This is a genomic window from Paenibacillus vortex V453 (assembly GCF_000193415.1).
Lineage (GTDB): Bacteria > Bacillota > Bacilli > Paenibacillales > Paenibacillaceae > Paenibacillus_AQ > Paenibacillus_AQ glucanolyticus.
The window spans coordinates 1-115,343 of sequence record NZ_ADHJ01000049.1 but is presented as its reverse complement, the minus strand read 5'-3'; the positions used below and the strand labels follow the sequence as shown (position 1 = coordinate 115,343).

General features: G+C 49.5%; 114 protein-coding genes, 3 pseudogenes, 1 riboswitch and 1 other annotated feature (1 of these 119 running past the window's edge). Of the genes and pseudogenes, 100 read left to right on the top strand and 17 right to left on the bottom strand.

Annotation, left to right across the window (positions count from 1 at the left end):
- From PVOR_RS26100 to PVOR_RS26090, 3 genes and pseudogenes are all read left to right on the top strand, one after another.
- Positions 1-208, top strand: partial view of a DEAD/DEAH box helicase gene (locus tag PVOR_RS26100; protein ID WP_006212569.1) — the 3' portion only. 1,139 nt of this gene lie to the left of the window's left edge; only the last 208 of its 1,347 coding nucleotides appear in the window; its start codon lies off the left edge, out of view; it ends in the stop codon at positions 206-208.
- 133 nt (positions 209-341) lie between these two features.
- Positions 342-1,095, top strand: a pseudogene (locus tag PVOR_RS26095) (ABC transporter ATP-binding protein).
- Positions 1,092-2,306 carry an ABC transporter permease gene (locus PVOR_RS26090; RefSeq protein WP_006212566.1) on the top strand — a complete coding sequence of 405 codons (1,215 nt, stop codon included), beginning with the start codon at positions 1,092-1,094 and terminating at the stop codon, positions 2,304-2,306. Before PVOR_RS26095 ends, PVOR_RS26090 begins: the two are co-directional and overlap by 4 nt.
- 150 nt (positions 2,307-2,456) lie before the next feature.
- Here the strand turns inward: PVOR_RS26090 and PVOR_RS29930 are convergent, their stop codons facing one another.
- The 3 genes from PVOR_RS29930 to PVOR_RS26080 all read right to left on the bottom strand — a co-directional run bounded on the left by PVOR_RS29930 (position 2,457) and on the right by PVOR_RS26080 (position 4,900).
- Entirely contained in the window at positions 2,457-2,573 is a 117-nt protein-coding gene (locus PVOR_RS29930) for a sporulation protein YjcZ (protein ID WP_081742878.1), read from the bottom strand.
- Positions 2,574-2,861: 288 nt separating this feature from the next.
- Positions 2,862-4,160 carry an aminotransferase class I/II-fold pyridoxal phosphate-dependent enzyme gene (locus tag PVOR_RS26085; RefSeq protein WP_006212565.1) on the bottom strand — a complete coding sequence of 433 codons (1,299 nt, stop codon included), beginning with the start codon at positions 4,158-4,160 and terminating at the stop codon, positions 2,862-2,864.
- A gap of 125 nt (positions 4,161-4,285) precedes the next feature.
- Entirely contained in the window at positions 4,286-4,900 is a 615-nt protein-coding gene (locus tag PVOR_RS26080) for a pyridoxamine 5'-phosphate oxidase family protein (RefSeq protein WP_006212564.1), read from the bottom strand.
- 120 nt (positions 4,901-5,020) lie between these two features.
- On the opposite strand from PVOR_RS26080, the gene pdxR reads away from it, so the two are divergent.
- The 3 genes from pdxR (at position 5,021) to PVOR_RS26065 (ending at position 8,734) form a co-directional block, all read left to right on the top strand.
- Positions 5,021-6,484, top strand: a complete 1,464-nt coding sequence (gene pdxR / locus PVOR_RS26075; RefSeq protein ID WP_006212563.1) for a MocR-like pyridoxine biosynthesis transcription factor PdxR — start codon at positions 5,021-5,023, stop codon at positions 6,482-6,484.
- A 61-nt stretch (positions 6,485-6,545) separates the two neighbouring features.
- Positions 6,546-7,331, top strand: a complete 786-nt coding sequence (locus PVOR_RS26070; protein WP_006212562.1) for a helix-turn-helix domain-containing protein — start codon at positions 6,546-6,548, stop codon at positions 7,329-7,331.
- 551 nt (positions 7,332-7,882) lie between these two features.
- Complete coding sequence (locus PVOR_RS26065; RefSeq protein ID WP_006212560.1) at positions 7,883-8,734, top strand: SDR family oxidoreductase; 852 nt, start codon at positions 7,883-7,885, stop codon at positions 8,732-8,734.
- Positions 8,735-8,794: 60 nt separating this feature from the next.
- Here PVOR_RS26065 and asd read toward each other — a convergent pair whose 3' ends face one another.
- A complete protein-coding gene (gene asd, locus PVOR_RS26060; protein WP_006212559.1) occupies positions 8,795-9,598 on the bottom strand; it encodes an archaetidylserine decarboxylase in 804 nt (267 codons plus the stop codon).
- 165 nt (positions 9,599-9,763) lie between these two features.
- Positions 9,764-9,876: riboswitch (TPP riboswitch) on the top strand.
- A 91-nt stretch (positions 9,877-9,967) separates the two neighbouring features.
- Between asd and PVOR_RS26055 the strand changes: the two genes are divergently transcribed.
- The 8 genes from PVOR_RS26055 to PVOR_RS26025 all read left to right on the top strand — a co-directional run bounded on the left by PVOR_RS26055 (position 9,968) and on the right by PVOR_RS26025 (position 15,758).
- A complete protein-coding gene (locus PVOR_RS26055; RefSeq protein ID WP_006212558.1) occupies positions 9,968-10,597 on the top strand; it encodes an ECF transporter S component in 630 nt (209 codons plus the stop codon).
- Positions 10,590-10,997, top strand: coding sequence for an ATP-binding cassette domain-containing protein (locus tag PVOR_RS32910; protein ID WP_327196594.1), 408 nt, complete (start codon positions 10,590-10,592; stop codon positions 10,995-10,997). Before PVOR_RS26055 ends, PVOR_RS32910 begins: the two co-directional genes overlap by 8 nt.
- Entirely contained in the window at positions 10,966-12,267 is a 1,302-nt protein-coding gene (locus PVOR_RS26050) for an ATP-binding cassette domain-containing protein (RefSeq protein WP_327196593.1), read from the top strand. Before PVOR_RS32910 ends, PVOR_RS26050 begins: the two co-directional genes overlap by 32 nt.
- Positions 12,264-13,070, top strand: coding sequence for an energy-coupling factor transporter transmembrane component T family protein (locus tag PVOR_RS26045; protein ID WP_006212557.1), 807 nt, complete (start codon positions 12,264-12,266; stop codon positions 13,068-13,070). The genes PVOR_RS26050 and PVOR_RS26045 overlap by 4 nt, the downstream gene beginning before the upstream one ends.
- A 223-nt stretch (positions 13,071-13,293) precedes the next feature.
- Entirely contained in the window at positions 13,294-13,863 is a 570-nt protein-coding gene (locus tag PVOR_RS26040; protein WP_006212556.1) for a TetR/AcrR family transcriptional regulator, read from the top strand.
- Between the two features lie 4 nt (positions 13,864-13,867).
- Positions 13,868-14,227: a DMT family transporter gene (locus tag PVOR_RS26035; protein ID WP_006212555.1), complete on the top strand. Its 360-nt coding sequence runs from the start codon at positions 13,868-13,870 to the stop codon at positions 14,225-14,227.
- A 147-nt stretch (positions 14,228-14,374) separates the two neighbouring features.
- Entirely contained in the window at positions 14,375-14,971 is a 597-nt protein-coding gene (locus PVOR_RS26030) for a LysE family translocator (protein WP_006212554.1), read from the top strand.
- Between the two features lie 7 nt (positions 14,972-14,978).
- Positions 14,979-15,758 carry an AraC family transcriptional regulator gene (locus PVOR_RS26025; RefSeq protein WP_006212553.1) on the top strand — a complete coding sequence of 260 codons (780 nt, stop codon included), beginning with the start codon at positions 14,979-14,981 and terminating at the stop codon, positions 15,756-15,758.
- A 319-nt stretch (positions 15,759-16,077) separates the two neighbouring features.
- On the opposite strand, the gene PVOR_RS26020 is transcribed toward PVOR_RS26025, so the two are convergent.
- Positions 16,078-16,503 (bottom strand): ImmA/IrrE family metallo-endopeptidase, encoded by a 426-nt coding sequence (locus PVOR_RS26020; protein WP_006212552.1) that lies wholly within the window; start codon positions 16,501-16,503, stop codon positions 16,078-16,080.
- A 77-nt stretch (positions 16,504-16,580) separates the two neighbouring features.
- Positions 16,581-17,000 (bottom strand): helix-turn-helix domain-containing protein, encoded by a 420-nt coding sequence (locus tag PVOR_RS26015; RefSeq protein WP_006212551.1) that lies wholly within the window; start codon positions 16,998-17,000, stop codon positions 16,581-16,583.
- Positions 17,001-17,296: 296 nt separating this feature from the next.
- Between PVOR_RS26015 and PVOR_RS26010 the strand changes: the two genes are divergently transcribed.
- The 37 genes and pseudogenes from PVOR_RS26010 to PVOR_RS25845 all read left to right on the top strand — a co-directional run bounded on the left by PVOR_RS26010 (position 17,297) and on the right by PVOR_RS25845 (position 49,775).
- Positions 17,297-17,773, top strand: coding sequence for an ArpU family phage packaging/lysis transcriptional regulator (locus tag PVOR_RS26010; protein ID WP_006212550.1), 477 nt, complete (start codon positions 17,297-17,299; stop codon positions 17,771-17,773).
- A 539-nt stretch (positions 17,774-18,312) separates the two neighbouring features.
- Positions 18,313-19,152 (top strand): hypothetical protein, encoded by an 840-nt coding sequence (locus PVOR_RS26005; protein ID WP_006212549.1) that lies wholly within the window; start codon positions 18,313-18,315, stop codon positions 19,150-19,152.
- Between the two features lie 10 nt (positions 19,153-19,162).
- On the top strand, positions 19,163-19,372 hold the full coding sequence (locus tag PVOR_RS26000; protein WP_006212548.1) for a hypothetical protein: 210 nt from the start codon (positions 19,163-19,165) through the stop codon (positions 19,370-19,372).
- Between the two features lie 2 nt (positions 19,373-19,374).
- Positions 19,375-20,841, top strand: a complete 1,467-nt coding sequence (locus PVOR_RS25995) for a phage tail sheath family protein (protein WP_006212546.1) — start codon at positions 19,375-19,377, stop codon at positions 20,839-20,841.
- 93 nt (positions 20,842-20,934) lie between these two features.
- Positions 20,935-21,342 (top strand): phage tail tube protein, encoded by a 408-nt coding sequence (locus tag PVOR_RS25990; protein ID WP_006212545.1) that lies wholly within the window; start codon positions 20,935-20,937, stop codon positions 21,340-21,342.
- A 579-nt stretch (positions 21,343-21,921) separates the two neighbouring features.
- Entirely contained in the window at positions 21,922-22,356 is a 435-nt protein-coding gene (locus tag PVOR_RS25985; RefSeq protein ID WP_006212544.1) for a phage tail assembly chaperone, read from the top strand.
- Between the two features lie 14 nt (positions 22,357-22,370).
- Positions 22,371-22,514, top strand: coding sequence for a hypothetical protein (locus tag PVOR_RS30855; protein WP_160164037.1), 144 nt, complete (start codon positions 22,371-22,373; stop codon positions 22,512-22,514).
- A gap of 17 nt (positions 22,515-22,531) precedes the next feature.
- Positions 22,532-24,310, top strand: coding sequence for a hypothetical protein (locus PVOR_RS25980; protein ID WP_006212542.1), 1,779 nt, complete (start codon positions 22,532-22,534; stop codon positions 24,308-24,310).
- Between the two features lie 66 nt (positions 24,311-24,376).
- Positions 24,377-25,021, top strand: a complete 645-nt coding sequence (locus PVOR_RS25975; RefSeq protein WP_006212541.1) for a LysM peptidoglycan-binding domain-containing protein — start codon at positions 24,377-24,379, stop codon at positions 25,019-25,021.
- A complete protein-coding gene (locus tag PVOR_RS25970) occupies positions 25,018-25,995 on the top strand; it encodes an XkdQ/YqbQ family protein (protein ID WP_006212540.1) in 978 nt (325 codons plus the stop codon). The genes PVOR_RS25975 and PVOR_RS25970 overlap by 4 nt, the downstream gene beginning before the upstream one ends.
- Complete coding sequence (locus tag PVOR_RS25965; RefSeq protein ID WP_006212539.1) at positions 25,988-26,377, top strand: hypothetical protein; 390 nt, start codon at positions 25,988-25,990, stop codon at positions 26,375-26,377. The genes PVOR_RS25970 and PVOR_RS25965 overlap by 8 nt, the downstream gene beginning before the upstream one ends.
- Positions 26,370-26,828, top strand: a complete 459-nt coding sequence (locus PVOR_RS25960) for a DUF2634 domain-containing protein (protein ID WP_006212538.1) — start codon at positions 26,370-26,372, stop codon at positions 26,826-26,828. The genes PVOR_RS25965 and PVOR_RS25960 overlap by 8 nt, the downstream gene beginning before the upstream one ends.
- Positions 26,828-27,982, top strand: a complete 1,155-nt coding sequence (locus tag PVOR_RS25955; protein ID WP_006212537.1) for a baseplate J/gp47 family protein — start codon at positions 26,828-26,830, stop codon at positions 27,980-27,982. The genes PVOR_RS25960 and PVOR_RS25955 overlap by 1 nt, the downstream gene beginning before the upstream one ends.
- Before the next feature lie 7 nt (positions 27,983-27,989).
- Positions 27,990-28,541, top strand: a complete 552-nt coding sequence (locus PVOR_RS25950; protein ID WP_083811734.1) for a YmfQ family protein — start codon at positions 27,990-27,992, stop codon at positions 28,539-28,541.
- A 1-nt stretch (position 28,542) separates the two neighbouring features.
- Complete coding sequence (locus PVOR_RS25945; RefSeq protein WP_006212535.1) at positions 28,543-30,081, top strand: phage tail protein; 1,539 nt, start codon at positions 28,543-28,545, stop codon at positions 30,079-30,081.
- Between the two features lie 83 nt (positions 30,082-30,164).
- Positions 30,165-30,473 (top strand): hypothetical protein, encoded by a 309-nt coding sequence (locus PVOR_RS25940; protein ID WP_006212534.1) that lies wholly within the window; start codon positions 30,165-30,167, stop codon positions 30,471-30,473.
- 186 nt (positions 30,474-30,659) lie between these two features.
- Complete coding sequence (locus PVOR_RS25935) at positions 30,660-31,502, top strand: hypothetical protein (RefSeq protein ID WP_006212533.1); 843 nt, start codon at positions 30,660-30,662, stop codon at positions 31,500-31,502.
- A 256-nt stretch (positions 31,503-31,758) separates the two neighbouring features.
- Complete coding sequence (locus PVOR_RS25930) at positions 31,759-32,196, top strand: phage tail terminator family protein (RefSeq protein ID WP_006212532.1); 438 nt, start codon at positions 31,759-31,761, stop codon at positions 32,194-32,196.
- Positions 32,193-32,366: a hypothetical protein gene (locus PVOR_RS31150; protein WP_006212531.1), complete on the top strand. Its 174-nt coding sequence runs from the start codon at positions 32,193-32,195 to the stop codon at positions 32,364-32,366. Before PVOR_RS25930 ends, PVOR_RS31150 begins: the two co-directional genes overlap by 4 nt.
- Positions 32,367-33,686: a phage tail sheath family protein gene (locus PVOR_RS25925; protein ID WP_006212530.1), complete on the top strand. Its 1,320-nt coding sequence runs from the start codon at positions 32,367-32,369 to the stop codon at positions 33,684-33,686. It abuts the gene before it with no gap.
- Between the two features lies 1 nt (position 33,687).
- On the top strand, positions 33,688-34,146 hold the full coding sequence (locus PVOR_RS25920) for a phage tail tube protein (RefSeq protein WP_006212529.1): 459 nt from the start codon (positions 33,688-33,690) through the stop codon (positions 34,144-34,146).
- Between the two features lie 28 nt (positions 34,147-34,174).
- A complete protein-coding gene (locus tag PVOR_RS25915; protein ID WP_006212528.1) occupies positions 34,175-34,597 on the top strand; it encodes a phage tail assembly chaperone in 423 nt (140 codons plus the stop codon).
- A gap of 193 nt (positions 34,598-34,790) precedes the next feature.
- Positions 34,791-36,719, top strand: coding sequence for a hypothetical protein (locus tag PVOR_RS25910; RefSeq protein ID WP_006212527.1), 1,929 nt, complete (start codon positions 34,791-34,793; stop codon positions 36,717-36,719).
- 1 nt (position 36,720) lies between these two features.
- Complete coding sequence (locus tag PVOR_RS25905) at positions 36,721-37,440, top strand: LysM peptidoglycan-binding domain-containing protein (protein ID WP_006212526.1); 720 nt, start codon at positions 36,721-36,723, stop codon at positions 37,438-37,440.
- A 12-nt stretch (positions 37,441-37,452) separates the two neighbouring features.
- Positions 37,453-38,418, top strand: coding sequence for an XkdQ/YqbQ family protein (locus tag PVOR_RS25900; RefSeq protein WP_006212525.1), 966 nt, complete (start codon positions 37,453-37,455; stop codon positions 38,416-38,418).
- A 6-nt stretch (positions 38,419-38,424) separates the two neighbouring features.
- Positions 38,425-38,721 (top strand): DUF2577 domain-containing protein, encoded by a 297-nt coding sequence (locus PVOR_RS25895; RefSeq protein WP_006212524.1) that lies wholly within the window; start codon positions 38,425-38,427, stop codon positions 38,719-38,721.
- On the top strand, positions 38,718-39,146 hold the full coding sequence (locus PVOR_RS25890; RefSeq protein ID WP_006212523.1) for a DUF2634 domain-containing protein: 429 nt from the start codon (positions 38,718-38,720) through the stop codon (positions 39,144-39,146). Before PVOR_RS25895 ends, PVOR_RS25890 begins: the two co-directional genes overlap by 4 nt.
- Positions 39,124-40,185 (top strand): annotated as a pseudogene (locus PVOR_RS25885) (baseplate J/gp47 family protein). The gene PVOR_RS25890 and the pseudogene PVOR_RS25885 overlap by 23 nt, the downstream one beginning before the upstream one ends.
- Positions 40,182-40,727 (top strand): YmfQ family protein, encoded by a 546-nt coding sequence (locus PVOR_RS25880; protein ID WP_006212522.1) that lies wholly within the window; start codon positions 40,182-40,184, stop codon positions 40,725-40,727. The pseudogene PVOR_RS25885 and the gene PVOR_RS25880 overlap by 4 nt, the downstream one beginning before the upstream one ends.
- On the top strand, positions 40,728-43,367 hold the full coding sequence (locus PVOR_RS25875; protein WP_006212521.1) for a hypothetical protein: 2,640 nt from the start codon (positions 40,728-40,730) through the stop codon (positions 43,365-43,367).
- A 12-nt stretch (positions 43,368-43,379) separates the two neighbouring features.
- The gene (locus tag PVOR_RS25870; RefSeq protein WP_006212520.1) at positions 43,380-43,949 is read left to right on the top strand and encodes a hypothetical protein; all 570 of its coding nucleotides are present in this window, start codon (positions 43,380-43,382) and stop codon (positions 43,947-43,949) included.
- Positions 43,950-43,968: 19 nt separating this feature from the next.
- Positions 43,969-44,106, top strand: a complete 138-nt coding sequence (locus PVOR_RS29925; protein ID WP_006212519.1) for an XkdX family protein — start codon at positions 43,969-43,971, stop codon at positions 44,104-44,106.
- A gap of 292 nt (positions 44,107-44,398) precedes the next feature.
- Positions 44,399-44,851 carry a phage holin family protein gene (locus PVOR_RS25865; RefSeq protein ID WP_006212518.1) on the top strand — a complete coding sequence of 151 codons (453 nt, stop codon included), beginning with the start codon at positions 44,399-44,401 and terminating at the stop codon, positions 44,849-44,851.
- Positions 44,838-45,623, top strand: a complete 786-nt coding sequence (locus PVOR_RS25860; RefSeq protein ID WP_006212517.1) for a glycoside hydrolase family 73 protein — start codon at positions 44,838-44,840, stop codon at positions 45,621-45,623. The genes PVOR_RS25865 and PVOR_RS25860 overlap by 14 nt, the downstream gene beginning before the upstream one ends.
- A gap of 429 nt (positions 45,624-46,052) precedes the next feature.
- Positions 46,053-47,468: a deoxyguanosinetriphosphate triphosphohydrolase family protein gene (locus PVOR_RS25855; protein WP_006212515.1), complete on the top strand. Its 1,416-nt coding sequence runs from the start codon at positions 46,053-46,055 to the stop codon at positions 47,466-47,468.
- Between the two features lie 23 nt (positions 47,469-47,491).
- Positions 47,492-48,598 (top strand): LLM class flavin-dependent oxidoreductase, encoded by a 1,107-nt coding sequence (locus PVOR_RS25850; protein WP_006212514.1) that lies wholly within the window; start codon positions 47,492-47,494, stop codon positions 48,596-48,598.
- Between the two features lie 142 nt (positions 48,599-48,740).
- A complete protein-coding gene (locus PVOR_RS25845) occupies positions 48,741-49,775 on the top strand; it encodes a TRM11 family SAM-dependent methyltransferase (RefSeq protein ID WP_006212513.1) in 1,035 nt (344 codons plus the stop codon).
- On the opposite strand, the gene PVOR_RS25840 is transcribed toward PVOR_RS25845, so the two are convergent.
- Complete coding sequence (locus PVOR_RS25840; RefSeq protein ID WP_036640726.1) at positions 49,720-50,031, bottom strand: MGMT family protein; 312 nt, start codon at positions 50,029-50,031, stop codon at positions 49,720-49,722. The two genes, PVOR_RS25845 and PVOR_RS25840, sit on opposite strands and share 56 nt — an antisense overlap.
- 134 nt (positions 50,032-50,165) lie before the next feature.
- Positions 50,166-51,119, bottom strand: a complete 954-nt coding sequence (locus PVOR_RS25835; protein ID WP_006212511.1) for a D-2-hydroxyacid dehydrogenase — start codon at positions 51,117-51,119, stop codon at positions 50,166-50,168.
- A gap of 297 nt (positions 51,120-51,416) precedes the next feature.
- Between PVOR_RS25835 and thpR the strand changes: the two genes are divergently transcribed.
- The 3 genes from thpR (at position 51,417) to PVOR_RS25820 (ending at position 53,722) form a co-directional block, all read left to right on the top strand.
- Positions 51,417-51,986 (top strand): RNA 2',3'-cyclic phosphodiesterase, encoded by a 570-nt coding sequence (gene thpR / locus PVOR_RS25830; protein WP_006212510.1) that lies wholly within the window; start codon positions 51,417-51,419, stop codon positions 51,984-51,986.
- Positions 51,987-52,096: 110 nt separating this feature from the next.
- Positions 52,097-52,996, top strand: coding sequence for a cell wall hydrolase (locus PVOR_RS25825; protein WP_006212509.1), 900 nt, complete (start codon positions 52,097-52,099; stop codon positions 52,994-52,996).
- A gap of 42 nt (positions 52,997-53,038) precedes the next feature.
- Complete coding sequence (locus PVOR_RS25820; RefSeq protein ID WP_006212508.1) at positions 53,039-53,722, top strand: metal-dependent hydrolase; 684 nt, start codon at positions 53,039-53,041, stop codon at positions 53,720-53,722.
- Between the two features lie 86 nt (positions 53,723-53,808).
- Here PVOR_RS25820 and PVOR_RS25815 read toward each other — a convergent pair.
- Positions 53,809-54,986, bottom strand: a pseudogene (locus tag PVOR_RS25815) (MGDG synthase family glycosyltransferase).
- A 339-nt stretch (positions 54,987-55,325) separates the two neighbouring features.
- On the opposite strand from PVOR_RS25815, the gene PVOR_RS25810 reads away from it, so the two are divergent.
- From PVOR_RS25810 to PVOR_RS31145, 4 genes are all read left to right on the top strand, one after another.
- Entirely contained in the window at positions 55,326-55,907 is a 582-nt protein-coding gene (locus PVOR_RS25810; RefSeq protein ID WP_006212506.1) for a TetR/AcrR family transcriptional regulator, read from the top strand.
- A gap of 215 nt (positions 55,908-56,122) precedes the next feature.
- On the top strand, positions 56,123-58,390 hold the full coding sequence (locus PVOR_RS25805) for a YhgE/Pip domain-containing protein (RefSeq protein WP_006212505.1): 2,268 nt from the start codon (positions 56,123-56,125) through the stop codon (positions 58,388-58,390).
- A 566-nt stretch (positions 58,391-58,956) separates the two neighbouring features.
- On the top strand, positions 58,957-63,552 hold the full coding sequence (gltB, locus tag PVOR_RS25800) for a glutamate synthase large subunit (RefSeq protein ID WP_006212504.1): 4,596 nt from the start codon (positions 58,957-58,959) through the stop codon (positions 63,550-63,552).
- Positions 63,553-63,890: 338 nt separating this feature from the next.
- Positions 63,891-64,037 (top strand): hypothetical protein, encoded by a 147-nt coding sequence (locus PVOR_RS31145; protein WP_006212503.1) that lies wholly within the window; start codon positions 63,891-63,893, stop codon positions 64,035-64,037.
- A gap of 103 nt (positions 64,038-64,140) precedes the next feature.
- Here PVOR_RS31145 and PVOR_RS25795 read toward each other — a convergent pair whose 3' ends face one another.
- Positions 64,141-64,509 (bottom strand): helix-turn-helix domain-containing protein, encoded by a 369-nt coding sequence (locus PVOR_RS25795; RefSeq protein ID WP_006212502.1) that lies wholly within the window; start codon positions 64,507-64,509, stop codon positions 64,141-64,143.
- A gap of 328 nt (positions 64,510-64,837) precedes the next feature.
- On the opposite strand from PVOR_RS25795, the gene PVOR_RS25790 reads away from it, so the two are divergent.
- From PVOR_RS25790 to PVOR_RS25685, 22 genes are all read left to right on the top strand, one after another.
- A complete protein-coding gene (locus PVOR_RS25790; protein WP_006212501.1) occupies positions 64,838-65,248 on the top strand; it encodes a hypothetical protein in 411 nt (136 codons plus the stop codon).
- A 107-nt stretch (positions 65,249-65,355) separates the two neighbouring features.
- Complete coding sequence (locus tag PVOR_RS25785; protein ID WP_006212500.1) at positions 65,356-66,045, top strand: CpsD/CapB family tyrosine-protein kinase; 690 nt, start codon at positions 65,356-65,358, stop codon at positions 66,043-66,045.
- On the top strand, positions 66,033-67,094 hold the full coding sequence (locus PVOR_RS25780) for a nucleotidyltransferase family protein (protein WP_234973107.1): 1,062 nt from the start codon (positions 66,033-66,035) through the stop codon (positions 67,092-67,094). The genes PVOR_RS25785 and PVOR_RS25780 overlap by 13 nt, the downstream gene beginning before the upstream one ends.
- 287 nt (positions 67,095-67,381) lie before the next feature.
- On the top strand, positions 67,382-68,173 hold the full coding sequence (locus PVOR_RS25775; RefSeq protein WP_006212497.1) for a hypothetical protein: 792 nt from the start codon (positions 67,382-67,384) through the stop codon (positions 68,171-68,173).
- Entirely contained in the window at positions 68,170-68,451 is a 282-nt protein-coding gene (locus PVOR_RS25770) for a PqqD family protein (RefSeq protein ID WP_006212496.1), read from the top strand. The genes PVOR_RS25775 and PVOR_RS25770 overlap by 4 nt, the downstream gene beginning before the upstream one ends.
- Entirely contained in the window at positions 68,441-68,878 is a 438-nt protein-coding gene (locus PVOR_RS25765; protein ID WP_006212495.1) for a hypothetical protein, read from the top strand. Before PVOR_RS25770 ends, PVOR_RS25765 begins: the two co-directional genes overlap by 11 nt.
- A 76-nt stretch (positions 68,879-68,954) precedes the next feature.
- Entirely contained in the window at positions 68,955-71,135 is a 2,181-nt protein-coding gene (locus PVOR_RS25760; protein WP_006212494.1) for an ABC transporter ATP-binding protein, read from the top strand.
- An 80-nt stretch (positions 71,136-71,215) separates the two neighbouring features.
- Positions 71,216-71,626 (top strand): DUF1854 domain-containing protein, encoded by a 411-nt coding sequence (locus tag PVOR_RS25755; protein WP_234973106.1) that lies wholly within the window; start codon positions 71,216-71,218, stop codon positions 71,624-71,626.
- Positions 71,627-71,902: 276 nt separating this feature from the next.
- Positions 71,903-72,682 (top strand): YveK family protein, encoded by a 780-nt coding sequence (locus PVOR_RS25750; RefSeq protein WP_152826608.1) that lies wholly within the window; start codon positions 71,903-71,905, stop codon positions 72,680-72,682.
- A 221-nt stretch (positions 72,683-72,903) separates the two neighbouring features.
- Complete coding sequence (galU, locus tag PVOR_RS25745; RefSeq protein ID WP_006212491.1) at positions 72,904-73,797, top strand: UTP--glucose-1-phosphate uridylyltransferase GalU; 894 nt, start codon at positions 72,904-72,906, stop codon at positions 73,795-73,797.
- Positions 73,798-73,813: 16 nt separating this feature from the next.
- Complete coding sequence (locus PVOR_RS25740) at positions 73,814-74,521, top strand: sugar transferase (protein WP_006212490.1); 708 nt, start codon at positions 73,814-73,816, stop codon at positions 74,519-74,521.
- A gap of 17 nt (positions 74,522-74,538) precedes the next feature.
- On the top strand, positions 74,539-75,492 hold the full coding sequence (locus tag PVOR_RS25735) for a GDP-L-fucose synthase family protein (RefSeq protein ID WP_040681036.1): 954 nt from the start codon (positions 74,539-74,541) through the stop codon (positions 75,490-75,492).
- A gap of 2 nt (positions 75,493-75,494) precedes the next feature.
- Entirely contained in the window at positions 75,495-76,493 is a 999-nt protein-coding gene (gene gmd / locus PVOR_RS25730) for a GDP-mannose 4,6-dehydratase (protein ID WP_006212488.1), read from the top strand.
- Complete coding sequence (locus tag PVOR_RS25725) at positions 76,490-77,950, top strand: oligosaccharide flippase family protein (RefSeq protein WP_234973105.1); 1,461 nt, start codon at positions 76,490-76,492, stop codon at positions 77,948-77,950. The genes gmd and PVOR_RS25725 overlap by 4 nt, the downstream gene beginning before the upstream one ends.
- Positions 77,947-78,747 (top strand): glycosyltransferase family 2 protein, encoded by an 801-nt coding sequence (locus tag PVOR_RS25720; RefSeq protein WP_006212486.1) that lies wholly within the window; start codon positions 77,947-77,949, stop codon positions 78,745-78,747. Before PVOR_RS25725 ends, PVOR_RS25720 begins: the two co-directional genes overlap by 4 nt.
- Positions 78,737-79,585 (top strand): glycosyltransferase family 2 protein, encoded by an 849-nt coding sequence (locus tag PVOR_RS25715; RefSeq protein ID WP_006212485.1) that lies wholly within the window; start codon positions 78,737-78,739, stop codon positions 79,583-79,585. Before PVOR_RS25720 ends, PVOR_RS25715 begins: the two co-directional genes overlap by 11 nt.
- 392 nt (positions 79,586-79,977) lie before the next feature.
- Positions 79,978-80,832, top strand: coding sequence for a hypothetical protein (locus PVOR_RS25710; RefSeq protein WP_234973104.1), 855 nt, complete (start codon positions 79,978-79,980; stop codon positions 80,830-80,832).
- Positions 80,829-82,118: a membrane protein gene (locus PVOR_RS25705; RefSeq protein ID WP_006212483.1), complete on the top strand. Its 1,290-nt coding sequence runs from the start codon at positions 80,829-80,831 to the stop codon at positions 82,116-82,118. The genes PVOR_RS25710 and PVOR_RS25705 overlap by 4 nt, the downstream gene beginning before the upstream one ends.
- Positions 82,119-82,129: 11 nt before the next feature.
- Positions 82,130-83,362 (top strand): glycosyltransferase family 4 protein, encoded by a 1,233-nt coding sequence (locus tag PVOR_RS25700; RefSeq protein ID WP_006212482.1) that lies wholly within the window; start codon positions 82,130-82,132, stop codon positions 83,360-83,362.
- Positions 83,363-83,394: 32 nt separating this feature from the next.
- Positions 83,395-84,759: a sugar phosphate nucleotidyltransferase gene (locus PVOR_RS25695; RefSeq protein WP_006212481.1), complete on the top strand. Its 1,365-nt coding sequence runs from the start codon at positions 83,395-83,397 to the stop codon at positions 84,757-84,759.
- Between the two features lie 33 nt (positions 84,760-84,792).
- Entirely contained in the window at positions 84,793-85,341 is a 549-nt protein-coding gene (locus tag PVOR_RS25690) for a VanZ family protein (RefSeq protein WP_006212480.1), read from the top strand.
- Between the two features lie 6 nt (positions 85,342-85,347).
- On the top strand, positions 85,348-86,286 hold the full coding sequence (locus tag PVOR_RS25685; RefSeq protein ID WP_006212479.1) for an LCP family glycopolymer transferase: 939 nt from the start codon (positions 85,348-85,350) through the stop codon (positions 86,284-86,286).
- A 76-nt stretch (positions 86,287-86,362) separates the two neighbouring features.
- Here the strand turns inward: PVOR_RS25685 and PVOR_RS25680 are convergent, their stop codons facing one another.
- The gene (locus PVOR_RS25680; RefSeq protein ID WP_006212478.1) at positions 86,363-88,156 is read right to left on the bottom strand and encodes a glycosyl hydrolase family 28-related protein; all 1,794 of its coding nucleotides are present in this window, start codon (positions 88,154-88,156) and stop codon (positions 86,363-86,365) included.
- A 483-nt stretch (positions 88,157-88,639) separates the two neighbouring features.
- Between PVOR_RS25680 and PVOR_RS25675 the strand changes: the two genes are divergently transcribed.
- Both PVOR_RS25675 and PVOR_RS25670 read left to right on the top strand, forming a co-directional pair.
- Complete coding sequence (locus PVOR_RS25675) at positions 88,640-89,557, top strand: ABC transporter ATP-binding protein (RefSeq protein WP_006212477.1); 918 nt, start codon at positions 88,640-88,642, stop codon at positions 89,555-89,557.
- Positions 89,550-90,323, top strand: coding sequence for an ABC transporter permease (locus tag PVOR_RS25670; RefSeq protein WP_006212476.1), 774 nt, complete (start codon positions 89,550-89,552; stop codon positions 90,321-90,323). Before PVOR_RS25675 ends, PVOR_RS25670 begins: the two co-directional genes overlap by 8 nt.
- Before the next feature lie 140 nt (positions 90,324-90,463).
- On the opposite strand, the gene PVOR_RS25665 is transcribed toward PVOR_RS25670, so the two are convergent.
- Both PVOR_RS25665 and PVOR_RS25660 read right to left on the bottom strand, forming a co-directional pair.
- Positions 90,464-90,877, bottom strand: coding sequence for a bactofilin family protein (locus PVOR_RS25665; RefSeq protein WP_006212475.1), 414 nt, complete (start codon positions 90,875-90,877; stop codon positions 90,464-90,466).
- A 40-nt stretch (positions 90,878-90,917) separates the two neighbouring features.
- Entirely contained in the window at positions 90,918-91,889 is a 972-nt protein-coding gene (locus tag PVOR_RS25660) for a M23 family metallopeptidase (RefSeq protein ID WP_006212474.1), read from the bottom strand.
- Between the two features lie 274 nt (positions 91,890-92,163).
- Here PVOR_RS25660 and cls point away from each other — a divergent pair, with 274 nt between their 5' ends.
- The 3 genes from cls to PVOR_RS25645 all read left to right on the top strand — a co-directional run bounded on the left by cls (position 92,164) and on the right by PVOR_RS25645 (position 95,990).
- Complete coding sequence (gene cls, locus PVOR_RS25655) at positions 92,164-93,594, top strand: cardiolipin synthase (RefSeq protein ID WP_006212473.1); 1,431 nt, start codon at positions 92,164-92,166, stop codon at positions 93,592-93,594.
- Positions 93,595-93,761: 167 nt separating this feature from the next.
- Positions 93,762-94,679, top strand: coding sequence for a YitT family protein (locus PVOR_RS25650; protein WP_006212472.1), 918 nt, complete (start codon positions 93,762-93,764; stop codon positions 94,677-94,679).
- 222 nt (positions 94,680-94,901) lie between these two features.
- Entirely contained in the window at positions 94,902-95,990 is a 1,089-nt protein-coding gene (locus PVOR_RS25645) for an SPL family radical SAM protein (RefSeq protein ID WP_006212471.1), read from the top strand.
- Here the strand turns inward: PVOR_RS25645 and ligD are convergent.
- Genes ligD through ku form a run of 3 tightly spaced genes read right to left on the bottom strand, consistent with a single transcriptional unit; the run spans position 95,973 to position 98,736 of the window.
- The gene (gene ligD / locus PVOR_RS25640; protein WP_006212470.1) at positions 95,973-96,890 is read right to left on the bottom strand and encodes a non-homologous end-joining DNA ligase; all 918 of its coding nucleotides are present in this window, start codon (positions 96,888-96,890) and stop codon (positions 95,973-95,975) included. The genes PVOR_RS25645 and ligD overlap by 18 nt on opposite strands.
- A 5-nt stretch (positions 96,891-96,895) precedes the next feature.
- On the bottom strand, positions 96,896-97,801 hold the full coding sequence (locus PVOR_RS25635; RefSeq protein WP_006212469.1) for an ATP-dependent DNA ligase: 906 nt from the start codon (positions 97,799-97,801) through the stop codon (positions 96,896-96,898).
- Positions 97,802-97,806: 5 nt separating this feature from the next.
- The gene (gene ku, locus PVOR_RS25630) at positions 97,807-98,736 is read right to left on the bottom strand and encodes a non-homologous end joining protein Ku (protein ID WP_006212468.1); all 930 of its coding nucleotides are present in this window, start codon (positions 98,734-98,736) and stop codon (positions 97,807-97,809) included.
- A gap of 558 nt (positions 98,737-99,294) precedes the next feature.
- Here ku and PVOR_RS25625 point away from each other — a divergent pair.
- The 7 genes from PVOR_RS25625 to PVOR_RS25595 all read left to right on the top strand — a co-directional run bounded on the left by PVOR_RS25625 (position 99,295) and on the right by PVOR_RS25595 (position 105,591).
- The gene (locus tag PVOR_RS25625; RefSeq protein ID WP_006212467.1) at positions 99,295-99,582 is read left to right on the top strand and encodes a hypothetical protein; all 288 of its coding nucleotides are present in this window, start codon (positions 99,295-99,297) and stop codon (positions 99,580-99,582) included.
- 3 nt (positions 99,583-99,585) lie between these two features.
- Entirely contained in the window at positions 99,586-99,768 is a 183-nt protein-coding gene (locus PVOR_RS25620) for an H-type small acid-soluble spore protein (protein WP_006212466.1), read from the top strand.
- 439 nt (positions 99,769-100,207) lie between these two features.
- A complete protein-coding gene (gene tsaE, locus PVOR_RS25615) occupies positions 100,208-100,678 on the top strand; it encodes a tRNA (adenosine(37)-N6)-threonylcarbamoyltransferase complex ATPase subunit type 1 TsaE (protein ID WP_006212465.1) in 471 nt (156 codons plus the stop codon).
- The gene (gene tsaB / locus PVOR_RS25610) at positions 100,665-101,456 is read left to right on the top strand and encodes a tRNA (adenosine(37)-N6)-threonylcarbamoyltransferase complex dimerization subunit type 1 TsaB (protein WP_006212464.1); all 792 of its coding nucleotides are present in this window, start codon (positions 100,665-100,667) and stop codon (positions 101,454-101,456) included. The genes tsaE and tsaB overlap by 14 nt, the downstream gene beginning before the upstream one ends.
- A gap of 19 nt (positions 101,457-101,475) precedes the next feature.
- Positions 101,476-102,000 carry a ribosomal protein S18-alanine N-acetyltransferase gene (gene rimI, locus PVOR_RS25605; RefSeq protein WP_006212463.1) on the top strand — a complete coding sequence of 175 codons (525 nt, stop codon included), beginning with the start codon at positions 101,476-101,478 and terminating at the stop codon, positions 101,998-102,000.
- Entirely contained in the window at positions 101,997-103,040 is a 1,044-nt protein-coding gene (tsaD, locus tag PVOR_RS25600; protein WP_006212462.1) for a tRNA (adenosine(37)-N6)-threonylcarbamoyltransferase complex transferase subunit TsaD, read from the top strand. The genes rimI and tsaD overlap by 4 nt, the downstream gene beginning before the upstream one ends.
- 527 nt (positions 103,041-103,567) lie before the next feature.
- Positions 103,568-103,903: a binding site (T-box leader), on the top strand.
- Positions 103,904-104,067: 164 nt separating this feature from the next.
- Entirely contained in the window at positions 104,068-105,591 is a 1,524-nt protein-coding gene (locus PVOR_RS25595) for a 2-isopropylmalate synthase (RefSeq protein WP_006212461.1), read from the top strand.
- Positions 105,592-106,306: 715 nt separating this feature from the next.
- On the opposite strand, the gene PVOR_RS25590 is transcribed toward PVOR_RS25595, so the two are convergent.
- A complete protein-coding gene (locus tag PVOR_RS25590; RefSeq protein ID WP_006212460.1) occupies positions 106,307-108,259 on the bottom strand; it encodes an ABC-F family ATP-binding cassette domain-containing protein in 1,953 nt (650 codons plus the stop codon).
- 257 nt (positions 108,260-108,516) lie between these two features.
- On the opposite strand from PVOR_RS25590, the gene PVOR_RS25585 reads away from it, so the two are divergent.
- The 8 genes from PVOR_RS25585 (at position 108,517) to PVOR_RS30850 (ending at position 114,911) form a co-directional block, all read left to right on the top strand.
- A complete protein-coding gene (locus PVOR_RS25585) occupies positions 108,517-109,203 on the top strand; it encodes a 5-formyltetrahydrofolate cyclo-ligase (protein ID WP_231887934.1) in 687 nt (228 codons plus the stop codon).
- Complete coding sequence (gene moaC, locus PVOR_RS25580) at positions 109,194-109,670, top strand: cyclic pyranopterin monophosphate synthase MoaC (RefSeq protein WP_006212458.1); 477 nt, start codon at positions 109,194-109,196, stop codon at positions 109,668-109,670. The genes PVOR_RS25585 and moaC overlap by 10 nt, the downstream gene beginning before the upstream one ends.
- Before the next feature lie 51 nt (positions 109,671-109,721).
- Positions 109,722-110,213 carry a MogA/MoaB family molybdenum cofactor biosynthesis protein gene (locus PVOR_RS25575; protein WP_006212457.1) on the top strand — a complete coding sequence of 164 codons (492 nt, stop codon included), beginning with the start codon at positions 109,722-109,724 and terminating at the stop codon, positions 110,211-110,213.
- A 217-nt stretch (positions 110,214-110,430) separates the two neighbouring features.
- Positions 110,431-110,667 carry a twin-arginine translocase TatA/TatE family subunit gene (locus PVOR_RS25570; RefSeq protein ID WP_006212456.1) on the top strand — a complete coding sequence of 79 codons (237 nt, stop codon included), beginning with the start codon at positions 110,431-110,433 and terminating at the stop codon, positions 110,665-110,667.
- Positions 110,668-110,747: 80 nt separating this feature from the next.
- The gene (gene tatC / locus PVOR_RS25565; RefSeq protein WP_006212455.1) at positions 110,748-111,527 is read left to right on the top strand and encodes a twin-arginine translocase subunit TatC; all 780 of its coding nucleotides are present in this window, start codon (positions 110,748-110,750) and stop codon (positions 111,525-111,527) included.
- A gap of 314 nt (positions 111,528-111,841) precedes the next feature.
- Entirely contained in the window at positions 111,842-112,123 is a 282-nt protein-coding gene (groES, locus tag PVOR_RS25560; protein WP_006212454.1) for a co-chaperone GroES, read from the top strand.
- A 62-nt stretch (positions 112,124-112,185) separates the two neighbouring features.
- Positions 112,186-113,814, top strand: a complete 1,629-nt coding sequence (groL, locus tag PVOR_RS25555) for a chaperonin GroEL (RefSeq protein WP_006212453.1) — start codon at positions 112,186-112,188, stop codon at positions 113,812-113,814.
- Positions 113,815-114,536: 722 nt separating this feature from the next.
- Complete coding sequence (locus PVOR_RS30850; protein ID WP_006212451.1) at positions 114,537-114,911, top strand: hypothetical protein; 375 nt, start codon at positions 114,537-114,539, stop codon at positions 114,909-114,911.
- Positions 114,912-115,343: the final 432 nt, after the last annotated feature.

Here is a 115,343-nt window from a genome sequence, read left to right as displayed (position 1 = left end):
AGCGCCTCCGGACCGGAGAAGCGGCGCCCGTGGGCCAGCAGGGGAAACCGCCCGTAAAGATAAGCCAGCGGGCAAGCCGGCTTCCATAAGTGTGCAAGGAAAAGCGGGAAGCGGAAAGGCATCCGGTGAACGGCAAAGCGAGCGGGAGCGCGACCGCAAGAACAAGGGTGCTCCGAAATGGCTGAAGAATAAGCCTCCACGGGGCTAACGGTTCGCATTTTCCATCAGCTTAAAGTGTGTATCCTATTCGAATTTGTTGTTTACGGGGTCCGGACGGTTTTCAACCGAGGAAGAAGTAAGCCAGTAGGGACCGGACTCTTTAGAATAAGAGGTGATTGATAATGAGTGAACAGCCGGTATTGTCTGTTCAAGGATTAAGTGGTGGGTATAGCATCAACCGCCCGGTTCTGCATGATGTAACCTTTCAGGTTGAACCAGGCGAGATGGTAGGGTTGATTGGTCTGAACGGTGCGGGCAAGAGTACCACGATGAAGCATATTCTGGGACTGATGAGTCCCCAAAAGGGAAATATAGAGGTTCAGGGCAAACGCCGGGCGGAGCATTCAGAGGCCTATCACAGCGCATTGGTCGTTTGTTCCCGAATCCCCGCTTCTGTATGAGGAAATGACCGTGCGCGAGCATTTGGAATTTACCGCGCGTTCTTACGGCGTATCTCGCGAAGATTATGAGGCGCGATCGGAGCAGCTGTCGAAGATGTTCCGCATGGAAGAGAAAATGGACAGCTTGTCCACCCATTTATCCAAAGGCATGCGTCAAAAAGTGATGATTATGTGCGCGTTCGTGGCCAGACCGTCCTTGTATATCATTGACGAGCCCTTTCTGGGGCTTGATCCGCTGGGGATACGCTCCCTGCTTGATTTTATGCTGGAGTTGAAGGCATCCGGCGCTTCCGTATTGCTCAGCTCGCACATTCTCTCTACGATCGAGAATTATTGCGACCGGTTCATCGTGCTGCACCGCGGCAGCATTATTGCTCAGGGGACGCTGAAAGAAATCCAGAATCAAACCGGAAGACCGGGAATGTCCTTGGAAGAGCTGTTTAACGTGTTGATTCAGGATGGTAACAACGAATGAATCTGCGTGAGCTGTATGTCAAACGACGCGGACAGTTCTGGGGCGAGATTCTTCCCTATCTGGGTTATGTCATACAGAGCGGCGTGGCAGTGGTATTTCTCTTCCTGCTTATCGCATTCGCAGCCTGGTATACCGCCCTTCTGCAGCAAGTTCCGCCAGATCTTCCGATACGCTGGATCATGCTGGTCATATTTGTGCCCATCATGATAAACAGCAGCATCCGCACGTATCTTCGTACTGCGGATACGGTGTTCCTCATTCCACAGGAATCTCGGATGAAGGAATACTTCCGGAAGGGCTGGTTCAGCGGAGTCATTTATAAAATCATCGGCTTAGGCTTAGTCATGCTAATCCTGTGGCCATTGTACATACGCAGCGATATTTCGCCCAAACCGCTTTTGGCTACATTTGCGGTCCTGATTGCCTTTAAATTGCTGTCCAGTTATGGAAGCTGGAAAGAGCAGCTTATGGTTTCTAGGAATGCTGCTGCCGCCTATCGGGTGCTTCGCTGGATCGTTCCCGCGCTAGCCGCAGCTGCCTGGCTATGGCATCCAGCAGGCCGGGCGTTCATATTTATGGGGCTGCTCGCTCTAACCTATGCTGCCGCCTTGTCCGTACCTGCGAGGCATCTGGTAGCCTGGGAGCGATTAATTGCGGTGGAGCAGAGGCAGGCAAGCCGGGTGATGATGGTCCTGAGCTGGTTTGTGAATGTGCCTCAGCGTGGACAGCGCGTGCATGCGCGAAAATGGCTGTCCGGGTGGGGGAAGGGGCTTGCTTGGAAGAAGGAGAGCGCATATCGCTTTCTTCTTATCAAGAGCCTCTCACGCAGCGATATTCTGGGCATATTGATTCGGGTCGGATTGCTTGCGGCTTTTCTTGTATGGATAACCCGCGATAGTCTGTCATCTGTGCTGGTGTATCTGATTAGCCTTATGATTATCGGACTCCAGCTGTCCGCACTGCGAAAACTTCATCCTGAATCGTTCTGGCTGCATGTATACCCGCTTCCGGAGGGAACGCGCCGCGACAATGAAGGGAAGCTGATCTTCCAGGTGCAAATGTTCTGGGCTGTGCTCCTGTGGCTTCCGCTCATTCCGAGTATCTTCAGCGCTCCAGGCCGGATCCTCGGTACGGCAGCTGCAGGCATCGTGTTGGTATTCCTGTTCCGAAGCGCAGCTGCACGAAAAAAATCGCCGCGAGGACGAAGATGACGAATAGAGACGAATAGACATAGAAGAGGCCGAGACGTTGACGTCTCGGCCTTCTATGGGTGAGGATATAGTATAAGTTATTGCTGCAGAAATCGCAGTGCTTTCTCGCGTGAAGACTTGCGATTTCTGTACGCTGTTATCTAGATGTCATTACACCCAGAAAGAGCGAGTGATGATAACGAGCAGGATAAAGAGAACCAGAATTGCTCCGACTCCGTATCCACCGCCGTATCCGCCACATCTTGCTTCTTCTACTACTCCACTCATGTTCATTCCCCTTTCGGTTCGTTGATTTGTAGTACACGGTATTGTATGTAGCAAAGGAGCTATGTGTATGGGCGAGCGCTTATTTACGAATATAGAAATTATAAGTTCTCTGCGAAGCTGAATAAATGCGATAATTCCATGAAAAACATTTCCTTCAGCCGAGGGATGTCTTCTTGGTCATAGTATGTTGATGCATTCTTCTTATGGCTGAAGAACAAATAAAGACCGGGAGGAATCCCGGTCTTATTAGGTATGATGGATTGGCCTTGTGATCTCCAAACGTTTAATTTAAGCCTGCTGCAGGTCCTGAATCCCTCTGTAAACCAGATCAAACAGATCCTCCAAGTACTCTTCATCGATACAGGAGAACGCAATTCGGAGATCATGCTCTCCGAGGGCGATCGTTCCCACGCCGTACTCATGGATCAGATGGGAGCGCAGCGCTTCCGCGGATACCGTGTTCAGCTTGAGGCACATGAAATAGCCGGAATTGAACGGATAATACTCCCATACGTCACCATACTTACCGCTGTCGAGAATGGATTTCACTTTGTTGGCGCGGCCCTTCATAATGACAAATTTCTCTTCCTTCTGCTCGTAGAATTCAGGTGCCTTCAGCGCTTCCAGAACAAAGGTTTGCGAAGGATGCGAGGCGCTGGAAATCGTCGCGCGAATAATGCCGAGGGTCTTCTGTTCCAGTGCGTCCAGCACGTCTTTATCGTCAGCCGCGAACGTTATGAAGCCCACGCGGAATCCCCACACAAATTCTTCCTTGGTTGCACCGTCCACTTTAACGGGGAGCACCCGAGGATGAAGGCCAGCCAGACGGCCGAAGAGTGATTCCTTCAACGAATCCTCAAAGAACAATCCGAAATACGCGTCATCCGTAACAACAACAACGTTAATGCCGGCTTCGGCAGCTTCCTGGATCGCGGAAACAATGGCAGCCCCTTCTTGGGCGCCAGGCGTATACCCTGTCGGGTTGTTCGGGAAGTTGAGCAGAACGACAGCTTTGCCTTTATCCTTCTGGCTCAGCAGAGCCTGCCGAAGTCCTTCGGCGTTGAATTTCATATCTTCAGTGAAGAGAGGATAGGTTACATGAACGCCATGGCGGCGAATGCCAAATGTGAGCTCGTAGTTCTCCCAATTCTTGTCCGGATAAATAACGGCATCCCCTTCATCCACAAACAGATCCGCTACAATGCTAAGTCCGTGCGTCAGGGCATTGGTCACAATCGGATTGCTGAAGTTCTTGCCTTCCAGGGAGGGATTCTCCTGAATCATTTTGCTTCGCCATACGGAGCGCAGCTCCGGCTTGCCTGCCGGCGGGGCATACGGGTACAGATCCTTCGGCTGGTAAGCCGAAAGTTTGTCTTGGATGACGCCAAGATGCATCGGGATTCCACCTTCGGTGGCAATACCGATCGTCGCGTTATATTTTTTCGCATGACTCGTTGCTTCCGCAGATTGGCTCAGGATGCCTTCCTTCGGGAAGTAAATTTCTTTGCCGAGTGTGGAGAGCATGTCGTATACATGCGGATTGCCAGCTTGCATTTTTTCATTCAATTGACCAACCAATGGGTTCATGAACTGATTCCTTCCTTCCGATTGCTTTTGGTTAACGTGAGAGCAGATGACGTGTTACCTTTACGTTTTCATTGCCTAACATTATACCACCTACCCCTGGAACCGTCACGGATAAATGTAATGCTTTAACGCGGTACAGGATGATACTTGCACATAAGTTCCGCGGTCTCCTCATCCCGGTGTTTTCCCCGGCACTCAAGCTCCTCTACGACCGAGTTCAGCTGTTCCGGCTTCAGGTTCTGACCGAACTTGAATTTGGCACTCATTCGCTGCGGAGCAAGTTTAATGACGGCTACCCCTTTTAGTCTGGGAATATAAGCCCGGTCGCTTGCATCGATGGTGCGGTACCCGCCCTCAGGCTGCAGCTTTTTCATTAAAGCCTCCATCGCAAGTGCTTTCTCCTCCAGATCATCGACGAGGATCACCTCTCCGACAGCCGTTACACTTTTGAAAAAAGCCGTGGCCGGGCATGCCATCTCCGGATCGGAGAAATAAGAAGGGATGAGGGCATATTCGTCGGCAACGGTAAAACAGACCGCTGGCGTTCGGCGCAGATGCTCCATTTTCTCACCCATTCGGCTGCCGTGGAAATAAAATGCACCGTTGACATAGGCGAAGTTCAAGGGGGTGACGCGAGGGATTCCCGCCTCATCCGTCGTTCCAAGGAAACCAAAACTCATGCCATTCAGGAAATCCTCGACCTCATGTGGGTCTTTCATCGCAAATTCGTCTCTTCTCATGATTAAACTCTCCCTCTATCATTTTGAATAACAGCATACGATGAACATTGACAAGGAAAAAGCGCCAATTTAGAGTAATTTATATAGTCCAATCTTACGAAGGTTAGAGGAGTAGGTAACATGGAGCTGGGATTGCCTTTCGAAACGTATGTGGAACAATATCGATATAAATATTTGGCTTTATATCACGCCATTCGTACTGCGATACACAGCGGCAAGCTGCCGGAAGGAACCCGTCTTCCTGCAACCCGGGAGCTGGCGAAGCTGTACGGGGTGTCCAGAGGATCAGCCGCACAAAGTTATGACATGCTCATGGCAGAAGGGTATGTTGTATCCAGACCGGGCAGTGGAACCTATGTGGCTAAGGGGATTGCTATGATAGACCAGCCGCCGGCGGCAGATCGCGCACCCGTTCTCTCGGCTTGGGGTCAGCGATTAATGGAGAAGAGCGGGGAATATGCCTCTGCTCTCATGTCGATTCAAGAGCCTCCCCTAGGTACGATCTCATTCGCGAATGCAAGGATGCCCATTCAAGATTTTCCGTATTCGGAATGGAGGAGTGCCCTGTCCTACGCGGGCGGAAGCGGAGGAACGCAGCTCCAGAGCGGAGCGCCGCCCGAGGGAGATACGGAATTGCGTCAGGCGATTGCCGGGCACTTGCGCTTTACAAGAGGAATCCAGGTCGATCCCGAGCATATTGTCATCTTCAGCGGATCGATGCAGGGGCTTGTTCTGTTATTTCAACTGCTTGTGGATCCTGGTGATCATGTGGTCATGGAAGATCCGGGATATCAGGGAATCCACCGGGGTGTAAGCCTTAGCGGCGGAATCCCGCTGCCCTCCCCGGTTGACGAGGCCGGACTGATTCCGCGTGATTGGGATGCCGGGCTGCTGGTCGTAAGCCCCAGTCGTCAGTACCCGACAGGTGCTGTGCTGCCGCTGGAGCGGAGAAGGGCTTTGCTCAATTGGGCGAGAAGCCGTCAAGCCTTTATCATTGAGGATGATTATGACAGTGAATTCCGCTGGGGCGGCAAGCCAATCGAGCCCTTGAAAATGCTGGATGACGAGGGACGTGTCATCTTTGTCGGTTCCTTCTCCAAAACGATGTTTACCGGGCTTCGCATCGGTTATGCTGTACTGCCCCCAAGCCTGGTAGAGGCGGTCGTGCAGGCCAAGGCTCTGTACGAGCCGATCTCGCCTGCCGTACTGGAGCAGCGTGCGCTTGCGCGTTTTATTGTAAGAGGTGGCTATGGACGGCATCTAAGAAGGATGACGAGGCTGTACGGTGCGCGGTACGAGGCGCTTCACCAAGCGATGGATGCTTATGCCTCCGATCTGTTCTGCCTGCACTCCGGTGATGCAGGTCTGCACGTGTACGCGAACTGGCTGCGATCGGGGGAAGAGTATGCGGCGCTGCGGGATGCAGCCCGTAATCGAGGGGTTATGTTTCGGGATGCTGCGGTCTATCACCTCACGCCTGGACCGCCTGCCGCCTGCTTTGGCTTCTCGCATTTAGATGCTTCTATGATTGAGGAAGGGGTTAGACGAATAGCCTTGGCATGGCTGGACATGCAAAAAACTTAAAAACCGGGTATGATGGAAAAGAGATAATTTTCAAGAAATGAGATGAGGGGGTAATGACGTGATGCTGAATGCATCGCCGTCTTCTTTTATAATCATGCCTGCGCTTGCCAAAATCGTCTGTGAGCCGGGCTGGAAATGGCAGAAACGCGAAAGACCCATGCAGAACTATGATTTGTTCTATGTATGGAGCGGGGAAGGCACAGTCGAGGTGAATGACGAGCCTTTTACCGTGGGAAAAGGAAGCTGCTTCCTGTTCCGACCTGGAGATCATACGAGTGCAACGCATAATCCGCAGAAGCCGCTCGTATTGACATATATCCATTTTGACGTGACCGATCCGGTCCAAGACATCCCTGCGCCGTATCGCCAGCTGACGGAAACGATGGATTTTGAATACTTGCTGGCACGATACGTGCGATTGTATCTGGACAAGCCTTACGGGGCATTGGAGGAGGGTCAGCTGATTCTCAAGCAGCTGATGATTCATCTGCTGCGTGTGGACCTGGATGAGCCCGTTGTCAAAAAAGCGAGCAATCAGCTGTCAGAGGCGATCCATGAAATCGCGAATTACGTCCGTCAGCATCCGGGGGTTCCCCATCGGGTAGAGGATTTGGCGGCGAGAGCGGGTTTGTCCCCCCGCTACTTCTCGATCAAGTTCAAGGAACTGATCGGTACGCCGGTGCAATCCTACATCATTCAGATGCGGATCGAGCGGGCACAGCATCTGCTGCTGCATCAAGGGATGAATGTCACGGAAGTAGCCGACGCGCTGGGCTATCGGGACATTTTCTTCTTCAGCCGTCAATTTAAACAGTATACGGGCAAGAGCCCATCCGAAATTCGGTGATTCCCCCACCCTTCCATAACTTACCTGCTTGATGGAAGGGGCTTATGGGTTTCATAGTAAGCGCTTTAGGGTAAATGTGACGTACAGTTTAATTTTATGAAGGGGGGAGAGGGGAATGAGCCCAAGAAGACGGGTGCGCGGTCGTTTCTTCAGCCGCGGTGGCTGCGGTATATTCAGAAATCGCTTGCGCCGCATGAAGACAGCGAATCAGGATCATCAGGATGTGTGGTTTTAATGAGCCTTGGCCTTCATACGGGTGATGTTGAATCCCGATTTCATATATGCTTTTCTCAGGATGAACCGCAAAGGGAGCTAACCGGCTCCCTTTTTCTCGTATATATAGAGTACGCGATAGGTATTTTTTTCTTATGTGTACCTTCGGGTGCCAGACCTATTCATACAACGGAAATTTGATATATTAAGCATATACATAAAGTTTGTTCGGCTGAGGCCAAAGGGAGTAAGTTTGTTGGTAAGGTATTCTGAAGGAATAGAAAGGTGATGGGAGTGACGTTGTTGGTGGCAAGTACGGAATATGTGGTGAACCGTTGGTGATTGCAGGGACAGGAAAAGTGGCATTGGTGACGGGGGCCTCCAGCGGCTTTGGGCTGCTTATCAGCCTGGAGCTGGCGCAAGCGGGATATGATGTGGCTGCAGGGCTTCGCAGACCGGAGGCGGCTCAAGAGCTGATGACCCGCGCGGAGCAGGCGGGTGTTGCAGAGCGAATTCATCGGGTTCGATTGGATATATGCGATGAAGAGCAGGTACGGGCGGTTGCCCTGCATTTGGAGCAGCGGTTTGGTCGATTGGATGTGCTGGTGAACAATGCTGGTGAAGCGGTAGGCGGAATGGTGGAGGAAGTGCCGCTGAGTGGGTGGAGAAGACAGATGGAGACGAATTTCTTCGGAACGGTATCTGTGACACAGCACATGCTGCCGCTGATGCGCCGGACCGAGAATTCCAAGATTATTCTCATGAGCAGCATCAGCGGCGTGGTCGGCTTCCCGGGTTATGGACCGTATGCTTCCTCCAAATTTGCGATTGAAGGATTCGGGGAGAGCCTGTCGCTGGAGCTTATGCCCTTCGGCATGCACGTTGTGCTGGTTCAGCCAGGTGCTTATGGCACACCGATCTGGAATAAGAGCTTTGGTGAATTAGAGGTGAAGGAAGGGTCACCCTACAGCGACATGCTGAAGGGTGTGCTGGACTATTCCGAGCGGACAGCCAGGGGAAGCGGAAATCCGCTGGAGGTGGCGAAGCTCGTGGCAAGGATTGCCTCCATGTCCAAACCGAGATTCCGATATAAGCTGCCCCAAGGCACGCGTATAACCGCATGGATTAAGGGATTGCTGCCGGACCGGTGGTTTCAGCAGATGATTTATCGGATGCTGGGCAGACGTTAATCATTCATGCTGCTAATGATCGAATGCCTTAACTTGTCATGTGCGCTGGGGCGGCAGGAATTACCCTTTTTTGGCCGTGGAGGGGTGCAGCAAACCGAGTAATTCTCCCATTTTTACTTTGGAGCCGGGCTCCAGGTCGCCGCGAGGGCTAAACGTGCCGTTCTCCGTCAAAAGCACAACGGTAGAGCCGAATTCAAAATACGCGAGTTCATCGCCGATCTGCCATTTCTTAACGCTCTCATCGGCGTAACGGATGCTGCTCACGTTCATTGCGCCCACCTTCACCACGGCAACTTCTCCGAATTCATGGGCAATGTAGGTAATGAGACGCTCATTGCGGCTCAGCACAGTTCGGATATGGGTCATCGCAAAGTCATTCACGGGGTAAACCTTCCCCTTCAGATGCTCGCTTTCCGCCTGAACACCGGTTACGGGTGAATGGATGCGGTGATAATCTGTTGGGCTTAAATACAATACGAATGCATAACCGTTTATATAGTTTTCCATTCTCGGGGATTTCGCGAGCAGCTCGCTCAGGGTGTAATCCTGTCCCTTGACACTCAGAATGGTGCCGGCATGAATGGCGCACATTGCTGAAATAGTGGCATCGACAGGGCTTACCATGGCATCGACGGTGTCATCGATGGCACGCAGGCCTATTTTTAACCGGCGGGAAAAGAACTCGTTCAATGAGCGGTATTCGTGGATCTCTTTCTCCGCTTCATGAGCCGGAATTTGATAGATTCGTATAAATGCAGGTATTAGATGACGGCTCAGCCGGCTGTGGGAACAATGCCCCATCATTCGGGACAACCATTTTCGGGAGGAGAGCTCAGTCATCAGACGCAGCAATTGTTTAGCCATGTCATTCTCCTTTGTGCATAGGTGTAAGCAATATAACGATGGTGGAAAAGCCAATCACTCTGATATTGACATAGAATGAGATGGAAATCAATAAATAGCCATATTTGAAAAAAGGTTCTTGCAAATTCTGGAGCGGACCTGTATTTTAAAATTAACATAAAACCGAATAGGGAATACGGGGGCTTGAGTGAATCAGGCTGAGATTGCAGCTATTATCCGCTGTTGACCGTTAATCTGAACTGGGTAATGCCAGCGTAGAGAATATCCGACCCTGCCTACATAGGGCCTATTTTTCCGTCTGCGCGTTTTTCCAGACGGTTTTTTGTTGTGTTTACACAAAAATAGCGGTGGAGAGGGGTACAGGTTGTTATGGGAACATCAATGCAAGAGAAGTTGGGGGTTCAGCCCAGAAGAGGGCTGCGGTTAAGCGATATTTTGGTGACGGTGCTGGTATCGCTTGTGTTTGGCGTGATTTATCACTTCTGGGGGTCGGTCTATAATCTTTTTAAACCGTTGTTTTTTGAAGCGGATGAGCTGCTCTACGGCATGTGGTTTGCGGCAGCTACGCTGGCTTATTTGTTAATTCGCAAGCCGGGCGTGGCCATCATCGCGGAAGTGGCTGCGGCCCACGTGGAGGTGCTGTTTGGCAGCGGCTGGGGATTGACTCTATTGTTATATGGCTTGATTCAAGGACTGGGGGCGGAGTTGGTATTCGCGGCGCTCCGCTATCGGAGTACCTCAGCGTGGACCTTGGTGATTGCCGGGGCCGGAGCGGCCATCGGTTCGATGATAATGGACTTCTATTACAGCTATACGGACGATCTGCAGACATGGATGTTCCTGGCCAAATATGGTATGCGGGTAATCAGCGGTGCAGTTATTGCAGGTCTGTTAATGCTGCTCTTGGCCAAGGCGCTGGATCGTACAGGCGTAACGTCACTGCTGCGTCCCGCGTCGAAGAAGGATTACGAAGCGCTGGATGATGCGCGCCATGTCTAATGCCACGGTAAGCCTATTTCCGGCTCAGTCCGCTGAGGTTCAACAGGAGCAGGCTGTGCAGGTGGAGGGACTGCGCTTGAAGTATCCCGGGGAAGAGAGGCTGATGTTCAAAGATCTCTCGTTCTCGGCAGCCCGTGGGGAAAAGGTGCTGCTGCTTGGTCCGAGCGGATGCGGCAAATCCACGCTGCTCCAGGTGCTTAGCGGAATGATTCCCCGCGCTACGGAAGTGCCAATGAAGTGTGAGGCACAGATTGTCCCGCGCTCCTGGGGATACGTATTTCAAGACCCGGATACGCAGTTTTGCATGCCGTATGTGGATGAGGAGCTGGCCTTTGTACTAGGAGAATCTGAGTATTCCCCGAGACGAGATGAAGGAACGGATGCAAGCGGCGCTGCATGAGGTGGGGCTGAATTTGGAGGAGCTTCATCTGCCGATCGGCCATCTGTCGCAAGGGATGAAGCAGAGGCTGGCGCTGGCTTCCGCCCTGCTGCTGGAGCCGGAGGTGCTGTTCCTTGACGAGCCGTCCGCACTGCTTGACCCGGAAGGACGGGAGCAGATCTGGGATGCGGTGAAATCCGTATCGGAAGGACGTACACTGATCATCGTCGAGCACCGGATCGAAGAGATGGCGAAATACGTGGATCGTGTCGTTCTGTTCAGTCCGGATGGCGTTATTCTGGGCGATGGACCGCCGGCGGCAGTATTTGCTAAGTATGAGTGCGAGCTTAAATCCTATGGAATCTGGTATCCCGGCGTGTGGGAAGATTATGCTCAGACCCGGGCCGGCCGGGAATTGTTTGCTCCGGTTGATGCCTATGGCGAAGATCTGGGGAATCTCCTGCACGAGGCTGCCCTGCCTTACCCTTTAGATGGGGAGCCTGTGATCCGTTTAGAGGATTTCAAGGGACTGAGATGGGATAAACCTGTGATTTCTCTCCCTTCGGCAGAAGTTTATCGGGCAGAATTTATTGCGGTGGTAGGGCCGAACGGAGCGGGGAAAAGCTCGTTTCTTCTCAGTCTGATGGGACTGCTGCGCGCGCAAGGGACCTACGTGCTCTGCGGGGAAGAGGTTGTGCAAGGCAAGGCGAGAAAGGTGCGGAAGAAGAGAGAGCAGCAGCTCCGTCAAATCGGATTCGTGTTTCAGAATCCGGAGCTTCAGTTTCTGACGGAGCGTATTGGCGACGAGGTTGTTTACTCCTTGCTGGTGGATAACATGCCTGCGGAGGAAGCGAAGGCCCAAGCCGATCGCTGTCTCGAACGCTTCGGACTAAGCGGAATGGAGAACAGGCATCCCTATCAGCTGTCAACCGGTCAGAAGCGGCGCTTAAGCGTTGCCACTGCGATGGCCAGACAGCCGGAAGTTCTGCTCCTGGATGAGCCGACCTTCGGTCAGGACGCGCGGAATACGTTTGCGATTCTGGAGATGTGCGAGCGGCTGCGCCGCACGGGAACCGCCATTCTCATGGTGACCCATGAGATGGAGATTGCGCAGCGGGTCGCCACGCATATATGGGAAATTCGGGAAGGTCAGCTGACCTCGAGCATGGCTTCACCCCGATTGTGTACCGGTGCGGAATCCCGGCAGGAGGATGATGGATTGAACCGGGCCGGAGAATCCTACGATCCCTCCTCCGCAAGCGCAGCTCACCTCACGGGGGTGAATTCATGAATATATGGAACCCTGTACGGATCACCTGGCTGCACCGGGCCAATCCGGTGGTGAAGCTCGGCCTTATTTTTGCCCTCTTTTTCATGACGGTGCTGACCCATGATCTGGATTTCATGATGTATCAGGCACTGGTATTTATGGTCTGTCTGGTGGTGCTGAGTGGGGTTAAACCGTGGAAGATGCTGCTCTTCTTCATTCCGTTTCTGCTTGCCTTTATATCTTCGTCCTCTTCCATGATGCTGTTCGGCAAAGGGGAGACTCTCTGGTGGGAGTGGGGGTTGTTCCGGGTATCGGAAGAAAGCTTCTACCGGGGACTGCATCTGGGGTTTAAGGGGATTGCTTTTGCCTCGGAGGGACTGCTCCTTGTAACGACAACGTCCTCCGTGGATTTATTCTACAGCCTGATGCAGAAGCTGAGGCTTGCGCCCAAGTATGCGTACAGCTTCATGGCTTCGATACGGCTTCTGCCCATGGTGTGGGAGGAGTTTGTGATTCGCCGTCAAGCCTTGAAGGTAAGGGGAGTTCGCCCGATTCGGGGCGTGCGCGACATGGTCAACCGTGCGGGGATGTACGTGGTGCCGCTGCTGGCGCAGAGCATCCGCCGGGCACACCGGGTGGCTGCGGCAATGGAGGCGAAGCAGTTTAACGGGGACCAGGTGAAGGCCCGGACGTATTATTATCCGTCACGTTATTCGCGGTATGATCTGCTGGTGATCGGCTTGCTGGCGGCCGCAGCCTGCTGCGCTTATGTGGCAGCCGGGTATTTTCCGTGGTTCGGGATTGGCGATGTGCGCTTTGATTAAGAAGAATTCATTTTGCAGCAACTAAGCCCGGGATATCCTGAAGGGTCTTTATGGACCTTTTGGGATATCTTTTTTTGGTGAGATTTCAAGGCTATACCTGAGTGTGGAACAGGCCATTCTTCATATTTTTGTAAGGATGTCTGGATTTAATGCCGAGTTTGGCGTTATAATACTATTGGTACTGATATAGTATTTATAGTACCAGAAGCGGGGGAGTATTCACTTGCGTGAGCGAATATTGAATGAAACGATGCGATTGATTCAGCGGCAGGGCTTCACCTTCACCGTTAGTGACCTGGCCCGAGAACTTGCCATCAGCAAACGGACGATTTATGAGCATTTCTCTTCCAAGGAAGAGATTGTTGAACATATCATTGATGGAATGATCCGGCATATCCAGGAACAGGAACGTGACATTGCAGCGGATGAGGAGCTTACCATTCCGGAGAAGCTTCGCCAAATTCTGATCTGTCTGCCTCAGGAGATGGAGAAGATGGATTTGGGAATGCTGCCGGATTTGAAACGGTCGCATTATCCGCAGTGGGAGAAGCTGGACACCTTTTTCAGAGAAGAATGGGGTATTGTCAGCGAGCTGATGGAGCAGGGGATGGCGGAGGGAAGTCTAAAGAGAATCCATCTGCCGGTGTTCATTGATCTGTACCTCGGGTCGCTTCATCAGATTTATGACTCGAGAGCGACGGTTAAGCATCAATTGCCGCTGGGAGAACTGCTGGAGTCCATCATGGACATATTACTGTTTGGCATCGCCGCGGATAAACGGGAGGGGGCGTAAGATTATGCATTGGTTGTATTTAGGTTTGGCGATTGTGTTTGAGGTGGCGGGTACCCTGAATATGAAACTGTCGGAAGGGTTCAGCAAACCGCTGCCCAGCGTGCTGCTGGTTGTATTCTACATCTGCAGCCTGAGCTTTCTGACGCTGAGTCTGAAGCAGATTGAAATCTCGGTGGCATATGCGATTTGGTCAGGTCTTGGCATTCTTATTATTACGCTTATCGGATATATGTTTTTTGCGGAGCAGATCAATGGATTGAAGGTCTTCTCCATCCTGCTTATAATTGCGGGTGTAGTGCTGCTGAATTTGTCAGGCAGCGCGCATGCGCAGGAACAGCCAAGGATTCATCAGTCCGGCAACTAAGTGCGTCAACCATATAGGATTCTTAGAGAAGAGCTGTGCCCAGTGCTTGGTGCGGCTCTTGTTCTGCTGCAATAATGTACTATGCCCCGCAGCGCAACCGGCTCTATAATGGCAAAGGAAATTCCTTTGTAAGGAGCTATCATCATCATGAACCTTTCGTCGTTTTTTATTTACTGTGTCATTGTGGCGTTCTCGCCGGGGCCAGCGAATATCGTCATCTTGGCCTCTGTTCAAAATTCCGGCATGAAAAAGACGCTGCGCTACATTGCCGGAGCATCGATTGCCTTTTTCCTATTAATTGTCGCTTCGGTTGTGTTAGGTCAATTGCTGACGTCCAGCATGCCTTTCATTCTGCCGGCGCTGCGAATTGCGGGCTGCCTGTTTATGCTGTATCTTGCGTATCAAGTGTATACCATGGATGTATCCAAGTCGTCCGGTAACCAAACGACATCCTTCACATCCGGTTTTCTTATGCAGTTTCTCAATCCGAAGGTGGTGCTGTTCACCCTCACGGTTATTCCGAGTTATGTCATGCCATATTATACGGCAGGCCCTGTCATCTCTGCGTTTGTTGTTGCGGTATCACTAATCGGGCTGTCTGCGTACATGACCTGGGCGGTGTGCGGTAGCCTTTTTCAAGGAATTATGCAAAAATATCGGAGAACGACCAACACGATTCTGGCTTTGTTTCTGCTGTATTCGGCAATCGTCGTATCTGGCATACCGGAGCTCATAAAGGGGTGATGGAAAGATGGAGCAGTTTATCTATAAAAAAGCGGTAGGCATTACGGCGCTGTCCGCGAGCCTGACTGATTTTAAATACAAAAAACATTACCACGAGGAGTATGCCCTTGGCGTAACCCTGCGCGGCATTCAGAAATACTCGCTGGATGGCAGTCAGCAGGCTTCCTACCAAAGCGGGGTGATGCTGTTCCATCCGGAGCAGAATCATGATGGCTGGTCGCAGGAACGGACGGGTATCGACTATGTCATGATCTACATCCATCCTGAGCTGTTCCTGGAATTGATCGAGAAGAAGGATATTGTCCGTTTTCAGTCCCCGGTTGTGTATCATGCCGGACTTCGGCAAAGCATCCTGGACGTGACAAAGTCGATTTTCACCGGTCAACCGGAGGCAATGAGCAGCGAGCTGCTGCTGGGTTTGGCGGGACATTTTAACGAGCATATTCTGAACCCGGACGGCAGGAGGGACACCATCTTTACCCGGAAGGCAAAAGAATTGATGCAGGGTCACCTGGACCATGTTCTAAGGCTGGACGAATTAAGCGGGGAGTTCGGGATGTCGAAGTATCAGTTCATCCGTTCCTTTAAAGCGAATACGGGGCTCTCGCCTTATCAGTACTATCTGAACTGCAAAGTGGAGCGCGCCAAACATCTGATCGAGGACAGCAGGGATGTCTATCAGGCTGTTACCCAGTGTGGCTTCACGGACCTTGCCCATCTGAACCGGCATTTCAAGAATGTGTACGGCACAACGGCGTTTGACTACATGTCCCACCTGGATAAGTAAGGGACAGCAGCGTATTTCAGGCGATGCGTGGCATTCGTGCATCATCTCCGTTCTAATGTGTTTAGAATGTAAGAGGGACCGTGGGCTAACACGATCCCGGGATACAAGGTACCGCTATAAGGGCGGCCTTGCTATGGGAAATCCGATCAGAAATAGACCGCTATCCTGACCAAAGGACGGTCTATTTCTTTTTATGTAAGGAAAGTATGAACACAACCACCGGTGCAAATGAAATCATTCGCGTCACTTTTTAGGGTCTGATTTCAAGTTTGTTTAGAGCTTTGGCATATGGATATACATATTCAGAACGTATGTTCGATTAAAGTCTAAAAAAATATAGCATTTCCTGTGGGATGCCAGCCCGTAGATAGAATTCGTGCAAGGATTCTCCCGGTCCCGGGGCCAGATTGGCCGTCAACAGGGCGATGGCAAAACGGTTGGCCTGCCGCTCCAGTTTGCCGGGGCTGAAATAGGAATGCTCCTCCAGAAAAAAACGGCTGATTCCCTTATGGAGACGATCATGTCCCAGCTCATGGGCGCACACAAAGCGCTGCCAAGGTGGTGGCAGCTGATTATGAATGACGATGAATCTCCGTCTTAATTTACGGAAATACAGCCCTTTGGTCGTCTGGCCTAAATCTGCAAATCGAATATGTATGCCCAGCGAAGCCGCAATTTCAAAAGGGCAGTTGGTATGATGTTTTTTGATCAGCTGGCGGATTACGGGTTGTAATTGATCATCCATGCCGGTTCACCTGCAATATTGGTATTGGTTGAATCGTAGTAATCGGTATGTAGCTCCTTATTATGTAGATTAGTAGATTATTTCTTGCGTTTGTTCATCTGTTTGGCTTCCCAGAACAGTCCGGTCAGCACGTCCTTGATGCGCTGCTTGTCCTCTTCATTCAGAGGGACGCCATCAAACATCAGCTCTCCGTCATCCTCAAGCATTTTCTTAAAATCCCGTTTATCCCTGGAGGTTGCCCAAGCGGGAGCCGATATTTCATCTTGATGTGCGGCATCCGTCGGCAGATAGCCTGCTTTATTCATTAGCTCTTCGTAGGGGATTTCAAGTGCATCGGCAATCTTGCGCAAGGTTTGCGGCTTGGGTATGCCCCGCAGCCCGTTCTCGATACGGGAGATCTGTGATCCGCTGATGTCAGCGGCGTGTGCCAGCTGATTGATGCTCCAGCCTTTGTCCTCCCTGATCTCTTTCAAGTATGTTCCAAATATGTGATCCACGTTCCGGCCACTCCTCACCATAGTCCATCTGAGACATCTACCCCTAGTATAAACACATTCACAATCTTTGCCAACAGGTAAAATAAAAGAGAGGATTATTGCCAAAAGGCAAGAAAACGAGAGTTATGATCCCTATTTTCGTGAAAAGTTCACCCTTTTGATGGTTTACGTCTCTCTCCAAATAGTGGTATATTAATGAAAAAATACGAACAATATACGAACGTAAGAATGAGACCACCTTCTGCCAAATGGCAAATTAAACTTTGAAAATGACATTCAAAAGGGAGTGTTTTAAAATGAATCCATTTTTACCGGAATTAGATCGCAGAAAAACCCAGCATGCCGTTGAGGCGATATTCGAGAAATATCGTATCTATAAAACCATTACATTCGAAGTAAGAGAGGTAAGCGTCACCGCTTCCTACACGGAACGGTTCCATGGGCCAACCAACGTAACCTCGGATCAAACGGCGAAGGTCGCTATATATAATGTAGATGTTCCAGCGGCGAGGAAGCAGTATTGCGAGACCATCGAATCGATTGTGGAACGGCTTGGCGAGCGGGAACAGCTCCTGATCCGGGAACGGTATATGAAGCATGACGACGTATTTGATTACAAGGTGTACAACCATATCCTCGAACCGCCGGTCAGCAAGGATACGTATACGAAGATCCGCACCCGGGCGTTCTATAAACTGGCCTTGGCCTTGGCGGACAGGGGATTGCTGAAACTGAACGAGTTGGAAAAAGCCATGAAAAGCACACGGAGCTGAGCTGATACATGTCCAGCTAGAACAGCATATGGAAGTTTAAAGCTGGTACATGCCCAGCTAGAAAAGCACATGGAAGTTTGAGCTGATACACGCTCAGCTAATGGATCCAGGCAAACGATAACCGGAGACCTCTAATAGGCGCTTCGGTTTTTTTGTTTCAAGATGTGTGCAGTTTACCATGATGTTAGAACTCAAAGGAGGTTGTGGATTATACAATAAATACGAACAAACGTTCTTATTTTTTTCCGCCGACAATCCACTTTAAGTTCCGCTTTAACCGTCCAACGATACGTCAGCGTATCCGATTTAGGAGTGTAAGATTGTATTATCGGGAATGAAGCAAAAGAGCATACCGAACACGCATCGTGTAGATGTAGGCCGGCCTTGTAGAGGACCGGTTTTTTGCTTTCGGATGAGTTTCGATTGCTTCATTTTCGATCCCTATATGAACAGAAAGGAGGGGCCGTGTTGCACAATGTGATCGTAGTGACAAGCTGCCTGTCTCATGAACGAGCGGAAGCCGTCCGGCAATCTGCGGAATGAGAGGGGCGGTCAGGCAGGCCGTTGTAGGCATCATTCCGGAGCTTGAAGGCCGCGTGTATGATGTATACCCGCCGGATGGGGCCGTTGAGCCTCTTTTTGCGGCCATCACGCTCGGTGAGGACGTATGGAAATCCTCATGGGCGGGGTACCGGCAGGTGGTTCGCTTGAAGCTGTATGCGAATCCTTCCGAATTGCTGCAGCTGGATCGCTGGGCGAATCAATTAATTCCGGGACTTCACCGCAAGCGGGTTACCGGAGCAGACGGGAACAGCTTCAAGCTGCATTATTTGGGTGTGCCGGAAGCCGACAAGTTCGATCCATCCACAGGCAAAATGATCCGAATCATGCGATTCGGTGTCTATGTGCCGGAGCTTTCAGGAGCTGGTTTCACCGGACAGCCTGACGAATGGCTGAGTGCGCTGGCAGCCTGGACGGGAGATGTGCTGGGCAATTCCTGGAGCATCTACCACACGGCATGGCCGGCAGGGCGGGACGATTGCGCCATGTTATGGCGGATGACGGGTTGTGAGACCCGAATGGCGGGTGCTTCGATGGTTGAGGTCCGCAAAACCTTCACCGGGCACATCGCCGCTCTGGATTCCGGAAGCGAGCAGCTCACCGCTGTAAGGCTTGTGGAGGAGCTGGGCACCCAGGTTCAGCTGCTGCTGGATTCACAGAATCGCCGCTATGCATCGGTGGTTGAGATTGCGAGCGATATGCAAGCCGATCCCATTCTCGACGGACAGCTGAAGCTGACCCTGGCGCAGCGGAAGCTGCGTTCACCGGAAGAAGCAGCCTTGATCAGGCGCGTTAACATTCAACCTATTTTAAAGTGAGGTGGCCACAATGGCTGTGAAAAAAACAAACAAGGCGGAAGCCCAGAGCAGCAGCGCTCCGCGATATGCACTTGCAGAGCTTAAAGCACACGCCAAGGAATTGTTCGAGGTTCGGACGGAAGTGCTCGCAGGCGCCATGTATGGAATTGACGGAGCGTTGTTCACGGTAGCCGAGGTCAAAGAAAAAATCCAACAATTTATGAAAGCGAAGGTGGTCTAATCATGGCGGGTGGAACATGGGAAAGTACAAATAAACCGGTATTGCCGGGGTTGTATATGAATTTCAAGGCGGCGGCCGCTTCGGCGATCTTGGGCGGAGCCCGAGGTACGGTCGTTGTGCCGGTCAAGGCCAATTGGGGACCGGTGCGCGAATTCGTAGAAATCGGAAGCGAGTCTGCGATTGCCGACCTGTATTCTGTGGATAACCAGGACGGGGCAACGGCCTACGAGACGCTTTACCTGGCCTTGCTCGGCGGTCCGAAGAAGCTGCTGGCTTATCGCCTGGCAGATAACACAGCAGCCGCGGCAACTGTTACGCTTCAAAATGCGGAGGCCACGCCATCCGATGTGCTGAAGCTCACGGCTAAATACCCGGGCAGCCGGGGCAACGGCTTCTCGGTCAGCGTTCAGCCGTCGCTGATTGATCAGGCAGCCCGGGAACTTCGCCTCTATGAAGGCGCCAAGCTGCTGGGTTCTTACACAAGTGAAGACGGTTCAGCCGCTTCGATTGCGGCTCAGATCAATGCGGATGACGCGAATCTCTGGGTAACGGCTGCAGCGCTGGATGCTGCCGGTATTCCCGCCGATGTGAGCGGTGCCATGCTGTCCGGAGGCAAGAGCGGCAACGGCAGCCTGACCAACGCGGATTACATCGAGATGCAGGATGCGGTCGAAGGTCAGGAGTTCAACGTGCTGGCACTGGATTATGCGGCCGATATGGCTCTGCTGCAAAGCTTTGCCGCTTGGGTGAAGCGCCTCCGCCAAGAGGGACGCGGCGTGCTGGCGGTGTTCGGAGGGAGCGCTGCGGACGATACCTCCAAGGATGCAGCAAAACTGGCGGCAGATCGTTCGCTTGCATTGAACCACGAAGGGATTATCAATGTCGGTACGGGCGTGCGGCTGTCCGGCGTGAACTACAGTTCCGCCCAAACCGCTGCTTATGTTGCCGGGCTCATTGCCGGCCAACGCTTGAATCAATCTGCTACATACGCGGTAACGCCTTTTGAGGATGTGACCCGGCGCTGGACACGCTCCGAGCAGGAGCTGGCCGTACGCAGCGGTGTGTTCGTGCTCTTCTATGACGGACGCCAGGTAAAAGCGCTGCGCGGAATCAACACACTGGTGAGTCCGGCAGAAGGTCAAAACAATGCCTGGAAAAAAATCCGTTCGATCCGCGTCATGGATGCGATCCATGCGGATTTGCAGCTGGCTGCCGAACAAACCTACATCGGCAAGGTAAACAACACGGAGGAAGGCCGACTCGCATTGATTGGCGCCGTGAAGGAATATCTCGCTTCGTTGTCGCTCAGCAATGTCATTGAGCCTGATGGCTATGACGTCATTCTCGATCCGTCCTATTATGGCGATTCCGCCGTGAACACGCCGGAACCCGATCAGGTCTTCCTGCAGTGGAACGTGAAGCTGACCGACGTGATGGAGCAGCTGTTTGGAACATTCTACGTGCAGTAAATGGGACGCCCGATCAGCGTATTTAAGATACCACGAACTGCCCGAAGAGGGCTTTGTTTGATTAAAACCTAACCATTCGAGGAGGAACTTAACATGTTGGATGCTTCAAGAGTCATTATGGGGACATACGGCCAGGCGTATATTGACGGGGTATGGCAGACGCATATTAACAAGCTGGAAGCCAGCGTGGAATTGGAGAAGCGCGAGCTGAAGCTGGTCGGTAACGACTGGACGGTGCACAAGAACGGCAGCAAAAAAGGAACGGGCACGATGACCGGCTACAAGGTCACCTCTGATATGATCTCCCGCGGCTTCACCAAATTCGATATCATCTCCAAGCTGGATGATCCCGAATCCTACGGTCATGAGCGCGTTCGCCTGATCCGCTGCATGCCGGACAAAATCCAGCTGGCCAACTGGACAGCGGGTGAGGAAGTGCAGGAAGAAACTTCCTTCACCTTCGAGGGGTATGAGCTGCTGGATCCGATTCAGGGGGATTAAGAGGGACAGACTTGATGTGTGCAGGATGTCGGGGGCTGTTCGTTTTAGGACGCCAATGGCTTCTCAGAGTGCAGCGTGTCCCCTTGGGTGTACTTCTATTTGTGTCTTTTGAGTAGCGGACTCTGGTTCCGTTATGTCTTGGGATATTGCCATAATTTTAGATTTAGCGGACATGAGATGCGCTATTGGTTCTATTATTGGCACTTTTATTGTGTTTTCGCGCAAATAGCGGATCGTGGGTCCGTTCAGTTCCTAAAAACGACCCATTTATTCGAAATAGCGTCTGCTGGGTCCGCTTTAAGAGTAGGGTTCCTACCGATGGGAGCCGGTGGCTAGCCGCTGAATGATTTTGATGAATGCTATGTTGGTTATGACAGCTGAAGTTAAGCATAGAGGGAGTGGCTGCATGCACGGATTCGTTCTGCCCATTTCCTCATGCGTTTGAAGGTAGGGGATTATTAGCAGTTGTACACTACTGTACCCTTCAATCCTTCATCGGAACAGACATTGGCTCGCGCAGCAGCCCCATTGAGGGCACCGATTTGATTTGATTACTTGATTCATAAAGGAGATAGACGCATGAGTTTAAACGAGAACATGAGCGAAGAGCAAATTTTGGATGGTCTGTTTGAGGCGGCGGAGAAGCTGCCGGAGGAAACCGTACGCATTAAGCGGCTGGATATGCAGATGGTACTGCAAGGCTTGACCTCTAGTAAAGTGGACAGCATCCGCGAGCGCTGCACAGTCCGCCGGACGATCAAAGGCGCGGTGGACGAGAAGGTGGATACGGAGACTTTTAATGCATTGCTGATCTCCGAGGCCACCAGCAGCTTGTCCGTAAAGGGTCTGACGCTTAGCGGCTGGGGTGATTCCCGGATTACCAGCCGCTTGAAGCTGTCGGGCGGAGAGCAGGCGGTCCGCCGCATGCTGCTGGCGGGTGAACTGGATGCCGTAGGCGATAAGGTGCTGGAGCTTTCCGGCTTCGGGGTCGAGATTGCTGACCTAAAAAACTGATCGGCTCCGGGGGAATGACAACGATGCTGTACCATCTGTGGGTCCGGCATCACCTTCGTCCCGGAGATTTTTGGCTGCTGCCGCGAGGCGAGCGGCTGCTGCTGCTTGCCTTCTCCCAGGAGGAGATGGAGGGCATGGCCGGTCAGAGCTTGAAGTGAACAGGAGGTGAAATGAAATGGCTGAAGCCATGAACTACCGCATGAATCTGGTCATCGATCCGAAAAACGTGATCAAGGCCAACCGCGAGCTGCGGGCGATGGAGCGTTATTTTGAGCGGATCCAGGGACGTGTCATGCGAATCGGGCGCACCCGCATGGCGCCTGAAATCGTGCTGAAGGACAGCGCCTCGAAAGGGCTGGATAACCTGCTTGCCAAGATGCAGCGGGTGAAGTCGCAGGTGATCCAGGCCTCGGCCAATGTGAAGCTGAACGTGCAGAAGCAGATCGATACCAATCTGAACTTAAGCGTGCAGAAGCAAATCCAGGCGAGTGTTATGGTGGATTTGCGGGCATCGGGGCTTGATTTTACTCCCATGATCGATGCCTTGAAGGCGAATACGGAGGCTGTGATTCAGCTTACGAGTTCGCTTGGGGCGATAAAGCCCGCAGGCGGGAGCGGGAAAAAATCTGGTTGGGATACGGCGATAGGTATATTGGGGAACGTAGCGTTGGTTGGTTCCACTATGCGTGGCACGGGCCAAATGAAAGATAAACACCAGAAGATGCGCGAGGCCTGGAGTAAAGATAAACCTGCTGATAACAAGCCCGCTGAGGTCAACAAAGAACGAAGGGTAGGCTCCAGAAATAGGGGGCGTCAGGCGAATCAAAACACGGCTGCTGTTCCCAAAACTGAACAAGCGGAGAAACCTTTAACGAAGTGGGGCAAGGCTTTTAACAGAGCTGAAAAAACAGGGGACTTTATAGAAAACGTTGGATCAACGGGAAAGGGGGCAGTGGAATTACTTAAGAAGGCCTCAGATTTTGCCAAGGATATGTTCGGCGGCGGTGGTGCCAGCGGCATCGTTTCCGGAGGTTTGGCAGGTGCTAGCAAGACGGGTGCAGGGTCAGACGCCGTAAAACAGGCGGCCGATGGCAGCGCAGCAAACGCAGTGAAAAATGCCGGCAAAAACGGCCTAGGCTCCGGTTTAATGAAGGGTCTTGGTAAACGGGCCCTTGGTCCGTTAGGATATATAGCCGATGCGGCCGCAATCGCTACCGCTAAACCAGGGAAAGAGCGCAATCAAGCCATGGGCTCTGCCGTTGGCGGCGGCATTGGAAGCACAATTGGCGGAATTGTCGGCTCCGTGATCCCGGTTGCAGGGACCTTGATTGGATCGACGCTCGGCGGCACCGTTGGAAGTTTTGTTGGCGAGAAGGTAGGCGGTGCCATAACGGGCATCAGCGAAAAGTTTAATGAGAGCAAGGAGAAGGTATCGGCATGGTTCTCCAAGACGTTTTCCTTTGGAAAAAAAGACGAGGAAGCAGTCAAGCCGAAGGAGGCTCCAAAGTCGCCGCCTCCTAATTCCAACGTGACTGCTCTTCCGGCTCCCATCATTCCGAAACCAGCGCCGGCTGATTTCAACAAGCCGCTGCTGCCGAACCCAGCTCTGAATCCGATGTATGGTTCCTATGTGCCGCCTAGTCATGCTGCAAGCATGAGTACTTTTGGGCCGCCTGCAAGTGCTGCCCAGAACCAGGCTTTTGCCGGGAAGCCAACGTCCCCGCAGTCCGTTCAGATTAGTCCGGACCAGATGAGCACCATATCCGGCTTGCTGATAGACTTCAAAACGGAGACAACCGTCAACTACAATCTTCCTCCAGGTGCGGTGCAGGTTACGGTTCATGAGGAACACCCTGTCGATGTCGAAGGCTTGATCCTTCTGATTGGGCAGAGGCTGAGAGCCGAATTCAGCAAGGCGGCGCAGAACCGGAAGCCGACCCCGATGGCCTATTGAGGATAATCGATAATGACAGGCATGAAAGGGGCGGAACGCATCCATACAGAAAGGAGGGGGCCCAAGGTGGAGTTTCTTTTGAAGAATGGAAAGGGCATGACGTTCATATTCCCGGTTAATCCCGAAGAGGTGACCATTTCACGGCAAAAGGGCCTGGAAACGGCCACGATTCTTAACTATGGAGAGTTTGATTTTCCCCAGGGCAATCGGATCAAGGAGATTTCGTTTTCTTCATTTTTCCCGCAAGAGTATGATGCAGCATTCTGCAAGGGGGATAAGAAGGATCATATTAAACCCCAAACCGCGATGAATAAACTTAACGAGTTTCTGGCGTATAAAACGCCGCTGCAGTTCGTCATTACCGAGACGGCGGTGAATGTGCCGGTGTATGTTGCTTCCCATCAGTCCACGTTCCGTGGCGGCGAGGTCGGGGATGTGTATTTTGATATCACGCTTCGGACCTGGAGCGATATGAAGGTAGCCAAAACAGCGGGCAGCAGCGGGGCAGCGGGAGCGAATAAAAAGCCTCGGGCAGACATGAAGGAAAAGAACAAAACCTACATTGTGAAGTCAGGGGACTCACTCTCCAAAATCGCCAAGCTGGAGCTCGGGGACAGCTCAAAATGGAACCAGATCTACAAGCTGAACCAGAAGATGATCGGTAAAGATCCGAACGCCATCAAGCCTGGACAGAAGCTGGTGTTGTCATGAGTTACAAGGTGATTTTGCAGGATCAGTACGATTTATCTCCCTTAGTAGAAGCTATCCATCTGCGGGATTCGCTTGAACAAGTTGCCTATCAGGGGACCGTCAATCTGGTCGTAACGCCGGATATGCCGCCGATCTCGCCAGGAATGGCAATCCGTATCAGCGGAATTCCTTACGGCAAGAAGGATTATGTCCCCCTGCTGCACCCGGCTGTCGTGTGGGAAGTGGAAACTTCGAATAACGGGGTGAAGCGAATGACCCTCACACTGTACGACCGTACGGTCTATCTGGACAAATCAGAGGATGAGTACCTGTTCCCGGCGAAGCAGACGGCCACCCAGCGGTTCAAAAAGTACGCAGCCGACTGGAACCTAAAAATTGCGGTTTTGCCGGATACCGAGAAGCAGCTGGGACGTTCCGTTTACCGCACGCAGTCGATCTACGCAAGTATGTTCGCTGATCTGCGGGAAACGGCCAAAGCCGGCGGCAAGCTGTACCACCCGAGAATGATCTCTTCCGGGCTGGAGCTGTATGAGCTTGGAACGAATCGAGATGTGTATATCCTGGAGGCTTTAGCCGATACCACGCAATCGCGGACGCTGGAGGGTGCGGCGACCAAGGTCAAGGTGCTGGCAACGGCCGCAAGTGAGACGGGACAAGAGGTTCCGTCCAAGGTGATGGCGATTGAGGAAAAAGATATCGCTAAATATGGCCAGCTCCAGGCCATTATTCAAGATGATGAAGTGAAGTCGCCTGTGGCTGCCCGCCAGCTGGCTCGAAATAAATTGAGAGGAATTCGGGAGACCATTTCCCTCAATGCACCCGACATCAATACGATTCGCGCCGGTGATGCGGTGATGCTCGGTTCGATGAGGCTGCTCGTCATTTCCGTCAGTCGAGAGCTGGGCAGCCCCGGTAACATGATGCTGGAGCTGGGGAGTTACAACGATGTAAAAAGGAGGTTTTACCTTGAATAAAGACCCCTATGGACAACTGGCGTCCTCCCTGTATGCCTCATTAAACAAGCAAACTCGTCAAGCCGTGGGCGGCGTGGGGGCCGTGCTTGGCACGATAACCTCGACAGGACTCAAGCTGGATGATTTCAAGCATGAGCTGCAGGACTATATGGTGGCGGAGCTGCCGGGCTTGTTGTCCTTACCCCGTTATACGGCTGCTGGCAGCGCGAATCTGGGGGGCCAGCAGCAGGATATGACGTTCGATGTGGAAGAGCATGAAATGGAAGACACCCTTTTTCAATTGGGAAAAGGCTTGAAGCCGGGGGATCGTGTGCTCGCCGTTCGGGTCAACAGCGGCAATGACGTGGTGGTCGTGTGCAAGGTGGTGAGCAGCGGTGGCTAATTTATTTCCGGAAAGTGATGACATGATCTGGAGTGATGCCACGGATCCGGAGGTGCTGGAGGGAGCCGGGGCTGTTTTTGGACGGAGCTGGCGGTATGATTTTGAAGCTGGCGAGTTTATTATGACACCCACCCGGAAGATTCCGGTTGCGGACGAGAAGGAAGCCTGGGTCATCTGGTGTGAAAAAGCGATTCGTACGCCGCGTTACCGTCATCTGATCTATACGCGGGATTACGGCAGCGAGCTGGAGGAGCTGGTCGGCAAAGGCTACGACCGTGCCTTGCTGGAAAGTGAGATTCAGCGCATGGTGACCGAGACGCTGCTGGCAGATGCGCGGACGGAGAGCGTGGACCAGTTTCTTTTTGCCTGGGAAGGAGAAGCTTGCCGTTTCAGCTGCCGTATTACGAGTGTCCGGGATGAAACGGAAATTATAGAAAGCGTGGTGATCTGATGGCAGACTTGCCGTTATATTTGCAGGATCAGACGGAAGAAAATATTATGAACCGTATGCTGAATCAAGTGCCTTCGGACATCGACAAGTCGGAGGGCTCTTTTATCTGGGATGCACAGGCACCGGTGGCATTTATGCTGTCCGAGGCGGCCTTGTGGGCGCAGGAGCTGCTGCGGCGCGGCTTTGCAAGCACCGTGGCAAGTGATCGTCCGGAGATCCGGTCAGCCGAACTCGATCTGAGGACAGCAGAACATGGGATCACGAGACGAGAAGCGGTCGCTTCGTCCGGTAGTGTTGTGTTTACGGGAAAACCGGGGACAACGGTGCCTGCCGGAACTTATGTAGCCACACCGGCCGATGAAGGTTCCGGGGAGTCCTCGGTGGAATATATGACGATATCCGGCGTTACGCTGGGTGACTTGGGTACCGGCACGGCGGCAATTCGAGCCGTTACACCGGGCAGCAGCGGGAATGTTCCGGCAGGCGTTATTCAGCTTATGATGACGTCGGTCAGCGGCGTAGCATCGGTTACCAACCCGGAACCCACACGGAGCGGGACGGATACCGAAAGCGACCAGTCGCTGCTGGAGCGTTTTTACGCCAAGGTTCGCAGTCAGGGGACCAGCGGCAACAAAGCGCAGTATATGCTGTGGGCCAATGAGATTGCCGGTGTTGGCGGTGTGGAAGTGGCGCCGCTGTGGAAAGGGCCTGGTACGGTCGGGCTGTATCTTCTGGATACGGATAAGCGTGCGGCAAGCCAGGATATCGTAGATGCCGTTCAGCAGCACATTGACCCGTCCCAGGATGGGCAGGGGGAAGGCGTAGCCCCGGCTGGGCCGGTTATCACGGTGATGCCCGCAGCGGAAGTAGCGATAAATATTTCCGTCAAAGTGCAGCGCACGCAGGAGCAGCCCTCGACGATGGATGAAATCCGTAAGCTGATTGAGGACGGTGTTCGTTCATATTTACAGCAGATTGCTTTTAACAGGAAAGATCCGTTGGTTCGTTACACGCGAATTGCCGCTGTACTGCTGGATATTCCGATTATTGTGGACTACTCGGATTTGACAATTAACGGCCATACCGAGCAGCAAAATATTGAAATTGGCTCCGGTCAGGTAGCGGTGCTGGGGACGGTGAGCGTAAGTGAATAATGTCCGAATGAACAGCTTGCGCGGTCGCGAGCTGTTTTCTTATCTCCCGGCCTATTACGAGACCTCGCGCGTCATGTTATCCGATATGGATGCCAAGGGCAGCGAGTTGGACGCGCTATATCAAGCGCTGAATTCAGCGGCGGACCAGTTCTTTGTCCGTACAGCCACCTGGGGACTGGTACGCTGGGAAATGGAGCTCGGCATACCCACCGACCGGAACAAGCCGGTCGAGCAGCGGCGGGCGGTGCTGGAGTCCAAGCTGCGCGGAGCAGGAACCTTCTCCGGTGCGCTTGTGAAAAATGTGGCGGAGGCTTACGACGGCGGCACGGTCGAGGTATCCTTCCAGCCCGAGGAATGGGGCTTCACGGTTAAATTCGTGGATACGCTCGGAATCCCGCCGAATCTGGAGGATTTGAAGTCCGCGATCGAGGAGATCAAGCCGGCGCATCTGGCGGTGGCGTATGCGTTCAACTATTTGCTCATACGCGATATTCATGACGTGATGACTTTGGGCGAGCTGGGGCAGACGCCGTTAAACAAATTTGCAGGAGGTGTTTGAGTTGTCCAGTAACACACCGAATTTAGGACTGTTAAAGAAAGACCCGATGGTGGATGGCAATGAGACCTTTAACATCGAAACGATGCTGAATGAGAACTGGGATAAGGTTGATGAGGCGGTGGGGAATATTAAAGTTCCAGACGCTTCGTTGACGGAGAAGGGTATAGTGCAGCTCTCCAGTGCCACAAATGGTACGAGGGAGAATGTGGCGGCTACGGAGAAAGCGGTGAAGGATGCTGCTCTTCAGGCGAAATCATACACCGACCAACAGATTAGCCTGGTCACGGAAACAGGCATCCCGAAGCTGGTCAGCTACCCGCTATTGGTGACGGCCACAGCCGATAATCAGAAGGTATTCGAGATCCCGCTTGACCTTTTCGACGCTGACACTGACACCTTGCTAGTAGCAATTAATCGGGCTGCTCTGGACCCGACACAATACACCGTGACCAACACAGTCCGAAACGCTGCTGGGGAAGTCAGTCAGAGGGCGAAGATCACTCTTCTTTCCGGCGTGGCCTCAACGTCTGAGGTGACGATGGTAGTCCTGAAAAACGTTCCAATCGGCCCGGAGGGCGCGATCAATGGTGCAGTGCTGGCGATGGATTCTGTCCCGATCAATCGAGTAAATGGGCTGCAAGATCAACTAGACGGGGCTTTTCAAGCTGGCAATGAGCGAAAAGCGGAAGTGGTTGCCGCGCTTGTTGCCATCGGAGTACCGGCATCCACTAGTGAGACATGGGCGCTGCTGATCCCTAAGATATCGGCGGTGATCAGAGCAACGGGGAATGCAACGGCAGCGGATGTATTGGTCGGGAAAAGTGCTTCGAATGCTAGCGGCCCTTTCAATGGCGGTATGCCGAATCGCTCCGCCGAAAACAATTACATGCCTGGACTTGAATCAACGGTATGGGCGGGGGATCGCTTTTTTATCAAACCACCGCACGGTTATTATAACGGGACGACATGGGTAACGGCTGCAGTGCTGGGGTTGACTGCAAATAACCTGCGGGCCGGGGTTAATGTGGCGGGCTTGGTGGGGACGTTGTCGCCAGGCGACAGAAGTTTAGTAACCAATAATCCCATGCCAAAGAATATACCAAACCCTAACGCTTGGGTGTATCACGACTTGTTTACAATCCCACCGAGTGAGAGCTATATAGATGTGTACACAGCCGAAGACAATAATGTCCCTAAATTGCAGGCTCTGACGATGACAAACGAATTCAGCACTACAAAGACGGCTGCGCTAGTTCTTATTGACGATGCTGGAGTAGTATATACACTAAAAACATCGACATCAACTGGAGCACAGGTGATGGCCCAACTTACAGGGTTTGCTCTTGATCGAAAGCAACGCACCGGAACCATGTACGGTAGCGGCGCTGGAGGACCTGTGGGTGTGGCAATGCCTGCGATCCCAGCCAACTTTAAGCTGACGGGGACGTTGCGGTTCTGCAGCGCATCTATGTATCAGGGGAACGATAGCAGATCGACAGCTGAAGGATGGGCTAGATCTTTAGTGGTTCTAACAGCTTAAAATTAGGGAGAGAAATGGAAAATGTACGTCATATACCAAAAGACATCTGAGAAGACGGACAGGTTCAGGAAGAATTTTTTCCTATGCCGTCAGAAAAGAACCGGGAAGGTGTAGAAATTGATGTGCCTATGCTTTATCTCAAGATCATTTCAGATTTGACATCAAGACTGATGGTTGACTTGGAGAAAAATGAACTGTATTACGATTATTACACCCCGGAAACAATTGAAACCAAGGTGTCCGACTTACAACAAGTAAATGTAGAGCTGAACACAACCATGGGAACACTGCTAATGGAAAGTGCTAACGGCAACGCAACAATTACATCTCTGGAGGATACGATAGGGACGTTATTCTTCGAAGTGGCCGCATTGGAAGGAGTTACAGAGTAGATTTGGTATTCGATAGTCAAGGGTTATTATGATAACTAACATCTGTTATAAAATACTGACAGCCTAATTTTCGTCGTGGCCAAGATGATCACTCCAGAAGAATACGAGCAAATCACAAATGTTGATTATGCAGCATAGTGCGCCGCAAGGTTTTAACGATATTTTATAGAGGGGAGACGAACACATATGGCAAAGGGAATAACAGCGCAGGAGATGGATTCGGTGACGGCATCGGGCCTTGTCCCACATCTTGGCACAACGACCAATAGCGGCAATTCATATAGCGTTACATCCAACACGCCTATCAGCACGAATCAAAAGTTTACGATAAAGTTCAATGTCGCAAGCTCTACAGCTCCGACACTCAAAATCAATAACGATACAGCATTACCTATTAAAAAAGCGAATGGCAATAACGCAAAGTTATACGCTAGTGTCTATACACTGTTCCGGGATGGATCGGCTTTTATTTTACAGGGTGAAGGGGGGAGTGGAAACGTACAACCTGATCAGGTTGAGGCGGGGTTTACATTTACTAATGACAACGGTGAATTTACAGGGACACTTAGTAAGCAGGCTTTTGTTGATGCTATTACATCAAAAGGCGTTACAGCATCTATGGCCGATCCATTTAATACTTTGGCTGCTAAAATTGATCAGATCAGCACCGGGTTAAAACGAGCATCCGGAAATGGCGCTCCAACCGGCGTGGAAATAGTCAATTTAGACTTTGAGCCATTAATAATCATCATTAGGTGTAACGGTAGTTTTTATTATAATGATGGCCATCAGGGGAACGATAACAGATCAGCTCAAATAGGCGGGGCAATGTATTTTGTTAAAGGGGAACATAACTATAATATCTCGGCATCAGTCACTACGGGACGTGACGGATCAACCAATATAGAAATAAACCCAACAGTATCCTGGTATCTGAACGGATTTAAAATAAATGTACAAACACGGACATCATCATCTTCTAATAATATATCCGCATCAATAGGAAATTGGGTTGCAATCGGAATATAACATGATTATTTCAGGGGCAGCGATAGAATGAATGAGCTCGGAAGAAAATTCAACTGCCCAACGCCTTGACTCAGTAAAGGAGAAACACTCACCGATTAAGGGAACTAAACGGGCATTCGTTTGAATAGGGTTAAGGACAAGGAAGACAAAATGGTAAAAATTTGGTTGTCTGAGAATCTGGAGATACAATAACATACGATAAAAAATGCTAAACAACAAAAAAACATGAGTTACACTACTGAAAAGGAGCCCAGCCATGCCTACCCAACAAACACGCGCCGCCCTGGCAACCAAACTTACAAATGGCTTCCCCGACATCCCCCTCATCTCCAAAGAGGATGCCGCCGTACTACCTCCAGTCCCATACTTCCAAACCGAGCTAACCCTAGCCGAGTTCGAGCCGATATCGACCCATCGATATGCGGCTCGTTTTCGTTTCAGGATCCATTACGTTCCGGTTACTGGAAGGCCAGTGTCTACCATCATCGACGAGATGCTGGAGAGCCTGACATCCTTGGATGTCAGCGGCCGTCCATGCCGCGCCTCATCAGTGGCGTGGGAGCGTCCAACGGGGAGTGACGGGGCAGCGGGAGAAGGTTATTTTCGCGCAGAGTATGTCATTCAGATGACGACCGATCAGGTCGAAACGGAAACCAAGATGCAAACATTGAAACAGGGAGGCGGATTGAAATGAGTAAAAAAGAAACAGCACCGACGTTCAACAAACATCAGCTGGCACAATCCAATCAATTCAGTAATCGCGAGAAGGATGTGCTGAGCGCCATTCTCGAAGAGGGCAAGGCGTACACCGTTCAGCAAGCGAAAGACCAGATGACTACATTTTTGAAAAAGGAGGTCATTTAAATGGCCGGAGGAACATGGACAACACCCAACAAAGTAAGACCAGGCGTCTACACCCAAATCTCATCGCAGGAGCAGCCGATCGGGCGCGTAGGTGAGAGGGGGATTGCGGCACTGGGTCTTTCCCTTCCATGGGGGGAGTCGAATCAAATTCTAACCATTCAACCAGGTACTAATCTGGTCGAGGTGCTGGGTTATGATATCACAGCGCCGCAGCTGCTTGCGGTAAAAGAAGTGCTCAAGCGTGCAGGTACTCTTCTGCTGTACCGCTTGAACAGCGGTGTCCAGGCAGCGGGTACCGTTGCCGGGCTCAAGGTAACCGCACGTTATGGCGGCGAACGCGGAAATGACATCCAGATTGTCGTTGAGAACGCCGTGGATGATCCCGGCAAGTTCGTAGTCAGCACCCTGCTCGGCGTCAGAGCCGTGGACAAGCAGCTTGTAGCTGGTGCAGCAGAACTGCAACCGAACCTGTATGTGACCTTTGCACCGGATACCGGCGATTTGGCGGCAACGGCAGGATTCGCTCTCACAGGCGGCGCCAACGGCACCGTGACCAATCAAGAGCATGTCGATTTTCTTGCTGCGCTCGAGGTCCAAGACTTCCAGACCGTAGGTCTGTTGTCTGGAGATCCAACGCTCAAGTCCCTGTATACCGCCTTTGTCAAGCGTCTTCGCGAGTCGGAAGGCAAGAAGGTGCAAGCTGTATTGTCTGATTATCCTGCTGCGGATTATGAAGGCATCATTAGCGTGAAAAATGGTGTTATTCTCACCGATGGTACCGTTGTGGATAAAGTGAAAGCCGCTGCTTGGGTTACTGGTGCTACGGCTGCGGCAGCTGTTAACGAATCCCTCACGTATGCAGCGTACGACGAAGCGGTGGATACCGATGTTCGCCTGAGCCATACGGAGATTGAAGCGGCTCTCACGAAGGGCGAGTTCCTGTTCAGCTACAGCGGCGGCAAAGCCGTGGTCGAGCAGGATATTAATAGCTTTACTTCGATTGAACCGGCGAAACAGCGCCATTTTTCCAAAAACCGAGTGGTCCGCGTGCTGGATGGCATTGCAAATGACTTGAAGCTGATTTTTGAGAAGTCTTATATCGGGAAGGTAGACAACAATGTGGATGGCCGAACGCTATTCTGGGCGGAATGTGCCGCGTATTTTGCTTCCTTGCAGAACATAGGGGCGATTCAGAATTTCAATGCGAACGAGGATATTGTGGTGACACCGGGTACAGAAGGCGATGTGCTGTTTGTGGATATCAAGGTACAGCCAGTGGATGCAATTGAAAAAGTATACATGAAAGTGAAGGTGGTCTAAGATGGCATTTTTGCGGGCAAACGACACGATTTCCGGGCAAGAGGGCAAGGCATTCGTCAAAATTGGCGAGCGTATGGAGGAAATGTTCTACATTAAAACACTGGAAGCTACGGTTGAGAAGGAAAAAGCCGAGCTGAAAACGATGGGCCAACGCGCGGTGCAGCACAAAGCCATTGGCTGGAAGGGCAGCGGTACGATGACAATCTATTACGTGACCTCGCTTTTCCGCGAGCTGATGATGGAATACATCCAGACCGGCAAAGACGCCTACTTCATGATCGAAGTGCGTAATGAGGATCCGGGCTCGTCAACGGGGCGTCAGACGGTGATTTTGGAAGGCGTCAACCTGGACAGCGTGATTATGGCATCCCTCGACACCGAAGCGGAGGCGCTGGAGGAAGAAGTGGCCTTCACGTTTGAGAATGTGCGGATTGAGACGCCGTTTAACCCATTGGCCTAATACTTAACATGAATGAGGAGGAAGGAATATGAGCGATTTTAGTATGTTTTTTGCTGGACAGTCGTCTGCGGAGATCACGGAGGAATTCGTGGTCTCTGTTCGTTTTAAGGATGCTGAGGGGAGCCCCGTACCTTGGAAGCTGCGCAGTATCACGGAGGAAGAGAACCAGGAGTGCCGCAAAGCCGCTACCCGTAAGGTCAAGGGCAAGAACGGCGTATTCACGCCGGAAATCGACCCGAATGACTATATGGCGAAGTTGATGGTATCGAGCGTTATTTACCCGGATCTGAAAAACAGCGAGCTGCAAAAATCCTACGGCGTGCTTGGTGCAGAATCCCTGCTCCGCAAAATGCTGCTGCCCGGCGAGTTCGCCGCGCTTGGTGAGCGGGTGCAAGCCCTGAACGGTTTTGATCGGGATATGAACGATCTGGTGGACGACGTAAAAAACTAATCCAAGAGGGCGACGGTGACGCAAATTATGCGTACTACGCCCTCCATGAACTGCACATCCTTCCTCACCAGCTCATGGCGATGACGGTCCGGGAACGGGCCGCCATCTATGCCATGATCTCGATGCGGGTGGAGAAGGAGAAGCGCGAGCGGGTACGAAAGCGGAGATAGGTTGTAGAAAAGGGGGTGAAGGAATGGCGAATTCTCAAATACTTGTTCCACCAAAAATCATGAAGGCATTAAGCAACTGGGATAAACTCGTTTTTGAACAGTCGTTTATATTCGGTCTGAGCTTTGAGCACGCTACCAAAAAAATAAAAGAAGCTGAGGCTAAAGTTAATGAAGCGGCAACAGCTCAACAAAATCTGAATACTGAAGTGAAAAAGGGAGAGAAGTTATCGAGTAAATTTAGCGGTGCGCTAGGTGCAATTAAAGCTGCGTATAATGGAATGAAATTCATAGCGGATGTTTCCATTATACCGGCGGCAAAACAACAAAATTTAGAGAATGTTATTCAGAGTAAGATAGGAGATCCAGAAGTTGGCTCGGCTATGTTTGAAAAATTCAAGCAGGATGCATTGAAATCGGGAGCCGATGTCAATAAAACGCTCGGTAATTCAATATCTTTCATGAATATGACGACAAACTCAGATGAGATTTCCACGTTAAATGGTTATGCTGAGCGATTGAGTAAGCTTTCATCTACGGGAAAGAGTTCGGGAGATGCCGCTTCTGCCATAATGAGTGCCATGCAAGGCGACACGAGCTCGCTTGCGAAAGAGTTTAAGTTACCTGAAACCAACATCAAACAATTCTCCAAGGAAGTGACATCATCAAAGGGCAATTTTGGGGCATTTTTAGCATCTATGGATCAACTCTTACAAAAATCGGGGATGACGGAGGAAGCTCTTCAAAAGATGATGGACTCTCCTATGAGTAAGTGGCAAAAGATGTTGGGATATGTGAATAATTCCTTTATTCAAATAGGGAGCGGGGCACTTGAATCTATAATGCCTATTCTAGATATAATTAGCTCTGCATTTGAATCAGGGGCATTTGAACCGTTTTTTAACATATTGAATTCTGGACTAGCCTTATTAGCTCAAGGGTTCTTATGGATTGCTGAAATGATACCTTCAGCCTGGGAATTCATTAAAGCAACCATTGCGGGTGTTGGTAACACTATCTGGAATTTGATCACGATCTTTATGGGATTAATTCCTGTTATTGCTTTAGTAGGTGTTTTTTTTGCAGCGTTAAATGCAGGGTTAATCATGGGGAAAGTATATGCTTACGCGTTTGCAGCAGCTCAAACGACTATGGCTATGATCACGAACGTAGTGACAGGAGCGATGAGAATATTTAACATGGTTATCAAAGCTAATCCTCTTATGCTGTTAATTTCTTTGGTCATCGCTGCTATGGCCGCTTTCGGTGCTTGGAAAGTAGTAACCCTCGGACTTAAGCAAATATTCAGCAACGTATTCGGCTTCATCGTCGATCTTGCGCAAAACACCGTCAATACAGTAATTAATCTTATTAACGGCATCATCAAAGGTGTGAATGCGGTAGCTGGCTTTTTTGGCAAGGTTCTTGGCGTGGATACCAAGCAAATTGCAGAGATTGAATATAAGGCGGACTTTACGAATTTTAAGGAAAATGGGAAGGATTTTATAGAAGATTTTTCGATGGATACGTTTAAGGACAGTTTCATGCCGGATAAAAGTGCGGGCAAGAACAACGAGGATCTTTTGGAGCAGTACAATATAGGCAAAACCGGTTACGATGTTACGATGCCGAAAACAACTCCAACCCCGGCCATGCCCGGGATGTCTTCCATGCCGGCAATGTCAAGCGCCCCAATTCCTGTAGCCCCTGCGGGCGGCAGCATCGATTCCATCGGTCAAGTGGACAATTCGGTCGACGTGGCGAGCGAGGATCTGAAGGTCATGCGCGACCTGGCGGAAGTGAACGCGATCAGTAATATGATCACCCTGACGCCGACTGTACAGATGACAACGGGGGATATTAACTCCGGCGCCGATCTGGATACCATCATGTCAAGAATAAATCGTACGCTGGAAGAACAGTTTGTGTCCAGTGCCGAGGGGGTGTATTTGTAGCATGAGCGACTACGGATTTTTCCTGAGCTTTAATAACCAGGAGGAGGTTTTTCGATTTCCGGTGAACCCTGAGCGGATTGAAGTCAAGGATAGTGGTGAGGGCAAATCCTATACGGTAGCGGGACTTGGCGAAGTGAATGCGATTCTGCATCCGAAGCTGACGGAGATTTCGTTTGAGAGCTTTTTCCCGGGCAGGGTATATCCCTTTGTCCATCTAGGGTCTGATGAGAAGCTGAAACTTCCAATGGAATACGTAAATACCATCAAAGGCTGGATGGAGAGCCGCAGACCGGTACGTTTTGTGATGACGGGGCTTGTTCCCGATCCGCTGAGCGGTACAGACGGCAAGAATGTGGTGCGGGCGATGAAGTCATTTGGCATCAACATGGCGGCATCCATCGAAAGCTTCAACTGGAACACGATGTCCGGATCGCCGGAGGATATTGAATTCTCCATTACCTTAAAGCGCTATGTGTTCTATGGGGCAAGGAAGGTGGTACCGCTCAAGGATAAGAAGGCGGCAGCCGTGAAGAAGAAAGACCGGCCGGATGACCGGAAGAAGCCCGTCTCCTATACGGTTGCCAAAGGCGACACCCTGTGGAGCATTGCCCAAAAGCTGCTCGGGAGCGGCTGGCGCCATACGGACATCCAAAAACTGAACGGAATCCAGGACCATGAGGTTCGGAAGCTGGCGATTGGCCGGGTTCTCAAGATTCCTTAAGGAGGTGGCTGCATGATCGAGCTGATGATTGACCGAAAGAATGGAAGCGTGTGGGATCTGGGGCAGATCGTAACGGATATTACATGGAAAACAAGCCGTCAGGCAAAGCCGGCGAGTCTTGATATCAACTACGTCAACAATGGTCTGGCGCAGAGCAAGGAATTTGACGTGGAGAACGGTGACATTGTGCGTTTCCGCAAGGATAACAAGGACCTATTTTATGGCTATGTTTTTTCAAAAGAATGGGGGTTGGACGCCCAGGTGAAACTGATGGCCTACGACCAGCTGCGCTATTTGTCCAGCAACGACACCTATCGGTTCACCAATGCCAAGGTAGAGGAAATCATTCGCAAGATTGCCAAGGATTTTAATCTGAAAACAGGCACGCTGGCCCAAACCGGCCATACGATTCCCGCGATGCTGGAAGCAGACAAAAAGCTGATTGATATAATCTGCAAGGCGCTGGAGTCCACGCTGATTGCGACCAAGCAGTATTATATGTTTTATGACCAGTATGGTGAACTGACACTTCGCAACATCAATGATATGCTGCTCATGCTCGCTGTTGGAGAAGACAGCCTGATGACGGATTTTTCATATAAAAAAAGCATCGACAACGAAACGTACAACCGCGTTAAAGTCGTGCGGGACAACAAGGAGAGCGGGAAGCGGGACGTGTATATGTACCAGCATGGGCAGAACATCGCCCAGTGGGGCTTGCTGCAGCTGTACGAGGTGGCAGACGAGAACATGAACCCGGCCCAATTGAAGCAGCTGGCACAGAATTTGCTCGAACTGAAGAACAGGGAGCAGCAGACGTTGTCGATTGAGGCTATGGGAGACTTGCGGGTCCGTGCGGGAAACACGGTCTATGTCAATCTTCCCGAAGAAGGGCTGAAGCCGTATCTCATCGATGAATGCACGCATAAATTCTCGGACGGTACGCACACGATGTCGCTCAATATGAAGGTGGTGTAAGCAGGAATGCTGGATATTATCAAAAAAGCCAGTCTCAGCGCCGTAGGAAGCACGAATCCGATGGCGGTGCTGTATGGCACAGTCACATCTGTACATCCTCTGGAGGTGAACGTGGATCAGCGTTTCAGCCTGACGGAGGATTTTTTGGTTATCGGCGAGTCGATGACCGAGTATAAGCTGAACATCGGCGGTGCAGAGTATTACATTCGCAGAGGGCTGGAGACTGGGGATACGGTGCTGCTCATTCGTTATCAGGGCGGGCAGACATACCTCGTGCTGGATCGGCTGGTGAAGTCGTCATGATCCCGCAGGGAGGAACAACTCTACCGGGTAGTGAGATCGTGGAAACACTGGAGCAGCCCAGTTTGACGTACCAATTGAACCTGGAGGAAGGCTCGATATCCGGTCACATAGACGGTCTTGAGGCCGTTAAGCAGGCTGTCGTAAAAATCCTTCAGACCCGCCGGTTTGAGCATTTGATCTATAGCAGCAACTACGGGCAGGAGCTGGATTCCGTCATCGGGCGTGACCCGCTGTGGGCTTATGCCGAAATCGAGAGGCACATCAAGGAAGCGCTGCTGCAGGATGACCGGATTGTGTCCGTGGATGATATGAATATCACTTTTGCGGGCGAGCAGGCGATGGCGAAATTTACGGTTCGGAGTCTGTATGGGACTTTCAATATGACGAAGGAGGTGAGGGAGGATGGTAGAGGAACAGACGTATGAAGCCATTCTGGAGCGGATGCTGGATCGGATTCCGGACGGCATGGACAAAAGAGAGGGCAGCATCATCTACGATGCGTTGGCACCTTCTGCTGCTGAGCTTGCTCAGATGTACGCGGAATTGGGATATTCCATGAATCTGAAATTTGCCGCTACGGCATCGGGTGAATATTTGGATCGGAGCATTGCGTGGTCGGGATTGACCCGGAAGCAGGCTACTAAAGCGCAGCTTTTGGGACACTTTTCTGGCAGTAATGGTGTCCCGGTGGATGTACCGCTGGGAAGCCGGTTTTCGTTGGATCCGCTGAACTATAAGGTCATTACCCGGCTGGAAGCGGGTCAATATATTGTGGAATGCGAGACGATCGGGAAGGATGGCAACCGCCGCTTCGGTTCGCTGCTGCCACTGGAATACATTGAAGGCTTGGTGAAGGCAGAGCTGATGGAACTGTGGGTACCAGGCGAAGATACCGAGTCGGACGAAGCGTTGTATGACCGTTACCGGGAAAAAATCGCCCGTCCCGTGACCAGCGCGAACCGGAATCAACTATGAGCTGTGGGCCAGACGAAAAGGCCGGAGTTGGTCAAAGCCAGGGCTTTTCCGTTGTGGAATGGTCCGGGTACCGTGAAGGTCGTGCTGCTCGACAATGAGATGCGATCGCCGACGCCTTCTGTTGTGGAATCGGTGCAGGAGTACATCGATCCGACCATGGATGGGATGGGGGAAGGAGCGGCTCCCGTCGGCTCGGTGGTTACCGTTGTTGGCGCGAATGAAGTGCCCGTTCATATCGAAGTGCAGGTTACGCTTCTGGAAGGAGCCGGCATGGATGGCGTGCAGGAAGCGATTGAGCAGGGGGTTCGCCAGTATCTTAAAGATCTCGCCATGTCCGATCCATTGGTCCGGTTTAACCGGATTGCCAACGTGATTTTGGACATACCCGCGGTAATCGACTATGAGGTACTGACCATTAATGGAGGAACGGACAGCATTCCCATTCACCCGGAAGCGGTAGCCGTCTTGGGGACGGTGACGGTCCAATGAGCAAAGCGGAGGTTTGGCTGAGTTACCTGCCGTCCTTTTATCACGATGTTCGGGAGATGAAAGCCATCGCCGGAGCCGAAGGGACCGAGCTGGACAAGCTGACGCAGGAACTGGAGGATCTGCTGGATCAGTATTATCCAGAGACTGCTACCTGGGCGCTGTCCCGATATGAGCAGGACTTGAACATTCCGGTGAATCTGTCCAAGCCGATAGAGCAGCGGCGCTCGGTTATTATCTCGAAGATGCGGGGGAGCGGGAAAGTGTCGGCCAGCATGCTCAAAAACGTGGCGCAGGCCTACGAGCGGGGCAGCATCGAAGTAACCGTACAGCCGGATGCGTATAAAGTGACAATTCATTTTCGGGATACGCTGGGCATTCCCCCGAATTTAAGCGATCTGAAATCGGCCATTGAGGAGATTAAACCTGCGCATATGACTGTCGATTACGCGCTGCGTTATCTCACGATAACCGAGGTGGAGGGCATGACCTTTGATGAAATATCAGGAACAACACAAGACAGATTGTTGGGAGGAGGAGCTTAAATGACAAATCCGGTTACACCGAATATCGGATTGAACAAAATCGATCGAACCTCACCGTCCACGACGTATTTCGATCTGGATAAGTATATCGATCAGAACGCGGATGCCGTAGATCAGTTCGCAGGTGAAGCCAGTGAAGCGATCGGCGCTTTGGAAAAGCGCCTGGACACGGAAGAACGCAGGGAAGTCGTGCTGCAGCCAGGGCTTCAGATCGTGAACGCAGAGCGGAGCGCGCCTTTTAAGTTGAGCGGGATTAAAGGGCGGACGCTGGTGAATTTGCTTGGGCGGGATGGGGGTTGTGAATCTGTAAACAGATGGTCCGCAGCGTATCAAACATCGGTAATGCTCGATACCGGCATGAAGGAAGGGGGTTCGAGTTCTCTAAAAGTTTCAGCTACGGGAACCGCATCATTCGAGCATTATATTGACCATGAGGGAATACCTGTAAAGGTGGATGCTCATTACATCCTGGTAGGAATGGCTAAACCATCAAATAATAAAAGTAAAGCCTACATGAGGATATACGGGTTAGACTCAAACAATGAACCTAACAATATTTATGCAGCATCAAATACAGTGGAGGATACAGCAAGCTTCAAACCTGTCGTTCTAAAATTTAAGCCAACAGCCGTAATAAAAGTTGTTGCTAGATTGCAGCTAAAAGATTCATTAGGCAATGAAATATATATTCAGGATGGGCAGTCGGGAAACTTTGATTCCATTCGAATATACGAGATATCTGCCACTGAATACACTGCACTTGACAGTATGACACCAGAACAAATCGCCGCCAAGTACCCATACGTCGATAGTGTTCAGCCTGTACGAAACCCGTATGTAATCCGGTATGGGGAGAATTTGGCCCCTACTTTATTTGAAGGCATACGAGAAAGTTCGACGAAAGTGCTATCTGAATATTCAGCAATAGTAAAAGCAACAGGGTCAACGGTGGTGGAATACCGATCTAAACTCATTTCGGCAATACCGAATACTATCTATACTCTCCAGGCGAAAATCACTCGAAATGGCGTTGAAAAATATGATGGAGTATACGTTGATGTACTGGGCTATGATGAGACTGGGTTGTATGTATTAGACACACCGGGGACCGTCAATACAACTGGTAAAGATACATTTGCTACTCCGGCAAACATCAAAACTATGGAAGTTCGAATTGTAGCACCACTAGATGCCGCTGTTGGTGACTATGTTATCGAAGATATCACGCTTAATGTCGGAAATGCGCTTGAAATTCATAAACCACGTGAGGACTCGATTCTCGCGTTGCAAATGGACCTATATGCCGATCCGGTGACAGGTGAACATGCTGACGAAGTGTTCGAGAAGGAGGGGCAGTATTTTAAGCTGGCGAAGTGGAAGAAGGTAGTGCTCGATGGAGTTCAGTCCTACACAATTACCGTTAATCGACTAGGCTACAAAGTTGTAGGGATTACTTGGAATTTCCCAACCGCCATTAAGGATTCGGTAATTGCGACAAAGCATAACGGTAGTCAATTAGAAAAATTGAGAGCAGGAGATATAGACTCAGCATCGGATCAGGTAATCTTGGACATCACAGCAACGGTTATAACTATCTCCAATACCGACAGCGGATGGGGCGTCAACTACACACCGACAGTCGACGAGATTAAGGCCTATTTTATGGGATGGAAGATGTACGACGGCGGGGCCGATGCATCTAGTACGTACAATGGTACTGGTCTCAAGGCATGGGTTAACTTGAAACAGCACAAAGAAGGTAACTCGTCGAACTATACTACGACTTTGCCAACTGTAACGGCGGAAGGATGGGCGCCGTATCAAATAATATACCAACTGGCAACGCCAACGGTCGAACCTATCGTTTCCGAAGGCATGTTGACGTTTATTGAAGGCGATAATCAGATTGAAGTTGGAACGGGAATTGTACTACGGGAGGGGGTAAAGCCAGTTGACGCGGGAGACGGTACGTATTGGATTAACGGTAGAACTTCTCCAAGTTACCCATTATCCAAAAGACCAAGCAGAATACAGTCTGTATATAAGAACAATCTACCTGACAATGGGTGGATTGCCCACCCTGTGGACGTAGGATATGAGTACGTATTTGGGCTTGTACAAGCGAGATTAGGAAGCGGCCTTTTCGATCCATCCGCAAATTATTCCGTCACGTACCTAATGCTTGACAAGTCGCCAATCGCTCTATTCACCGGATCGTACGCGGCCAACGAAAAGGCGATGCTCCAAGAGCTGACCGACACCGTGCAGCAGAATGCGACCGCTGTATCCGTGTTGATGAATAAGAAGGTGGATAACGATGCACCGGGGTGGATTACGCCAACACTGTTAAATGGGGCCACATCTGTGGATACTACAAGGTTTGGAACAGTTGCTTATAGGAAATTGAGTACTGGTAAAATTCAATTTCGAGGGCTAGTCCAGGTTACATCGTCAGGCGCGGATATTTTTAAACTCCCTAGTGGGTTTAGGCCCGAAAGCTATCTAAAGTTCCCCGCCGCGAATGGTGGAACCTATGGTGAGATTGTCGTACTAAATACAGGTGAAGTTAGGGCAGATGTTGGAGGTACAGGGGCCAAATGGTATTCACTCGCCAACATCACGTTTCTAGCCGAACAATAAAGGAGGATCCACATGAAAGCCATACCTAAAGTAAATACAAATGGCCTCTATTTAGAGGACACACTTGTGGACGATGCCTTTTCCGGTGTCGTCCCTTTTTATTCCCACATTGAACCTGACGTTTCTACAACAGTAGACGCTACAGAACCAGAAGATGAGCCGTCAAACGACTCTGACTCCAGTCTCTCGGGTTACATTGTTGGCATCCCGACAACTCCCGGCTTGTACCGCCCGTGTTTTGATCTCGCAGCCTGGAGTGCATACCAGTCTGCCATAAGCGCAGCTCAAGACTCATACCAACGAGTCCTTTCGGAGTGGCAAGAACTGTCGAAGGAAGAACGCGGCGAAATGCCGGTTCTGGAGTCCACACCTCAGCCGACTCTATGGATTGAAGGCTTAACCCCGGAAGAAATCAAGGAACTAACAAAACCTCAACCGCAGGAAGCCAATGAAGTGGATCGCCTAGGCAGCGAGATGGTGACACGTGAACTGGAGGTATTGGAGCTGCGTCAGCAGAATGAGGCGCAGGGCGCTCAAATCGTGGGGCTTGAATTGCGGCTGCTGTCACTTGAAAATAGCTGATTGAAAGGAGCGGGAGACGATGTTTGAGAACGATTTTGAACGATTGAAGTACTACTTTGAAAAAAAATGGGCGCAGAAGCCCCAATTGAGACTGTATGTTTCATTCGGTGTAATCACGCCAGAAGAATTCGAAGTTATTACTGGCGAGGCCTACTAAACGCTGCTTTGAATGAGCTTACATTAAAAAGCTTCAACGGAGAAGGCGGAATCAGGCTGGAGAAGCGGAGCGTTCGCCTTTGTCCCCGGATTTTAACCCTATCGATAAAGTTACAAGAAAATCTGGGGGCAACAGCGATCGGAAGCATGATCCGCATGCGAAGTGGTGCACATGCTAAAAGGTGATCTCTATTATGATCAGCTATGAATAACTTCAATTCTAACTTCAATCCAGCCCTCGGCTCACCGAGGGCTTTTTCACACCCTCAAAACCATATAAAGGAGGAGCAATTATGTATGAGCACATCGGTCAGATTTTTAAGATGCTGGTGGCGGGGACGGGGGCCGTGACAGGGTACGTCTGGGGCGGGTGGTCGCTGCCGCTGCATCTGTTGTTATGGTTCGTGGTGATCGATTGGCTGACAGGATGGGGCGCGGCCTGGATGAACGGTGAGCTGCGCAGCCGCATTGGTTATACTGGTATTGCACGAAAAATGACCATTTTTCTCATCATCGCCCTGATGCATCTGGTGGACCGGGTGCTGGGAGAGATGAATTATTTTCAGAATACCGTGATTTTCTTCTATCTTGCGAATGAGCTGCTGTCTATTATTGAGAACGTTGGGCGAATGGGAGTACCGATCCCTCAGTCCCTGCGTAATGTGGTACAGGTGTTCCAGATCAAATCCGAAGAAGGGGACAAGCAAACCGAAGGAAAGGAGGAGAAAAAGAATGAAGCCTCTTGAATTTATTGCCCGACTTGCCCCTGTTGCTGTTCAGGACATGCGTAAATACGGGGTACCGGCTTCACTTACGCTGGCCCAGGCTATTTTGGAGTCGAATTGGGGAACGAGTGGTCTCACGCAAAAAGCAAATAATCTGTTTGGTATCAAGGGAACCGGTCCGGCGGGAAGTGTCACCATGCAGACAACGGAATACCGGGGGCAGACACCTTATACAACCAACGCCCAGTTCCGCAAGTATAACAGCTGGAGCGAATCGGTTGCTGATCATACGCGGCTCATCCTGAATGGAACGAGAGACAAGCCAATGCGTTACCATGGCGTGTTATGGGCGGACTATAAAACGGCAGCAACGGAGATATGGAAGGGAGGCTACGCTACAGATCCCAATTATCCGAAAAAGCTGATCTCCCTTATGGAGCAAAACGCACTTCATCAGTATGATGTACCCAGTCCGGAGGAGGAGGAACGCATGAAAATCGAACAATTAACAGCGGAGCTGCAAAAGACACAAGAGCAGGTACGTCAGCTTAACGAGCAGTATGCTTCCGCAATGAAAATGTTAACAGAACAGAGCAATACCATGAAGCAAATGAACTCCAGGCTCAAGGACGTAGAGAGTGGAAAGTCTGCAAAAGTTCCAAGCTGGGCAGAACCCGCGATACAGGCTGCTCAGCAGGCAGAGGTTTTGAATGACCCGGAAGGCAGCTTCGATTTTTACCGAATCATGACTGTCCTGCACCGGGTAGGGGTCTTTAATAGCGAGAGTAAGTGACAAGCGCTGTTTTACGACATACGAAACGTCGCTAATTTTGCAGCATCTAACAGCCGTATTGGCAGAAAAAAACTTATTGTGAAACACTGGGGTCGCCAATAGGCGGCCTTTTCATTCGGTACGGGTTTTGTGTGATCCTAGAAGCGTCTGGTGCTTTACATAATGTAAGCTTTATTACGCTCCAATCCATCCTTTTTACATAACATGAAATGCTTGGCAGAGGGAGAGTCTGCTCACCGTGTCGGTGTTTGAAGCTTGGTATATGAAGGAAAATCCTCCACAGCGGATAACAGGCGTTACGATAGGGGTATACAATGAGGGAACGGGTACAGAAGGAATAACCTTTTTCTTTCAGAAGCGAGATGGCATATAATCTAAGGAACGAACAATTCAGAATCGACCATAAACAGATAAACAGGAGTGGGGAAAATGAGACTGAGGGAGCTTAGAGAGCATCGCCAATACCCGGAGCAGACGAAGTCCGATGCTTCGCGCGCAGTATACGAGCGGGATTATTCCCGCCTGATCCATTCGCCGACGTTCCGCAGGCTGCAGGGGAAGTCACAGGTATTCGGTGCAGGCACCGGCGATTACTACCGAACGCGCTTAACGCATTCACTGGAGGTTGCGCAGATTGCACGGGAAGCGGCGCGAAGCCTGACCCGTCATTATCCTGAAGTGCTGCCGGAACAAGCCGAGAATGCGGGCCTGATGATTGATCCCGAGGTGGTGGAATGTGCGGCAATCGCCCATGATTTTGGACATCCTCCATTTGGTCATAAAGGCGAAGAGGTGCTCCAGGGCATTCTGGAGAAACTCATCGACCGCAGAACCGAGAAGGAGCTGACGCGTCAGCCGGGTACGCCCACACCGGAGCAGGCTGCTGAAGTACAGCGGGCGATGCGTCGAAAATATGAGCATTTTGAAGGGAACGCGCACAATTTTCGGCTGATCATGTTTTTGGAGAAAAGAGAGAACGTGAACGGGCTCAACCTGTCCGATGCGGTTCTGCTTGGAATTAATAAATATCCGTTCTCCGGTTTGGTGAATCCGAAAGGGATGTACCGGCATGAATGGGAATATATCTCCCACATCCGGGAGGCTTGGCAAATTCCTGCCACGTATCGGACGCTCGAAGCGCAGCTGATGGACCTCTGTGATGACATCGCGTATTCCGCGCATGATCTGGAGGATGGCATTAAAGCCGGAAAGATTGAGGTGCATGAGCATTTTCTGCGGGACAGTCATCTGAACAAGCTGATCGTGGAGAAGATCATGACGCTGGAGGACGAGGTGTGGAAGGGCTGGACCCCAGAGAAGATTCATCCGAAGGTGGATTCGGTGCTGGATGAGTTCCTCAAGATTTGGAATGAGAAGATGCCGACTTGCGAGAATGACTATTCCCGTACCCGGCGCGAGGTAAAGGCCTATTGGGTGAGTCTGTTTGTAGGCAGCCTGGGCGTGATCACGAACGGGGACTGGAAAAAGGTGACGTTTGTCAGAGACGGCGCGGAGGACGAGGATATGCTGCGCACGGTCAGCGTCCTGAAAAGTTTCGCCTGGGTGACCATGATTCGCGACCTGCGGGTCCAGCGTCTGCAAAAACGCAGTGAGTGGATCATTAAGCGCCTGTGGGACGCTTTTCTTGATCCTGTTGCCTCAACGGCCATCATTCCATCGGATTGGCTTCAGCGTTATGAAGCGGATCAGAAGCGGGCGCACCCGATCTGGACATGGGAGCATATGGTGATTGATTATATCGCGGGCATGACGGATGCCTTTGCCGAGAAAATATACAACGAGTTATATGGCCTGAAGGTTGGCTCGATCTACGATCTGGATTAGGGGTCAGGAGAAGGAGGGAGCTTATGAACAACCCATTGAAGTTTAGCGTGCTTGATCTTGTTCCGCGTTTTGGGGAGAGCACCTTCGAGGAGGCCCTTTTGCATGCGGTGGATCTGGCACAGCATGCGGAAGCGTGGGGCTACCGCCGTTACTGGGCGGCGGAGCATCATGATCTGGAGCACTTGTCCTGCGCTTCGCCCGAGATTCTGCTCTCCCATATCGGCGCCCGGACAGAACGTATTCGCCTCGGCTCCGGGGCCGTGCTGCTGCCGCATTACAGTCCACTGAAGGTAGCGGAGAATTTCCGTATGCTGGCGGCGCTGTATCCCGGACGCATCGATCTCGGGATCGGGCGGGCGCCGGGAGGTTCCGCGCATACAAGCATGGCGCTTAGCGGAAATTTCCTGGGCCACGTGGCAGATTTACCTCATCGGATTCGGGCCCTGACCGAACTGCTCGAAGACCGATATCGCTACGAGGATGTGCCGGTGGCAGCGAAACCGGTTCCTGTAACGGAGCCGGTTATGTGGATGCTCGGCACGAATACGAAGAGTGCCGGTTATGCGGCGGAATTCGGCACGGGGTATGTATTCGGCCAGTTCATGAGCGATACGAACGGTGCCGAGGTTCTGCGCTCTTATCGTGAAGGTTTTCAGCCCAGCGCACGTCTGCGAGAACCGCACACGATGGTGGCAGTAAGCATTGTGTGTGCAGAGACGGAGGAACGAGCAGGCGAGCTTGCTGCTCAAGCTTCCGGGTTCGGACAGCGTCCGCTGCCCTCGAACCGCTTGGACACGGTGGCAGCTGCTCCCGAACAGAGCTCTGCTTCAACCAGGATTGGACAAGCTGAGTTTTATGGATCGGCCGATCGCGATAAAGGGGGGAGCCGCAGCCGAGATCCGATCTACAACGGAGATCCGGCAGGCAAATCCAAACAAGGAAGTCCGGATACGGCTGCTTCCAGGACGCCAGGCCCTAGTCGACTTATTGTCGGTACGCCTGCAAGCGTGCACCTCAGGCTGCAGAATATGGCAGAGCAGTATGAATGTGACGAGTTCTTGATTGTCACACCGGTGAGTGATTATGCTGCGCGGCTGGCATCTTATCGTCTATTAGTTGAATCCATATAGTTCTCTTTATAATAGAAGAAACTATTCTAAACTGCGCAGCATTTTATTTCCATACAACATTTATCCTGCCACATATGTATTAATGCGTACGTTTACGCTGATGCAGGGTACTCACCTATATAATAGAAGGAAGTAGAAATAAATGACGAATTTCGTTCAAGATGACATTGCATGGGGTCCTTCTTCCATAAGGGATAAGTCATCATATCTGTATACTTACGCCTGTCATGAAACAGAGCGTGAGCTGTGCTTCATGGAGCTGGCCGAGCTGTTCGGACATATGCCGGATGGAGAGGACTGGCTGGAAAGCGAGCAATGGGTGGATCCGGATCGCAGCCCATTCCTGTCCGCTTGCCTGGATGTCAGGGTGACTGGCGATTCGATAGAACAAATGGCAGAGCAAGCAGGCCAAATTCAGCTTAGGAACGCCACCTTCAAAGTTGTTTCCCTAAAGGCGGGAGATCCTTATACTTATGATCAATTACGCGAGTTTGAGCGAAGGGTAGGCAGCCGAATCGCAGGAACAGCACAAATGAAATCACCCGATATCACGTTTGGGATGATATCCATAGACGGCATCTGGCGCTTGGGCATACTGCAAGAGCCAGCGCGTGCCTGGCTGAAGCATAAGCAGAAGCCGCAAAATTACTCCACAGGTCTTAGCGCTCGGTTAGCAAGGGCATTGGTTAACATCGCTGCACCTGAACCCGATGGGGTCATGCTGCTGGATCCCTGCTGTGGAATGGGAAATGTTCTGATCGAGGCGTTGTCGATGGGAATTTCGGTCGAGGGCTGTGACATTAACCCGCTTGCGGTGCGGGGAGCAAGGGTGAACCTGAAGCATTACGGTTATGATGACAACATAGTTGCCATTCATGATATGAATACATGGCAAGGACATTATGACGCGGCTATTCTGGATCTTCCTTATAATGTGTGTTCCGTTTTCCCAGAGGAAGAGAAGTTGAAGATGCTGCATAGCTTACACAGGTTGGCAGATCGGGCGGTTATCATTAGCACGGAACCATTAAGGGAACATTTGCGGGAGACGGGGTGGAAGGTACTTCATCATAGCACGACCCGTAAGGGGAGTTTTGTAAGAGAAATCTGGCTGTGTGTATCTATTCCGCAGGATCGTAACCAAATTTCTTCAAGTCGATCATGCCCAGGTGGTTAACCGTAACGCCTTCGTCCTGCAGGTACAGCTCCTGCATTAATCTGGACTCATCGTCCTTGATGGCAATTTCGCCTTTGGCATTAACAACCCGATGCCATGGAAGCTTATGAATATGACTTTGGGTGTGAAGTATTCTAACGACTTGGCGTGCGGCCCGCGGACTCCCAGCCAATCGGGCTACTTGTCCATAAGTCGCCACATATCCTTCGGGGATGCTCTGGATCACTTCGATCACGCGTTTCGTAAATGGCTGCATACATGTTCACTCCTGCCGACATTGGGATTATTATATAAACGAATAGGGTGTCCCGAGGATACAGATCACGGGACACCTTTCTATTTGCTTCAAGATCGCTTCAAACGAATGTTCAGACTTCTTGCACTCTGATCCTAGTACGACTTGCTGTAATCGATCACATTGCGGGATAGCGGCTCGCCGTTTACATAGTTCTTTAAATTTTCCAGGAAAATAGCCACGGCTCGCTCGCTGTAGCGATCCGTATCGCCCGCCGTATGCGGCGTGATGATAACGTTGTCCATCGCCCACAGCGGATGATCCGACGGAAGCGGCTCTTCCTCGAAGACGTCAAGGCCTGCACCCGCCAATGACCCGTCTTGAAGCGCCCGAATCATATCATCGGTTACCACGGTCTGGCCTCGACCCACGTTGATGAAAATAGCGGTGTCCTTCATAGCGGAGAATCGTGCTTGATTGAACAAGCCATGGGTCTCATCCGTCAGCGGGAGGATGTTCACGACATAGTCGCCCTCCGCCAGCGCTTTATCAAGCTGATCGACCTTATACATCACTTCTATATGGGGATCTGATTTACCGGAATGACGAACCCCGACCGTCCGCATACCGAACGCCTGCGCGACACGTGCGGTGTGGCTGCCAATCTGGCCGACGCCGACAATGACAATCGTTTTGCCTGCCAATTCCGTGAAGGTACCCAAAGTATCCCATTTCTTGTTCGACTGCTGTCGGATGGCAAGATGCAGGTTGCGGGTGAAGCCCAGGATCATGGAAAAAATATGCTCCGTAATCGGAACGCTATGTACACCGCTGGCATTGGTGAGGCGGATGTCCTTATCCTGAAGCTCTGGAAGCGGCATTTTATCTACGCCAGCGGACCATGCTTGTATCCACTTGAGTTTACTGTTCGCAGACAAGACATCCTCCTGGATGGAGCGCGACCAGCCGATCAGTATTTCGGCATCCTGAACTATGCTTGTCGTAAGCTCTTTAGCTTTTGTAACGATCAGCTCATAGCCGGGGGCGACATCCTTGATTTTTTGCTGCTGCTCGGTGGTTAAGTCGTGAATGGCAACGATTTTCGGCATGGTACTACCTCCTGGGGAATGTGATGATAATACAGAATAAAAGCGATACTCTCTTTGGAACATATTATCAGAAATCATGGCTTTGCGCATGGCGGAACCCGTCCGCTTGACAAATTTATACATGTATTATTGTCCGATTTATGGTAAATTGAAGCTTCATCATATTTTTAGGCGAAATGATGTACCCCTCATATTTATTTTCAGGCTCTATTGCTCACACTATAAACGAACTGCGAAAACATGGTGCTTATAGCAGCCGATGGCTGCTTGATGATGATTAGGAAGGAAGTGTCTTAGTTGAGCCATTCGGCTGAGGGAGCTATGGATCGTTTATTTGTTGCCGTTCATCTGCCATCCGAGGTATCTTCCCGGATTCAGGAGTGGGCGGACAAGCTGGCAGAGCATGTGAATTTCAAAAAATGGGTTCATCCGCAGGATTACCACATTACTTTACAGTTTCTAGGTGATACACCGACTCATCGCATTGAGGAATTGACGGAGGGGCTTCAGCAGGTAGCCGGGGAGCACAAGCCTTTCAAACTTGGCATACAGGATGCCGGCGTGTTTGGGACAAGCAGCTCACCCCGGATTTTATGGACAGGGGTCGGCGGAGATTTGAATGCGTTGGCCCATCTTCAGCAATCGGTGGTGTCCAAAATGCAATCCTTCGGATTTGCGCCGGAGGATCGTCCCTATCGTCCACATATTACCATCGCCCGGAAATTTCAAGGAAATCAAAAATTTTCATTGGATGAAATCGGAAGAGGACCCGATCCTATCCAGTGGAGCGTGCAGGAGCTTGTTCTTTTCCGTACAAATTTGCAGTCGATTCCGATGTACGAAACTGTAGGTGTGGCGCGGCTTTAAACCTTTTTCTGAAATTGAAAATAAAATGTTCATAAAATTACCATGTTTTCAACGCCTAAAAATGTGGTTACATAGTGTAGGAAATGTGCCAACATCATAGGAGGAAAAATATGGTTATAAAAATTCTTCGGCAAAATCGCTGGGTTGCGCTGCTCATCGGAGCGCTCTTTGTGAGTTTGTCTCTTATAAGTTTGCTTGGAATGCAGGCAGAAACAACTGAAGGGGAAGAACAGCAGCAGGACATGCCGAAGTTTGTGATGGCTGCCCTGGCTCCTGAAGGCGACCCTGATACATTAGCGGTAAAAGCGAGTACAAAGCAGGATAGGGAACCTGTCAACATTTTGTCTTCAATTGTTTTCCATGAGTGGAATAAGCCGGGTGGCAAGCAGGACGCTTTTTCAAGTTCAAAGGGCATTGGTTTGGCTGATCCCGGGAACTTATACTCACAAAAAACATTGAAGACTGCAGATGAGAAGAAGGAAGAATCCAAATCTCAGGATGCAGACGGGAAACCGGCAAAACAAAAGGGGACACATGTCGTCAAATCACAGGCTAAAAGCCTAACACCCCCCACAACTTTATTCTTCACAAGAACAAATACGTTAACCCAGGCTCAGAAAGATAAAGCAACCTGGACCTATGATTTGTCAGCTGAAGAGCTGCTTCTGCTCCAGAAGATTGTCATGGCAGAGGCGGAAGGCGAACCGTACGAAGGCAAAGTAGCAGTTGCTAATGTTGTCTTAAACCGGCTGCGGTCAGCCAATTTTCCCGATACTATTACCGATGTAATCTATCAAAAGCACCAATTTAGTCCTGTAGCGAACGGGCGTCTTAAACGTGTCCAGCCAAACGAGGAGACGATCAAATCTGTGAATGCGGCACTTCACGGCCAAAAGGAAGTAAAGGACGACACGTATTTTTTCCTGTCTCTAAAGCTTGCTCAGGACCTGACGGTTCATCATTCAAGAACGTTCGTGAAAAAAATAGGGAACCACTCTTTTTACAAGTAGTGCCCACATGGGTAAACTAGTATGTAGGAGGTGTGTTTAACCATGAATATTACGTATTACGGCCATTCTAGCATGTTGGTGGAAGAAGGCGGAGTTCGTGTTATCATCGATCCGCTGCTATCAGGCAATCCAGGCTCCGGTATTAAACCAAGCGATGTGAAAGTTGATGCGGTTGTGCTGACGCATGGGCACTCCGACCATTTTGGCGATTGCATCGAGATTGCCAAGCAGAACGATTGTCCGATTATCGCGGTTTATGAACTCGCGGTGTACTGCGGTACCCAGGGCGTCAAATCCCATGGCATGAATATCGGCGGAAGCTCACAGTTTGACGGCTTTAAGGTGAAGTTTACCCCGGCCTTTCACTCTTCATCCATTTCGGTAGGGGACACCTGGATCTATGCAGGGCAGCCTGGTGGCGTCATTCTGACGATGGGCGGCAAAACATTCTACCATGCGGGTGATACGAGTCTGTTTGGGGATATGCGCCTGATCGGGGAGATGAATCACATCGATGCAGCTGCGCTGCCGATCGGTGACATGCTGACCATGGGTCCGGAGGACGCTCTGCTGGCCGCACAGTGGATTCGTGCGAGGCATGTGATTCCAGTGCACTATGACACCTTCCCGGGCATTAAACAGGATGCAGGGGCCTTCTGCGCCGAATTGGCCAAAACCGGTATTCAGGGTCATCCGTTGAAAGCGGGAGAAAGCCTCGAAATATAGATGGGTTAATGCAAAAAAAGCTTCCCTGTCCTCCGTGACAGGGAAGCTTTTTGTTTGAATAGGCAATGTAAGAATTAGAATGGATATTAGGGCTGGTCCGCCAATATCTTGATGGTTTCTTCCTGATAGCCGGGTATGCGTCCTTCGTTCTAGCAGCCCCACTCACCTGGCCTGCGCAGTGATCCGGCTCCAAATGCCGAATGCGCCGCCTGCCTGCATCATTACGGTGTTTCGTTACTTGATCATAGCGATCCGACAGCAGATTCAACCATTTATCGATAACGGAAGCAGAATCCAGAATCTCCGCATAGCCTTCGCTAACAAAAAAGTGGGAATTCACTTCCTCCTGTCCCGGGATCGGCTCGTAGAACAGCATGGGAATCCCTTTGGCGGCTCCTTCCGTACAAGTCATTCCGCCGGGCTTCGTAATGAGCAGGTCCGACACGTCCATGAGTTTATGTATATCCTCACGATAACCAAGGACGTGGATGTTGGGGTGCTGAAAGATCGGATCCTCGCGCATGCTGGCCACCAGCTTCTCGTTCTGTCCCATACAGAAGACAAGCTGGATATCACCGGCCCGGCTTGCCAGCTTACTGAGCAGTTCCTTATTGAATACGAGACCCCATCCGCCGCCCATAATCAGTACTGTAGGCATGTTTTTTAATTGAAGCTCGGCTTGAAGCGCCTTGCGATCGCCCCTTTCCCAGAATTTCGGATGCACGGGAATGCCGGTCACATGTATGTATTCCGGCAGAATGTCCCGGAGCATGAGCATCTTTTTCACATGGGGAGTGGATACGAGATATTCATCGACTTCCGGATTAACCCAGGTGCCATGTGCATCATAGTCGGTGATGAGTGTATAGAGCGGAACCTCAAGTCCTTGACGCTTCAGGCGTGAGACCACGGCGTTAGGAAACGGGTGCGTACATATGATAAGATCCGGCTGCAGCTCCTCGATCACCCGCTGGGCCTGTGCATAGAAAATCCGGTGAAGCGCGAGCCGCGTCAGACGGTTTAACGATTTCTTATATTGCGAACGGTACAGCATGCCGACAAGGCGCGGCCTGGTGCTGACGGTTTTTCGATAAGCGGACAAGATTAACGGCCCTACGGTCGGATTTAAAAAATTGCCAAGCTCAATGACACGGCATTGGATGCCGGGACTCATCCGTTGTATACCTTCAGCCAGCGCATACGCTGCTTGCGTATGTCCTGTGCCGAATCCCTCGGAAAAGAGGAGCACTCTTGTATATCGCATGGTTTCACCTACTTCTTTCTCCCTCTATCTTACAAAACAGGAATCGTTTTTTGAAGAGCGGCGCGAAAAAAAAGAGTATGCACCCTAAGTATACGCGCAAAAGGGAAAAGCATTTCAATTATTTTGCGGCCCCATATTCGTTGATCGACGTTTTTCTTTCATTAGACGTTATAATAAGATTTGAACCTTCACTTAGAATTATTTAAAAATTTAACGAAAGATATTGCAAAGGAATCGATAATCTGATAAAGTGATTTTTGACCGAATGACCAGAATTGTATTATGGTCATTTTCGAGGGTAAGACCAATCTTAAGAAGATCATAGAAGGAGGGGTAAGCATGCCAGCTGTGGACCGTCGGAAGCAGGTGCTAGATGCTGCCTCCAAGTCGTTTGCTTTGTTCGGATATAAAGCGACGACGATGGAACAGGTGGCGAAGATTGCGAATGTTGGGAAAGGTACGATCTACACGTTTTTCACGAATAAGGATGAACTGTTTGACGAAATTCTGCTCTCGGCGATTATGGAGATGAAGCGTCTTGCGGAGCGGGAGATCAAGAAGGACAGGGATTTCTTTGACAATCTGTATCGCGTGCTGGATGCGCTGCTTGAATTCCGGAGCGAGCATGAGCTGTTCATCAAGCTGTCTCAGGAAGTGCGGGATATCGGCACGCCGAAGGCTCATGAAGGATTGACGAAAGTGGAGAACGGGATCGTCGGCTATCTCCAGGGGATTGTGGAGCATGCCATATCGATCGGTGAGATCAAACCGCTGGATGCTCAAGTGGTATCCTTCGTGATGCTGAAGCTGTACGTTGCGCTCACGACCGACTTTAATCAGCTTCATGAGCCATTAAGCAAGGAACAGATCAAGGAATATATGATGGTGTTCCTGGCTGACGGGTTGAAGGCCTCTTCATAAGAGGTAAGAATGCAGCCTCCTTCGTGATGAGGAAGGCGGACTCTCTTGGCTTGAGGGATCGTCTTCCTTGCCAGCGATCGTTTTTTTTTGGTTTAAACTGACCGAATGAGAGAATTGGTCATTATGTACTGGTTTGGAAATGTTATCTGCCTGTGATGCAGATTCATGTCGGCAAAATAGCTGCTGTATCTAGAGAAAAAAAGGAGAGAGACTGGATGAAGTCATTATCTGTATTTGCAAAGGATCTTGGCGCTGCCGTTCGGAACAAAAAAATCTTGATTCCGATTATCGCGGTGCTGTTCATACCGGTCATGTACAGCGGTATGTTCTTGGGGGCCTTCTGGGACCCCTATGGAAAGATGGAGGATTTGCCTGTAGCGGTCGTCAATAACGACCAGGGCGCTGTTTTTGAAGGGAAGACGCTTCAGGCTGGCGAGGATTTGGTCGCCGAACTGAAGAAGGGAAAAGATTTTAATTGGCAGTTCGTTGACCGGAATGAAGCTGAGCAGGGCATGCAGGATAATAAGTATTACATGACCATCAGCATTCCGGAGAATTTCTCGCAGCAGGCGACAACTTTAATGGATGAACATCCGCAGCCTGCGCAGATCGTATTTGAGCCGAATGAAGGCTACAACTTCCTGGCAGCCCAAATTGGCGGATCTGCCGTGAAGCAGATTCAGTCCAAGGTGTCCGCGAAGGTAACGGAAGCCTACACGGAGACGCTGTTTGATCAAGTAGCCAAAGTATCCGATGGTTTAAGCGAAGCCGGAGACGGCGCGACCAAGCTGTCCAAAGGTGCCGTTAAATTGGACGATGGCGCCGTGAAGCTGAAGGAAAATCTGGCTAAGCTGGTCAGCGGCACGCAAGAGCTGCAGGACGGAATTGCGCCTTTAACCCAAGGGGTGCAGGAACTAAATAACGGTGCTGGCAAGCTGAACACGGGAGCAGGCACCCTCGCCTCCGGCTTGGATCAGCTTAAAGCGGGTCACAGCCAGCTGCAGGTAGGCGCTGAGGAAGCAAGCAAGGGCAGCGCGAAGCTGCAAGCAGGGATTGAATCTGCTGCAGCGGGCAGCACCGGTCTCCATGAAGGGCTGCAAGCCAACCAGGCCGGAGCTTCCCAGCTTGCGGCAGGAGCGAAGAGCGCTCATGAAGGCAGCAGCAGCCTTAAAGCGGGGCTGAATCAATCGCTGGAAGCTACGGCTGCCCTGGAGCAAGGGGCTCAGGCTGTTGCGGATGGATTGAAGAAGCTGGCAGAAGGGAATCCGGAGCTTGCGCAGAGTCCCGAGGTTCAGCAGCTGCTGGCAGCGAGCCAATCCGTGTCATCCGGCACGAGCGAGCTGAATGCGGGCCAGAAGCAGCTGGCACAAGGTGCAGCGGAGCTGAACCAGGGCACGCAGCAGCTGCAGGAAGGCGCAGGCAAGCTGAGCGCAGGAGCGGCTCAGCTGACTGAAGGCGGCAAGCAGCTTGCAGCCGGCGGCCAAGAGCTGCTGGCGGGTGCAAAGCAGCTGAATGCCGGCCAAAGCCAATTGGCTGACGGCATGAAGCTGTTCGGCACGAAGCTGAGCGAAGCGGCAGCCGGTGGCAAGGAGCTTGCCAGCGGTGCGGCCACGCTCTCGCAAGGGACGCAGCAGCTGGCCGGCGGAGCAGGCAAGCTTGGAAGCGGCGTAACTACGCTGGCCGACGGCTCGAAGCAGCTGGATTCCGGCGCCGGAGAACTGGTGAGCGGAATGAATGAATTGAAGGATGGCAGCGGGGAGCTTGCAGGCAAGCTGAACGAGGCTGCCGGCAAGACGGGCGACATTAAGACAACCGACGAAACGGTGACCATGTTTGCCGAACCGGTACAGGTTGAAGAGCACAAAATGAATGAAGTGCCGAACTATGGTACGGGCTTCGCACCATACTTCCTGTCGCTCGGCTTGTTTGTCGGGGCATTGATTTCTACGATTATCTTGCCGATTCGCGATGCTTCTGTTCCGAATGCATCCGGATGGAACCGGTTTGTCAGCCGTACATTATCCTTCGCCGGTATGGGATTGATCCAGGCATTACTGGCTGTGGTCGTCATGCTGTACGGGTTGAAGCTTGAGGTGCAGAGCGTTCCGCTCTTCTATCTCTTCTCCTTCATTACAAGTTTGTCGTTTATGTTCCTGGTGCAAACGTTCGTAACCTGGCTGGATCAGCCTGGACGCTTTGTTGTCATTGTGATTCTGATCTTCCAGTTGACCACGAGCGCAGGCACGTTCCCGGTGGAGCTCATTCCAGGCTGGATGAAGGCATTAAATCCGCTGCTGCCGATGACATACAGTGTCAAAGGCTACAAGGACGTCATTTCCACAGGAAGCTTCGACGGCATGTGGGCCAGCGCAGGCGTACTGGCCGGATTCGGTCTGGTATTCTTGGCTTTGACCGCCGTATACTTCCTGGCTGCCCGAAATAACAAGAAGACGGCAGAGAGAGACGCAGCGGTGACTGCTTAAGCAAGATCACATTTATATGTAAGTAAAAAACAAAAGGACTTCCCCAAAGGTCGATCGGATCTGGGGGAAGTCTTTTTTTTAATGACCAGATGAGCTTGGCAATGTATACTTGAGCACGCTCTAAAGACGGATCCATTTGGACGAGGTTTTTGGTCTGAACAGATCCGTGAAGTCTGATTTCGGTAGAATGGGGAATGGCAAAGCTGAACCGAATATATTCATTTTGCAAAAAAAGTCAATACATCGACCTGTTCGGAATGTTTTATTTGCATGTTTTTTTGCACTATTCTACATAAAAATAAGCGATCTATTGTGATTACTCTCACAAAAACAATTCTTATCAAATTCATAAAAACTTTGAATTGCCTGCATTGTATGAGGGTGATAAAATATATAGAACTAATTAATCTACGTGTTAGGTAAATGTCAACCTTTGGCGCTTTTGCACAATACTGCATCACCTCAAGACAGTGTGTCCACTGCAGGTGAGGATTGATGTCCAACCTTTATGTTTTTTCTGTTATTGATCAGCAGTTTTTATTCTATAAAAAGAAAGGTTGCATCTTATGAAACATACTGATTTTCCCCAGAAACAGGGCCTCTATGATCCGCAGTTTGAAAAAGATGCTTGCGGTATGGGTTTCGTTGCCCATATCAAGGGTAAGCCATCCCACGAAATCGTCAGCAGCGCGCTGACTATGCTTGCCAATATGGAGCATCGCGGCGGTCAGGGCAGCGAGCCGAACTCCGGTGACGGCGCTGGGATTATGTTGCAGATTCCTCATTCTTTTTTCTCCGCAGAAGCGGCCAAACTGGGCTTTGAGCTCCCCGAGGCCGGGCACTATGGTGCGGGCATGCTGTTCCTTTCCCATGATCCTGCCGTTCGCACGGCACATGAGGACCAGTTGGCTTCCATTATTGCTGAGGAAGGTCAGACCCTGATCGGGTTTCGCGATGTGCCAACCAGCGATGAAATGCTCGGCAAGTCCGCAAAAGCGGCAAAGCCGTATGTTCGCCAAGTGTTCATTGGACGCAGCGCCGACATTCAGGATGATCTTGCGTTCGAGCGCAAGCTGTATGTCATCCGTCGTCGTGCCGAGCTGGCTATCCGTTACAGCGGCAAGCCCGAGGGCGACAGCTTCTATGTATCCAGTCTCTCCTGCCGCAAAATCGTATACAAAGGCATGCTGACGACGGAACAGGTCGGGGAGTTCTACCTTGACCTCCAGGAAGAAGGACTGGAATCCGCAATCGCGCTGATTCACTCCCGTTTCAGCACGAACACCTTCCCGAGCTGGGAACGGGCGCATCCGTACCGATTCATGATTCACAACGGCGAGATTAACACGCTGCGCGGTAATGTGAACTGGATGCACGCACGCCAGTCGCTGTTCGAGCATGAGCTGTTCGGAAGCGACCTCGAGAAGGTGAAACCTGTAATCAATCCGGACGGTTCCGATACCGGTATGTTTGATAATACATTTGAATTCCTGTATCTCAGTGGTCGTTCCCTGCCGCATGTGGCTATGATGATGGTTCCCGAGCCATGGAGCAATCATGAGAGCATGGATAAAACCAAAAAAGCATTCTACGAATATCACAGCACGCTGATGGAACCATGGGACGGTCCAGCAGCCATGGCGTTCACTGACGGAGTCCAGATCGGGGCTACCCTGGACCGGAACGGACTGCGTCCATCCCGGTATTATGTGACCAAGGATGATCTGATCATCCTGTCCTCCGAAGCGGGCGTGCTCGATGTTCCGCCGGAAAATGTGTTGTACAAGGACCGCTTGCGTCCAGGACGGATGCTGCTTGTTGATACGAAGGAAGGCCGCATCATCTCCGACGAAGAGGTCAAGGCCAGCATTGCAGCCGAGCTTCCTTACTCGGATTGGCTGGATGAGCATCTGGTAGAGCTTCATGATCTTCCTGAAGCGCCGGAACTGCCCGATCCGAAGCACGAGAATGTGCGCCAGCTCCAGCAAGCGTTCGGCTACACTTATGAGGAGTTGCGCAAAGTGCTGGAGCCGATGGCGATCACCGGCGCGGAAGCCATAGCGTCCATGGGTTACGATGCACCGCTTGCGGTGTTGTCCGACCGGCCGCAGCGGCTGTTCAACTACTTCAAGCAGATGTTTGCCCAGGTTACCAACCCGCCGATCGATGCGATTCGCGAAGAACTGGTGACTTCAACCGCAACGACCATCGGTCCGGAGCGCAACCTGCTGAAGCCGGAACCGGAAAGCTGCCGCCACATCCGCCTGGATTCGCCGGTGCTGTCCAATGAAGAATTTGCGAAGCTGCGCCATGTTCGCCGTCCCGGCTTCAAATCCATGACGATTCCGATCTTCTTCCCGCCAGCGGAAGGGGCTGAAGGTCTGCGCAAAGCAATCAATACGCTGTGCGAGGCAGCGGATCGAGTGATTGCCAAGGGCCATAACATTCTGATCCTATCGGACCGGGGTGTGGACAAAGACAATGCTGCGATTCCTTCGCTGCTCGCCGTCTCGTCGCTCCATCACCACCTGATCCGTCAAGGAACCCGGACGAAGGTGGCTATCCTGCTGGAATCCGGTGAGCCGCGCGAAGTGCATCATTACGCGCTGCTGCTCGGTTACGGTGTGAGTGCGGTCAATCCGTACCTCGCATTCGAAACGCTGGACGATATGATACAGGAAGGCATGCTGCGCGGCATTTCACATGAGAAGGCTGTGAAGAACTACATTAAAGCAGCAAGCAAGAGCGTTGTTAAAGTCCTGTCGAAGATGGGGATTTCTACAATCCAGTCCTACCGGGGCGCTCAGATCTTCGAGGCTGTCGGCCTGAAGGAAGATTTCGTGGAAAGTTATTTCACACGTACACCATCCCGTATTGGCGGCATCGGCCTGGAGGAAGTGGCCAAGGAAGCGCTGGCCCACCACGACCGTGCCTTTACTGATAAAGATGGCAATGATAAGGCGCTGGATTCAGCCGGCGAGTATCAATGGAGAGCAGACGGGGAAGATCATTTGTTCAACCCGAGAACGATCCATCTGCTGCAGCAGGCTGTTCGGACGAATGATTATGCAACATACAAGAAGTATGCCGAGCTTGTACAGGGTGAGAATGAGCAGCATCTGACACTGCGTTCCCTCCTGAAAATCAAGCCGGTCGGCGAACCGGTTCCGCTGGATGAGGTTGAATCTGCAGCCTCCATTATGCGGCGTTTTAAGACCGGTGCGATGTCCTTCGGCTCCATCAGTAAGGAAGCGCATGAGAGTCTTGCAATCGGGATGAACCGCATCGGCGGCAAGAGTAATACGGGCGAAGGCGGAGAAGATCCGGGACGTTATGTGCCGGATGCTAACGGCGATTCCCGCCGCAGTGCCATCAAGCAGGTTGCTTCGGGAAGATTCGGCGTAACCTCCAACTATCTGGTTAACGCAGACGAAATCCAGATCAAGATGGCGCAGGGGGCGAAGCCGGGTGAAGGCGGACAGCTGCCGGGACGTAAAGTGTATCCTTGGGTAGCTGAGGTTCGGGGATCAACGCCGGGTGTAGGCTTGATCTCGCCACCACCGCATCACGATATCTACTCCATTGAGGATTTGGCAGAGCTCATCTATGATCTGAAGAACTCGAATCCGCGTGCGGATATCAACGTGAAGCTTGTATCCGAGGTCGGTGTAGGTACCATTGCAGCAGGTGTTGCGAAGGGCCGTGCAGATATTATTTTGATTAGCGGTTACGATGGCGGTACAGGCGCTTCACCGCAAGGCTCCATTCGCCATGCCGGTATGCCGTGGGAGCTTGGACTTGCCGAAACGCATCAGACCCTCATCATGAACAATCTGCGTGACCGCGTTGTGCTTGAAACCGATGGCAAAATGCTGAACGGACGCGATTTGGTTGTGGCGGCGCTGCTTGGAGCCGAAGAGTATGGATTCTCGACTGCACCACTGGTTGCCATCGGCTGTATCATGATGCGTGTATGCCAAATGGATACTTGTCCGGTTGGCGTAGCCACGCAAAATCCGGAGCTGCGTAAGAACTTTACGGGCGATCCGGAGCATGTGGTCAACTTTATGCGTTTTGTTGCTGAAGACATGCGGGAACTTATGGCGGAGCTTGGCTTCCGTACCATTGATGATATGATCGGACGCACCGATTGCCTGGACGCCGTTCAAGCCGATTATCACTGGAAGAAGAAAGGCGTGGATATTTCCGCACTTCTGTATACGCCGGAGCTTCCGGAAGGCAGCACACGCTTCCGCACGCAAAGGCAGAATCATGGCCTGGAAGAAACGCTGGATATGCGCTCTCTGCTGAGCAGCGCTGCACCTGCATTGGAATCGGGAGCAGCTGTTGAAGGCACGTTCCCGATCACGAATGTGGATCGTGCGGTTGGTACTATTCTGGGCAGTGAAGTGACACGTAAATACGGTGCTGCCGGACTGCCGGAAGATACGATTCAATTCAGTTTCACTGGTTCCGCTGGTCAGAGCTTTGGTGCATTTGTGCCGAAAGGGATGACCCTGACGGTAGAAGGGGACGCCAATGACTATATTGGTAAAGGACTTTCCGGTGGCAAGCTGGTCGTGAAGCCTTCACCGAAAGCGACCTTCAAAGCAGAAGAGAACATCATTGCGGGTAATACCGCATTCTACGGTGCTACAGGAGGCGAAGCCTACGTAAGAGGCATCGCGGGCGAGCGCTTTGCCGTTCGTAACTCGGGTGCGAACATCGTGGTTGAAGGTGTCGGTGATCATGGCTGCGAATATATGACGGGCGGCCGGGTGGTTGTTCTCGGGGAAACCGGGCGCAACTTTGCAGCGGGCATGTCCGGCGGCGTTGCATACGTCTATGATCCGGAAGGTACTTTTGTAGATCGCTGCAACCTGGAAATGGTGCTCCTCGAGCGTGTAGAGGAAACATCAGAAGCGGAAGCACTCCTTCGTCTGGTTCAGCAGCATGAGCGGTATACCGGCAGTGCGCCGGCACAGCAAATTCTTGCGGATTGGGATCAGGCGCTAAGCCGCTTTGTTCGTATCATTCCGAAGGATTATAAACGGATGCTGCTGCATATCGAGAAGGTTCAAGACCAAGGCCTGACAGGCGAAGCGGCGCTCCTCGCTGCATTTGAGGCAAATATGAAAGAACTGGCTCGTACAGGGAACTAGAACCGGGCTCAAGTTGCGTCAAACCACATTGTATTCTTAAATGAATCCAATGTGGTTTTTTTATATATAAATAAGATACAATCGAAATCATCAATAATCTAAAATATGTGACATCATCTCCCCATATAAAATTCGACAAAATTAGAACCCGAAGCATAGGACAATGGTTCCACAAGACGACAGTATCGTGTGAATACATTCGCTATAATATTGGTAAGTAAGTTTGGTGAGTAAATTGGTTTAGCGAGTAAGTTTTTGTACGGATGAGAAATAATGACAACGAGTTTGCGGAGTTGGGGATGGAGAGGAAATTATAGATAAGCGAGGTAGTTGTGGAAATGAGTGTGGACAAGGAGAGAGGCTCTGGAAGCACCGAGCAGCAGCTTGACCAGCAGAAGACGAATATAGACATCTATAAGCTCATGACTCAAATGGGAATCCATCCTGATAAATGGCTGCAAATGGAGGAACTTCATAAAGATTAAATCATTTGTCATCACTTATACATGACAATTAGTGAAAATCCCCGATATCACTGAGAACTTCTCATCAGTGATTATCGGGGATTTCCATTATTCGTTGCCATGATTACTTCATAGACCGTTCCATGCGAACAAATGCAATAAACCGTCTGGCTTCCTCTTCCGTTAGCTTGCGACCATCCACCGTGAGATTGAATCGCTCCAGCAGGTCTTGATCCGAGAGTTCAAGTCCGTCCACAAATGATCGAACCTCCGGATCAAGCACCGCTTTCTCCTGTGCCGTTCTCCCGATTAGATAATCTATCGATACGTCAAAGAGGTCTGCCAGGCGGGTCAATGTTTCGAAATCCGGTTTGCGCCGGTTTTTCTCATAATGGGATAGTGCAGCACGAGTAATGCCGACAGAGGTAGCGAGTTCTTCCTGAGTCCACCCGCGCTGTTCACGTAGTTCTGAAATTCGTACTCCGTAGTTCATGCTAGATCCCCCTTTCAATTGCTGGCAATACCTGTTGTGTAAAAAAATAAATTTGTCCAAAATTTATATCAATCAGCCTAAGGTACTTTAACTCAGTCTTATCCTGAGAGGTTGTACCTTTACGAAACATGCTAATTTCACACACAGGAGGTAGAAACTGACGATTTTCCTGTTGACTTGATACAATATGTATCGTAAAATTGGAAAATAAAATGATACATAATGTATCTGGATAATTCAAAAGAAGTAACACTTAGTATCATTTTATCCATGGATAAAATGTCCCATACCAGAATTTATAGAAATAAAGGAGCGAATTAAATTCCTGATGTCAAGTGAAACGAAGCATCTTATAACGCTTGGGATTAGAGTCATGGAAATTGGCGCACTGAGTGTGCACGGCAGAAGCCACAATGTAACTCCGGTTGAGCTTAGCCCGGAGAAGCTTGTTTTCCTGTGTCCCTGGGACATCCCGATAAGTCCTAAGATAAAACTAAGCTACGAAATTGATGACACTTATGATCATATTCAAGTTTTTGGCAGGATCCAGATTCAAGAGCATTTACATGATTATCAGTTATATCAGGTTGAAATATGTACAGACCGCGATCAAAAAGCACGGATAACAGGAATGCTTAACCGAATGATCAGTAGTCATATGGCGCTAAATCACTCCGTTTATAGAAATTACATACATAGTTCGCAAGGCCAATATAATAAAAAGCTAATCATACAGTGATACAGACATTTTACTATATTTGAGTTGCTTGGTCATTAGTTCTTTTACCTTAAATCCGTGCACTCATGCATAGAGAACGGACTATTTTAATAGGCAGGTGAGGTAATATGGCAAGAAAATACAAAAACCCCTTGGTTACCGTCATTAATCCAAAATCTCCGGCAGCAGAATCTTATCGAGGACTGCGGACTAATATTCAATTTTCTGTTCATGACAAGCAAGTAAGGGTCATCATGGTTGCTTCGGCCCAAATGAATGAAGGCAAAACCACAACGGTAAGTAATCTGGCTGTTGCCTATGCTCATGAAGGTAAAAATGTATTATTAATCGAAGCAGATTTACGCAAACCATCGTTACACCATGTATTCGGCGTTTCCAATGAAACTGGATTAACAAATGTTTTGGCCCAGCAGATGGATGTTGAAGATGTGATACGACAGACTGCTGTTCCTAATCTCTCCGTTATTCCTTCAGGCTCTATTCCATACAACCCCTCCGAAATGTTAGGTTCTCAAAATATGCAAGTGTTAATCCACGATCTCAAGCAGAAGTATGACATGATCTTGTTTGATACGCCTCCGGTATTGGCAGTCAGTGATGCGCTTATTGTCAGCGCTTTGTGTGATGGTGTTGTTTTAGTTGTGCTAGGAGGGAAAGTAAAGAAATCCCAGGTCAAAAAGGCAAAGGCTCAACTCGAGCATGTTAAGGCACGTCTTCTTGGGGTAGTGCTTAACAATATCACCATTCGCGAAAATGAAGCTGAACAGCTTTATTATGGCAGTACATGGCTGAAATGAAGAACCAAGATGTCCTGGTTACGTTTCTTGATGAGTTATATCAGGGACGATTGCCCTCTCTTGATGAGATGCAATATGTCAACCTTATGATGGATATCGATTTATTTGATATCGCCCCACAGGTGTTCGCTGAGCTTCGACAAAAAGGATTGTCTCATCAAGTACCTGAACAGGTCCGGCTCAAGTTAAGCTCTGAAGCAGATATTGTCCTGATACAGAACTTTCTCATTAAAACCGAACTGAAAATGATACTTCAGACCTTCGAAGCGTCCTGTATAGAGGTAATCCCTTTAAAAGGGACACAGCTTGCTGAACGCTATTTCGGCGGTCTTGCAGCTCGTGGAACGACGGATATTGATTTGCTTGTTGCTAAGAAGGACTTACATCAGGCAAGCGATTTGTTGATCAGCCTTGGATTTGATAAAGTGACAGGCGATCCGACCCATTTCCATGAAGAATACGTCAAACCATTGAATAATGCCAGTTTCCCCTCATTAACCGTAGAACTGCATTGGAATATTATCAGGGAAGATTTTACGAATACTGATGTCTCGCGCTTGTGGAGAGATGCTTCCTTAATGAGTGGATGCCATTATGTCTATGAGCTGAGTCCCTTGCACACTTTCTATCATATATGCTTGCATGGTATGAATCATCATATGATGTCGATGAAATATTTTGTAGATATAGCAACCCTTATTCACGTGATGGATAGCAGGCTCGAGTATGCTGAATTACTAGATGTTGCCGCCGCAGATCGAAATCTTTCTAAGGTATGGATTGCTTTGTCTTTAGCTTATGATATGCTTCCACATCTTCAAAGGTTGAAGCCGATGCCCATGCTTCCTTATAAGTTTAAGTATCCTGGATGGAATCTTGAAAAAGCACGCAAGGTAATGCTGGGTCGTAAAGGTTTCAGTTACTCCTGGTTTCGAATTGTGACTGCATTTACGGTTCACGATACATGGGGGCAGCGTTGGTCCCAGCTAGGGTTCCTGATTTGGAATCTTCCATTATTGTGGATCCGAAAACGTGAAATCTTCAGATAGGTTCTTTTTACTATTTATAAGTTACGATGTGTAACAATAATCAGTTGACATGATACATATTGTATCATAAACTAATCCTCAAGAAGGAGGTGTTAAGTATGAAAAAAACGTATGAGGCTCCCAAGATTTTGGCACAAGGCAAAGTGGAGTTCGGCACAACTCGTCCCAGCAACCCGGGTGGAGGCGGGAATCCTATCTGGTAACAGGTATACATTTATTTATTAACGACTCCATGCACAGTTTTCGCTCGAATTGAATTATTATAAGTGGAAGTTGAGGTTGATCATATGTTTGTAGCTACTGCAATAGTCGGAAAGTCCCGGATATCCTTCAAAACACAATCAGAACGAATGGATGAATTTGTCAAGCGGCGGTTCAGGATATCCAATATTCAACATCAGGAGCCGCAGGCTGACCTGTATGTTCGTATTCAGGATGGGTACGGAAAGCCCTTTGATGAAGGACCTGTCCATATTTCCGCATCCGACCATTCGGTTACTTTCCAGCGCTGCGATTATCATATGGTTTCATCCCGGGATTACAGCTCGGCGGAAATTCATATCTATGATGAGTTTGCCTTGAAGCATGCACTTATTAACTTGTATAGCTCATGGCTAATCCATGGAGCGCGCGGGCTGCTGATCCATTCCTCTTGTGTGATTCATGAAGGCAAAGCATGGATGTTTGCAGGCCAATCCGGTGCAGGGAAGTCTACTGTAGCTGAGTTGTCGCGTCCGCGTCCGATTTTATCTGATGAAGCTACGTTTCTGTACATAGAAGAAAACGGACGTGTGACCGTTTACGATTCTCCATTTCGTAGCGAGATGGAGAATCCCTGTGAACTTGAAGAGGCGAAATTATACGGTATTCATTATATTATTCAATCACCTGACGTTGAGCGTATTTCAATCACACCGTTAGATGGATTCGCTCTTATGTTGGATAAGGTATTTTATTGGCGCCACGATGCAGAGGAAACAAGAAACATGATCGCTTTATGCAAGAAAGTGGTACAGCAGGTTCCATCGTACCAGCTCTATTTTCAGAAAAATGATACGTTTTGGGAGAGGATTTCATGAGTCAAACACAAACGAAGCTGCTGAGAAGGAATGAACATGTTGAGAGCGAAATGATTGGCAGTGAATGGATTCTGCTAAATATGAAGGAGCATGTGGCGACCAAGTTGAATGAGCTTGGAGGTTATATATGGAGCATCATCCCTGAATATGGACTCATTGATGAGATCATTGAGAAAATTGCCGAAGAGTATGAGATTGATCGTCATACTGCTGAACAAGATGTGAACTCCTTTATAGAGCAGCTGTTAGGCAGCGGTCTGCTGAAATATGATGGATGAGACCAAAATCGTGACCGAATGGTTGACTAGACGCGGAGGGATCGAGCTTCCCTCCTGGGGACGCAGTATGTTTCCCTTCATGATGGAAGGGGAGCGCAGCTCCTTTGAGGCGTTCAGCCATGACGGACTCCGGATCGGTGAAGTATATCTCTTCATTACCACAGAGGGAAAGCTCGTCTGTCATCGTCTTTATGATATTCAAGGGGAAGGCGATTCGAAACAGTACATATTTAAAGGGGATACGAATATTGTCCCTGATGAACCGGTAAATGCCGCTCGGATTCTGGGGTGTTTCACGGGCACGTATAAGAAAAAAGGCTGGATTCCGGCCCATCATTGGAAGTTGTCATTGCTAACCTGGATAACACTTAACATACCGCTGTGGCCAAAGATGGTGAGGCGGTATTTGTCGTTCAGAAGGCTATAAATAGAAAGTTGTGTTGATTATGAGGGGAATAAGAAGACGAGAATCGAGCGCATCTGGTAATTCGGGATTATTTGGCATGGAAGAAGCATGGCTGACATTACAGGGAGACTTGAACCGCAATATGCAGTTTGAACAATTACAGGTTTTGTTTACTGCTTCCAAGCTTCTCGTACTGGATCGTGAAGGGAGACAAATCCTGCACATTCCCAAGCAGAATGTTGAAAACATTAGATTGATTGAGGCTCTGGGCGGTGGCTATCTTGTGGCTTCGACAGCTAAAGGTCCGGTTGAAATTCTTCGGTTCACGGAAATGCATCTCGATTCCTGTCGTAAGGCTCTATCACGGGTTGAACAGTGGGTATCGAAAGATTCATTCACCACGGATAAACGCAACGATTTGAAGGATAGAAATAAAACCTGTGCCCATTGTGGGCGCGTTATGAGATCTGCTAAGGATTCCTGTATGCGTTGTAACCGTAAATGGAGTACCGTGTCTCATCTTCTTCAGCGGAGTAGAGCCTATAGTGCTTCTATGATTGTGATGGGAATTATCGTTATCCTTACGGTTCTTGTATCACTTGCCCCTCCGTATATAATCAAATGGATTATTGACGGGATATCAGCACCTGTCGGTATGGGTGGCGTTTCCTCTCATTTATTATGGATGTCTGGTTTGCTCGCGGGGATTTACATTTTACAAGCCCTGCTGCAAATGATTGAAGGCTATACTGCGATTTCGATCGGTGGGCGTTTTCTGGGTGAACTTCGGAGAGATATGTTTCATGCCCTGATGAAGCAATCCATGCGTTTTTTTGATAACCGTCAGGTTTCTCAATATATTGGACGCATTAACCAGGATACCGATACCATCAAGGATTTTATGTCCCAAGGCATAGTTCATCTGACATCGCAATTGTTATCAGCCCTCTTTATTCTGGGGATGCTGTTCTATTTGGATTGGCGTATGACCTTGATGATTCTAATACCGCTTCCACCGCTTGGACTATTCGTGATGCGTCTGTGGCCCAAGGTGAGAGAAATGTGGTATTCCCAGTGGCAGTCGTCTATTCATGTTCAAAATATGGTTGGAGAAGCCCTTCAGGGAATACGGATCATTAAAGCTTTCTCTAAGGAAAATGATGAGAAAGAGCGTTTTGATAAGGCAAATTCTCGATTTGTAAACCGCATGATATCCATACAGAATTTATGGATGTTCATGACACCCGTACTGACGTTGTTTATTTCATTATTTGTTGCGCTTATCTGGTTTGCCGGAGGACGAAAAGTTCTGGAAGGTGGCATGACTGTCGGAACCTTGAGTGCATATGCAACTTATCTGATCATGTTTTTCGGACCTGTTAAATGGTTGGCGCAGTCCGCAAGCTGGATAAATGAGGTGCTTGGATCCGCAGAACGAATTTTTGAGGTGATCCATACTCCAGCCGAAGTGACGGACGACGAGGAAGCGCAGCCACTTAGCAAAGTCCGGGGAGAGATTAGATACAACCATGTGGGGTTTGGTTATGCGCAAGATAGACGGATTTTGCATGGAATCGATCTCCATATTGCACCTGGTGAAATGATAGGCTTAATCGGTCCCTCCGGGGCGGGCAAGTCGACTTTGATTCATCTGTTATGCCGCTTCTATGATCCGGATGAGGGGGAGATATTACTGGATGGCCGTCGCCTTAGCAGCATCAGACAAGAGGAACTGCGCAAAAATATCGGTGTTGTCTTTCAGGAAACCTTCCTCTTTGATGGTACGATTGCACAGAATATCGCTTACGGAAATCCTGAAGCTGAAGCACAGGATATTATACAGGCAGCAATGACCGCAAATGCACATGATTTTATATGCCGACTCCCTCATGGCTATGAGACAAAGGTAGGAGAGCGTGGACACCGTCTGTCTGGGGGAGAGCGGCAGCGAATAGCGATTGCAAGAGCTGTATTACTCGATCCACCGATCCTCATTCTGGATGAAGCAACATCTTCCGTAGATGTTGAGACCGAAGCGGTCATTCAGGAAGCAATGGATAAGGTGATTCAAGGGAGGACGACCATTGTGATTGCCCATCGCCTGTCAACCCTACAGCGCGCAGACCGGCTTTTGGTTCTTGAAGGAGGAAGACTTGTCGAAAGCGGAAGTCATGAGGAGCTGCTCAATCGCGGAGGGGTATACCATCGTTTGCTTCATGCTGCACAGGGGGCGTCAGGCAGAGAGGTATGGATACCGATGCAGGAGGTTGCGAGATAGTGAGAATAAGCAGGGGAATACGACATAAGGGTTCAGGGCTTCGGTTTTATCGGAATGAGGAAGGGGTACTGGAGGCTGTTATGAATGGAGAGCCGGTCAGTGATATATACCTCGTTCTCACATTTCCAGTTACAGAGCCGGAGAGGTATATTTCTGTGCGAACCGCATCGCATCAAGAGATTCACCTAATTCATTCGTTAAGTGAGTTAGATATATCAAGCCAAGCTGCGGTACGGGAGGATCTTGAGCGCCGCTATATGATTCCTAAAGTTGTTGCAATCAAGATGATCAAACGTCAGGGTAACCATTGGTTATGGGATGTGGAGACCAGTTATGGCAAGGTTGCGTTTCGTACGAACCAACCCCAAGAGAATATAGACATACTATCAAACGAAACATACATCATTCGAGATACCGATGGAAGGCGATTTGCTCTACATGTGTCGCGCCTCGACAAACGCAGCAAGCTATTTTGGAATAAAATCATTTAGTTATATGGACTCACAATTTAAATGAAAAGAGTACCAAATTATGTAAACGCTTGCCGAAAGGAGGCGTTTTTCTTTTTTTATTATCCTGTATTTATATTTGTGTACGCTTTCATGCCTAGAAAATATGCTGAAATATTGTGAGATATCTTCTGAATGTGTAACAAAATGTATCGTTAATAGGTAAATAAGACCAATTCAGTATTGACATGATACGAATTGTATCGTAAATTGAAGATGCTATATGATACGAATTGTATCGTAAAAGAACATTTGCTTATGGACGGAGGAAATTTAGTGGAACTTGAACTTAAGGAGTATGCTACCGTTTTGAAAAAAAGACTATGGCTAATTCTCCTTGTTGTTGCTGTGGTCTGCGTACTCGTTGGATTTTACAGCTATCGAATGGTTGAACCTCAATATGAAGCAAGCAACAAGATGATTGTGACAAACAAAACAGAGGAGAAAAAGTCTGTCCTTAGTTCAGATGACATGGATATGGGGATGCGCTTGGTTTATACATACAAGGAAATTATCGGAACGAGCGTGATTTTGGAGAAGGTCGTTGAGCAGCATCCGGAATTGAAACTCACTGTGAAAGATTTGATGGATATGATGGTGGTTGATTCGGTGCAGGATACACCGGTTATGACGATATCTGTCAGAGATTATAGCTATGAAGGTGCCCTTAAAGTATCAAAGGCCGTTGCTGATGTATTTAAATCCGAAATCTCCTCTATCATTCCGGGTGGAAACATAACGATTCTGTATGAAAATAATGCAGATCCCAAACCAGTCACTCCAAGCCCATTGCTGTATGTGGTGATTGCTTTCGTAGTGTCACTTATGCTGTCGATTGGCTTCTGCTTCTTGCTCGAATATTTGGATGATTCTATCCGTACTGACAAAGAGGTCGAGATGGTTCTTGGACTTCCAACTCTTGCTGTCATACAGCATTTCAAATCAAGTGATTTCAAAGCGAGAGGCGGATCCGTTTCCAGACGCAGCCCGGTAGAACCTCCAGGGTCCGGTAAAGCTATCGTTAACGCGTCTGATTGATAGGATTTTAAGATAGCATACATCAGGTGATGCCTACTGAACCTCTACCACCGTAGGCACTCGATTATGCTGTGGGCATCCGTAATGAAGGATGCCTTAGACGTTCATCGTCAAGGGCATAAAGTGAGGCAGGGTTAGATGCCCTCGCTTAAGCACTCGGCATACACGACAACCAATCTTCCGGTACACACGAAATGATAAGGATAGAGGAGGGAAGTACAATGGCAACCATTAAAAAAGCTATCATACCTGCTGCCGGACTGGGTACTCGATTTTTGCCAGCAACCAAGGCAATGCCCAAAGAGATGCTTCCGATCGTGGATAAACCAACTATCCAGTACATTGTGGAAGAGGCAATAGAGTCAGGTATTGAGGACATTATTATCGTCACAGGTAAAGGCAAGCGGGCAATTGAGGATCATTTTGATCATGCATTTGAGCTAGAGCATAAGTTGAGGCAAACCAAGAAACTTGATTTGCTTCATGAGGTACAGCGTCCTTCACGAATGGCGGACATTCATTATATTCGTCAGAAGGAACCCAAAGGGCTGGGTCATGCTGTATGGTGCGCACGAAAGTTTATAGGCAACGAACCGTTTGCCGTTCTGCTGGGGGACGATATTGTTCGTGCCGATAAGCCGTGCATCAAACAATTGATTGAGCAGTACGAACAGACACAGAGTTCAGTCATCGGCGTGAAATACGTATCTCCCGAAGAGGTGCATCGATACGGAATCATTGATCCGTACCCTGTACCCACCATTGGGGGATTATCCCGAGTACAAGGAATGGTGGAAAAGCCGCAAGCCGATGAAGCTCCATCGAATTTGGCTATCATGGGACGCTATATCCTAACTCCAGCCATATTTTCATACCTTGAACAAATGAAAGAAGGAATCGGTGGGGAAATCCAACTGACGGATGCCATACAGAAGTTGACTGACATTGAAGAAGTGTACGCCTACCAGTATGAAGGCACCCGCTATGACGTTGGAGAGAAGCTCGGGTTTATTCTTACATCGGTTGAGTTCGCATTGATGAAAGATGAGCTGCGTCTTCCATTACTGCATGGACTTGAGCAAATGATACATAAGAATCGAACGTTGGCTAGATAGGAGACCAGGTCAAGCCATGAATGTAGAGACGACGATAGAAACGAGAACGCTGGAGAGTGTTGTAGCAGAAGAATATCCGATGATGACAGGGGTACACCTTGTTCCAGCGAAGCCCCATATCGGGTATTCCCGACTGAAAAGGGTAGGGGACGCCATTCTGTCTGCAGTTGGTCTTATTCTGCTCTTGCCTCTATTTATGATCATATTCCTGTGTATGAAGTTCGAAAATCCCCATGGCCCCATGTTTTTCTCTCAGACCCGCGTAGGAAAGAACGGGAGAATCTTTAAAATGTACAAAATCCGTTCCATGGTTGTAAACGCGGAGGAGCTGCAACAAAAACTGATTCATCTAAATGAGATTGAGGGTGCTATGTTCAAGATGAAGAACGACCCTCGGATCACGAAGGTCGGACGTATTCTTCGGAGAACGAGTCTTGATGAGCTTCCACAGCTGTGGAATGTACTCCGGGGCGAAATGAGCCTTGTTGGCCCGAGACCGCCGCTGCCTACAGAGGTAGAGTCCTATACACCATATGATATGCAGCGGTTAAGTGTAGTACCTGGCTGTACCGGCTTGTGGCAGGTAAGCGGGAGAAACGCGCTTGGATTCCATGAAATGGTGGAGTTGGATTTGCAGTACATCCGTGAACAATCTACGACCCAGGATATCCGGATTATGCTAAAGACAGTCCGAGTGTTTCTAGGGTCCAAAGATGCTTTTTAATGAAGGAGATGGCAGATATGAATTTGGATTCCCGGATATATGTGGCCGGTCATCGCGGTCTTGTGGGATCTGCTATTGTAAGAGCTCTTGAACAACAGGGATACCATAATCTGGTTACCCGTACCAGTCAAGAGCTGGATCTGCGAGAACATGATCGCGTAGAGCAATTCTTTTGCAGTGAAGGAATCGAATACGTGTTTCTCGCTGCAGCGAAAGTCGGTGGCATCGTTGCTAATCGCGATTATCCTGCCGATTTCATACGCGATAATCTTCAAATCCAGAATAATGTTATTGATCTTTCTTACCGCTACGGAGTGAAGAAGCTGCTATTTCTTGGCTCTACGTGTATTTACCCCAAATTGGCGCCACAGCCGATGAAAGAAGAATATTTCATGACAGGCACTTTAGAACCTACCAATGAGGCATATGCCATTGCCAAAATAGCCGGGATCACGATGTGTCAATCATATAACAGGCAATATGGAACTCGCTTTATATCGGCCATGCCTACGAATTTATACGGTCCGAATGATAATTATGATTTGGAAACCTCTCATGTTCTTCCGGCTTTACTGCGGAAAATACATGAAGCTAAAGAGAATGGCCGACAAGAAGTAGAAATATGGGGAAGTGGTCAGCCAAAACGGGAATTTCTCCATGCTGACGATCTTGCCGATGCTTGTGTATTCCTGATGAATCAATATGAGGGGAATGACATTGTCAATATCGGATGCGGTAAGGATGTGTCGATCCGTGAGCTTGCCGAAAGTATTGCCTCCATTATTGGTTACGAAGGACAGTTTGTTTATAACACTTCGAAGCCTGACGGAACACCAAGGAAGCTGGTTGATGTTAGCAGACTGACTGAGCTTGGCTGGAGGGCTTCGATTACTTTGGAGCATGGCTTAGCCCGAACGTACGATCATTTTTTGGAATCTAATCAGATCTTCAGTAAACCTGTTGGAGGATAAATATGAAAAGAGCATTGATTACCGGTGTTACCGGCCAGGATGGTTCATATCTTGCTGAATTTCTTCTCAGCAAAGGCTACACGGTCTATGGACTGAGACGTCGGACCAGCACGCCCAATTATGAGAATGTGCAGCATATCAAGGAGCAAATTCACTGGATATCTGGCGATCTTACCGATCTTGCATCACTAATCGAGGCTGTCCGTATTGCGGATCCTCATGAAGTATATAACCTGGCAGCCCAGTCTTATGTAGCGGCTTCCTGGCCTCAGCCTCTGGCGACAGGTCAAATGACAGCCATCAGCGTTACCAATATGCTGGAGGCGGTCCGACTGGTTAAACCGGATACGCGTTTCTATCAAGCATCGAGTAGCGAGATGTTTGGCAAGGTGATTGAAACTCCGCAGAAGGAGACCACTCCATTTTATCCGCGAAGTCCTTATGGTGTAGCTAAGGTATATGGTCATTGGATCACGGTGAATTATCGAGAAAGCTTTGGGATGTTTGCTTGCTCCGGCATTTTATTCAATCATGAATCCCCTCGGCGGGGGTTGGAGTTTGTTACCAGGAAAGTGACAGATGCTGTGGCCAGGATCAAACATGGTTTGCAGCAAGAGCTGCGTATGGGGAATCTTGATGCGTTGAGGGATTGGGGATATGCAGGGGATTATATTAAGGCCATGTGGTTAATGCTCCAGCAGGAGCAACCGGACGATTTCGTCATATCGACGGGTGAAATGCATACAGTCAGAGAGCTGCTTGAAGTAGCCTTCTCGTATGTGGACTTAAATTATGAGGATTATGTAGTCATGGACCCAGAATTCGTACGACCTGCGGAGGTTGATTTGCTTCTCGGGGATTGTACGAAAGCTAAACAGCAGCTGGGGTGGGAACTTGAAGTCAGTTTTCAGCAGTTAATTAAAATGATGGTGGATGAGGACATGAAGCGGGTGCGAGCAGAGATTAAATACCAAGAAGCGCTGTCTGCGGCATTGGTGTGAGAAGCAAACGCTCATCAAGAAAACAGAGCGGGAAGCATGGACTCCATCATCTTCGTGAATTAACTCGTAATCAAACTGTGAATGGTGGTTTGTGGATATTTGTAGGGCGGGCATTCTTTGCGGGGTCCGCCTTACTTATTAACATTTTACTATCAAGGGTCCTGGATACGGCAGCTTTCGGTGCATATTTGATGGCTTTTAACATCGCTTTTTTCGGTGGTGTGTTCGGTACGCTCGGATTGAATCAGAGTATTATTCGTTTTATGGCTGAGCACAGGGAAAATGGAACGTGGAGGAGGGCCAAGAATACCGCGCTGCTGTCTTTAAAGTTAGCGTCTATTGGAGCGGCGGGTACGGGACTGTTGTATATATTTTTGCAGCTCACGCTCCTTAAAGGCGTATTAGGCTCGGAACTTATGGCTTCCGCTGCACTATGGACAGGGCTATGGATTATGCTGACGGTGCTGCAGAATTTAATAGCTGAAACCTTTCGGGGTCATGGTGATGTCAAACAGGCAACATTATTTAGCGGCGTATTGTCCAATTTCTGCATGCTTGTGGGTTTGGGTTTGATGATGTGGCTGGGCCGTTCGTCTTGGTCGCTTCAGGAAGCGCTCCTGCTCGTGACAGTCTGTATGGGGGCAAGCTGCTTCATAGCCGGTTGGCGATTGTTAAAGCTCCTCCAGGTAAGAAACCGGCAGCAAACGAATGAAGCGGCAATGAGCAATGAGCCAAGGGCACGGCAACTGCTGGCTGTCTCATTGCCAATGATGGCATCCAATGTAGCTCTGTTTATGCTGACCTCAAGCGACATCTGGATTTTAGGTGTATTTTACAGCGAGAGTGAAGTGGCGATTTACGGGGCAGCAGTTCGCTTATTGGCGGTGCTTAATTTTTTTGTGGTGTTGATGAATACATTGATGACGAGTATCATCTCCAAATATTTCGGCAGTGCTCAGTTCCCCAAAATACAGAATTATGGACGAATTATAGTGGGGATCTCCACATTGCCTGCAATTGTTATTGGAGCTGTTTTTATTGTAATGGGCGAGCAAGTACTCAATCTGGCTTTTGGAACTACATATGGTTCGGGTCAAACGATACTGGCGGTATTGTCGGTGGGGCAGTTAATTAATTTGTTTGCAGGTCCATCAGGCCTGCTTCTGACCTTAACCGGTAATGAGCGTACCATGTTGAAGATTACACTGATTACGAGTGTTGTCACGGTAATAGCAGCTGTAACAGTTGTTTATCTATGGGGACCTTTTGCGCTTGCGATAGTGATGGTATGCGGTTTGTTTGCACAGAACGGGTGGATGTGGGTAGAAGTGAGAAGAAAACTTGGTATTTCGGTTCACTTCAATCCCGTTGATCTGGTTCGTCAGTTGATACGTCTTGCAGGCAGAAACAAAAACTTAGAACAGCAAGTTCGAATAAAGGGAGCCAGTTACAAATGATACGGACTCAGTGGGTAGAAGACAGATCTGAAGTATTTCTGTCCGTAGTCACGGTTTGCAGGAATAATTTGCAGGGTCTGATCAAAACTTGGCAGAGCGTAAGGTCCCAATCTATCTCGTTGGAGTGGATCGTAGTGGATGGACAATCAGACGACGGTACGCTGATTTTTCTTCAGAGTATTGAAGATGAACGGTTGTCTTTTATCAGTGAACCAGATCAAGGCATCTACGATGCCATGAATAAAGGGCTGGAACATTGTAAAGGTCGTTACGTTGTCTTCATGAATTCCGGGGATCAGTTTCATGATCATTTGACTGGAGACTTGCTTCAAGTGCAGGCCTTACGAAATCACCTACCCGATTTGCTGTATGGCGATGCACTTGAGGAAACAACTTTCGGTGAACTGTTATACAAAGCAGCCCGCAGTCATAAGCGAATGTGGTACGGCATGTTTACGCATCATCAATCCATGGCTTTCAGGCTGGGAAGCCTGCACAGCATCAGGTATCGCCTTGAATATCCCATTGGAGCCGATTACGCTTTGACGGCAGAACTGTTGGTAAGAGGTGGAACTGCAGCATACATTCCGGAGCCCTTATGTATTTTTGAACAGGGTGGAGTCTCACAAATGCAGCATAGGCAAGGTCAGAGGGATCAATGGTTTATCCGCAAGACTATTCTTGGGATGCCGATCATCCTTCGTGTTGCCATTGCATCGCTGCATTGGGGTGTTCGTTTGGTTAAACATAGCTTTCCTAAATTCTATAAGAAGGTGCGCTTTTCTTATGAAAAATAAAATTCCGGTGTCCGTCATTATCATGACAAAGAACGAAGAAAAAAATATCGCGAAATGTCTGGCTTCGGTATCTGCTTTTGATGAAATATTCGTCGTCGATTCCAACAGCACGGATCGAACCTGTACTATAGCAAGGGAAATGGGTGCTCATGTAATCAATTTCACTTGGAATGGTCAGTACCCCAAGAAGAAGCAATGGTGCCTTGAGGAATTGCCATTCCGAAACGACTATGTGTTTTATGTTGATGCTGATGAAGAAGCTACTCCAAAGCTGGTTGCCGAAATGATGGATATGTTTCAGAGTAAGCAGACATTGGCCGCAGGTTACTTCGTAGCATACGACTATGTTTTCATGAACAAAGTGCTCAAGCATGGGCACAGGATGTATAAGCTTGTACTGTTTCACCGTAGCCAAGGCAGGTTTTTGGATCATAACGATCTGTCTGCGTCGAATATGTGGGAAGTGGAAGGGCATTATCAGCCTCAAATCGATGGAGGTACCGGGGTGCTGGGCAACTGCATGGTGCACTATGATCATGATTCCCTGTTTGACTATTTTGCGAAGCATAATCGCTACTCGGATTGGGAGGCTGTTGTCCGCTCTAATGGTGGTTTCCGTAATCTGAACGAATCCCAAATCTTTATCCGCAGTCTTCAGAAAAAGCTTTTTGATCGAATGCCGCTGAAATGGGTCGTTGCCTTTATACACTCATACATTGTTAAACTCGGTTTTCTTGATGGATCCGCCGGTTTCCACTATGCCTTTGCTCGTTCCGTTTATTATTGGCAGATTGGAATCAAGATGTCGGAACTTCGGAAAGTAAGTCAGGGCACATGAACAGCCGTAGTGCTATCGGTAATCCGTTGTCCTCAGTCCCAACTCCGAACGGAGGAGGGATTTTGGGAGGGCTGGCATTTATCCTGGCTCTCTTGATTTACGCTATATTCAGCGCTCCATTTCCAGCCAATCCAGGCATGACAGAAGTTCTGATTGCTGTATTGCTCATATTGTTTGTATCACTTCCTACAGGAATTTTTGTCATAAGCGGCGGTTTCACGCTATATCGCAGATATGACACAGTTCCCATGCCGCTGCATTTGGGTTTTTTTGTGCTGCTGTGGCTGGGCCTACTAAATGGAGGCGTAATATACCGATGGGATTCTACGGATATATTGCGTGATCTCATCCCATGTGTGTATTTATTCGTCCCCTTGCTCCTTCTTCCAGCGATGAACCGTTCCAAATTAAAGTGGTTGTCTATTCTTCCTTGGTTAGTCGCAGTAATGGGTGTTATTTTATCCATCAGATTTTATATGGAAGTTCGTATTTCACCGCTGGATATAGGGAAAATGTATTATTTTGATAATTTTCTATACCTTCCGTATGATCCGAGTGTCTCTTTTGCAGGGGTTTTCCTTCCAATCATGGCTGTACACACGTGGAAAAGCTCAAACCCACTCCGTTGGCTAAGCAGTCTTGCTATGTTAATCGGAGGGTTTTTGGCGTTAGGGTCCCTAATGGCAGTGGCACAGCGGGCGCCTCTTGGGCTGGCTGTCCTATGCTTTGCGGTATATTTTGGTTTAAGTTCTGGAAGGTCCGTACGCAAGTTGCTCGTTATCCTTGTGATCATGATTGGAGCTGGAATGCTGGCACAGGAACAGATATCGAGTTCGTTTGATTTGCTGTTATCCAAGCAAGTGAACTATGGAGCGAACGGTAAGACAGATGAACTGGCAGCTGTTCTTCAGGAAACATCCAAATCGGTGTACACCTTGCTGCTCGGCATCGGGTGGGGGGGATTATTCTTTGATCCTACTTATATGTCGGAAGTCTCGTTTACGCACTCGGCATTTACCTTTCTGCTTTTAAAAGGGGGGGTTATCGGCCTGACTGTCTTCTTGGCTTATCTTAGCTGGATCTCACTGAAGTGCCTAAGACGGGTAAACATGAACAATCTGCCTTATATGCTTGCAGCTGGAGTTCCGATTATGATCGGATTGTTTTTTCAGCCCAGTTTTAAGACTCTTTCCTATGGAATGCTCCTCACTGTTCTGATCTTAAAAGATAAGGAGTCAATCTCATGAATCACAATCTGAGTTTACCTGCTGATACATTGCATAATCGAGGCAGAAGCTCAGTGGCCAACTGGGGAGGATTCGGTTTTATAGCGGCGCTGCTGTTATATGCGCTGTTTAGTACCCCTTTTCCAGCGGACCCAGGTATTCCAGAAGCTTTGATTGCCGTTCTTTTGATTTTATTTGTATCCGTTCCAACGGGAATCATCGTCTTGGGTGGAGGTTTCTCGTTGTATCGGCATTACGGAACCGTCCCTGTCATTATTCACGCGGGTTTTTTCTTCTTATTGTGGATTGGACTCCTGAATGGCGGGGTTGTTTATGGCTGGGATATGACGGATATTATCCGCGATCTGATCCCATGTGTGTATCTGTTCGTTCCGTTATTGCTTCTGCCTGCGATGAAACGCTCAACGCTCAACTGGCTTGCCATATTGCCCTGGATCATATCCGTAATGGGCGTCATTCTATCTATTCGGTTTTACCTCGTTGTACAGATTTCCCCGCTTGAAGTGGGCAGAATGTACTATTTTGACAACTTCTTATATCTACCTTATGATCCGAGCGTTTCTTTTGCGGGAGTCTTTCTTCCTATCATGGCGGTCCATACGTGGAAAAGTGCAAGCCCATTTCGATGGTTGGGCAGCATTGCGATGCTGACTGGAGGCTTTCTGGCGCTTGGCTCGCTCATGGCCGTTGCCCAGCGTGCACCTCTTGCACTTGCCGTGCTGTGCTTTGCTGTGTATTTCCTGGTAAGTTCACGCAAATCAATGAATAAGCTGATCATCGGGCTGATCGTTCTTGTTGCAGCAGGAATTTTTGCCCAAGAACAAATCTCCAATTCATTTGAACTGTTGGTATCTAAGCAGGAGGATTTTGGCGCCAACGGAAAAACGGATGAGCTCGCTGCCGTATTGGCTGAAACCTCAGCGTCTCCCTACTCCATGTTGTTTGGAGTGGGCTGGGGAGGGTTGTTTCATGATCCGGCGGTGAACAACATTCTTGTCTCCTATACCCATTCAGCTGTCAGCTTTTTCTTGCTGAAGGGTGGATTGATTGGCATCGCTGTGTTGATGTCTTATCTTGGCTGGATCATGTACAGGGCTTTACAGCGGTTTACGATGGTCATGCTTCCTTATATGCTGGCAGCGTTTGTACCTGTAGTCATCGGCCTGTTGTTTCAGGTCAGTTACAAAACCTTGTCGTACGGAATGATCCTTACCCTGATTTGCCTGATACATAAGGATGTCGGTAAGGTTCATACAAATGACCAGAAGAACATTCCAAGACAGTAAGGGGTCATGAAATGAAAAAAGAAATTGTGTTTGTAGCTAATTATTTTCATCCGGATTATGCTTCCTCAGGGCAATTATTGACTGAGCTTTGTCTTGAACTTCAGCATGATTTTGATGTGACAGTTATCGCTGTTCAGCCGGAAAATGTAGATCTAGGCAAGAGAAATAAGCTGTTCCAATACGATCAGCTCGAACAAATACGCGTTATCCGTCTGCGTACACCCAAAGTGGATAAACGAAGCAAATTCAGCCGTGTCATGTTTATCCTGTCATATTTTATATTGGCTGTTATTGCTCTGCTGCGTATTAAGAAGGTGGATGTGATTTATACAATATCTTCGCCTCCAATTATCGGGGGATTGGTCGGAGCAATCGGTAAGGTTCTGAAACGGGGCAAACTCGTGTATAACATTATGGATTTTAATCCAGAGCAGGCTGAAGCTATCAGTTATACGAATCGTAAATGGCTGTTTAGTCTGGCGAAGAAAATTGATAACTTGAGCTGTAGCGTATCCGATCATATCATCACAGTTGGACAGGACATGCAAGAAACGCTGAACCACCGTTTTCGCGGGCGCAGGGTGCCCAGCAACAGTGTCATCAACAATTGGACTGACGAGCAGGATATCATCCCCTTGCCTCGCAGTCATGCTCAAGTATCGAAGTTTGTGAGAGAGCATGATTTACAAGGGAAATTTATCGTGATGTATTCGGGCAATCTGGGTTTGTATTACGATTTGGAGAATATTATTCGAGTGGCTTCGGATTTTAAGGATCATCCGGAAATCCTGTTTGTTTTTATCGGGGATGGCGCAGTGAAGCCCGAAATGCAGCGGTATGTGAAGGATAAGGGATTACAGAATGTGCGTTTCCTTCCTTTTCAGCCTAAGGAACATATCAAATACTCCCTGTGCGCAGCAGATGTTCATCTGGTAGTCAATCAAAAGGGAATCAAGGGTGTCTCTGTTCCGAGCAAAATATACGGCGTTATGGCAGCTGGAAAGCCAATTCTCGGTGTCCTGGAACAAGGCAGCGAGGCTGCTGTTCTAATTAAGGAGAGCGGATGCGGAGTTGTGATAGAGCCGCAACAATACCATGAAATCTCCGAGCATATAGCGAATATGTACGCCTGCGGTCAGGAGACGTTGGAATTGACAGGGCGAGGCGGCAGGTTATATTTGGAACGTTATCTTGCCAAATCTCAGTCCATCGATAAATACCGAACGCTTCTGCAATCCATATAATTTCTGTGTGAAGGATGGAGGGAAGTAGTAAGATGAAAATTATTTTATTGTCCGGTGGTTCAGGTAAGCGTCTATGGCCTCTCTCCAACGAACTTCGTTCCAAACAGTTCCTCAAAGTGCTCCCAGGAGATAAGGGACAGTCTGAATCTATGGTCCAACGGGTTTGGAAACAACTGCAGAAGACCAATTTGGCTGATTCATCCTTTATTGCCGCAGGCATATCGCAGATTGAAATTATTCGAAATCAGCTCCCTGGCAGAGTGCCCATTATCGTGGAACCCCAGCGGCGGGATACCTTCCCGGCTATTGCGCTCGCTGCCGTATACTTGTATTCGATTGCCAATGTGGATTTGAAGGAAACAATAACAGTATTGCCTGTAGACCCTTTTGTGGAAGAACCTTTTTTTCAGACCTTGTCTTCCTTAGATCGAGTTTTAGCCGATTCAGGAGCAGATATCGCTCTGATGGGAGTCAAACCAACCTATCCTTCGGAGAAATACGGTTATATTCTGCCAGAGCGAGCCAAAGCCGGACCGGTCGCCTTCCATAAAGTAAAAAGCTTTAAAGAAAAACCAAGCGAAGAGCAGGCCCTGGAATACATGGAACAGTCTGCTTATTGGAACTGCGGTGTGTTTTCTTTCAAGCTCGATTATCTAATTCAGCTGTTGATTGATAAGGGACTGCCGATTCAATATGAGGAGATGTCGAAACAATATTCGCGATTGTCCAAGATCAGCTTTGATTATGAGGTAATAGAGCAGGCTCAGCGCGTAGTGGTTGTTCCGTATGAAGGCAGCTGGAAGGACCTTGGGACATGGAACACGCTAACAGAAGAGATTCCCTCGCCCATAAACGGAAAGGGAATGATCAGCGATGATTGCCAGAACACGCATTTAATTAATGAATTGGATATTCCGGTAGCCGTGTTGGGGCTCTCTAATGTAGTAGTTGCTACAGGTGCTGATGGTATTTTGGTTACGGAGAAATCATCCAGTCCGCGATTGAAAGAATTCATTTCACATATCGAACAGCGGCCAATGTACGAGGAACGGCGATGGGGGTGGTATCGGGTGCTGGACCTGCAAAAGCACAAGAATGGGCAGGAGGTTCTGACAAAGCGAATTCGGATAGATGCAGGGAAGAACTCCAGTTATCATTATCATCTTCACCGTGAAGAATATTGGACCATTACGAGCGGTACTGGAGAAGTGTGCATTCAAGATAAGGTGCAACCCGTTAAAGCCGGAGATGTGCTCAAAATTCCAGCGGGAACCCTGCATGGTATTCGTGCCCTGGAGGATCTTGAATTTATAGAGGTTCAATCCGGTACTGAGGTATCAGAGGAAGATACGATAAGGCTAACGTTTCAATGGGAAGAAATGACTCAGTTCGTCTAAGGGTATAGGCGATAATGTAACGGGGAGGATATCGTGAGCAGAAAGAGAAGCAGCTACAGGAGCAAGAAGCGCCTGTTGATCATCATCATCGTAATCATGTGGATGAGCATCATTTTTTTCTTCTCCTCCCAGTCGTATCAGCAGCAGGATCTAAGACCGTGGCTGCAGAGGCACTTGCCTGAAACAACGATTGAACATTGGTTTTCCTGGGTTTCATTCACTTATGCCGGGGAGATTGTCAGTATCGATGCAAAGGGTATGCCTGGATTTGTTGAATTCTTCATTCGAAAGGCTGCTCACATCGGAGAATATCTAGTTCTTGGCGGCCTGTTGTTTCTACTGCTGGCGACCTTGTTGCGAATCAGGGCCAGGGTCGCCATGCCAATTGCGTGGTGCTTATGCGTGCTGTATGCCATCAGCGACGAGCTGCATCAAAGTACATCAGGTTACCGCGTCTTTAAAGCACAGGATGTTGTTTTGGATTCAATCGCCGCTTTGTTCGGTATTACGCTGGTTAGTGCATATACATATTGGAGGTCTGCAAGAACGAGACCGAGGGAAGTGTTAGATCGGAGAGGATGACAAGGTATGAGAAAGTGGCTTAAGATTACGGGGACTGCACTTGTAAGTCTTACAGTGTTGGCAGGCGGTTACGGTATATATGTGTATCAGTCTGTTAAAGCGACAGCTGAACAAATTTACGAGCAGCGAGAACCGTCATCGCTTCCCGCTTTTATATCAGCCGATCCGGTCCTGGAGGAAATACATTCCGCAGATATTGATCAGCGCGAGTCCTTCACAGTTCTGGTGCTGGGCATCGATGAGCGCCCCAATGATCGTGGGCGTTCGGATGCGATGATTATGCTATCGGTCAATCCGTCTAAACAATCCATACTCATGTTCAACATACCAAGGGATACCCGAACATTAATTGTAGGCCATGGTACCGAGGACAAAATCAATCATGCCTATGCCTTTGGAGGAATTCAGATGTCCGTCCGGACGGTGGAAGAACTGCTGCATTTTCCTGTTAATTATTATATTAAAGTTAATATGGAAGGGTTTGCGAACATTATTGATGCTCTTGGCGGAGTAGATGTAGATAATACAATAACGTTTAATTATGAGGGACATCATTTTAAAGAAGGCAGTTTACATTTGAACGGACAAGAAGCATTGGCTTATTCTCGTATGCGTTATGAGGATCCGCGCGGCGATTTGGGCCGAAACTCACGTCAGCGTCAAATTGTGAAAGAGGTATTGAAGAATGCGCTTGATGTTTCAACCGCTTTTAAGCTTGAAACCTTACTTAAGGAGGTAGGCACAAGCGTAAAGACAGATATACGATTTGATGAGATGAAGACTTTTGTAACGGAATATCGGCAGGATATGAAGAAGATCGAGCAGGTCGAGATTCAGGGCAGCGGCCAGAATATCGGCGGTATCTGGTATTATAATGTGGCTGATAAGGAGCGTGAGCGAATCCATGAGCTGCTCAAAGAGCATATGGATCGAGAGGGTTCTTGATCTGAAACGAAGCGGGTGAAGACGTGCGTCTTCGCCCGCTTCTTTATTAAAATGTTCAAAGCTCAGGTCGTTTGAACTATCCCAGCTTGATCCAGGTATGAACACCTTTTGAACGCTGCTTGCAGATATATAGGGAATCCACGCCGCTGCTGTCCTCAACCATGATGATTCGGCCCCGGTGGGCGGCAGATGCTGCAGGGATTGCGGGCAGCGGACTGATGACCATACTGCTGGAACGGATCAGTTCAGTAAAGACTGCTGAGCTTGATATCGTCTCCTCACCATAAGGGATTTGATTAACGATATTCGGTATAACGTAAATAGAATGGATTTGAAGGTTCAGCGGTTCATATACAACGAGGTCGACGATATCGGAATAGAATTTCTTAAACGTTTTGGTGATGGTGAAGCGTTCAGAGCCAGAAGGAAGTATGAGTGTCAGATCGTTGGTGTCCCCCCCGATGTCAACAAATAATGGAGTGGATATACCGGAAAGATTAGTGCCTGAGATAACAAAAGTGTAGTATTCATGCTTATGCAATCGCTCTATGGTTCTCATTCGGAGCTTGATCTTGGTGCTGCTCGTACTTTGCGAGACAATACAACCTGATGGAGCAGCCTGTTTGAAGGTAAAGCCAGGGTCGGGTTCTACCGAGTAAGGGACATCATTTGCAAACATGGCATATAATGACGGATTTCGAAGCAGGTTATGCCCTGCAGAGCCTATATAGGGTACAGTGCGTCGTTCCGTTAAATAGAAGGAATCCCGAAATGATGTTCGATCCGCAATGTTCTCGACGATTACACAGCCGACAGGATCTTTGACCAGTGTCCCGTGTGTTGTATTGGGATGATTAGCCTGAATTCGGTAATTGCGAGGGCCGAGAATGATATCTTGTGATGCTGTAGAACCTGGATCAACGGTAACGATGTAACCTTTATTGGGATTATAATCCGTGATAGCATAGTGATCCAGACGGCATCCGTCAATCCATACGCCGGAAGTATGCCCGTAGATACCGACAAAGCTTTCATAGGTGGCTTCTGCATGACATTCTTCAATAGATATGGCTCGGGAGTTATTCAATTTGATTAGAGGGGCTGTCATTACTTTATTTGCAGCAATTGCATCTCGCATGACATCTTCCTCGGTGCGTCCTTCAGAGGGAGAAGCAGGGGGAACGGCCTGTTCGCTCCTTTCAAAAGCGGTTGACGTAATATGAATACTGTCTGAGTTCACTATTTCAAGGTGGGGGTAATTCCGTACTGATCTTGAAAAAAAGCAATTATCAATGGTTGTACACAATACGATATCCTCCAATTTCAAACCTGTTCCCAGATACCCCGTCTCCTGCCAGAATCGGCAATTGCGAAACGAGATCATGTAGCCCCCATAACCTGAAGTGGAGTTCGTACCGCTTCGCATCCCCTGAATATATACCCCGATTTTCCCTTCGCCGCATGCACTTGAAAAGAAACGCTCGAACATTTGGTGTGCACCTTGGGGCAAATAAATCCCCCCGCCTTGGGCGTGGTTTATATAAAAGTCTCTAAATAAGATGGTTTCAGCCATGTCTTTATCACTGTAAAGGGCGTAGTCGGTACCCGTATAGATAATACCGCTGTCATACATTCCATCCCCATAGATCGTAAGCCCGATCCCCTGTGTGGCGTTGGTATTAGGCCTTTCCTGTTTCGGTAATACCAAGGTTTGCGTTATACGGTATCGGCCTTTAGGCATATAGATGACCGAGTATGAACCTGATGCACACGCATTTATTGCGCTTTGGAAGGCTAACGTATCGTCTGCAACACCATCGCCTTTTGCTCCGAAATTTTTAACATTGGCTAGATTATTCAGGACAGGCATGTTTGTTTCCTCCCAGCTGATTTGTTTATTCTTATTTACAAAATATGATCAAGGATCGTATGAAGTGATGCCTGTTCACCTAATTGTCCTTAAGTATTGAAGATATTTGTTTGACAAAAGGGTACAAATTTATTAGGATACATTCTGTATCGAAAACCATTATATCAAGCCATTTCTCATTGGGAGTGGATCATGTGTGAAGAATGAAATGAAAATGTATTGTATCAGCTGCCGTCGGATCGTGCTGATGATAGAGGGTGTTAGTGTGTTTAAAACCGGTTTCTACAGATATGATATGCCGATGGGAATATGTAGAGAGTGTAACACTGTCACATCCAATACATCATTTCTTATAGTGCAAGATAGTTGAATGATTAGTCGTATAAGACACATCAAGTGAGGGTACGAATAGACTCATATTATGTAATGTGTATAATTAGGGATAATTGAACGTGCGTCATTTGGCAAAGGAGAATCGATTTCATGAAGCAGGAACCGCTGGTAAGATTGCTCGGGGTTACGAAGAAAATATCGTCCAAGGTTCTGGTTGATGATGTGACCTTAGATATCCTGCCTGGACAGATCTTCGGATTTCTTGGGCCGAATGGAGCAGGCAAGACAACGACCATTCGGATGATGGTGGGGCTGATGTCCATTACCAAAGGGGATATTACCGTCGGGGGTTACAGCATTCGGAACCATTATGAGCAGGCAGCCGCCCAGATTGGAGCGATTGTCGAGAATCCCGAGATGTATAAATTTCTGTCCGGTTATAACAATTTGAAGCATTTTGCGCGTATGATGCAGGGCATCACCAAAGAACGCATCGACGAAGTGGTGGAGCTCGTTGGGCTGGGCAACCGAATCCATGAGAAGGTGCAGACCTATTCGCTGGGGATGCGCCAGCGTCTGGGCGTGGCGCAAGCACTGCTGCATAGACCGAAGCTCTTGATTCTGGACGAGCCGACAAACGGCTTGGACCCACAGGGGATCCGGGAGCTGCGCGATTACTTGCGCAGATTGACGCAGGAGGAAGGGACGACGGTATTCGTATCCAGTCACCTGCTGTCTGAGATGGAGCTTATGTGTGATACCGTTGGTATTATTCGCCATGGCAAGCTGATTGACATCCGGAAACTTCGGACGGCTGAAGGGGAGCGGATGTTTGAGGAAACGGCATTTACTGTGAGTGATGCGGACGCTGCCGAAGGACTGCTCCAGGATTTTCAAGCGAGAGCCCAGGAACATCGAATTATCGTCCGTGGGGACCGGAACATGATTGCCGATATCAATGCGGTTTTGGTCGGAGCCGGCATTCAGGTGTATGCCATACAGCCGGTAACGCGGTCGCTGGAGGATCAATTTTTGGAAATGACGGGAGGGGGATCAGCCGTTGAGTAACTTTACCCGTCTTGTCGCCAATGAGAATATGAAGATTTACTACCGTGTACGGACATGGGTTATGCTGTCAATCCTGGTGTTGTTTAATGTGGCGATGCCTGCCATGCTGTACTTTACCAACGCACCGATGGATGTCTGGACCGTGTTTACCTGGACCGAAAGCTTCACCATTTATTTGAGTGCCATATTCTCGGTAATCATCGCTGCGGATCTTGTTGCCGGCGAATTTGCAGGAGGCACAATCAAATTGCTGCTGATTCGCCCGTGGAGCCGAGGCAAAATCCTGATGTCCAAATTCACGTCCCTGGTTCTATTTAATCTGCTCTGTGCGGGAATTACGGCTGTGGTGGGTATCGCTATCTCCATGCTGTTGTTCTCGGGCAACACGGGATTCTCTAGCGGATTTGAGGGATCGTCCATGAACAACTCCCTGCTGCTCCTGCTGACGGATACGATCCAGGTGTTTGTGATCTCGCTGATAGCCTTTATGCTATCTACCGTATTCCGTTCAGGCGGACTGGCGATTGGATTATCGCTGCTGGTTCTGTTCACCAAAGATATATTTGGTTTTATTTTCAATCCGGAACGGTTTCAATGGGCCAAATACTTGCTCTTTCTCCATACCGATCTGAGCGGGTATATCCAGTCTCCTATCGGACCGGGAGGAGTGGGTATCGGCTTCTCCGTTTCCGTTCTGGCTGCCTATTGCCTAGTGTTTATGCTCATCTCTTGGTTAGTCTTTACCAAGAGAGATGTAGCCGCATAGCGGGAACGACAGGATAAGAAAAGAGCTCCTTCTGCCGTGTGATCACATGGTTTTAGAAGGGGCTCTTTGATTGTGCCGGCTGAATGCAGCAGCCGGTCTATATAAAACTGCCGGGTTCAGGCATTCGTCCATATGCGGGGTTAACCTGCTTCCGGACGCTGAAGCGGCAGTGGGGTTTCGGTTGATTCTGAAGGAGCGGCGTTTGCGGCTTGATGTTCCATTACACTCGCGCCATGAAGGAGTCCGCCTTCCATAATGACGAGGGAATTGGCACACACATCTCCATACATTTGTCCGGTAGGCGTAATGGTCAGCTTATTCTCCGCTGTTACATCCCCGTAGATCTTGCCAGCCACAATGACCTCCCGGGCTGAGATGCTGGAGCGCGCAACAGCGTTCTCCCCGATGGTAACGCAGCCCTGACTCTCGATGGAGCCGTTAAAGCGTCCGTCGATCCGTAAATTATCCTCGCATTGCAGAACACCCTCAACTTCGCTCCCTGGTCCAATCAGCGTATCAGTCCGGTGGGATGGTCGCTTGTTCTTCTTCTTCATACTACATTCCTCCTATTAATGAATAATAAATGGATGGAACTTATTGCAGGTAAGGTATCGGGTCAACCGTCTGATTGTTTTTGACAACCTGAAAATGAAGATGAGGCCCTGTGCTTCTTCCCGAGGAACCCAGCTTGCCAATGGTTTCTCCTTGATTAACATGATCGCCTACCGATACATCCAGACTGTCCAGGTGCATGTACCAGGTTTCCAGGCCATTGGGATGTTTCACAATGATATAAAGGCCACGGGCTCCGCTGCGTTCGGCAGCAGTTACTTCACCGGCGCCTGCGGCATAAACCGGATCACCGATTTTGCCGGCAATATCGATGCCTGCGTGATAGGCCGAGCGCCCGGTGAAAGGATCGCTACGATAACCGAAGTTTGATGTCAGACGCTTGGACGTTGTCGGCCACAGTGAAGGCGTCCCTTCCCGTTTTTCCTGGGTTTCTTGCGCCTGGTCCAGCGTGCGTGGAATATGACGTTCCATGCTGGCTATCAATTGCTGAATTTCCACAAAATCATCTTGGGTCTCTTGGGCGAGGCTCAGCATTTCATTCTCATGAACGGCAATGAATTCCCCGCCGACATGTTGGTCGTTATCATCCGGAATGGAGGAGGTCTGTCCGGACAAGCTGCCGTGCTTCTGAATGAACTGCTGAAGTTCCTGTTCCAGCTGCTGCACGCGTTCCATCTGGACCTTCGTTTGCTCTGCTTCGCCCGATAGCTGAATGATGGCTTTATTGAGGCGTTCGATGGCTTCATCCTTGTCTGTGACCGTTACTTCCATCTTGATGGCTTCCAGGCTTTTCAGGGTTAACTGCTTCTCCAGCCCCATGATCGTTTGGGCTGATTGGATCTGCAAGGAAACAATCAATCCGGCGATTGACAAAATAGCGGCCGCAGGCACCGCTATCATCAGAGGTCTGGACAGCTGGATCTGTCTGACTGAATGCTGGGCATCCCGAAGCACCAGCAGGGTTAAGCGTTGTTTACGGTGTGCGGTTTTCATGGCATCTCCCTTCCCTACATAATGAATGGATCTTAATGGCTATCCGCTAGACTTGGCCAGCCCCTTATCTAGTATGTATTCTATTCTTTCGAAAACTATGTCAAAAATGATGAGATAAGAGAACTTATTCACTATGGTGCCAGATTGGGTAATTGAATAAATACATAAGGAATTGGTCAATGATGTAGTGTAGTTATTTTGCAGGTCTCGCATTCCAGTGCATTGTCATTTCTATTCAATAACCACTATTATTCATCGTGAGGAGGCTGCCGATATGGTGTGGCTTCTGCTTGCACTAATCACCTTTATTTTGCAGATGGCCGCGGTGCTGCTGCTTGAGTTCCGAAACCCGTCCAAGGCTGTGGCATGGCTGTTTATTTTATTTTGCCTCCCCTTGATCGGCTTCGTACTCTATTTCTTTGTGGCGCAGGATTATCAGAAGCGGTTGAAGATTCGTAAGCGGGGCTCCAGGCTATTCCAGGAAATCAGAGGGCATCTGTGGGATCGAGCCGCCGTTGTTAAGCGTAAAGAGGATATGAATAATCCCGGATTTCATCACAATGACCGTTTGTTTAATCTGCTCAATCATCTGTCGGAGAGTCCCATCACAGGCTGTAATCAGAGCCGGGTGCTGACGGATGGGGAAGAGACATACGATGCGATGCTGAATGCCATGGAACAGGCCAAGGAACACATTCATGTGGAGTTCTATATCTTTCGCCACGACCGGATCGGTACCCGGTTTCAGGATGTAATGATTCGCAAGGCAAAAGAAGGCGTTAAGGTACGTCTGGTTTGCGACGGATTGGGAAGTTATAAGCTTAAGAGAACGTTCATTCAACGGTTCAAAGAATCGGGGGTGGAGTTCTATTTCTTTCTGCCTGCCATGGTTTCGATGTTCAGCCGCAGAATCAATTACCGGAATCACCGCAAAATCGTTGTTGTGGATGGAACGGTCGGGTTTCTTGGCGGGATCAACGTCGGGGATGACTATCTGGGCGAGTACCCGAAAATGGGTTTTTGGCGGGATACGCATCTGGAGGTCAAAGGGGACGCGGTCTATTTTCTGCAAAATGTATTTCTGCACGATTGGAAGCTTGCCTCCGGCGAGCGCATTTCTGATTTTGGCCTGTATCCGGAGCATGAATGCACCGGAAATGAGCAAGTCCAGATCCTGAGCAGTGGACCGGATATGAACTGGAATGCCATCCAGGAGATGTGTTTTGGGGCGATTTCTGTAGCCAAAGAACGGATATGGATCACAACCCCGTATTTCATTCCAGATGAGGGGATATATGAAGCGCTGAAGACGGCTGCGGTGAGCGGCGTTGATGTACGGATCATTATTCCGGATCGTGCCGATTCCCGTCTGGTCAAGATGGCAAGCTTGTCTTACGTGGAAGAGCTGCTGGCAGCGGGAGTTACCTTCTATGAGTATGAAAAAGGCTTTATTCATGCCAAGGTATTGATCGTAGACGAGCTTCTGGGCTCGGTAGGTACGGCAAATATGGATATGCGGAGTTTCTTCTGTAATTTTGAGCTGACTGCCGTGCTGTTTGATCAGCAGCCCATAGAGCGCTTGGTATCGGACTTCAGGGAGGACCTGAGACAGAGCCGCCCTATTGATGCGGAGGCATTTCGGCAGCGGGGAAGATGGCAGAAAGCAGCGGAAATATTATGCCGCATGCTGTCGCCACTTCTATAACTGTAATATATTACATCGAATGTCATATTTAATAGAAAGCAAGTAAAAAGGAGGAAGAACTTTGAAATTTGGATGTCCAGCTTTTATTTATATGATAGAATATTTATATAAGTTCCACTTATAAATATATATTAACTTAGTTTCCATAAGTTGAACGGGGGAGATTTATGTCAAGTGATGTGAAGATTCTTGCACAAGTGAAAGCGGAGCAGCAGAAGCCGGAGAATCCCAAAGCAGGCTCAGCAACTTTGAAGATTCTCCGCCGTCTGGTGTTCTTAACTTTCGGTGCGGTATTGATGGCAATAGGGCTCGAAATATTTCTGGTGCCGAACAAGATTATTGACGGAGGAATTACCGGGGTATCCATTATGGTTTCTCATATCACAGAAATTCCGCTGGGGATATTCTTGACCTTGTTCAACCTTCCGTTTTTGTTTATAGGATATAAACAGATCGGAAAAACGTTCGCTCTATCCACGCTATACGCCGTATTGGTCATGTCCATTGGCACTTATTTCCTTCATCCAGTCGACCCGCTTACGATCGATCCGCTGCTTGCTGCCGTGTTCGGTGGCGTTCTCCTCGGTATTGGGGTTGGCTTAGTTATCCGATCCGGTGGCTCCCTGGATGGAACGGAAATCGTGGCTATCCTGATCAACAAGAAGTCACCGTTCTCTGTCGGTGAAATCGTGATGTTCATCAATGTGTTTATTCTGGGCAGTGCAGGTTTTGTTTTCGGATGGGATCATGCCATGTATTCACTCATTGCTTATTACCTGGCGTTTAAACTGATTGATATTACGATTGAAGGTATTGATCAATCCAAATCGGTTTGGATTATCAGTGACAAGCATAAGGAGATTGGTGATGCATTGACCCAGCGTTTGGGACGCGGCGTTACCTATCTGGATGGAGAGGGTGCTTACTCGGGCGATAGCAAGAAGGTCATTTTTGTTGTCATTACCCGCCTGGAGGAAGCGAAGCTGAAATCCATTGTGGAAGACTGGGACTCCCAAGCCTTTGTTGCCATCGGCAACATCCATGATGTGAAGGGCGGTCGCTTTAAGAAGAAGGCAATCCATTAATATGATACCGATATATAGGTTTCACCCGTGTTGTTTAACAGCGGGTGGAACTTTTTTTATTTAGCGAGTATGAGAATTCAGTTAACGTTTTTTTATTGACGATGTGAACTGGAGTTTTATTTGTAAATCCAGTAAGTTCCACTTATAATAGGAACATATGTTTGTTAAAATTAAGGGTATACCCAACCTTTATCATGGCAGTATCCGAGGGGAGGAAGAGGAATGGCTCATACGCAATACGAACGCATAACCACTAAACAAACATTAAACAGGGTGAAAGAAGAGAGGATGCCCTTCGATTGGTCCATTAATCCGTATCGTGGCTGCGGACATGGGTGCAGTTTTTGTTATGCCCGTGCTTTTCAATCGTTTATCGGCATGGGGGCAGAGGACGAATTCCAGCATCATATCTTTATGAAGGCAAATGCGGCCGAAGCACTGGAGAAGCAGCTATTGAGCGCGGCGAGGAAGTTTGATCATGATATTGAAGCGATGCGCACATCCATTGGACAGGTTACGATCGGTACGGCAACGGACCCGTATCAGCCGATCGAGGGCAAAGAGGGAATCACGCGGGAATGCTTGAAGCTGCTCGCCAAATACCGTATCTCTACCAGCATTACAACGCGCTCTCCACTCGTGCTGAGGGACATGGACATTTTGACCCGGATGGAGAATGTGTCGGTCAACATCAGTTTGAATACGCTGAACGGGGACATCATCCGAAAGCTGGAGCCTGCATCACCGCACCCAGGGGGCAGGCTTGAAGCGATGCGCGCTTTATCGGCAGCCGGCATAACGACAGGACTGTTTGTTGCACCCGTGCTGCCTTTTCTGACGGATGATGAATCAGAGTTGAAGGAGCTTTTGTCCCAGTCGAAGGAGAGGGGCATTTCTTTTGCCATGATCTCATTGCTGAGGCTGTCTCGCGATGTGAAGAAATGGTATATCGAGACGCTTAAACACCAGTTCCCCGATGTGGTTCAGTCTTATCGCGAATTATATAGGCAAGGCGCCTATGCAGAAGAACACTACGTTCATGCTTTTAAGTCGATGGCGGCCCGACTGCTCAGCGAATATGATCTGAGCGGTCAGAGCAAGCGGGAGCCTGCTGCCATCACGGGTGCGAATGGGACGAATTCGGGCTTCTCTCAACCATTCGAAATATCGGACGAAGGGGGTCATAATCTTCATCTGCCACAGCCAGACATGGCTGGATCACCAAAGCCGAAAAAGCTGCCCCAACCGGCTGTGCCAGTTTCCCGGGAGGAACTGATGCCGGATATTGAGCAGCTAGCCTTTCCTTTTTGACGCGTTCTTTCCTTGGGATGTCAGGTGACGGATGACATTTTCGATCGGTTGCGGAGGCAATGCTTGCAGCAGATCCCCCTTTTCTTGCAGACGCTCTACAATGTTCAGCAGGTGGAATTCTGTAGGCGAAACATCCCGATGGACCTCTTCCCAGGTCAGCGGGGTAGAGACGGTCGCAAGCTTGCGCGCCCGAGGTGTATAAGGAGCAGCAAGGGTTCTTCCGCTATAGTGCTGTAGATAATCGAAATAGATTTTATCCCCGCGATTTTTCATAAGCCGCTCGATGGTGAACAGCTTAGGGAATTTCTCCGTCACATATTGGCCTACGAATTGACCGACTGCGCGAAGCTCATCAAAAGTTACGCCTGCCGGAATCGGGACGATGATCTGAACCCCGGTTGCGCCGGAGGTTTTTGGCACAGAGTTCAGCCCCAAGGAGTTCAGCACATTGCCAACGATTGCAGTTGCCTCCATGATCCGGGGTTCCTCTGGCAGGGTCGGATCCAGATCAATCATCCATTCGCAGGGCTGATCGCTGCCTGCCAAATGCAGCGACGGATGAAACTCAAGTGCAGCCAGATTCCCGAGCCAGAGCAGCTCGGGCAATCCATTCAGCAGCACATAATTAATGTTCTCATGCACATAGGTGTGCACAAAAGGAGGCAGCGGCTCCGGCGCATTTTTCTGATAGAACGATTCGCCTTGCACCCCATGCGGGTATCGGATGGTAGTCAGCAGCCTTCCCTGGCAATATCGAAGCAGGAAAGGCGATATCGCTGCGAGTTTTTGCAAATACATGGCCTTGGTAATGCCGACCTCCGGCCACAGCGGTTTGTCCGGATTGGTAATTTGAATCTCCTGACCTTCAATGTTCAAGGTTCCTTTGACGGTACGGGCCATGCTGCTTACACCCCCTCAATCGAGACAAGTTTGGGATGGCGCATCATGCCGTCCTGACTCCACTCGAGAAATGTAACCTGCACCGTCAGCGGCTGACTGAGCCAGGCAAGCTGTTCTTTTTTCAGGTCATTATGGAGTGCGTGCCAAGCGGCCCCAGCCTGGTGGCTTTCCGCATACTGCAGCAGCTTTTTTTTGGTCTGTTCATTAAGCCCGAGGGATGCTCTGCCGATATAGCTGCCCTCGTCATCGGCAATAACCAGGCTGGCTACGCGGCCCTCCCTCATGATGAGTCCAACAGCCGTGGCTTTCATGTTAACGGCAATTTTCTTTTTGTACCAATCCCGATGCTTCTTGCCTTCGCGATATGGAGAGCTGAGGCGCTTCATTACAATGCCTTCCCAGCCTCGTTCCTCGGCCCAATTCCATAAATGCTCGCCCTCAAGAAACAGATCTGCGATCAGAAGACCCGGCGTGGCGGAAACGGCTTCCTTCAGCCGGTGATGGCGTTCAAGATAAGGAAGCTTGCGCAGGTCCTGATCGCCGTCCACCAGAATGTCGAACAAGACATACGTGAACAGAGGAGCGTGCGTGCTGATGGCACGCGATCGCTCCCGCTGGAGAACCTTCTGGAACACGGGTCGACCTAATTCCGGATGAAAGTAGACAACCTCACCATCCAGGAGAAGACGCCGTTCATTCAGCCCGGATAATGCCTGAACGACTTCGGGATACAGGGAGGTTTTATCCAACAGCTTACGGGAGTACAGAGATACGCCGCTAGGGTCTACTCCGGCCAGAATTCGCACGCCGTCCCATTTCAATTGGTATCCCCACTCCTCACCCGTGGTGATCTGTTCCGTCGAGATTGGGGCCATTGGCTCCTTAGGCAGCATATTCTGCAGCTGTCCCATGCCGATCAGGAATCAGAATCGGATTTCTTGGATTTAGTGCTCCGGCGCTTCGGCTTCGGTGCATCCGTATCCGCTTCACCGCCGCTGACCTTGGCGGCAGGCTCCTTGGCCGCGGTTTTCCGGGTGGACTTACGCGGTTTCGGTTTCGTGCCGGGGTCCGTTCCGATCGGCTTCACAGCTTCGATGCTGGCCTGAAGGGCAGCCATCAGATCGACGACATTGGTCTCCTGACGGGCAGGAGCTATCTTGATCTCTTCGCCGGATACTTTGCTGTTGATAAGATCCAGCAGACGCTCTCGATAATCATCGGTATATTTCTCAGGATCGAAGGGAGTCGATAGCTGATCAATCAGCAGTTTGGCCATATCCAGCTCCTTGGAATTGACCTCGGTTTTCTCAGGCAAGTTCGGTACTTGGGATATCGGGCGGATTTCATCGGGATAGAATATGGTCTCAATCGAAAGACATTCGTCCAGCACCCGAATCGCGGCAAGGCTGCTCTTCGAGCGGATGGCGATTTTGGCGATGCCGATCTTGCCAGACTGCTTCATCGCTTCCAGCAGCAGCCGATAGGCATTGGCGCCGGCTTGGTCCGGCGAGAGGTAGTAGGTTTTTTGAAAGTAAATCGGGTCGATTTCGGTCAAATCCACAAAGTCCAGAATGGTAATGTTTTTACTGTTCTGTTCCGCGAGCTGATCCAGCTCCTCTTTTTCAAAGAGCACGAACTTGCCCTTCTCATACTCGTACCCCTTCGTAATCTCCTCCCAGGCCACTTCCTCTTCACATACAGGGCATTTACGAATGTAAGAGAGCGGGCTGCCGCATTCCTTGTGAATGTAACGCATAGAAATATCCTTGTCTTCTGTAGCCGAGAACATCTTGACAGGCACATGCACCAGACCAAAGCTGATAGCGCCCTTCCATACCGTATGCATTCTATGAAACCTCCTATCAAATTCTAATATGTTTGAGTATGACCGTGTAGTAAACGCTATTTACGCCGACTATAAATGGTGTGTTTCAAAAAGTCAGGTTTTCAGCACCGAGAAGGTTGGATGAAGGTAGGGACTGAGGAGCGGAGCGTAGGCAAAACCTACGTGAGCACCAGAAGGCCCGTCTGAATTCAAAATTCGATGTCGATTAAGCTTCATGTGCTGCTTCGTGATCAAAAGATGACTTTTTGAATTACCTCTAAATGTGTGTTTCAAAAAGTCAGGTTTTCAGCACCGAGAAGGTTGGATGAAGGGAGGGACTGAGGAGCGGAGCGTAGGCAAAACCTACGTGAGCACCGGAAGGCCCGTCTGAATTCAAAGTTCGATGTCGATTAAGCTTCATGTGCTGCTTCGTGATCAAAAGATGACTTTTTGAATTACCTCTATTAGTGTGCCCAAAAAAAGACTCTAGTATGAGTTATAGCCCCGGATTGCATAATTAGAACTGTTTTGAGGCATATTGACGATGAACTCTGCCCGCATAAGGAGGTAATCTTCATCATGATGGAGCCTAATGAAACCAATACGTCAGAAGAGATACAGAAGGACCGGGCTTCTGATCATTCCGCTGCGCAGCCGGTCAACGGTGAAACGGTGGATTGGAACAGCCTGACCTCGGAGGAGAGCGAGCTATCTCGGGAATCTACAATGTTCGATATTGACCGGATGATCAACGAAGGTCTTGGCGGAGGCAATGTCACGCTGGACAACGGGCTGATTGGTCCTTCGACGACCGATACAATGGAGGTCGTGGACGAGTCGCCAAGAGAGACGGAGAAGGGGGATTAACGAATGGATGTACAACGCGCAGTGGAAATTTTTAACTCGAAGGATACGCATAAGGTCAACCTGGAAGGGGAGTCGGTGTGGATCGAGCATGTGGATCAGCAGAACGGGATGGCTACGGTTCAGGTGGGTTCCCGACCAACCAATACGATGACGGTCAACGTTGACCGGTTGAAAGAAGGGGAATAGTTTCCCGCAGGGTATCTGCTTCCGAGAAGCAGTATGAATACAACATGAGCATGAACACCAAAACAACACACCTTGGTCGAGATTCCATGACGCCGGAACCCGGATAAGGTGTGTTTGTGCTGGATTCGTCCGTTAAGTAATCCCCCCTGAGAAATAATCGGATATCGCCAGTCAGCAGATCAGGGGGTTACGGTGTCATTATTCATAGTGTATCTTTGTTCCGGTATAACTATAATGTTTGATCTGTGACTACATAGTATTAGTCTTCCAAACCTAGTTAACGCTTACCTTTTTTCACCTCTGTGAATCGGGAATACTCATTTTCTTGCAGCGGATTGGGAGGACCGATATAATGAAGATCAAGTATTTTTAGATATGGGCAAAATAAATAAAGGGTGGGTTATCTGTGAACAATGGCCGTACGGAAGGCCAGTTTCGAATGACTTCAAGCAGTCTGGAGGAGACGGAGCAGCTGGCTGCATGGCTGGCCATGCGGGCCGAAGCAGGGACGGTCATCGGTCTGGATGGAGATCTTGGAGCAGGAAAAACGGCATTTTCCAAACAATTTGCACAGCATCTTGGTGTGAACGGGGTTGTGAATAGCCCGACATTTACAATTATCAAAGAATATGAGGGGCGTCTGCCGCTCTACCATATGGATGTGTACCGGTTATCGGTGGATGAAGCGGATGAGCTTGGACTGGACGAATACTTTTTTGGCGAAGGGGTTTGCCTCGTGGAGTGGAGCAGCCTGATCACCGAGCTGATGCCTGAGCGGTATCTGCATATCCATCTAGAAACGACAGGGGAAGCTCACCGGAACATCACACTCACAAGCCAGGGCGAGCCCTATGGTGAGTGGTGCCGGGATTTGAATGAAAAATGGGGTAGCATGAATGAACAACAATGACACGAAGCCGCAGCAGCGGTTTTTGGCGCTGGATACGTCTACGGCATCGCTTGCGGTATCCGTGATGGAGAAGGACAAGCTGCTGTCAGAAGTGAATACGAATGCGGACCGCAACCACTCGGTGCATCTGCACCCGGTGATGGCACAAGCGCTTGCAGAAGCTGGAGTTGGTATGGACCAGATCGAGGGCATTGCTGTCGGGATCGGCCCGGGTTCATACACGGGTATCCGGATTGCAGTAACTGCGGCAAAAACGTTGGCATGGGCCAACCACATTCCGGTCGTTGGAATATCCAGTCTGCATGCCTTGGCATGGGGAGGCCTGGAATCCGGGTGGGATTCAGCTTCGGCTGAGAAGGGAACCCACTGGGTTATTCCGCTGCTGGATGCCAGGCGGGGACAAGTGTACACGGCATTATTCGCCGCAAGTGCAGAGCGCCAGGAAGAAGCCCCGGTACGTATAGAAGCAGACGGCATTCGTCTGATGCAGACCTGGGTGAATACCATTGCGGAACGAATATCCCGCCTTCCCGAAGAAGAGCGACCCGTCTGCATATGGTTTGTGGGAGAAGTCGATCTCCATGCCGAGACAGCCCGTCAGCTCGAACCGGGGTTTGAAAACAGGGTGCACATCCACCCGTATTCTCTTGAAGGGCGCTGGATGGGGTACCTGGGAGCAGCCCGGCTGTTATCCGGGGAAGCGGACGATTTGCATACACTGATACCCAATTATACACAGCTTTCCGAAGCGGAAGCGAACCTGCTGCGTAAGCGGTGAAGGGAGCGTAGGATTCGTCATGGATCAGCAGAATATGCCGGCAGAAGGTGAAGACGGTTTGTCCTTTCGGTTGATGACCCTGGAGGATATACCGGAGGTTCTCGTGGTGGAGCGCGAAGCATTCACTGTACCCTGGACCGAGGAAGCCTTTCACAATGAGCTGAAACTGAATCATTTTGCACGTTATATGATTATGGAATATGAAGGCCACACCGTTGGATATGCGGGCATGTGGACGATTGTGGATGAAGCACACGTTACGAATATTGCGCTGCTGGAGCAGTACCGCGGCCGCAAGTGGGGCGATCGTCTGCTTACGGAACTGATGAAGACCGCTGCGTATATGGGAATGGAAAAAATGACGCTGGAAGTTCGGGTATCCAACCATGTTGCCCAGCGCTTATATATTAAAAAAGGATTTAAACCAGCCGGTGTCCGGAAGGGCTATTATTCCGACAACCAGGAAGATGCACTTATTATGTGGGCAGATCTGCCCCCTTACCGGGAGGACGATGGCGAGGAAGGAAGTCATGGGCTACTATGAAGGATGAAATGACAGATCGGCAGCATAGCTGCATATTAGCGATAGAAACGAGCTGTGACGAGACTTCGGTTGCCGTTGTGAAGGACGGACACGAGGTATTGTCCAGCGTCATTGCGAGTCAGATTGAAACGCATAAAGCATTTGGCGGGGTGGTGCCTGAGGTGGCTTCCCGCAAGCACGTGGAGAGCATCACGTTAATTATAGAGGAAGCCGTGGCAAAAGCCGGAATTGACATGAAGGACTTGTCGGCGATAGCCGTCACACAGGGCCCTGGTCTGGTTGGGGCGCTTCTGGTCGGTGTTATGGCTGCAAAAAGCCTAGCGTTTGCGCTTAACAAACCCCTGATCGGCACGCATCATATTGCCGGCCATATTTATGCCAACCGGTTTGTGGGAGATATCGAGTATCCTTGCATGGCGCTGGTTGTTTCCGGAGGCCATACCGAGCTGGTCTACATGAAAGACGAGGGCAGCTTCGAACTGATTGGCAGAACGCGGGATGATGCGGTTGGCGAAGCGTATGATAAGGTGGCAAGGGCGCTTGGGTTTCCCTATCCCGGAGGTCCGCATGTGGATCGTATGGCACTCGAAGCCGAGGGGGTTGTGGACCTGCCGCGCGTGTGGCTGGAGCCGGATTCGTATGATTTTAGCTTCAGCGGCCTGAAATCGGCTGTATTAAATGTTGTGAATCAGAGCAAAATGCGTGGAGAGGAAGTCCGGACGGAGGCCATAGCCCGCGGCTTTCAGGAATCTGTTGTAGAAGTGCTGGTGGAGAAGGCCGTACGCGCGGTCAGAGCTTACGATGCCAAGCAGCTGCTGCTGTGCGGTGGCGTAGCGGCCAACCGCGGGCTTCGCAAAGAACTATCTGAGCGATGCGAACGGGAAGGAATTTCACTGACCATTCCACCATTTCAGTATTGCACCGATAACGGGGCGATGATTGCTGCCGCAGCGCATTTGAAATGGAAGCAGGGCAGCTTTACGCCGCTGGATATGAAGGCCGATCCGCAAATGCCGCTCGAAATTTGGGCAGCGCTATGAAGCTAAAAGCTTCTTGACACCTCACTGCATAGCACGTATAATCATGATCAAATTCCAGATTGTTGAAACGCGATGAACAGGATTAGTATGGTTACCCTTGGATGAAGAGAACTGCGGGACGGTGCAACGCAGTCGATAGGGACCTGAACTCACCTGGGAGCGGAGCAGGGGAACCTTACGCAATGAAATGGCCTATGGTTAAGGCTTGAATGAGATTGCGGAGTTTGACTTTGCTACGGAATGGCCTCCGTGAGAATGGCTGCGCACAAATAACTTGTTATTTGGCGGCTGAGGGGGCTTCAAGGACCGGGCATGTATAGCCTGGGAGCTTAAAGTCAACAAGAGTGGTACCGCGATAGGATAGCCTGTCGTCTCTTGCATAAAGAGACGGCAGGCTTTTTTGCATGCCGGGATATCTCTAGCAGGCTGTGGGGAACCATTGACAGATTAATGAAATCGCGCAGCGGGGGCAGGTGTCCGGAGAAGCGGTCCGCAGATAGTAAGGATTCGGCATAACAGCATATCGAATAAACGTGATGAACGGGAGCAGTAGAAGGAAGCTGTCTTACAGAGAGCTGCGGGTAGGTGTAACGCAGCGGCAGCAGCCTTTGAATCTCGCCCGGGAGCGGAAGAGGGGAACAACGCATTCGCTGATGGTTCGACAGGAACCAATGGCTTACCATGCTAAAGTACTCTCTTTCGGAGAATCCTCCGTAATCAGGAGGTTCATCTTAACTCATAACCGGCCGGTATGAGGAGCAGATGGACAGTGAGTGGACGCTAATATGTCACAGCGATAGCTGCTTGTGAACAGGCGTCAATTAGAGTGGTACCACGGAGGGTCTAAGCCCGTCGTCTCTTATGTTTAAGAGATGACGGGCTTTTTTTGCTGCCGGCAGCAGCTGGGTGGGATATGCGGACGCAAGTCGACGTGCGGACGTAAAGCGAACATAGCTAGAATGGGATGACTGAGATTGACCCGGAATATCTATCCGGGATATACCATAACCAGGGAGGAACAAGGAAGATGACGGAGTCCATGAGAACGATCCAAATTTTTGATACCACTTTACGGGACGGGGAACAGGCACCGGGGGCAAGCCTTCAGCCTGAGCAAAAGATTGTGCTGGCCGGCAAACTGGCTGAGCTGGGGGTTGATGTAATGGAGCCTGGCTTCCCAGTGTCCAGTCCAGGTGAGTTTGCCGCCGTTCAGGCCATCTCAAGACAGCTGCAGCAGGTGGAGATTTGCGGATTTGCACGCGCAGTGAAAGGGGATATTGATGCTGCTGTTCAGGCAACCCGGGACGCAGCCAGAAGACGGATCCATCTGTTCATTTCCTCTTCCGACATCCATCTTCGCCATCAACTGCGCATGAGCCGTCCCGATGTTGTAGCAAGGGCACGAGAGATGACAGCTTATGCGAAGCAGTTCAGCGATGTGGTGGAGTTCACAGCGATGGATGCCTCGCGCACAGGAATCGATGACCTGATTGAAATGGTGGAAGCCGTCATTGAAGAGGGAGCCACGATTATCAACCTGCCGGACACGGTCGGTTATGCGCTTCCGAATGAGTATGGCGAGATGTTCCGCCGTGTACGGGAAGGTGCGCGAGGCGGAAAGACAGTAGCGTACAGCGCCCATTGCCATAATGATCTGGGATTGGCTGTTGCAAACAGCCTGGCCGCCATTCAGAATGGTGCCAGCCAGATTGAGGTTACCGTAAACGGGGTAGGCGAACGCACAGGCAACTGCGCATTGGAGGAGCTGGTGATGGCTCTTTCTACACGGGGTGACATGCTGCGTGCGGAGACGGGGATTACAGCGGAAAAGCTGTACGAAGTCTCCCGCCTCGTTAGCGGAGCCATGCATTTTCCTATTGCCTTCAACAAGCCGGTGGTCGGTCGAAATGCCTTCCAGCATGAGTCTGGCATTCATCAGGATGGTCTTCTGAAGGATCGAAGCACCTACGAGATTATGGACCCGGACAAATTGGGCATTCCGCGCAGCATGATCGTGCTGGGCAAGCATTCCGGCCGTCATGCCTTGAAGGATCGTCTGGCCCGTTACGGGGTTCAGCTCGATGGGGCCGAGATGGAAACCTTGTATGACACATTCAAGGAGACGGCTGACCGCCAGAAGGTGGTCAGTGATGATCAGCTGCTGCAGATGGTCAGCAGCACGCTGGGTAAACCGGCGCAGGTGTATGAGCTGACAGAGGCGCAGGTGATCTCGGGTACGGGAAGAAGCCGTGTTGCAGCCGTAACGCTTCGTCATCTGAGCGAGGAAACGGAAGCCACCTATTCCAGTGTAGCAGAGGGACCCGTGCAAGCCGTCATATCGGCGATTAGCCAAGGCATTAGCAGCGATATCACCTTTGGCGATCTGGAGCTCCATTCTTTGAGCAGCGGGGAAGATGCGCATGCGGAGGCCGCAGTTACCGTCGAGAAGGCCGGCAAGATTTTCCGCGGAACGGCTGTACACCAGGATATCGTCATGGCAGCGGGTATGGCCTATGTCGCTGCATGCAACTCGGCATTGATGTCGGTGTAGGTGGAACAGCAGAGTTCGGGATACAACCACAACCGAAAGTTTGATTACGCAGAGTTCTCGTCGCGTTGTTGATTCACATGAGAGCGGTCGATGTCATATACACCTGCCTTGATTCAGAAATGGAAGCTAAGCTCATGACATTATAAATGGGGACGGAACCGGTGGAGCCCATTACGGTGTGGATGCTGGCAAGCGTGCAGATGGAGGATTTCAGCAGATGTTGCTGCTGACGAGAATTACTTTGTAAGAAGCGGGATGTGAATCCCCGTGTAATGAGCTGTTCCCACAGCTAGTGACCTTCCGACTTTCAGAATGAGGAAGGTCGCTTTTTTTATAAAAACTCAGTATAACTTGGATTGAAATAGAAGTAATTCTATATAGCAGCTCATTATATAGGAAATATAAATCTGTCAAGTTGTGAACAACGTTATCCACATATTCGCCCGAAAATGTGCATAAGCAAAAAAAATGTCGATAAATCAGTGTTTTGCAAAGCTTTGAAAAAAGGGGACAGGATTTTCAGATTTTATGGTCAAAACTGTGGATAGTGTGCATAACTTGGTGGATAAAGTTGGATACAGGACCGGAAATGCGTGTTTAACAATAAAAAAATGGCCATTTCGGCCATTTTCAAGTTGAACTTATGCACCATTGTTGGGGATAAGTTTGTGTATAAATGCAAAACCTCATTTGAAACACTTTTGTGAAATTTTTTTTACGATTCCAGCAATGACTCCCATTCGGCAAAAATCTGCTCAAGCTGACGTTTTTTCTCCTCTAACGATTGCTGCCGTTCCTGGAGGGCCATATAATCCTGATAGATCTCAGGCAGTGTCATTTCGGTCTCCAGTTCGGAAATTTCCGATTCCAAAGTATGAATCTGCTCCTCAAGACTTACGAGCTTGCGCTGACGGTTGCGTTCCTCCCGTTTCGCTTGCTTCTCAGCTTCAAAGGAGACGGCCCCTTGTTTCTCGGCTGAAACCTCTGCTTTCCCCTCCTGTTTCAGGGTGTGGCGGGCAAACGGCTCGGAAGGCTCATCGTTCATATCCAGAATTTCCTGCTTTTTCTCCGTATAGTCGTCATAATTACCCAGGAAATGTTGAATGCCGTCCGGATGAAGTTCGAGAATGCGCTCCGCCATTTTATTAAGGAAATAACGGTCATGGGATATGAACAATAAAGTGCCTTCGTAATCCATCAGCGCCGATTCCAGCACCTCTTTTGCAAATAAGTCAAGATGGTTCGTAGGCTCGTCCAGTATAAGCATGTTGGCTTCCAGCAGCATGAGTTTGGCAAGTGAGACACGTGCTTTTTCACCGCCGCTTAAGGAGCTGACCTTCTTGAGCACATCCTCGCCGCTGAAGAGAAAGTTGCCGAGAACGGTACGAATACGCGCTTCTTCCATATGAGGATAGGTCCCCCATAGCTCTTCCAGAACCGTGTTGCTCGGGTTAAGCTCTGACTGCTCTTGATCATAGTAGCCAATTTTCACTTTTGTGCCCCATTGCAGCGATCCGGCTGAGGGCTTCATCGTACCAATCAGACATTTAAGCAGCGTTGATTTGCCGACCCCGTTAGGACCGATCAAAGCGACGGTTTCTCCACGACTGAGGTCAAAGGAAGCTTGTCTGAACAAGGGCTTGCCTTCCTCAAACGAGAGCGACAGGTCACGTACATGAAGCACATCTTTACCCGACATATACTCGGCTTCAAAAGAGAAGTGTGCCTTCTTAAGATCACCCAGCGGTTTGTCCAGCCTATCCATCTTGTCGAGCGCTTTGCGCCGACTCTGCGCGCGCTTGGTTGTTGAAGCTCGAACCAGATTGCGCTGAATAAAGGTCTCCATACGGGAGATTTCATCCTGCTGCTTCTCATATTGTTTAAGCTGGGATTCGTATTCGGCGGCTTTCAGCTCAATGTAACGGCTGTAGTTACCCGTATATTTTTTGGAATGACGGCGTTCAATTTCAACGATGGTTGTAACAAGCCGATCCAGGAAATAACGGTCATGGGAAACGACGAGTAATGAGCCGGAATATCCGCGCAGATAATCCTCCAGCCAGGTGAGAGTCGCGATATCCAGATGATTCGTCGGCTCATCGAGCATGAGCAGATCGGGTGCCTGAAGCAATATTTTTGCAAGAGCAAGCCTGGTCTTCTGCCCGCCGCTTAATGTAGCAATGGAGGTGTCCGGCGAAAAGCTGCCAAAGCCCATGCCGTGCAGCACGCTGCGAATCCGTGTTTCGATCTCATACCCGCCTTGATCCTTGAACCAGTCGGAGCGGATCGCGTAACGATCCAGGAGCTCCTGATATTTTTTGGGGTCCTCGCTCGATTTGGGGTCGGCAATTTGCTCCTCCATCTGACGAAGCTCACGCTCCATCTCCAGCAGAGGGGTGAAGACATCCAGCATCTCATTCCATATCGACGAATCAGACTGAAGTCCGCTGTTCTGGGCAAGATAACCGACGGTGGTTTCCTTAGCCTTGAATATCTGTCCGCCATCGTAAGACATTTCGCCAGCCAAAATTTTAAGGAGCGTCGATTTGCCAGCTCCATTCACACCAACGAGTCCGATTCTTTCGCGTTCAAGCACTTGTAAATTGATCCCGTCCAGTACGGGCGTAACACCATATAATTTGGTAATGCCATTGGCTTGCAGCAGCATGTTATGTGAAACCTCCATCATTCTATATGATTCATTCTTCATTATAAGAAAAACGTCTACCGACGTATATTCTAAGAAGATAGACCGCGTTTAGAAATTGTTTCTGTTGCGATATCAGGATGGCCATGCTGTTGAGGTTCATGCGCTTCTGATATCTTAAAATAAGTGTACATGAAAATGGCCGAACAATCGACCATGATTGGCGACTTCCGGCATTCTTGGCTAAAGGAAGGAACAGTGGTAAACTAAACTTAATTATGAGCGTGAGAGGAACGATCACGTTGTTGAACCCTGAAGAAGAAATTAAGCGGGTATCCGCAAAGCATGCCCTGCGCAGGAGCATGACCTTACGCAGGGATGAGTTATCCGATGAAGAACGGACCAAGCGGTCGAAGCAGGCTTGCGAGATGGCTTCGGAGGTTATGAAAGAGTGCCATGTTCAGAGCATGATGATTTATGTTCCATTCCGTTCCGAGCTGGATTCGCGGCCGCTTGTCGAGTGGGCATGGGAGCATGGGTTGCAAGTTATCGTTCCCCGCAGCCTACCCCAAGATCGATCGATGGAACTGTATGAGCTTCAGAAATGGGATGAGCTGATCCCGGGAGCATACGGTATCCAGGAGCCCGATCCGCAGAGGTCTAAGATGTTTATGAATGACGTACCTGATATCATCTGGGTACCAGGGCTTGCGTTTGACAGGAACGGCGGAAGACTAGGGTACGGCGGCGGTTATTATGACCGGCTGGCGGACAGGCTTTGTCATGAAGTGCATGATGCGGCTCGCCTCAAGGAGCCCTTGTGGGTGGGAATAGGCTACGAGGTTCAGGTGTTGGAGCATGTTCCAATGGAAGAACACGACAGAGTCTTGGACGGTTTGGTTACCGACCTGGGATATTCAGGGAAGGCCGGACCTGGTTTACGGAGGGATAACGAATGGAATTGAGTCACTTTAATAATCAAGGAAGAGCACGAATGGTAGACGTCAGTGAGAAGGATGTGACGGCACGGACAGCGGTAGCGAAGACCACGGTCCGAATGCAGCCGGACACGCTGATCCGCATCCAAGAAGGAAAGATAGGCAAGGGAGATGTACTCGCGGTAGCACAGGTTGCAGCCATAATGGCAGCCAAGAACACGTCGAACTGGATTCCGATGTGTCATCCTCTTCCGCTGACCGGTGTTAACGTGGAATTCAGTGATAATGCAAGAGATGAATTATATATAGAAACAACTGTGAAAACGACAGGCAAAACCGGTGTTGAAATGGAAGCTTTAACGGCTGCTTCGGCAGCTGCCCTCACGGTCTATGACATGTGCAAGGCATTGCAGAAAGACATGATCATCGGTCCGACCCAACTGGTGAGCAAAACCGGCGGCAAGAGTGGGGATTACATACAAGAAACAACTTAGGCATGCATAGATACAGGAGATATTCGGACGAGTGGGAAGGAGAGAGAGCAGATGGTGTGGAAAACGGCGATCCTGACGGCGAGCGACAAAGGTTCGCGGGGGGAACGCGAGGATACGAGCGCTCAGGTTATTCGGGAATTGGTGGAGGAAGAGCTGAGCGGTGAAATTATCGAATACCGGATCGTACCGGATGAGCAGGACGAGATTATTGCTGCACTGATTGAGCTTACGGACTATTACCAAGTGGATCTCGTGCTGACGACAGGGGGAACGGAACTGGCGGTTCGTGATGTTACCCCCGAAGCAACAAGACGGGTCATTGAGCGTGAGGTGCCTGGCATTGCGGAAGCCATGCGAGCTACGGTTATGCAGAAGAATCGAAGTGCAATGCTGTTTCGAGGCGTATGCGGCGTTCGCGGCCGTACCCTGATTGTCAATCTGCCGGGCTCCCCAAAAGGCGTGCATGAGAATCTGGCTGCCGTCATGGACCAGCTTCCGGAAGCATTGTTAATGGTAACGGGGCAGTATCGGGAGCAGCTCTGAGGGGAACCCTATTAGATAATTATGTAAATAAACTGTCACGATTCTAGACTGTTTATGTGATTTACATTATGGTATGATGGCGATATATGAGCTTGTCAATTGCTGTCGTGCGATAATTTCTTTGAAGTTAAAACCTGTTGTAGTGCAAGGCATGATGGATTTAGGTCATCCTGAAGTCCTTTTGAAGGCATAGAGCAGGACGAGGAGGAGAATAGATATGAGTCAAATCGGAGTGCCGGGTATTATTTTGCTCGTCATTTTGGCGCTGCTCTTGTTCGGACCGAACAAGCTTCCTGAGCTTGGACGTGCGGTCGGAAGAACTTTCCGTGAGTTTAAGGATGGTGCGCGCGAGATTATTGCTGACGATGCACCTGCGAAGAAGAAGGAAGAGGCTCCCCAGCAAGCCGTTGCCGCTGAACCGTCCAAGGTTGAAGACAAGCGTCTTCCGGAATAATACTAGAATGCAAGGCGTGAAGTCCCTTCCTTCGGGAGGGATTTTGTTTTGCCAGGGTCACATACAGGGTGGTGTCTAACATGTCAGAGCAAGTGAAAGATATGGCGCTTGTCGAGCATTTGGGCGAGCTTCGCAAACGAATCATTATCGTTCTCGTGGTATTCATAGCCGGACTGATTGCAGGGCTTTTTGTTGCGGAGCCGATCTATCATTATTTGACGGCAGCGGAAGAAGCGAAGAACTTTGAACTGCATGCTTTTTCCTTCTGGGATGGCATCGGGATTTATATGAAAATTGCTGCGATTTTCTCATTGGTTATCTCGGTTCCGCTGATCTTCTATCAGTTATGGGCGTTCGTAAAGCCTGGACTTCGCAAAGAAGAGCAGAAAGCGGCCATTCGCTACGTACCCTACGCGTTCCTTCTGTTCATCGTGGGCATTTCGTTCGGATATTACATCGTGTTTCCAATGACGCTGTCATTTACTACAGCGATTACACAGAGTATGGGGCTGCAGGAAACCTACGGGATTGCCAATTATTTAAATTTTATGTTCAATCTCGTTTTGCCCTTGGCCCTGCTGTTTGAGCTGCCGCTTGTGGTAATGTTCTTAACGAAAATCCGCATTTTGAACCCGCTGCGGCTTCGGAAAATGCGCAAAGTGTCTTATTTTGCACTCGTATTCATAGCGGTTGTTATTACGCCGCCGGACTTCATATCGGATTTCCTGGTCACGATTCCACTGCTGCTGCTGTATGAATTCAGTGTGTTCCTGTCCTCTGTGATCTATCGCAAGCAATTAGAGGCGGACATGGAACGAGACAGCCGGTACATACGGGCGGACGAAGAGGATGAAGATTAATATTTACTCAAGCATGAAGAGCACCTTCGAGATCGGCAGAAGGCGCTCTTTCTTTGTATAGATGTTTGTATAGGCATCCTTAGGACTCAGGCATATTTTGGCTGGTCATGGATACAATGGAGAAGGGGGTTGAGAGACAACCCCAACCGGAGTCCAATTTACAAAAAAATGATCAAAAAATCATGCAAAGGACTTGAAATTTTGAGACAACTTGAGTATCATAAAATTGGTTGTTAGCACTGAGGCTTGTCGAGTGCTAATACATAAAGCTTTGAAAAAAGCATCACAACATATTTAAAGGAGGCTATTTTTTCATGATCAGACCTTTAGGTGAACGCGTATTGGTAGAACCGATCGAACAAGAAGAAACTACGGCATTCGGGATTGTACTTCCTGACTCCGCTAAAGAAAAGCCGCAAGAAGGTAAAGTTATTGCTGTAGGCAGTGGCTCCCTGAAAGACGGCGCTCGTGTACCTTTGGAAGTTAAAGAAGGCGACCGCGTTATTTTCTCCAAATACGCTGGAACAGAAATCAAATACGAAGGTAAAGAATATTTGATTATGAAAGAAAGCGACATCCACGCGATCTTAGGCTAAATGAACGCCTGAATATATCATGTTCCAATATTCATTAATCCACTAGGGAGGTATGTAATACCATGGCAAAAGACATTAAGTTCAGTGAAGACGCCCGTCGCGCAATGCTTCGAGGTGTAGACGCTTTGGCAAATGCAGTTAAAGTAACACTCGGACCGAAAGGCCGTAACGTGGTGCTTGAGAAGAAATTCGGAAGCCCGCTCATCACGAATGACGGTGTAACCATCGCTAAAGAAATCGAGCTGGAAGATGCATTCGAGAACATGGGTGCTCAGCTCGTTAAAGAAGTAGCTACCAAAACAAACGATGTTGCCGGTGACGGTACAACGACTGCAACGGTTCTGGCGCAAGCCATGATCCGCGAAGGTCTGAAGAACGTAACAGCTGGTGCAAACCCAATGATTATCCGCAAGGGTATCGATAAAGCGGTTAAAGCAGCGGTTATTGAGCTTCAAAACATCGCAAAAGAAGTGAAAAACCATCAGGAGATCGCTCAAGTCGCTTCCGTATCCGCAGCTGACGATGAAGTAGGTCAACTGATTGCAGAAGCTATGGACAAAGTGGGTAAAGACGGTGTTATCACTGTTGAAGAATCCCGCGGCTTCTTGACGGAGCTTGAGGTTGTAGAAGGTATGCAATTCGACCGCGGCTACATCTCTCCATACATGATTACGGATACGGATAAAATGGAAGCTGTTCTTGAAAATCCATACATCCTGATCACGGATAAAAAAGTAACCAACACGCAAGAGATTCTGCCGATCCTTGAAAAAATCGTACAACAAGGCAAACCGCTTGTTCTGATTGCAGAAGACATCGAAGGCGAAGCGCAAGCGATGCTGATCGTGAACAAACTGCGTGGAACATTCAACGCGGTTGCTGTTAAAGCTCCTGGCTTTGGCGATCGTCGCAAAGCCATGCTGCAGGATATCGCTGCATTGACTGGCGGCCAAGTGATTACCGAAGAGCTCGGTCTTGACTTGAAAACAGCTTCCATCGATCAATTGGGTACAGCTCGTCAAGTGCGCGTAACCAAAGAGAACACAATCATCGTGGATGGCGCTGGCAACAAAGAAGACATCGATGCTCGCGTGAAGCAAATCCGCAACCAATTGGAAGAAACCACTTCCGATTTCGACAAAGAGAAACTGCAAGAGCGTCTGGCTAAATTGGCTGGCGGCGTAGCAGTTATCAAAGTTGGTGCGGCTACTGAAACGGAATTGAAAGAACGCAAACTGCGCATCGAAGATGCCCTGAACGCAACTCGCGCTGCGGTTGAAGAAGGTATGGTATCCGGTGGTGGTACAGCGCTCGTGAACGTATACAACGCTGTTTCTGCTGTGGAAGTACAAGGCGATGAGAAAACAGGCGTAAACATCGTTCTGCGCGCTCTGGAAGAGCCAATCCGTACGATTGCAGCCAATGCTGGTAAAGAAGGCTCTGTCATCGTAGAGCGTCTGAAAAAAGAAGAGATCGGTATCGGCTACAACGCTGCTACAGACGAGTGGGTGAACATGTTCGAAGCAGGTATCGTTGACCCTGCGAAAGTAACGCGTTCCGCTCTTCAAAACGCAGCTTCCGTTGCGGCTATGTTCCTGACAACCGAAGCGGTTATCGCTGACAAGCCAGAACCAGAAAAACCAGCTATGCCTGATATGGGCGGCATGGGCGGTATGGGCGGCATGATGTAAAAAGGGCCTCAAAAGCCTGCCATATCAATGAAAAAGAGACCTCTCGGGGTCTCTTTTCTTGTATAAGGTCACAACAAGGTCACATTCCTTGCGAGGAAAGGCCAGCTAGGATGTCTGAAAATTGAATGTTCATCTTGCTCATCGTGACCGACGCGTTCTTCGGCTTGTTTTTTTGTATCTCCTCAACGTTTGATTTGATATTGCGTTTTCCGGTGACAATCCTTTATACATCCCCACTTAAATCCTTGTTTATTTTTTGCTGGTACCTTGAAAAAAGCTAGCCACTATTCCATCGACCTCCTAAATAATATTAATTGCTCAAGTATCGTCTCTTAATAATGGGAAAATAACAATTTACGGGATCCCAAAGCCGTCTGTCTTATTGGAAAACTGCAATCATATCCCATCGGTAGACGAGTCCATGGAAATGCGTAGAGGATATCTGGATCAGCTCAGCAGGGATGCTATGGAAAGGATACCTCAGCTTTACTAGATATCTGAAGGACGAGATCCCTGGGAAGTATTTCATGATGAACGATGGATCGGGAACAGTCGTGTGGCTCAGTGTTCAGCGGAACTAAAACAGAAGCTGGCACGTGAGTGGGTAGAATCAAGGTACGGCCCTGATGAAGCCTTGATATATGTCGGCATTGATTGGATGGAAATACATCGTATGGAGGCCATACAGCGCGGTTGGGCTCCTTATGAAGTAAAAGCACCTGATGACGGAAGCCCCATATTGGGACAAACACGAAATGCTTAAGGCTCTAAAACAGGATGGGATACGCAAGCCACGACTTTATGATATGGGATTCGCTCATAACAACTGCGGTGGATTCTGTGTACGAGCTGGACAGGGGCATTTTATAAATCTACTGCAAAATAAACGGAGTTTATATCTATTCCACGAACAGAAAGAGCTTGACATGCAAGAATATCTCGGGCGTACTGATGTTTCCATCTTGACAAGAGAGGTAAAGGGCGATGAGGAAAAATTAACCCTTCGTCAGTTACGCGAGGAATGGGAGTCTGGACTAGGAAACCAAATTGACTTGAACGACTTAGATGGATGCGGTTGTTTCGCATCCGATGCTTAACCCTTGGGGAGAGTAATCCTCCCAAACTATATACGAAATAGGTTTACCAATTAAACGCAATCCAAAGAAAACCATAGATAAATGCAAAGCAACCCAATATACCAAGTGCTGAGGCAAGTAAAATTATTAGAACCACCTTTTTACCGCTCAAAAAAACACCTCCAGAAAAGTGAAAAGACCCGATCCTTGGCCGGGCGGGGGTCAATCGGTAATACATTACTCTCAATGATTATATCACAAAGGGGATTGAGGGGAATGGCGATGTCATGGGGACAAGGGGAACTCTTTCCAACAGCGAATGAAGCGGAGATCCAGCGCACAAAATTCCTGCTCGGAAAATATAAAGCGATGACCATGCTCATGCAAGATTTTGAAAAATTCGAAGAAGAATTAAGGCAAGTGGCTATTGATGGTGAAGCAGCTCGCCGCATC

Excerpts from the sequence above, each read along its gene's own strand:
- PVOR_RS25700 (WP_006212482.1), top strand. The coding sequence starts at position 82,130 with ATGAAAAAAGAAATTGTGTTTGTAGCTAATTATTTTCATCCGGATTAT.
- PVOR_RS25865 (WP_006212518.1), top strand. The coding sequence starts at position 44,399 with ATGTATGAGCACATCGGTCAGATTTTTAAGATGCTGGTGGCGGGGACG.
- gmd (WP_006212488.1), top strand. The coding sequence starts at position 75,495 with ATGAAAAGAGCATTGATTACCGGTGTTACCGGCCAGGATGGTTCATAT.
- tsaB (WP_006212464.1), top strand. The coding sequence starts at position 100,665 with ATGAACAACAATGACACGAAGCCGCAGCAGCGGTTTTTGGCGCTGGAT.
- moaC (WP_006212458.1), top strand. The coding sequence starts at position 109,194 with ATGGAATTGAGTCACTTTAATAATCAAGGAAGAGCACGAATGGTAGAC.
- PVOR_RS25620 (WP_006212466.1), top strand. The coding sequence starts at position 99,586 with ATGGATGTACAACGCGCAGTGGAAATTTTTAACTCGAAGGATACGCAT.
- PVOR_RS25820 (WP_006212508.1), top strand. The coding sequence starts at position 53,039 with ATGAATATTACGTATTACGGCCATTCTAGCATGTTGGTGGAAGAAGGC.
- PVOR_RS25585 (WP_231887934.1), top strand. The coding sequence starts at position 108,517 with ATGAGCGTGAGAGGAACGATCACGTTGTTGAACCCTGAAGAAGAAATT.
- PVOR_RS25895 (WP_006212524.1), top strand. The coding sequence starts at position 38,425 with ATGCTGGATATTATCAAAAAAGCCAGTCTCAGCGCCGTAGGAAGCACG.
- PVOR_RS25665 (WP_006212475.1), bottom strand. The coding sequence starts at position 90,877 with ATGAAGAAGAAGAACAAGCGACCATCCCACCGGACTGATACGCTGATT.
- PVOR_RS25720 (WP_006212486.1), top strand. The coding sequence starts at position 77,947 with ATGATACGGACTCAGTGGGTAGAAGACAGATCTGAAGTATTTCTGTCC.
- PVOR_RS25860 (WP_006212517.1), top strand. The coding sequence starts at position 44,838 with ATGAAGCCTCTTGAATTTATTGCCCGACTTGCCCCTGTTGCTGTTCAG.
- PVOR_RS25750 (WP_152826608.1), top strand. The coding sequence starts at position 71,903 with ATGGACGGAGGAAATTTAGTGGAACTTGAACTTAAGGAGTATGCTACC.
- PVOR_RS25570 (WP_006212456.1), top strand. The coding sequence starts at position 110,431 with ATGAGTCAAATCGGAGTGCCGGGTATTATTTTGCTCGTCATTTTGGCG.
- PVOR_RS29925 (WP_006212519.1), top strand. The coding sequence starts at position 43,969 with ATGTTTGAGAACGATTTTGAACGATTGAAGTACTACTTTGAAAAAAAA.
- PVOR_RS25900 (WP_006212525.1), top strand. The coding sequence starts at position 37,453 with ATGATCGAGCTGATGATTGACCGAAAGAATGGAAGCGTGTGGGATCTG.
- PVOR_RS25705 (WP_006212483.1), top strand. The coding sequence starts at position 80,829 with ATGAATCACAATCTGAGTTTACCTGCTGATACATTGCATAATCGAGGC.
- tatC (WP_006212455.1), top strand. The coding sequence starts at position 110,748 with ATGTCAGAGCAAGTGAAAGATATGGCGCTTGTCGAGCATTTGGGCGAG.
- PVOR_RS25970 (WP_006212540.1), top strand. The coding sequence starts at position 25,018 with ATGAGTTACAAGGTGATTTTGCAGGATCAGTACGATTTATCTCCCTTA.
- PVOR_RS25810 (WP_006212506.1), top strand. The coding sequence starts at position 55,326 with ATGCCAGCTGTGGACCGTCGGAAGCAGGTGCTAGATGCTGCCTCCAAG.
- groL (WP_006212453.1), top strand. The coding sequence starts at position 112,186 with ATGGCAAAAGACATTAAGTTCAGTGAAGACGCCCGTCGCGCAATGCTT.
- PVOR_RS26055 (WP_006212558.1), top strand. The coding sequence starts at position 9,968 with ATGGGAACATCAATGCAAGAGAAGTTGGGGGTTCAGCCCAGAAGAGGG.
- PVOR_RS25735 (WP_040681036.1), top strand. The coding sequence starts at position 74,539 with ATGAATTTGGATTCCCGGATATATGTGGCCGGTCATCGCGGTCTTGTG.
- PVOR_RS25920 (WP_006212529.1), top strand. The coding sequence starts at position 33,688 with ATGGCATTTTTGCGGGCAAACGACACGATTTCCGGGCAAGAGGGCAAG.
- PVOR_RS25660 (WP_006212474.1), bottom strand. The coding sequence starts at position 91,889 with ATGAAAACCGCACACCGTAAACAACGCTTAACCCTGCTGGTGCTTCGG.
- PVOR_RS26020 (WP_006212552.1), bottom strand. The coding sequence starts at position 16,503 with ATGGATGATCAATTACAACCCGTAATCCGCCAGCTGATCAAAAAACAT.
- PVOR_RS25765 (WP_006212495.1), top strand. The coding sequence starts at position 68,441 with ATGATGGATGAGACCAAAATCGTGACCGAATGGTTGACTAGACGCGGA.
- PVOR_RS25910 (WP_006212527.1), top strand. The coding sequence starts at position 34,791 with ATGGCGAATTCTCAAATACTTGTTCCACCAAAAATCATGAAGGCATTA.
- PVOR_RS32910 (WP_327196594.1), top strand. The coding sequence starts at position 10,590 with ATGTCTAATGCCACGGTAAGCCTATTTCCGGCTCAGTCCGCTGAGGTT.
- cls (WP_006212473.1), top strand. The coding sequence starts at position 92,164 with ATGGTGTGGCTTCTGCTTGCACTAATCACCTTTATTTTGCAGATGGCC.
- PVOR_RS25785 (WP_006212500.1), top strand. The coding sequence starts at position 65,356 with ATGGCAAGAAAATACAAAAACCCCTTGGTTACCGTCATTAATCCAAAA.
- PVOR_RS25650 (WP_006212472.1), top strand. The coding sequence starts at position 93,762 with ATGTCAAGTGATGTGAAGATTCTTGCACAAGTGAAAGCGGAGCAGCAG.
- PVOR_RS25635 (WP_006212469.1), bottom strand. The coding sequence starts at position 97,801 with ATGGGACAGCTGCAGAATATGCTGCCTAAGGAGCCAATGGCCCCAATC.
- ku (WP_006212468.1), bottom strand. The coding sequence starts at position 98,736 with ATGCATACGGTATGGAAGGGCGCTATCAGCTTTGGTCTGGTGCATGTG.
- PVOR_RS25880 (WP_006212522.1), top strand. The coding sequence starts at position 40,182 with ATGAGCAAAGCGGAGGTTTGGCTGAGTTACCTGCCGTCCTTTTATCAC.
- PVOR_RS25755 (WP_234973106.1), top strand. The coding sequence starts at position 71,216 with ATGAATGGAGAGCCGGTCAGTGATATATACCTCGTTCTCACATTTCCA.
- ligD (WP_006212470.1), bottom strand. The coding sequence starts at position 96,890 with ATGGCCCGTACCGTCAAAGGAACCTTGAACATTGAAGGTCAGGAGATT.
- PVOR_RS25915 (WP_006212528.1), top strand. The coding sequence starts at position 34,175 with ATGAGCGATTTTAGTATGTTTTTTGCTGGACAGTCGTCTGCGGAGATC.
- PVOR_RS26005 (WP_006212549.1), top strand. The coding sequence starts at position 18,313 with ATGAGAGGGGCGGTCAGGCAGGCCGTTGTAGGCATCATTCCGGAGCTT.
- PVOR_RS25905 (WP_006212526.1), top strand. The coding sequence starts at position 36,721 with ATGAGCGACTACGGATTTTTCCTGAGCTTTAATAACCAGGAGGAGGTT.
- PVOR_RS25645 (WP_006212471.1), top strand. The coding sequence starts at position 94,902 with ATGGCTCATACGCAATACGAACGCATAACCACTAAACAAACATTAAAC.
- PVOR_RS25790 (WP_006212501.1), top strand. The coding sequence starts at position 64,838 with ATGTCAAGTGAAACGAAGCATCTTATAACGCTTGGGATTAGAGTCATG.
- PVOR_RS25770 (WP_006212496.1), top strand. The coding sequence starts at position 68,170 with ATGAGTCAAACACAAACGAAGCTGCTGAGAAGGAATGAACATGTTGAG.
- PVOR_RS25795 (WP_006212502.1), bottom strand. The coding sequence starts at position 64,509 with ATGAACTACGGAGTACGAATTTCAGAACTACGTGAACAGCGCGGGTGG.
- PVOR_RS25950 (WP_083811734.1), top strand. The coding sequence starts at position 27,990 with ATGAACAGCTTGCGCGGTCGCGAGCTGTTTTCTTATCTCCCGGCCTAT.
- pdxR (WP_006212563.1), top strand. The coding sequence starts at position 5,021 with ATGGAGCTGGGATTGCCTTTCGAAACGTATGTGGAACAATATCGATAT.
- PVOR_RS25625 (WP_006212467.1), top strand. The coding sequence starts at position 99,295 with ATGATGGAGCCTAATGAAACCAATACGTCAGAAGAGATACAGAAGGAC.
- PVOR_RS25805 (WP_006212505.1), top strand. The coding sequence starts at position 56,123 with ATGAAGTCATTATCTGTATTTGCAAAGGATCTTGGCGCTGCCGTTCGG.
- PVOR_RS25870 (WP_006212520.1), top strand. The coding sequence starts at position 43,380 with ATGAAAGCCATACCTAAAGTAAATACAAATGGCCTCTATTTAGAGGAC.
- PVOR_RS25990 (WP_006212545.1), top strand. The coding sequence starts at position 20,935 with ATGTTGGATGCTTCAAGAGTCATTATGGGGACATACGGCCAGGCGTAT.
- PVOR_RS26000 (WP_006212548.1), top strand. The coding sequence starts at position 19,163 with ATGGCTGTGAAAAAAACAAACAAGGCGGAAGCCCAGAGCAGCAGCGCT.
- PVOR_RS26010 (WP_006212550.1), top strand. The coding sequence starts at position 17,297 with ATGAATCCATTTTTACCGGAATTAGATCGCAGAAAAACCCAGCATGCC.
- PVOR_RS26025 (WP_006212553.1), top strand. The coding sequence starts at position 14,979 with ATGGAGCAGTTTATCTATAAAAAAGCGGTAGGCATTACGGCGCTGTCC.
- PVOR_RS26030 (WP_006212554.1), top strand. The coding sequence starts at position 14,375 with ATGAACCTTTCGTCGTTTTTTATTTACTGTGTCATTGTGGCGTTCTCG.
- tsaE (WP_006212465.1), top strand. The coding sequence starts at position 100,208 with ATGACTTCAAGCAGTCTGGAGGAGACGGAGCAGCTGGCTGCATGGCTG.
- tsaD (WP_006212462.1), top strand. The coding sequence starts at position 101,997 with ATGAAGGATGAAATGACAGATCGGCAGCATAGCTGCATATTAGCGATA.
- PVOR_RS29930 (WP_081742878.1), bottom strand. The coding sequence starts at position 2,573 with ATGAGTGGAGTAGTAGAAGAAGCAAGATGTGGCGGATACGGCGGTGGA.
- PVOR_RS26090 (WP_006212566.1), top strand. The coding sequence starts at position 1,092 with ATGAATCTGCGTGAGCTGTATGTCAAACGACGCGGACAGTTCTGGGGC.
- PVOR_RS25710 (WP_234973104.1), top strand. The coding sequence starts at position 79,978 with ATGAACCGTTCCAAATTAAAGTGGTTGTCTATTCTTCCTTGGTTAGTC.
- rimI (WP_006212463.1), top strand. The coding sequence starts at position 101,476 with ATGGATCAGCAGAATATGCCGGCAGAAGGTGAAGACGGTTTGTCCTTT.
- PVOR_RS25935 (WP_006212533.1), top strand. The coding sequence starts at position 30,660 with ATGGCAAAGGGAATAACAGCGCAGGAGATGGATTCGGTGACGGCATCG.
- PVOR_RS25855 (WP_006212515.1), top strand. The coding sequence starts at position 46,053 with ATGAGACTGAGGGAGCTTAGAGAGCATCGCCAATACCCGGAGCAGACG.
- PVOR_RS25925 (WP_006212530.1), top strand. The coding sequence starts at position 32,367 with ATGGCCGGAGGAACATGGACAACACCCAACAAAGTAAGACCAGGCGTC.
- PVOR_RS26070 (WP_006212562.1), top strand. The coding sequence starts at position 6,546 with ATGCTGAATGCATCGCCGTCTTCTTTTATAATCATGCCTGCGCTTGCC.
- PVOR_RS31145 (WP_006212503.1), top strand. The coding sequence starts at position 63,891 with ATGAGTGTGGACAAGGAGAGAGGCTCTGGAAGCACCGAGCAGCAGCTT.
- PVOR_RS25695 (WP_006212481.1), top strand. The coding sequence starts at position 83,395 with ATGAAAATTATTTTATTGTCCGGTGGTTCAGGTAAGCGTCTATGGCCT.
- PVOR_RS26080 (WP_006212564.1), bottom strand. The coding sequence starts at position 4,900 with ATGAGAAGAGACGAATTTGCGATGAAAGACCCACATGAGGTCGAGGAT.
- gltB (WP_006212504.1), top strand. The coding sequence starts at position 58,957 with ATGAAACATACTGATTTTCCCCAGAAACAGGGCCTCTATGATCCGCAG.
- PVOR_RS25930 (WP_006212532.1), top strand. The coding sequence starts at position 31,759 with ATGCCTACCCAACAAACACGCGCCGCCCTGGCAACCAAACTTACAAAT.
- PVOR_RS30850 (WP_006212451.1), top strand. The coding sequence starts at position 114,537 with ATGACGGAAGCCCCATATTGGGACAAACACGAAATGCTTAAGGCTCTA.
- PVOR_RS25740 (WP_006212490.1), top strand. The coding sequence starts at position 73,814 with ATGAATGTAGAGACGACGATAGAAACGAGAACGCTGGAGAGTGTTGTA.
- PVOR_RS30855 (WP_160164037.1), top strand. The coding sequence starts at position 22,371 with ATGACAACGATGCTGTACCATCTGTGGGTCCGGCATCACCTTCGTCCC.
- PVOR_RS25955 (WP_006212537.1), top strand. The coding sequence starts at position 26,828 with ATGGCAGACTTGCCGTTATATTTGCAGGATCAGACGGAAGAAAATATT.
- PVOR_RS31150 (WP_006212531.1), top strand. The coding sequence starts at position 32,193 with ATGAGTAAAAAAGAAACAGCACCGACGTTCAACAAACATCAGCTGGCA.
- galU (WP_006212491.1), top strand. The coding sequence starts at position 72,904 with ATGGCAACCATTAAAAAAGCTATCATACCTGCTGCCGGACTGGGTACT.
- PVOR_RS25875 (WP_006212521.1), top strand. The coding sequence starts at position 40,728 with ATGACAAATCCGGTTACACCGAATATCGGATTGAACAAAATCGATCGA.
- PVOR_RS25845 (WP_006212513.1), top strand. The coding sequence starts at position 48,741 with ATGACGAATTTCGTTCAAGATGACATTGCATGGGGTCCTTCTTCCATA.
- PVOR_RS25890 (WP_006212523.1), top strand. The coding sequence starts at position 38,718 with ATGATCCCGCAGGGAGGAACAACTCTACCGGGTAGTGAGATCGTGGAA.
- PVOR_RS25995 (WP_006212546.1), top strand. The coding sequence starts at position 19,375 with ATGGCGGGTGGAACATGGGAAAGTACAAATAAACCGGTATTGCCGGGG.
- groES (WP_006212454.1), top strand. The coding sequence starts at position 111,842 with ATGATCAGACCTTTAGGTGAACGCGTATTGGTAGAACCGATCGAACAA.
- PVOR_RS25760 (WP_006212494.1), top strand. The coding sequence starts at position 68,955 with ATGGAAGAAGCATGGCTGACATTACAGGGAGACTTGAACCGCAATATG.
- PVOR_RS25980 (WP_006212542.1), top strand. The coding sequence starts at position 22,532 with ATGGCTGAAGCCATGAACTACCGCATGAATCTGGTCATCGATCCGAAA.
- PVOR_RS25835 (WP_006212511.1), bottom strand. The coding sequence starts at position 51,119 with ATGCCGAAAATCGTTGCCATTCACGACTTAACCACCGAGCAGCAGCAA.
- asd (WP_006212559.1), bottom strand. The coding sequence starts at position 9,598 with ATGGCTAAACAATTGCTGCGTCTGATGACTGAGCTCTCCTCCCGAAAA.
- PVOR_RS25850 (WP_006212514.1), top strand. The coding sequence starts at position 47,492 with ATGAACAACCCATTGAAGTTTAGCGTGCTTGATCTTGTTCCGCGTTTT.
- PVOR_RS25675 (WP_006212477.1), top strand. The coding sequence starts at position 88,640 with ATGAAGCAGGAACCGCTGGTAAGATTGCTCGGGGTTACGAAGAAAATA.
- PVOR_RS25685 (WP_006212479.1), top strand. The coding sequence starts at position 85,348 with ATGAGAAAGTGGCTTAAGATTACGGGGACTGCACTTGTAAGTCTTACA.
- PVOR_RS25575 (WP_006212457.1), top strand. The coding sequence starts at position 109,722 with ATGGTGTGGAAAACGGCGATCCTGACGGCGAGCGACAAAGGTTCGCGG.
- PVOR_RS25595 (WP_006212461.1), top strand. The coding sequence starts at position 104,068 with ATGACGGAGTCCATGAGAACGATCCAAATTTTTGATACCACTTTACGG.
- PVOR_RS25590 (WP_006212460.1), bottom strand. The coding sequence starts at position 108,259 with ATGCTGCTGCAAGCCAATGGCATTACCAAATTATATGGTGTTACGCCC.
- PVOR_RS25680 (WP_006212478.1), bottom strand. The coding sequence starts at position 88,156 with ATGCCTGTCCTGAATAATCTAGCCAATGTTAAAAATTTCGGAGCAAAA.
- PVOR_RS25825 (WP_006212509.1), top strand. The coding sequence starts at position 52,097 with ATGGTTATAAAAATTCTTCGGCAAAATCGCTGGGTTGCGCTGCTCATC.
- PVOR_RS25775 (WP_006212497.1), top strand. The coding sequence starts at position 67,382 with ATGTTTGTAGCTACTGCAATAGTCGGAAAGTCCCGGATATCCTTCAAA.
- PVOR_RS25780 (WP_234973107.1), top strand. The coding sequence starts at position 66,033 with ATGGCTGAAATGAAGAACCAAGATGTCCTGGTTACGTTTCTTGATGAG.
- PVOR_RS26045 (WP_006212557.1), top strand. The coding sequence starts at position 12,264 with ATGAATATATGGAACCCTGTACGGATCACCTGGCTGCACCGGGCCAAT.
- PVOR_RS25940 (WP_006212534.1), top strand. The coding sequence starts at position 30,165 with ATGCCGTCAGAAAAGAACCGGGAAGGTGTAGAAATTGATGTGCCTATG.
- PVOR_RS25985 (WP_006212544.1), top strand. The coding sequence starts at position 21,922 with ATGAGTTTAAACGAGAACATGAGCGAAGAGCAAATTTTGGATGGTCTG.
- PVOR_RS26085 (WP_006212565.1), bottom strand. The coding sequence starts at position 4,160 with ATGAACCCATTGGTTGGTCAATTGAATGAAAAAATGCAAGCTGGCAAT.
- PVOR_RS26035 (WP_006212555.1), top strand. The coding sequence starts at position 13,868 with ATGCATTGGTTGTATTTAGGTTTGGCGATTGTGTTTGAGGTGGCGGGT.
- PVOR_RS25715 (WP_006212485.1), top strand. The coding sequence starts at position 78,737 with ATGAAAAATAAAATTCCGGTGTCCGTCATTATCATGACAAAGAACGAA.
- PVOR_RS26050 (WP_327196593.1), top strand. The coding sequence starts at position 10,966 with ATGAAGGAACGGATGCAAGCGGCGCTGCATGAGGTGGGGCTGAATTTG.
- PVOR_RS25840 (WP_036640726.1), bottom strand. The coding sequence starts at position 50,031 with ATGCAGCCATTTACGAAACGCGTGATCGAAGTGATCCAGAGCATCCCC.